The sequence below is a fragment of the Ruegeria sp. AI2 genome (assembly GCF_056541275.1).
In genome coordinates this window covers 1,354,137-1,466,214 of the sequence record NZ_JBQFYB010000001.1, presented here as the reverse complement: position 1 = coordinate 1,466,214, position 112,078 = coordinate 1,354,137, and the positions used below count along the sequence as shown (strand labels likewise).

General features: G+C 58.1%; 113 protein-coding genes, 1 tRNA gene, 1 pseudogene and 1 riboswitch (2 of these 116 only partly in view). Of the genes and pseudogenes, 43 read left to right on the top strand and 72 right to left on the bottom strand.

Going from position 1 to position 112,078, the window contains the following annotated elements; all coding sequences use genetic code 11:
• On the top strand, positions 1-553 hold the 3' portion of the coding sequence (gene upp / locus ACR0LL_RS07380) for a uracil phosphoribosyltransferase (protein WP_480484262.1). The gene continues 80 nt to the left of window position 1, outside the view; the window shows 553 of its 633 coding nt (coding positions 81-633); its start codon lies off the left edge, out of view; the stop codon is at positions 551-553.
• Between the two features lie 6 nt (positions 554-559).
• On the opposite strand, the gene ACR0LL_RS07375 is transcribed toward upp, so the two are convergent.
• A complete protein-coding gene (locus ACR0LL_RS07375) occupies positions 560-1,573 on the bottom strand; it encodes a hypothetical protein (protein ID WP_267367575.1) in 1,014 nt (337 codons plus the stop codon).
• A 148-nt stretch (positions 1,574-1,721) separates the two neighbouring features.
• Here ACR0LL_RS07375 and ACR0LL_RS07370 point away from each other — a divergent pair, with 148 nt between their 5' ends.
• Both ACR0LL_RS07370 and ACR0LL_RS07365 read left to right on the top strand, forming a co-directional pair.
• A complete protein-coding gene (locus ACR0LL_RS07370) occupies positions 1,722-2,657 on the top strand; it encodes a DMT family transporter (protein ID WP_480585166.1) in 936 nt (311 codons plus the stop codon).
• Between the two features lie 268 nt (positions 2,658-2,925).
• Positions 2,926-3,699 (top strand): Hint domain-containing protein, encoded by a 774-nt coding sequence (locus ACR0LL_RS07365; RefSeq protein ID WP_480585164.1) that lies wholly within the window; start codon positions 2,926-2,928, stop codon positions 3,697-3,699.
• Positions 3,700-3,755: 56 nt separating this feature from the next.
• Here the strand turns inward: ACR0LL_RS07365 and ACR0LL_RS07360 are convergent, their stop codons facing one another.
• The 8 genes from ACR0LL_RS07360 to ACR0LL_RS07325 form a co-directional block, all read right to left on the bottom strand.
• Positions 3,756-5,957 (bottom strand): 3-hydroxyacyl-CoA dehydrogenase NAD-binding domain-containing protein, encoded by a 2,202-nt coding sequence (locus ACR0LL_RS07360; protein WP_480585162.1) that lies wholly within the window; start codon positions 5,955-5,957, stop codon positions 3,756-3,758.
• The gene (locus ACR0LL_RS07355; RefSeq protein ID WP_267364657.1) at positions 5,950-6,438 is read right to left on the bottom strand and encodes a cupin domain-containing protein; all 489 of its coding nucleotides are present in this window, start codon (positions 6,436-6,438) and stop codon (positions 5,950-5,952) included. Before ACR0LL_RS07355 ends, ACR0LL_RS07360 begins: the two co-directional genes overlap by 8 nt.
• Positions 6,438-7,649 (bottom strand): acetyl-CoA C-acetyltransferase, encoded by a 1,212-nt coding sequence (locus ACR0LL_RS07350; RefSeq protein WP_480585159.1) that lies wholly within the window; start codon positions 7,647-7,649, stop codon positions 6,438-6,440. The genes ACR0LL_RS07355 and ACR0LL_RS07350 overlap by 1 nt, the downstream gene beginning before the upstream one ends.
• Positions 7,650-7,660: 11 nt before the next feature.
• A complete protein-coding gene (locus tag ACR0LL_RS07345; RefSeq protein ID WP_480585156.1) occupies positions 7,661-8,299 on the bottom strand; it encodes a glutathione S-transferase family protein in 639 nt (212 codons plus the stop codon).
• Between the two features lie 279 nt (positions 8,300-8,578).
• Positions 8,579-8,791 (bottom strand): hypothetical protein, encoded by a 213-nt coding sequence (locus ACR0LL_RS07340; RefSeq protein WP_480585154.1) that lies wholly within the window; start codon positions 8,789-8,791, stop codon positions 8,579-8,581.
• Between the two features lie 55 nt (positions 8,792-8,846).
• Complete coding sequence (locus ACR0LL_RS07335; protein ID WP_480585152.1) at positions 8,847-10,628, bottom strand: acyl-CoA dehydrogenase C-terminal domain-containing protein; 1,782 nt, start codon at positions 10,626-10,628, stop codon at positions 8,847-8,849.
• A gap of 42 nt (positions 10,629-10,670) precedes the next feature.
• Positions 10,671-11,072 (bottom strand): MerR family transcriptional regulator, encoded by a 402-nt coding sequence (locus tag ACR0LL_RS07330; protein ID WP_209503256.1) that lies wholly within the window; start codon positions 11,070-11,072, stop codon positions 10,671-10,673.
• Between the two features lie 270 nt (positions 11,073-11,342).
• Positions 11,343-11,711, bottom strand: coding sequence for a MerR family transcriptional regulator (locus ACR0LL_RS07325; protein ID WP_267364662.1), 369 nt, complete (start codon positions 11,709-11,711; stop codon positions 11,343-11,345).
• Positions 11,712-11,826: 115 nt separating this feature from the next.
• On the opposite strand from ACR0LL_RS07325, the gene ACR0LL_RS07320 reads away from it, so the two are divergent.
• The 3 genes from ACR0LL_RS07320 to ACR0LL_RS07310 are packed head-to-tail and all read left to right on the top strand — an operon-like array spanning position 11,827 to position 14,085.
• Positions 11,827-12,246, top strand: a complete 420-nt coding sequence (locus ACR0LL_RS07320; RefSeq protein ID WP_209503260.1) for a PaaI family thioesterase — start codon at positions 11,827-11,829, stop codon at positions 12,244-12,246.
• A gap of 1 nt (position 12,247) precedes the next feature.
• Entirely contained in the window at positions 12,248-12,766 is a 519-nt protein-coding gene (locus ACR0LL_RS07315) for a PaaI family thioesterase (protein ID WP_267364663.1), read from the top strand.
• 2 nt (positions 12,767-12,768) lie between these two features.
• Positions 12,769-14,085: an MATE family efflux transporter gene (locus tag ACR0LL_RS07310; protein WP_480585148.1), complete on the top strand. Its 1,317-nt coding sequence runs from the start codon at positions 12,769-12,771 to the stop codon at positions 14,083-14,085.
• Here ACR0LL_RS07310 and arsC read toward each other — a convergent pair.
• From arsC to ACR0LL_RS07290, 4 genes are read right to left on the bottom strand one after another with little or no spacing between them, the layout of a single operon-like run.
• Positions 14,082-14,423, bottom strand: coding sequence for an arsenate reductase (glutaredoxin) (arsC, locus tag ACR0LL_RS07305; RefSeq protein ID WP_480585147.1), 342 nt, complete (start codon positions 14,421-14,423; stop codon positions 14,082-14,084). The genes ACR0LL_RS07310 and arsC overlap by 4 nt on opposite strands.
• Positions 14,420-15,478, bottom strand: a complete 1,059-nt coding sequence (locus ACR0LL_RS07300) for a quinone-dependent dihydroorotate dehydrogenase (RefSeq protein ID WP_480585145.1) — start codon at positions 15,476-15,478, stop codon at positions 14,420-14,422. Before ACR0LL_RS07300 ends, arsC begins: the two co-directional genes overlap by 4 nt.
• Positions 15,475-15,906, bottom strand: coding sequence for a DUF1330 domain-containing protein (locus tag ACR0LL_RS07295; RefSeq protein ID WP_480585143.1), 432 nt, complete (start codon positions 15,904-15,906; stop codon positions 15,475-15,477). The genes ACR0LL_RS07300 and ACR0LL_RS07295 overlap by 4 nt, the downstream gene beginning before the upstream one ends.
• Positions 15,903-16,241: a DUF952 domain-containing protein gene (locus ACR0LL_RS07290; protein ID WP_480585141.1), complete on the bottom strand. Its 339-nt coding sequence runs from the start codon at positions 16,239-16,241 to the stop codon at positions 15,903-15,905. Before ACR0LL_RS07290 ends, ACR0LL_RS07295 begins: the two co-directional genes overlap by 4 nt.
• 107 nt (positions 16,242-16,348) lie before the next feature.
• Here ACR0LL_RS07290 and ACR0LL_RS07285 point away from each other — a divergent pair, with 107 nt between their 5' ends.
• Entirely contained in the window at positions 16,349-17,926 is a 1,578-nt protein-coding gene (locus ACR0LL_RS07285) for a bifunctional metallophosphatase/5'-nucleotidase (protein WP_480585139.1), read from the top strand.
• A gap of 66 nt (positions 17,927-17,992) precedes the next feature.
• Here the strand turns inward: ACR0LL_RS07285 and ACR0LL_RS07280 are convergent, their stop codons facing one another.
• Positions 17,993-19,645 carry a tetratricopeptide repeat-containing sulfotransferase family protein gene (locus ACR0LL_RS07280; protein ID WP_480585136.1) on the bottom strand — a complete coding sequence of 551 codons (1,653 nt, stop codon included), beginning with the start codon at positions 19,643-19,645 and terminating at the stop codon, positions 17,993-17,995.
• 55 nt (positions 19,646-19,700) lie between these two features.
• Here ACR0LL_RS07280 and ACR0LL_RS07275 point away from each other — a divergent pair, with 55 nt between their 5' ends.
• Positions 19,701-20,366 (top strand): SOS response-associated peptidase, encoded by a 666-nt coding sequence (locus ACR0LL_RS07275; protein WP_267367463.1) that lies wholly within the window; start codon positions 19,701-19,703, stop codon positions 20,364-20,366.
• Between the two features lie 37 nt (positions 20,367-20,403).
• Positions 20,404-21,456, top strand: coding sequence for a tRNA 2-selenouridine(34) synthase MnmH (mnmH, locus tag ACR0LL_RS07270; RefSeq protein ID WP_480585133.1), 1,053 nt, complete (start codon positions 20,404-20,406; stop codon positions 21,454-21,456).
• Here mnmH and selD read toward each other — a convergent pair.
• Genes selD through ACR0LL_RS07235 form a run of 7 tightly spaced genes read right to left on the bottom strand, consistent with a single transcriptional unit; the run spans position 21,447 to position 29,539 of the window.
• Positions 21,447-23,606, bottom strand: a complete 2,160-nt coding sequence (gene selD / locus ACR0LL_RS07265; RefSeq protein ID WP_480585130.1) for a selenide, water dikinase SelD — start codon at positions 23,604-23,606, stop codon at positions 21,447-21,449. The genes mnmH and selD overlap by 10 nt on opposite strands.
• Before the next feature lie 5 nt (positions 23,607-23,611).
• Positions 23,612-23,998 carry a Na+/H+ antiporter subunit G gene (locus ACR0LL_RS07260; protein ID WP_267365960.1) on the bottom strand — a complete coding sequence of 129 codons (387 nt, stop codon included), beginning with the start codon at positions 23,996-23,998 and terminating at the stop codon, positions 23,612-23,614.
• Between the two features lie 7 nt (positions 23,999-24,005).
• Positions 24,006-24,275 carry a K+/H+ antiporter subunit F gene (locus ACR0LL_RS07255; RefSeq protein ID WP_209503286.1) on the bottom strand — a complete coding sequence of 90 codons (270 nt, stop codon included), beginning with the start codon at positions 24,273-24,275 and terminating at the stop codon, positions 24,006-24,008.
• A complete protein-coding gene (locus ACR0LL_RS07250) occupies positions 24,272-24,769 on the bottom strand; it encodes a Na+/H+ antiporter subunit E (RefSeq protein ID WP_480585128.1) in 498 nt (165 codons plus the stop codon). Before ACR0LL_RS07250 ends, ACR0LL_RS07255 begins: the two co-directional genes overlap by 4 nt.
• Positions 24,769-26,313: a monovalent cation/H+ antiporter subunit D gene (locus ACR0LL_RS07245; RefSeq protein WP_480585126.1), complete on the bottom strand. Its 1,545-nt coding sequence runs from the start codon at positions 26,311-26,313 to the stop codon at positions 24,769-24,771. The genes ACR0LL_RS07250 and ACR0LL_RS07245 overlap by 1 nt, the downstream gene beginning before the upstream one ends.
• Positions 26,310-26,669 (bottom strand): Na+/H+ antiporter subunit C, encoded by a 360-nt coding sequence (locus ACR0LL_RS07240; RefSeq protein WP_209503290.1) that lies wholly within the window; start codon positions 26,667-26,669, stop codon positions 26,310-26,312. Before ACR0LL_RS07240 ends, ACR0LL_RS07245 begins: the two co-directional genes overlap by 4 nt.
• Entirely contained in the window at positions 26,669-29,539 is a 2,871-nt protein-coding gene (locus ACR0LL_RS07235) for a monovalent cation/H+ antiporter subunit A (protein WP_480585293.1), read from the bottom strand. Before ACR0LL_RS07235 ends, ACR0LL_RS07240 begins: the two co-directional genes overlap by 1 nt.
• A gap of 262 nt (positions 29,540-29,801) precedes the next feature.
• Here ACR0LL_RS07235 and ACR0LL_RS07230 point away from each other — a divergent pair, with 262 nt between their 5' ends.
• Both ACR0LL_RS07230 and ACR0LL_RS07225 read left to right on the top strand, forming a co-directional pair.
• Positions 29,802-30,263 carry a rhodanese-like domain-containing protein gene (locus ACR0LL_RS07230; protein WP_480585290.1) on the top strand — a complete coding sequence of 154 codons (462 nt, stop codon included), beginning with the start codon at positions 29,802-29,804 and terminating at the stop codon, positions 30,261-30,263.
• Positions 30,260-31,084 (top strand): CE1 family esterase, encoded by an 825-nt coding sequence (locus tag ACR0LL_RS07225; RefSeq protein ID WP_480585123.1) that lies wholly within the window; start codon positions 30,260-30,262, stop codon positions 31,082-31,084. Before ACR0LL_RS07230 ends, ACR0LL_RS07225 begins: the two co-directional genes overlap by 4 nt.
• Here the strand turns inward: ACR0LL_RS07225 and mdoH are convergent, their stop codons facing one another.
• The 13 genes from mdoH to cbiE form a co-directional block, all read right to left on the bottom strand.
• Positions 31,085-32,956 (bottom strand): glucans biosynthesis glucosyltransferase MdoH, encoded by a 1,872-nt coding sequence (gene mdoH / locus ACR0LL_RS07220; RefSeq protein ID WP_480585121.1) that lies wholly within the window; start codon positions 32,954-32,956, stop codon positions 31,085-31,087. It lies immediately after the preceding gene.
• The gene (locus ACR0LL_RS07215) at positions 32,953-34,452 is read right to left on the bottom strand and encodes an OpgD/OpgG family glucan biosynthesis protein (protein WP_480585118.1); all 1,500 of its coding nucleotides are present in this window, start codon (positions 34,450-34,452) and stop codon (positions 32,953-32,955) included. The genes mdoH and ACR0LL_RS07215 overlap by 4 nt, the downstream gene beginning before the upstream one ends.
• Positions 34,449-35,666, bottom strand: a complete 1,218-nt coding sequence (locus tag ACR0LL_RS07210; protein ID WP_480585115.1) for an OpgC family protein — start codon at positions 35,664-35,666, stop codon at positions 34,449-34,451. Before ACR0LL_RS07210 ends, ACR0LL_RS07215 begins: the two co-directional genes overlap by 4 nt.
• Before the next feature lie 28 nt (positions 35,667-35,694).
• A complete protein-coding gene (locus ACR0LL_RS07205) occupies positions 35,695-37,065 on the bottom strand; it encodes a tetratricopeptide repeat protein (RefSeq protein WP_480585113.1) in 1,371 nt (456 codons plus the stop codon).
• A 180-nt stretch (positions 37,066-37,245) separates the two neighbouring features.
• A complete protein-coding gene (locus ACR0LL_RS07200; protein WP_480585111.1) occupies positions 37,246-38,430 on the bottom strand; it encodes a CaiB/BaiF CoA transferase family protein in 1,185 nt (394 codons plus the stop codon).
• The gene (locus tag ACR0LL_RS07195; RefSeq protein ID WP_480585108.1) at positions 38,417-40,036 is read right to left on the bottom strand and encodes a thiamine pyrophosphate-binding protein; all 1,620 of its coding nucleotides are present in this window, start codon (positions 40,034-40,036) and stop codon (positions 38,417-38,419) included. The genes ACR0LL_RS07200 and ACR0LL_RS07195 overlap by 14 nt, the downstream gene beginning before the upstream one ends.
• Positions 40,037-40,115: 79 nt before the next feature.
• Entirely contained in the window at positions 40,116-40,574 is a 459-nt protein-coding gene (locus tag ACR0LL_RS07190; RefSeq protein WP_480585105.1) for a DUF302 domain-containing protein, read from the bottom strand.
• Positions 40,575-40,661: 87 nt separating this feature from the next.
• A complete protein-coding gene (cobF, locus tag ACR0LL_RS07185) occupies positions 40,662-41,405 on the bottom strand; it encodes a precorrin-6A synthase (deacetylating) (RefSeq protein ID WP_480585102.1) in 744 nt (247 codons plus the stop codon).
• Complete coding sequence (gene cobA / locus ACR0LL_RS07180; protein ID WP_480585099.1) at positions 41,398-42,126, bottom strand: uroporphyrinogen-III C-methyltransferase; 729 nt, start codon at positions 42,124-42,126, stop codon at positions 41,398-41,400. Before cobA ends, cobF begins: the two co-directional genes overlap by 8 nt.
• Entirely contained in the window at positions 42,123-43,439 is a 1,317-nt protein-coding gene (locus ACR0LL_RS07175) for a cobyrinic acid a,c-diamide synthase CobB (RefSeq protein WP_480585096.1), read from the bottom strand. The genes cobA and ACR0LL_RS07175 overlap by 4 nt, the downstream gene beginning before the upstream one ends.
• Positions 43,432-44,226, bottom strand: coding sequence for a precorrin-4 C(11)-methyltransferase (gene cobM / locus ACR0LL_RS07170; RefSeq protein ID WP_480585094.1), 795 nt, complete (start codon positions 44,224-44,226; stop codon positions 43,432-43,434). The genes ACR0LL_RS07175 and cobM overlap by 8 nt, the downstream gene beginning before the upstream one ends.
• The gene (locus tag ACR0LL_RS07165) at positions 44,223-44,591 is read right to left on the bottom strand and encodes a cobalamin biosynthesis protein (RefSeq protein ID WP_480504562.1); all 369 of its coding nucleotides are present in this window, start codon (positions 44,589-44,591) and stop codon (positions 44,223-44,225) included. Before ACR0LL_RS07165 ends, cobM begins: the two co-directional genes overlap by 4 nt.
• Positions 44,588-45,787, bottom strand: coding sequence for a precorrin-6y C5,15-methyltransferase (decarboxylating) subunit CbiE (gene cbiE, locus ACR0LL_RS07160; RefSeq protein ID WP_480585093.1), 1,200 nt, complete (start codon positions 45,785-45,787; stop codon positions 44,588-44,590). Before cbiE ends, ACR0LL_RS07165 begins: the two co-directional genes overlap by 4 nt.
• Between cbiE and ACR0LL_RS07155 the strand changes: the two genes are divergently transcribed.
• On the top strand, positions 45,786-46,517 hold the full coding sequence (locus ACR0LL_RS07155) for a cobalt-precorrin-6A reductase (protein ID WP_480585090.1): 732 nt from the start codon (positions 45,786-45,788) through the stop codon (positions 46,515-46,517). The two genes, cbiE and ACR0LL_RS07155, sit on opposite strands and share 2 nt — an antisense overlap.
• Here the strand turns inward: ACR0LL_RS07155 and cobJ are convergent.
• From cobJ to ACR0LL_RS07120, 7 genes are read right to left on the bottom strand one after another with little or no spacing between them, the layout of a single operon-like run.
• Positions 46,508-47,272 carry a precorrin-3B C(17)-methyltransferase gene (gene cobJ, locus ACR0LL_RS07150; RefSeq protein ID WP_480585088.1) on the bottom strand — a complete coding sequence of 255 codons (765 nt, stop codon included), beginning with the start codon at positions 47,270-47,272 and terminating at the stop codon, positions 46,508-46,510. The genes ACR0LL_RS07155 and cobJ overlap by 10 nt on opposite strands.
• On the bottom strand, positions 47,269-47,997 hold the full coding sequence (locus ACR0LL_RS07145) for a precorrin-2 C(20)-methyltransferase (RefSeq protein WP_480585086.1): 729 nt from the start codon (positions 47,995-47,997) through the stop codon (positions 47,269-47,271). The genes cobJ and ACR0LL_RS07145 overlap by 4 nt, the downstream gene beginning before the upstream one ends.
• Entirely contained in the window at positions 47,994-48,623 is a 630-nt protein-coding gene (locus ACR0LL_RS07140; protein WP_480504570.1) for a precorrin-8X methylmutase, read from the bottom strand. The genes ACR0LL_RS07145 and ACR0LL_RS07140 overlap by 4 nt, the downstream gene beginning before the upstream one ends.
• Entirely contained in the window at positions 48,623-49,744 is a 1,122-nt protein-coding gene (locus ACR0LL_RS07135) for a cobalamin biosynthesis protein CobG (RefSeq protein ID WP_480585084.1), read from the bottom strand. Before ACR0LL_RS07135 ends, ACR0LL_RS07140 begins: the two co-directional genes overlap by 1 nt.
• Positions 49,741-53,034, bottom strand: a complete 3,294-nt coding sequence (gene cobN, locus ACR0LL_RS07130) for a cobaltochelatase subunit CobN (protein WP_480585081.1) — start codon at positions 53,032-53,034, stop codon at positions 49,741-49,743. The genes ACR0LL_RS07135 and cobN overlap by 4 nt, the downstream gene beginning before the upstream one ends.
• 3 nt (positions 53,035-53,037) lie before the next feature.
• The gene (gene cobW, locus ACR0LL_RS07125) at positions 53,038-54,093 is read right to left on the bottom strand and encodes a cobalamin biosynthesis protein CobW (RefSeq protein ID WP_480585078.1); all 1,056 of its coding nucleotides are present in this window, start codon (positions 54,091-54,093) and stop codon (positions 53,038-53,040) included.
• A 4-nt stretch (positions 54,094-54,097) separates the two neighbouring features.
• Positions 54,098-54,472: a DUF1636 family protein gene (locus ACR0LL_RS07120; protein ID WP_480585076.1), complete on the bottom strand. Its 375-nt coding sequence runs from the start codon at positions 54,470-54,472 to the stop codon at positions 54,098-54,100.
• A gap of 94 nt (positions 54,473-54,566) precedes the next feature.
• Positions 54,567-54,771, bottom strand: a riboswitch (cobalamin riboswitch).
• A gap of 102 nt (positions 54,772-54,873) precedes the next feature.
• On the opposite strand from ACR0LL_RS07120, the gene ACR0LL_RS07115 reads away from it, so the two are divergent.
• Positions 54,874-55,869 (top strand): NAD(P)-dependent oxidoreductase, encoded by a 996-nt coding sequence (locus ACR0LL_RS07115; protein ID WP_480517776.1) that lies wholly within the window; start codon positions 54,874-54,876, stop codon positions 55,867-55,869.
• A 180-nt stretch (positions 55,870-56,049) separates the two neighbouring features.
• Here the strand turns inward: ACR0LL_RS07115 and ACR0LL_RS07110 are convergent.
• Positions 56,050-56,123 (bottom strand) — tRNA-Cys (locus ACR0LL_RS07110).
• A 224-nt stretch (positions 56,124-56,347) separates the two neighbouring features.
• Between ACR0LL_RS07110 and ACR0LL_RS07105 the strand changes: the two genes are divergently transcribed.
• The 3 genes from ACR0LL_RS07105 to ACR0LL_RS07095 all read left to right on the top strand — a co-directional run bounded on the left by ACR0LL_RS07105 (position 56,348) and on the right by ACR0LL_RS07095 (position 59,376).
• Positions 56,348-57,001, top strand: coding sequence for a protein-L-isoaspartate O-methyltransferase family protein (locus ACR0LL_RS07105; RefSeq protein ID WP_480585074.1), 654 nt, complete (start codon positions 56,348-56,350; stop codon positions 56,999-57,001).
• A 94-nt stretch (positions 57,002-57,095) separates the two neighbouring features.
• Positions 57,096-58,514: a TolC family outer membrane protein gene (locus tag ACR0LL_RS07100; protein WP_209503355.1), complete on the top strand. Its 1,419-nt coding sequence runs from the start codon at positions 57,096-57,098 to the stop codon at positions 58,512-58,514.
• A 73-nt stretch (positions 58,515-58,587) separates the two neighbouring features.
• Positions 58,588-59,376 (top strand): hypothetical protein, encoded by a 789-nt coding sequence (locus ACR0LL_RS07095; RefSeq protein ID WP_480585072.1) that lies wholly within the window; start codon positions 58,588-58,590, stop codon positions 59,374-59,376.
• 3 nt (positions 59,377-59,379) lie between these two features.
• Here the strand turns inward: ACR0LL_RS07095 and ACR0LL_RS07090 are convergent, their stop codons facing one another.
• Both ACR0LL_RS07090 and ACR0LL_RS07085 read right to left on the bottom strand, forming a co-directional pair.
• Positions 59,380-60,837 carry a cobyric acid synthase gene (locus ACR0LL_RS07090; protein ID WP_480585069.1) on the bottom strand — a complete coding sequence of 486 codons (1,458 nt, stop codon included), beginning with the start codon at positions 60,835-60,837 and terminating at the stop codon, positions 59,380-59,382.
• A 156-nt stretch (positions 60,838-60,993) separates the two neighbouring features.
• Entirely contained in the window at positions 60,994-61,314 is a 321-nt protein-coding gene (locus ACR0LL_RS07085; RefSeq protein WP_037310273.1) for a DUF6280 family protein, read from the bottom strand.
• A gap of 219 nt (positions 61,315-61,533) precedes the next feature.
• On the opposite strand from ACR0LL_RS07085, the gene efp reads away from it, so the two are divergent.
• Positions 61,534-62,097 carry an elongation factor P gene (gene efp, locus ACR0LL_RS07080; protein ID WP_209503361.1) on the top strand — a complete coding sequence of 188 codons (564 nt, stop codon included), beginning with the start codon at positions 61,534-61,536 and terminating at the stop codon, positions 62,095-62,097.
• 54 nt (positions 62,098-62,151) lie between these two features.
• Here the strand turns inward: efp and ACR0LL_RS07075 are convergent, their stop codons facing one another.
• Together ACR0LL_RS07075 and ygfZ are read right to left on the bottom strand one after the other, a co-directional pair.
• Positions 62,152-63,093, bottom strand: a complete 942-nt coding sequence (locus tag ACR0LL_RS07075) for an ABC transporter transmembrane domain-containing protein (RefSeq protein ID WP_480484218.1) — start codon at positions 63,091-63,093, stop codon at positions 62,152-62,154.
• Between the two features lie 106 nt (positions 63,094-63,199).
• Positions 63,200-63,943 (bottom strand): CAF17-like 4Fe-4S cluster assembly/insertion protein YgfZ, encoded by a 744-nt coding sequence (gene ygfZ, locus ACR0LL_RS07070; protein ID WP_480585066.1) that lies wholly within the window; start codon positions 63,941-63,943, stop codon positions 63,200-63,202.
• 73 nt (positions 63,944-64,016) lie between these two features.
• On the opposite strand from ygfZ, the gene ACR0LL_RS07065 reads away from it, so the two are divergent.
• Positions 64,017-64,691 carry a TIGR04283 family arsenosugar biosynthesis glycosyltransferase gene (locus ACR0LL_RS07065; protein WP_480585064.1) on the top strand — a complete coding sequence of 225 codons (675 nt, stop codon included), beginning with the start codon at positions 64,017-64,019 and terminating at the stop codon, positions 64,689-64,691.
• A gap of 7 nt (positions 64,692-64,698) precedes the next feature.
• Here the strand turns inward: ACR0LL_RS07065 and ACR0LL_RS07060 are convergent.
• Positions 64,699-65,454 (bottom strand): annotated as a pseudogene (locus ACR0LL_RS07060) (hypothetical protein); the annotation flags it as partial.
• A 244-nt stretch (positions 65,455-65,698) separates the two neighbouring features.
• Between ACR0LL_RS07060 and ACR0LL_RS07055 the strand changes: the two are divergent.
• Entirely contained in the window at positions 65,699-66,538 is an 840-nt protein-coding gene (locus tag ACR0LL_RS07055; RefSeq protein WP_480585061.1) for an EamA family transporter, read from the top strand.
• 28 nt (positions 66,539-66,566) lie between these two features.
• Here the strand turns inward: ACR0LL_RS07055 and ACR0LL_RS07050 are convergent, their stop codons facing one another.
• The 3 genes from ACR0LL_RS07050 to parE form a co-directional block, all read right to left on the bottom strand.
• Positions 66,567-67,538, bottom strand: coding sequence for a UDP-glucuronic acid decarboxylase family protein (locus ACR0LL_RS07050; RefSeq protein WP_480585058.1), 972 nt, complete (start codon positions 67,536-67,538; stop codon positions 66,567-66,569).
• A 284-nt stretch (positions 67,539-67,822) separates the two neighbouring features.
• Positions 67,823-68,791: an MrcB family domain-containing protein gene (locus tag ACR0LL_RS07045; RefSeq protein WP_480585055.1), complete on the bottom strand. Its 969-nt coding sequence runs from the start codon at positions 68,789-68,791 to the stop codon at positions 67,823-67,825.
• A 9-nt stretch (positions 68,792-68,800) separates the two neighbouring features.
• On the bottom strand, positions 68,801-70,759 hold the full coding sequence (parE, locus tag ACR0LL_RS07040; RefSeq protein ID WP_480585052.1) for a DNA topoisomerase IV subunit B: 1,959 nt from the start codon (positions 70,757-70,759) through the stop codon (positions 68,801-68,803).
• 152 nt (positions 70,760-70,911) lie between these two features.
• Between parE and ACR0LL_RS07035 the strand changes: the two genes are divergently transcribed.
• A complete protein-coding gene (locus ACR0LL_RS07035) occupies positions 70,912-71,520 on the top strand; it encodes a carboxymuconolactone decarboxylase family protein (RefSeq protein ID WP_480585049.1) in 609 nt (202 codons plus the stop codon).
• A 69-nt stretch (positions 71,521-71,589) separates the two neighbouring features.
• On the opposite strand, the gene ACR0LL_RS07030 is transcribed toward ACR0LL_RS07035, so the two are convergent.
• Complete coding sequence (locus ACR0LL_RS07030) at positions 71,590-72,468, bottom strand: alpha/beta fold hydrolase (protein ID WP_480585046.1); 879 nt, start codon at positions 72,466-72,468, stop codon at positions 71,590-71,592.
• A gap of 121 nt (positions 72,469-72,589) precedes the next feature.
• Here ACR0LL_RS07030 and ppk2 point away from each other — a divergent pair, with 121 nt between their 5' ends.
• Positions 72,590-73,513, top strand: coding sequence for a polyphosphate kinase 2 (gene ppk2 / locus ACR0LL_RS07025; RefSeq protein ID WP_480585043.1), 924 nt, complete (start codon positions 72,590-72,592; stop codon positions 73,511-73,513).
• A 107-nt stretch (positions 73,514-73,620) separates the two neighbouring features.
• Positions 73,621-74,991, top strand: coding sequence for an MATE family efflux transporter (locus ACR0LL_RS07020; RefSeq protein WP_480585040.1), 1,371 nt, complete (start codon positions 73,621-73,623; stop codon positions 74,989-74,991).
• Here the strand turns inward: ACR0LL_RS07020 and ACR0LL_RS07015 are convergent.
• The gene (locus ACR0LL_RS07015) at positions 74,988-75,389 is read right to left on the bottom strand and encodes a hypothetical protein (RefSeq protein WP_480473472.1); all 402 of its coding nucleotides are present in this window, start codon (positions 75,387-75,389) and stop codon (positions 74,988-74,990) included. The two genes, ACR0LL_RS07020 and ACR0LL_RS07015, sit on opposite strands and share 4 nt — an antisense overlap.
• A 2-nt stretch (positions 75,390-75,391) precedes the next feature.
• Positions 75,392-76,594 carry a pyridoxal phosphate-dependent aminotransferase gene (locus tag ACR0LL_RS07010; protein ID WP_480585038.1) on the bottom strand — a complete coding sequence of 401 codons (1,203 nt, stop codon included), beginning with the start codon at positions 76,592-76,594 and terminating at the stop codon, positions 75,392-75,394.
• Between the two features lie 92 nt (positions 76,595-76,686).
• On the opposite strand from ACR0LL_RS07010, the gene ACR0LL_RS07005 reads away from it, so the two are divergent.
• The 3 genes from ACR0LL_RS07005 to ACR0LL_RS06995 all read left to right on the top strand — a co-directional run bounded on the left by ACR0LL_RS07005 (position 76,687) and on the right by ACR0LL_RS06995 (position 77,909).
• Positions 76,687-77,079: a helix-turn-helix domain-containing protein gene (locus ACR0LL_RS07005; protein ID WP_267366820.1), complete on the top strand. Its 393-nt coding sequence runs from the start codon at positions 76,687-76,689 to the stop codon at positions 77,077-77,079.
• A gap of 29 nt (positions 77,080-77,108) precedes the next feature.
• The gene (locus ACR0LL_RS07000; RefSeq protein ID WP_480558342.1) at positions 77,109-77,333 is read left to right on the top strand and encodes a succinate dehydrogenase assembly factor 2; all 225 of its coding nucleotides are present in this window, start codon (positions 77,109-77,111) and stop codon (positions 77,331-77,333) included.
• 78 nt (positions 77,334-77,411) lie between these two features.
• Positions 77,412-77,909: a MarR family winged helix-turn-helix transcriptional regulator gene (locus ACR0LL_RS06995; RefSeq protein WP_480585036.1), complete on the top strand. Its 498-nt coding sequence runs from the start codon at positions 77,412-77,414 to the stop codon at positions 77,907-77,909.
• On the opposite strand, the gene ACR0LL_RS06990 is transcribed toward ACR0LL_RS06995, so the two are convergent.
• Genes ACR0LL_RS06990 through ACR0LL_RS06980 form a run of 3 tightly spaced genes read right to left on the bottom strand, consistent with a single transcriptional unit; the run spans position 77,910 to position 79,746 of the window.
• Positions 77,910-78,623, bottom strand: coding sequence for a DUF1194 domain-containing protein (locus ACR0LL_RS06990; protein WP_480585033.1), 714 nt, complete (start codon positions 78,621-78,623; stop codon positions 77,910-77,912).
• Positions 78,620-79,321, bottom strand: a complete 702-nt coding sequence (locus ACR0LL_RS06985; protein ID WP_480585031.1) for a DUF1194 domain-containing protein — start codon at positions 79,319-79,321, stop codon at positions 78,620-78,622. The genes ACR0LL_RS06990 and ACR0LL_RS06985 overlap by 4 nt, the downstream gene beginning before the upstream one ends.
• Positions 79,318-79,746 (bottom strand): VOC family protein, encoded by a 429-nt coding sequence (locus ACR0LL_RS06980; RefSeq protein WP_480564111.1) that lies wholly within the window; start codon positions 79,744-79,746, stop codon positions 79,318-79,320. The genes ACR0LL_RS06985 and ACR0LL_RS06980 overlap by 4 nt, the downstream gene beginning before the upstream one ends.
• Before the next feature lie 176 nt (positions 79,747-79,922).
• Here ACR0LL_RS06980 and thyX point away from each other — a divergent pair, with 176 nt between their 5' ends.
• Positions 79,923-80,831: an FAD-dependent thymidylate synthase gene (thyX, locus tag ACR0LL_RS06975; protein ID WP_480484204.1), complete on the top strand. Its 909-nt coding sequence runs from the start codon at positions 79,923-79,925 to the stop codon at positions 80,829-80,831.
• A 61-nt stretch (positions 80,832-80,892) separates the two neighbouring features.
• On the top strand, positions 80,893-81,201 hold the full coding sequence (locus tag ACR0LL_RS06970) for a hypothetical protein (RefSeq protein ID WP_480585027.1): 309 nt from the start codon (positions 80,893-80,895) through the stop codon (positions 81,199-81,201).
• Between the two features lie 84 nt (positions 81,202-81,285).
• Here ACR0LL_RS06970 and ACR0LL_RS06965 read toward each other — a convergent pair whose 3' ends face one another.
• Positions 81,286-81,492, bottom strand: a complete 207-nt coding sequence (locus tag ACR0LL_RS06965) for a cold-shock protein (protein ID WP_008758035.1) — start codon at positions 81,490-81,492, stop codon at positions 81,286-81,288.
• Positions 81,493-81,706: 214 nt separating this feature from the next.
• Between ACR0LL_RS06965 and ACR0LL_RS06960 the strand changes: the two genes are divergently transcribed.
• Together ACR0LL_RS06960 and ACR0LL_RS06955 are read left to right on the top strand one after the other, a co-directional pair.
• Entirely contained in the window at positions 81,707-82,024 is a 318-nt protein-coding gene (locus ACR0LL_RS06960; protein ID WP_480585024.1) for an ArsC/Spx/MgsR family protein, read from the top strand.
• Positions 82,025-82,065: 41 nt separating this feature from the next.
• Entirely contained in the window at positions 82,066-82,434 is a 369-nt protein-coding gene (locus ACR0LL_RS06955; RefSeq protein ID WP_480484201.1) for a hypothetical protein, read from the top strand.
• A 1-nt stretch (position 82,435) separates the two neighbouring features.
• On the opposite strand, the gene ACR0LL_RS06950 is transcribed toward ACR0LL_RS06955, so the two are convergent.
• The 5 genes from ACR0LL_RS06950 to thrS form a co-directional block, all read right to left on the bottom strand.
• Entirely contained in the window at positions 82,436-82,954 is a 519-nt protein-coding gene (locus tag ACR0LL_RS06950) for a DoxX family protein (protein WP_480504609.1), read from the bottom strand.
• Positions 82,951-83,712: an HvfC/BufC N-terminal domain-containing protein gene (locus tag ACR0LL_RS06945; RefSeq protein WP_267365393.1), complete on the bottom strand. Its 762-nt coding sequence runs from the start codon at positions 83,710-83,712 to the stop codon at positions 82,951-82,953. The genes ACR0LL_RS06950 and ACR0LL_RS06945 overlap by 4 nt, the downstream gene beginning before the upstream one ends.
• A complete protein-coding gene (gene bufB / locus ACR0LL_RS06940; protein WP_480585021.1) occupies positions 83,709-84,566 on the bottom strand; it encodes an MNIO family bufferin maturase in 858 nt (285 codons plus the stop codon). The genes ACR0LL_RS06945 and bufB overlap by 4 nt, the downstream gene beginning before the upstream one ends.
• Before the next feature lie 72 nt (positions 84,567-84,638).
• Positions 84,639-84,941 (bottom strand): BufA1 family periplasmic bufferin-type metallophore, encoded by a 303-nt coding sequence (locus tag ACR0LL_RS06935; RefSeq protein WP_267365389.1) that lies wholly within the window; start codon positions 84,939-84,941, stop codon positions 84,639-84,641.
• A gap of 221 nt (positions 84,942-85,162) precedes the next feature.
• On the bottom strand, positions 85,163-87,121 hold the full coding sequence (thrS, locus tag ACR0LL_RS06930) for a threonine--tRNA ligase (protein ID WP_480585019.1): 1,959 nt from the start codon (positions 87,119-87,121) through the stop codon (positions 85,163-85,165).
• Between the two features lie 211 nt (positions 87,122-87,332).
• Here thrS and ACR0LL_RS06925 point away from each other — a divergent pair, with 211 nt between their 5' ends.
• The 4 genes from ACR0LL_RS06925 to ACR0LL_RS06910 all read left to right on the top strand — a co-directional run bounded on the left by ACR0LL_RS06925 (position 87,333) and on the right by ACR0LL_RS06910 (position 90,530).
• Positions 87,333-88,082 (top strand): alpha/beta fold hydrolase, encoded by a 750-nt coding sequence (locus ACR0LL_RS06925; RefSeq protein ID WP_480585017.1) that lies wholly within the window; start codon positions 87,333-87,335, stop codon positions 88,080-88,082.
• Complete coding sequence (locus ACR0LL_RS06920; RefSeq protein WP_480585015.1) at positions 88,082-89,074, top strand: alpha/beta hydrolase; 993 nt, start codon at positions 88,082-88,084, stop codon at positions 89,072-89,074. Before ACR0LL_RS06925 ends, ACR0LL_RS06920 begins: the two co-directional genes overlap by 1 nt.
• A 41-nt stretch (positions 89,075-89,115) precedes the next feature.
• Positions 89,116-89,730, top strand: coding sequence for a hypothetical protein (locus ACR0LL_RS06915; RefSeq protein WP_480585288.1), 615 nt, complete (start codon positions 89,116-89,118; stop codon positions 89,728-89,730).
• Positions 89,731-89,813: 83 nt separating this feature from the next.
• On the top strand, positions 89,814-90,530 hold the full coding sequence (locus ACR0LL_RS06910; protein WP_480585012.1) for an alpha/beta fold hydrolase: 717 nt from the start codon (positions 89,814-89,816) through the stop codon (positions 90,528-90,530).
• Here the strand turns inward: ACR0LL_RS06910 and ACR0LL_RS06905 are convergent.
• Together ACR0LL_RS06905 and phaZ are read right to left on the bottom strand one after the other, a co-directional pair.
• Positions 90,521-91,108, bottom strand: a complete 588-nt coding sequence (locus ACR0LL_RS06905; RefSeq protein ID WP_480585010.1) for a DUF6151 family protein — start codon at positions 91,106-91,108, stop codon at positions 90,521-90,523. The genes ACR0LL_RS06910 and ACR0LL_RS06905 overlap by 10 nt on opposite strands.
• 5 nt (positions 91,109-91,113) lie before the next feature.
• The gene (gene phaZ, locus ACR0LL_RS06900; RefSeq protein ID WP_480473454.1) at positions 91,114-92,385 is read right to left on the bottom strand and encodes a polyhydroxyalkanoate depolymerase; all 1,272 of its coding nucleotides are present in this window, start codon (positions 92,383-92,385) and stop codon (positions 91,114-91,116) included.
• A 111-nt stretch (positions 92,386-92,496) separates the two neighbouring features.
• Between phaZ and ACR0LL_RS06895 the strand changes: the two genes are divergently transcribed.
• From ACR0LL_RS06895 to phaR, 3 genes are all read left to right on the top strand, one after another.
• The gene (locus ACR0LL_RS06895) at positions 92,497-94,299 is read left to right on the top strand and encodes a PHA/PHB synthase family protein (protein WP_480585008.1); all 1,803 of its coding nucleotides are present in this window, start codon (positions 92,497-92,499) and stop codon (positions 94,297-94,299) included.
• Between the two features lie 130 nt (positions 94,300-94,429).
• On the top strand, positions 94,430-94,876 hold the full coding sequence (locus ACR0LL_RS06890; protein WP_209503426.1) for a phasin family protein: 447 nt from the start codon (positions 94,430-94,432) through the stop codon (positions 94,874-94,876).
• Positions 94,877-95,011: 135 nt separating this feature from the next.
• Entirely contained in the window at positions 95,012-95,563 is a 552-nt protein-coding gene (phaR, locus tag ACR0LL_RS06885; protein WP_267365377.1) for a polyhydroxyalkanoate synthesis repressor PhaR, read from the top strand.
• A gap of 48 nt (positions 95,564-95,611) precedes the next feature.
• Here phaR and ACR0LL_RS06880 read toward each other — a convergent pair whose 3' ends face one another.
• The 5 genes from ACR0LL_RS06880 to ACR0LL_RS06860 form a co-directional block, all read right to left on the bottom strand.
• Entirely contained in the window at positions 95,612-96,826 is a 1,215-nt protein-coding gene (locus tag ACR0LL_RS06880) for a DegT/DnrJ/EryC1/StrS family aminotransferase (RefSeq protein ID WP_267365379.1), read from the bottom strand.
• A 113-nt stretch (positions 96,827-96,939) separates the two neighbouring features.
• A complete protein-coding gene (locus ACR0LL_RS06875) occupies positions 96,940-98,244 on the bottom strand; it encodes an NAD(P)/FAD-dependent oxidoreductase (protein WP_480585005.1) in 1,305 nt (434 codons plus the stop codon).
• An 8-nt stretch (positions 98,245-98,252) separates the two neighbouring features.
• The gene (locus ACR0LL_RS06870) at positions 98,253-99,611 is read right to left on the bottom strand and encodes a glutamine synthetase family protein (RefSeq protein WP_209596891.1); all 1,359 of its coding nucleotides are present in this window, start codon (positions 99,609-99,611) and stop codon (positions 98,253-98,255) included.
• Positions 99,611-100,291 (bottom strand): type 1 glutamine amidotransferase, encoded by a 681-nt coding sequence (locus tag ACR0LL_RS06865; protein ID WP_480585002.1) that lies wholly within the window; start codon positions 100,289-100,291, stop codon positions 99,611-99,613. The genes ACR0LL_RS06870 and ACR0LL_RS06865 overlap by 1 nt, the downstream gene beginning before the upstream one ends.
• 59 nt (positions 100,292-100,350) lie before the next feature.
• Positions 100,351-101,670: a glutamine synthetase family protein gene (locus ACR0LL_RS06860; RefSeq protein ID WP_480584999.1), complete on the bottom strand. Its 1,320-nt coding sequence runs from the start codon at positions 101,668-101,670 to the stop codon at positions 100,351-100,353.
• 400 nt (positions 101,671-102,070) lie between these two features.
• On the opposite strand from ACR0LL_RS06860, the gene dusA reads away from it, so the two are divergent.
• Genes dusA through ACR0LL_RS06840 form a run of 4 tightly spaced genes read left to right on the top strand, consistent with a single transcriptional unit; the run spans position 102,071 to position 105,465 of the window.
• A complete protein-coding gene (gene dusA, locus ACR0LL_RS06855) occupies positions 102,071-103,078 on the top strand; it encodes a tRNA dihydrouridine(20/20a) synthase DusA (protein ID WP_480584997.1) in 1,008 nt (335 codons plus the stop codon).
• 18 nt (positions 103,079-103,096) lie between these two features.
• Positions 103,097-103,921, top strand: a complete 825-nt coding sequence (locus ACR0LL_RS06850) for a sulfite exporter TauE/SafE family protein (protein WP_480584994.1) — start codon at positions 103,097-103,099, stop codon at positions 103,919-103,921.
• Positions 103,918-104,700: a hypothetical protein gene (locus ACR0LL_RS06845; protein ID WP_480584991.1), complete on the top strand. Its 783-nt coding sequence runs from the start codon at positions 103,918-103,920 to the stop codon at positions 104,698-104,700. The genes ACR0LL_RS06850 and ACR0LL_RS06845 overlap by 4 nt, the downstream gene beginning before the upstream one ends.
• A 36-nt stretch (positions 104,701-104,736) precedes the next feature.
• Entirely contained in the window at positions 104,737-105,465 is a 729-nt protein-coding gene (locus ACR0LL_RS06840) for a SpoIIAA family protein (protein ID WP_480584988.1), read from the top strand.
• A gap of 621 nt (positions 105,466-106,086) precedes the next feature.
• Here the strand turns inward: ACR0LL_RS06840 and ACR0LL_RS06835 are convergent.
• Genes ACR0LL_RS06835 through ccmI form a run of 3 tightly spaced genes read right to left on the bottom strand, consistent with a single transcriptional unit; the run spans position 106,087 to position 108,020 of the window.
• Positions 106,087-106,320 carry a DUF1289 domain-containing protein gene (locus ACR0LL_RS06835; RefSeq protein ID WP_480584986.1) on the bottom strand — a complete coding sequence of 78 codons (234 nt, stop codon included), beginning with the start codon at positions 106,318-106,320 and terminating at the stop codon, positions 106,087-106,089.
• A gap of 18 nt (positions 106,321-106,338) precedes the next feature.
• Positions 106,339-106,803: a Holliday junction resolvase RuvX gene (gene ruvX, locus ACR0LL_RS06830; RefSeq protein WP_267365234.1), complete on the bottom strand. Its 465-nt coding sequence runs from the start codon at positions 106,801-106,803 to the stop codon at positions 106,339-106,341.
• Entirely contained in the window at positions 106,800-108,020 is a 1,221-nt protein-coding gene (gene ccmI, locus ACR0LL_RS06825; protein WP_480584984.1) for a c-type cytochrome biogenesis protein CcmI, read from the bottom strand. Before ccmI ends, ruvX begins: the two co-directional genes overlap by 4 nt.
• 176 nt (positions 108,021-108,196) lie before the next feature.
• On the opposite strand from ccmI, the gene ACR0LL_RS06820 reads away from it, so the two are divergent.
• The 3 genes from ACR0LL_RS06820 to ACR0LL_RS06810 all read left to right on the top strand — a co-directional run.
• Complete coding sequence (locus ACR0LL_RS06820; RefSeq protein ID WP_267365236.1) at positions 108,197-109,441, top strand: sarcosine oxidase subunit beta family protein; 1,245 nt, start codon at positions 108,197-108,199, stop codon at positions 109,439-109,441.
• Between the two features lie 75 nt (positions 109,442-109,516).
• Positions 109,517-109,846 (top strand): sarcosine oxidase subunit delta, encoded by a 330-nt coding sequence (locus ACR0LL_RS06815; protein ID WP_480584981.1) that lies wholly within the window; start codon positions 109,517-109,519, stop codon positions 109,844-109,846.
• 67 nt (positions 109,847-109,913) lie between these two features.
• Positions 109,914-112,078: the 5' portion of a sarcosine oxidase subunit alpha family protein gene (locus ACR0LL_RS06810; protein ID WP_480584978.1), read on the top strand. Its footprint extends 850 nt past the window's final position; the window shows 2,165 of its 3,015 coding nt (coding positions 1-2,165); the start codon lies at positions 109,914-109,916; the stop codon falls past the right edge of the window.

Here is a 112,078-nt window from a genome sequence, read left to right as displayed (position 1 = left end):
CGCCGGATTCCGGCAGTTGTTGCGTGAAATCACATTGCTGCTGGCCTACGAGGTCACGCGCGACATTCCCCTTACAACGCGCAATATCGAAACGCCGATGGAAGAAATGGACGCCCCCATACTGGCAGGTAAGAAAATGGCGCTGGTGTCAATCCTGCGCGCCGGAAACGGGATGCTGGACGGGGTGCTGGAACTTGTACCTTCAGCACGCGTCGGTTTCGTGGGGCTGTATCGCGACGAAGAAACGCTGAAACCCGTACAGTATTATTTCAAGGCTCCCGAAAGCCTGAAGGACCGTTTGGTCATTGCGGTGGATCCGATGCTGGCGACTGGTAACAGCTCGGCCGCGGCCATTGACCTGCTGAAACAGGCCGGGGCGACGGATATTCGCTTTCTGTGCCTGTTGGCGGCACCCGAAGGTGTCGCGCGGATGAAGGAAGCACACCCTGACGTTCGTATCGTCACGGCAGCGCTGGACCGCGAGTTGAACTCGAAAGGTTACATTATGCCCGGTCTGGGGGATGCCGGTGACCGGATGTTCGGAACCAAGTAACCCGGTTTATTCGCCGCAAATATTCTGTAGCCGGACCCAGTCACGGTCCGGCAGCACCTGTTCCAGTGCCCTTCCCGCCATCGGATCTGCTTCGATCAGGCCAAGAACGGTTTCGCCGGTCACATCACGGGCATAGGCGTAGGGGGTTGAGGGAAGCGCGCTTTGCGAGAACATCGCCAGCAAGTCGTCGTCAGAAATGGCCGGACGAGGCTGTGACAGGACCTGCTCGGTATATGTGTCGATAATCTCGGGCGTCAGCCCGCCGGTTGTCAGCAGCCTAAAGGCCGAGGTCGCGCCGGTTCTGTCCAGGAGATCATCCAGCGGGTCCCAATGCGCGGCCCGCGCCCGTTCCGCAATCACATAGCCCGCTGCAACGGCAGGATCTTCGTAATCTTCTACCAAAGCACGGCTTAACAGGACCGTGCCGCCAGGCAGGCTGAGGCTGTCCTGAACGCCTGCTGGCAGAATGATGATCTGCCGTACCCCCGTGCGCCGGGCCAATTGTTCCAGTGAATCCCGTGCATCCCGCGACGTACAGGCCTGGCCCGAGACGCGCTCGATCCGATGCAGGATCATATCGCCGATCTCTTGCCGCTTGACCTGGGGCACGACCGAGACAACGTGGTTTTGCAGCGCACCCGGCAGCCAGAACAGCAACAGGGCCAGCACGGCGGCCACGACGCCTCCGACACTCAGCCAGCGCAAACGCCCCGGGTGGGGGCGGGACCGATCAATAGCGCGCTGCAATCGGTCGATCGCTTCAAGCATCGTGGTTTCGGATTCGGCCAGCTCAAGCGTTTCATCCGGGTCACCGTCCGGGTTGAATATGGCCGGAAAGGAACCGGGGTTCTGGCGTTCAAGTGCCGCCAGCGACCAATGGGTCAGCGCCCTGTCATTGAAATCGGAAATGGTCAGGGTGGCTTCACCGATAGACACCACAACCTCGCGCCGCTGTTCATCGGGCGAGGGGCGCCACAGACCGGTGGCTTCGATCCGCTGGTACTGTTTCAGGGCCGTCATCTGGGTGGGTCTGCTCGAATTTGTTTTGCAGCAGCTTAGCATGGTGAAATCGCAGGGCGCAAACCTGTTGCGCAGTCATTGCGAATTGTGCTGGATACCCGAAAGGATCGAGACTGTCGGTCCACGATCACAATCAGGACACGACTTCATGCAGGCGCATTCCTCATCTTCTGCTGTGCTGGCTGCGGCCCTGATGGTCAGTGCGATGGCAATTATCGGCGTCATCGACAATGTTGTGATCCTTTTGGCTGAAACCGTCGGGCTGTGGCAGTTCCATCTGACCCGTGCGCTTTTGATGCTGCCGCTGATCGTCGGCCTGTCGTTTCTGGGGCTGGGCAGGTTGAGGCCCGTGCGGTGGGGCCCTGTCATCTTGCGCAGCGTTCTGATTACCATGGCAATGTTGTTCTATTTTGCATCTCTTGCCATGATGCCAATTGCACAGGCGCTGGCAGGGTTGTTCACCTCACCGATTTTCGTGCTGCTGATCTCCGCTCTGGTGCTCAGGCAACCAATAGGGCCGTGGCGCATACTGGCCGTACTGATTGGATTTACCGGCATCCTTCTGGTGCTTCAGCCAAACCCCGGCGATTTCGACCTGCGCACACTGGTGCCCGTGGCCGCGGGGTTTTTCTATGCCCTCAGTTCGATTCTCACGCGTACGCATTGTTCTCAGGAAAGCACTGTGGCCATGCTGGCCGTCATGGTCATTACGCTGGGTTTGGCAGGTGCGATGGGGCTCACGTTCCTGACAATCTCGCCGGTTGTTACGGCAGACGGTGCCGAGGGGTTTGTTACGCGTGGGTGGGTCTGGGATATGGGGCCTGCCATACCGTGGTTGGTTACTCAGGCTGTCGGTTCAACAATCGCGGTTTTCATGCTGATCAAGGCGTATCAGGTAGGCGAGCCGTCTTATGTGGCGGTGTTCGAGTATTCTGTCATGATCTTCGGCCCGCTCTTCGCATTTGTGGCCTTTGGGCAAACCATTGGCGTCTTTCAGATTTCGGGCATCCTTATGATTGCGGCAGCGGGTCTGTTGCTGGGGTGGCGCGCCAGTCGATCATCTGAACAGCAAAAAGTCGCCTGACGCAATTGGGTCGTATGCACGCCCAAGCCAGACCGTTTCGTTACTTCCGTATCCGGTGAAACGCCGTGGATTCGTTGGATCGACAAATGGCATTCGTTTCAGAAATGGCAAAAATGTCGGATGAGAGTCCTGGAGTGTCCACGAAAGCCATCGGCAATTACGCGGAATTGGTCAAAATTGGGCGCAAATATGTCTGAAATGTGACGGGCTGGATTTTTGGTGTTAGCTCATTGGCATAAATGTTTTGTGCCAAAAGGGGGTAAGGCACGTGTCCGAAGTAACAAGTATTTCTGTTTATCTGGATCAGCTGCCAGAAGTTGATCGAACCAACAAAAAACAGGCGGTAAATGCGCGCCGTGGCGGGTTTTTGCACGGCACCAAGATCGCCACGACTGCCGGGTGGAAGCCGGTCGAACGGATCACAGTGGGTGATCTGGTTAGAACCCTCGATCACGGGTTCAAAGAGGTACGGCGCATCTCGATAAGCGTTGTCGTCATTCCGGCCGATGAACGCCGGGTCGAGTTCCTGCCGGTCCTCGTGCCTGCCCGCGCCGTATATAACGGGCGACCTGTCTGGTTGATGCCCGAACAGGGCATGGCGCTGAACCTGTCCCGGATCAATGTCACGGCCGATGCGCCTTCGGTGGTGCCCGCGCGTTTGCTGAACGGTGCCGGTCGCCTGACGTCACAGGCACCGGGGTCGTCTTTTGAAGTGTTTTCCCTGTTTTTTGATGATGATCAGGTGATCTTTGTCGAAGGCGGATTGCAGGCTTATTGCCCGTCCGGTCGCTTCAATATGCGCGGCGCAACGACAGGAACACGGTATGAAGTCGCGACCGAAGAGGTCGCCTCCGACCTGATCCATTCTCTTATAAGCAGGGGCGATATGTCGGCTCTTGCCAACCCATTGGGTGCGCTGCCTGCACCCATTCCCCAGGAACCGATATTTCCGATCCGCCCGCCATTTGGGGTCAGGCGACCGGGTCGACCGGGACGCCCAAGCGCGCCGGTTCTGTTCCTGCGGCCCGAATGGCAGATCTAACCAAACACTGACAAGAACGATGCGGGCGCATGGTGACATGCGCCCGTATCATTGGATTAAGCGGCCTTTGCTTCGGGGTTGAAGCGACCGTAGAAGCTCTGACCTTTTTCTGCCATCTCGCGCAGCAGTGGCGGGCAGGCAAAGCGTTCACCGTATGTCTCGGCCAATTGATCACAACGCTCGGCCGCATAGGGTGTGCCGATGATGTCCAGCCAGCTGAACGGACCACCCGACCACGGGGCAAAGCCCCAGCCCAGAATTGCACCGACATCGCCCTCGCGGATGTCTTCCAGAACACCCTCTTCCAGTGCGCGGACGGCTTCCAGAACCTGAGCAAACATCAGACGTTCCTGCACTTCGATCAGGTCAGGCTGGTCATCGGCAAGCGGATACTTCTCTTGCAGGCCCTTCCAGTATTCGACGCGCTTGCCCTTCTCGTCATAGTCGAAGAAACCGGCATTTGCCTTGCGACCCAGACGGCCCTGTTCTTCCATCCAGAAGATCAGATCGTCCGAGGGGCTTTCCGGATAGGCATCGCCCATCGCCGCCTTTGTCGCGCGGGCGATCTTGGCACCCAGATCAATTGAGGTTTCGTCGGTCAGCTGGATCGGGCCGACCGGGAAACCCAATTGCCGCGCGGCGTTGTCGATCAAAATGGGGCTGACGCCTTCAGTGACCATGCGCGCACCTTCGTTGATGTATGGAATGATGCAGCGGTTTGCGTAGAAGAAACGCGCATCGTTGACCACGATCGGGGTCTTGCGGATCTGACGCACATAGTCCAGCGCCTTGGCCACTGCACGATCCCCGGTTTCCTTGCCCTTGATGATCTCGACCAGGAACATCTTTTCGACCGGTGAGAAGAAGTGGATGCCGATGAACTGGTCAGCCCGTACCGAGGCTTTGGCCAGATCGCTGATCGGCAAGGTCGAGGTATTCGACGCAAAGATACAGTCTTCGGGGATGATCGCCTCGACCTTCTTGGTCATCTCAGCCTTGACGCCCATGTCTTCAAAGACCGCTTCGATGATCAGATCGCAGCCTTTGAGGTTGTCCAGATCCGGCGTCGCTGTGATGCGACCCAGCATGGCCTCTTTTTTCTCAGCCGTGACCTTGCCGCGCTTCATGCCTTTGTCCAGGTAGGTCTCGGAATAGGCTTTGCCTTTGTCGGCAGCCTCCTGATCGCGGTCGATCAGAACCACTTCCATACCGGCCTGCGCCGATACCAGAGCGATACCAGCCCCCATCATGCCTGCGCCCAGAACGCCGATCTTCTTGACGGACTGATCCGGAACGCCTGCAGGACGCACGGCACCTTTTTCCAGTGCTTCCTTGTTCAGGAACAGCGATCGGATCATCGCACCAGACGACGGGTTCATCAGCACAGACGTGAACCAGCGCGCTTCGATTTTCAGCGCGGTGTCGAAATCGACCAGAGCGCCTTCGTAAACTGCGCTCAGCAGAGCCTTGGCTGCCGGGAAGGCCCCTTGGGTCTTGCCATTCACCATCGCCGACGCGCCAACGAAGTTCATGAAGCCTGCGGGATGATAGGGGGCGCCACCGGGCATTTTATAACCCTTCGCGTCCCAAGGCTTGACCAGATCGGCGTCCTTGGCGCTCAGAACCCACTCCTTGGCTGCTGCCATTGGATCGGCTGCGATTTCGTCGATATAGCCTGCGCCCTTGGCTTTCTTGACGTCCAGCATTTTGCCTTCCAGCAACAGCGGAGCCGCCGCAATGGCGCCAACTTTGCGGACCATACGGGTGGTGCCGCCCGCGCCAGGGAAGATGCCGACCATGATCTCGGGCAGGCCGTACTTTGCCTTTGGGTTTTCGGCAGCAAAGATACGATGGGTAGACAGGGGCAGTTCCATACCGATGCCCGCAGCGGTCCCGGGCAGAACGGTAGCAATCGGCTTGCCGCCTTTCTTGGTCTTGGGGTCCATACCCGCCAGTTCGATCTTGCGCAGCAGGGCGTGCATTTTCATCGTGCCCTCGAACAGACCCTTGGCCGGATTGTCGCCCGCCTGTTCTTTCATCACCGCCAGCAGGTTCAGGTCCATGCCGCCTGCAAATGACCCTTCTTTGCCCGAAGTAACAATGATGCCTTTCACCTCATCGTCGGCCAGCGCCTGATCGATGCAATCGCTCAATTCTGCCAGCCCGTCAAAGGACATCACGTTCATGGTCTTCCCGGGCACGTCCCAGGTGATCGTGGCGACGCCGTCTGCGTCTTTGCTCAGAGTGAAATCAGTCATTGTCATCTCCAATCTGGTCAGCCGTCAGCGGGCTGCCATCCTTGCGGGTGAAGGAGAATCCGTTCTCATCAACCTTCACCATCATGTCCATGTCGCTGTAATAGCCGGTCTCGGTCGGGGTCCGTGTGCCCACCACCAGAAAGGTCATGGGCGCATCGGTGTTGTTCACAAGGTGATGGCCGTTGGCCTCACCTGCGGGCCAGGCGGCGCAATCGCCGGGCTGCATCTCGTGCTCGCCATCATCATCTACCAGCGTGCACGAGCCGCTGAGGATTATGGCAAACTCGTCCTGTTTCATGTGGTAATGGCGCAGCGATGACAGGCCCTGCGGATCCAGCCGCACGATGTTGACCCCGTATTGGGTCAGCCCGCCCGCATCGCCCACGCGCTGCGCAAAGCGACCTGTGGTCGCTTCGGCCAGCTTGCCGGGATAGGCCGAGCCGCCCTGAAACGGGATCTGAGAAAGATCCAGCTTGGGCATCAGACACGCTCGATAATGGTTGCCGCACCCATGCCGGATGCAATGCAAAGCGTGGCCAGACCGGTTTCCTTGTCCTGACGCTCAAGTTCATCCAGCAGCGTGCCGATAATCATCGCACCCGTGGCACCCAGCGGGTGACCCATCGCGATCGAGCCACCGTTGACGTTGACCAGTGCGGGATCGACATCAAATGCCTGCTGGAACCGCAGCACGACCGAGGCGAAGGCTTCGTTCACTTCAAACAGGTCCAGATCGTTGATCTTCATGCCATTGTCGGCCAAAATCTTCTCGGTCACCGGAACCGGGCCAGTCAGCATGATGGTCGGATCAGTGCCAATCTTGGCGGTTGCTTTGATGCGGGCACGCGGCTTGAGGCCGTATTTCTCGCCAAATTCCTTGTTGCCGATCAGAACAGCAGCGGCTCCGTCCACGATGCCCGAGCTGTTGCCGGCATGGTGGATGTGGTTCACGCGCTCAAGATGGGGGTATTTCAGCATCGCAACCTTGTCGAAGCCAGGCATCTGTTCGCCCATCATAGCGAATGACGGGTTAAGCGCACCGAGGCTCTGCATGTCAGTGCCGGGGCGCATGTATTCGTCCCGGTCAAGAATGGTCAGGCCGTTCTGATCCTTGACGGTGATCACGGATTTCTCGAACCGGTTGTCGGCCCAGGCTTCCGCAGCACGTCTTTGCGATTCAACCGCCAGCGCATCCGCGTCATCACGGGTAAAGCCATACTCGGTCGCGATGATGTCGGCCGAGATTCCCTGAGGTACGAAATAGGTCTCCATCGCCAGCGAGGGGTCAACAGCGATTGCTGCACCGTCGCTGCCCATGGCCACGCGACCCATCATCTCGACACCGCCCGCAATATAGGCATCGCCTGCGCCGCCTTTCACCTGGTTTGCGGCCAGGTTCACGGCTTCCATGCCCGAGGCGCAGAAACGGTTGATCGCGAGACCCGGGATCGACTGGTCGAGGTCGGATGCCAGAATGGCCGAGCGCGCAAGACAGCCGCCTTGCTCCATCACTTGCGTGACGTTTCCCCAGATCACGTCTTCGACGGCGTGACCTTCCAGGTTGTTGCGCTCTTTCATCGCGTTCAGGGTCAGGGCGGACAGGCGCACCGAGGTTACCTCGTGCAGGCTGCCATCCTTGCGGCCCTTGCCGCGCGGCGTGCGCAGGGCGTCATAAATATAGGCTTCGGTCATGGGTCTTCTCCTCAAGCTCGATCCGACGGGTTGCCGGGCATCAGGTCATAGGGGTGTTTCCAGCCGGGCTGTTCGGACAAGCGGGTCAGCCAGGCGTCGATATGGGGCCAGTCGGCACGGTCAAAGCCAAATGGTTCAGGGTAATACAGATAACCACAGCAGCTAAGGTCGGCGTTGGTCACACCATCACCAACGATCCAGTCGCGACCATCCAGGTGGTTGTTCAGGATTTCATAAGCCGCCTTCAAACGTCCTTTATTGAATGCAATGACATCAGGGTTGCGGTGCTGCTCGGGTAGGAAATTGATCAGGAACCGCGTCAAACCTGCCATTGAGCTGAGTTTGTGATTGTCCCACAAAACCCAACGCAGAATATTGTAGTCTTCTTCCCGGTCCTTGCCACCGAACTTGCCGGACTTCTCCGTGACATAGGCCTGAATCGCACCGGATTGGCTGGTGTGAAAATCTCCATCGACCAGAACTGGTGCCTCACCCAACTCGTTTACGTCAGCACGATATTCCGGCGTACGGGTTACACCTTTGAAGAAATCGACAAAGACCGGTTCCCACTCCAAACCGGACATTTCCAGAGCCAAAGCAGCCTTGTAGCTGTTTCCACTTTCTCCGAAGCAATGAAGTTTGATGGTCATGTGCTCGCCCCTCCCAAGGCGCATGTTGCTAGGCCGGATTTGAGTATTTTTGAAAAGATGAAGGGCAGTAGGTAACGTTTCATCAACCATCTTCGTATTCAGTGGTCGTGCGGTACAGGCTGGAGAGCCGATGACCGCAAAAGGTGAAGTCGTTCCTGTCCTGATGGCGAGTGTGCCCTGTGGCAGGGACGCATCGCCGCTTCATCTTTTCACAAATACTCCCGCCGGAGGCGTCCGGCATTTAAATTAAAGTCGCCGTTGAGTTTTCTCCGCAGCTGTTCACCTCTTCCGTGCCTCAAGTTCGGAATTGAAGATGCGCAGGCGATGGGTCAGGTTCTCCTCATTTATCACGCTGTTGAAATTCTCGAACAAGAAAGACAGCGCCTCACCTTCGTCCAGACCGGCATCACGCGCGAACGCCTTGAGTTTGCGATACCCATCTTCAGTCATCGCAATCGGAAAGCGTCGGGTCAGGCGAAAACGTTTTGGCATTTGGTCTCCTCCGGTAAGCTGGGTCCGGGCGGTGTTGCCCGGACCCAGACTGAGATCAGAAGTTCGCCGCGTCCAGTGCCATTACCGTGTCCGCGCCGGTCTGGATTCGCGCCAGATGCATCGCTGTCGCGGGCAGGCGGCGGGCCATGTAGAAACGGCCGGTGGCAATCTTGGTCTCGTAGAATTCTTTGTCCGAGGCTCCACCATCCAGCGCTTCCTGAGCCGCTTTCGCCATTTGCGCCCACATCAGGCCCAGGCAAACATGGCCGAACATGTGCATAAAGTCATAGGAACCGGACAATGCGTTATTCGGGTTCTTCATGCCTTCCTGCATGAAATACATGCCAGCGGCCTGCAAATCCTTGGATGCGGCTTTCAGCGGTTCGATGAACGCCTTGTCGTATGCTTCGTTCTGGCCCGCGTTTTCCTTGCAGAAGGTTTTGACCATCTCGAAGAACGCCATGACGTGCTTGCCGCCATCCTGCGCCAGCTTGCGACCCACAAGGTCAAGCGCCTGAACGCCATTTGCACCTTCGTAGATCATCGCGATGCGGGCGTCGCGGGTATATTGCGACATGCCCCATTCTTCGATGTAGCCATGGCCACCATAGACCTGCTGCGCCTGAACGGTCATGTCGTAGCCTTCGTCGGTCAGAAACCCTTTGATGACCGGGGTCAGCAGCGAGATCAGCCCGTCCGCATCCTTGTCTCCCGCGCGGTGCGCCTTGTCGATCATGGTCGCGCCCCAAAGGATGAACGCGCGCGCGCCTTCGGTAAAGCTTTTCTGATCCATCAGGTTGCGACGGATATCAGGATGCACGATCAGAGGATCGGCCGGACCATCCGGGTTCTTGACACCGGTCACATCGCGACCCTGCAAACGGTCCTTGGCGTATTCCAGAGCATTCTGATAGGCCGCTTCGGCTTGCGACAGGCCTTGCATGCCCACCCCCAGACGCGCTTCGTTCATCATGGTGAACATGGCGCGCATGCCCTTGTGCTCTTCGCCCAGCAGCCAGCCGGTGGCTTCGTCATAGTTCATGACGCAGGTCGAGTTGCCGTGGATGCCCATTTTCTCTTCGATCTTGCCGACCGATACGCCGTTGCGCTCGCCCAGGCTGCCGTCTTCGTTCACAATGAACTTGGGCACAATGAACAGCGACACGCCTTTGATGCCCTCGGGGCCACCTGGGATCTTGGCCAGCACCAGGTGGACGATGTTGTTTGCCATGTCGTGGTCGCCAGCCGAGATAAAGATCTTCTGGCCGGAGATCTTGTAGCTGCCGTCACCCTGCGGTTCTGCCTTGGTGCGCATCAGGCCCAGATCGGTGCCACAATGCGGTTCGGTCAGGTTCATGGTGCCGGTCCATTCGCAGCTGACCATGTTGGGCAGGTACTTGTTCTTCTGCTCGTCTGTCCCGTGCGCCAGAATGGCCGAGGCCGCGCCGTGGGTCAGGCCCTGATACATGGTGAAAGCTTGGTTGGAGCCCGAGAACATCTCACCCACGGCTGTGCCGATCACGTAAGGCATGTTCTGGCCACCATACTCTTCCGGCATGTCGAGGCCAGTCCAGCCACCTTCCTTCATCTGCTCGAAGGCGTCCTTGAACCCGGTAGGGGTGTACACAATGCCGTTTTCCAACCGGCACCCTTCGGCGTCACCAACAACGTTCAAAGGATGCAGGACGTTGGTGGCAACCTTGCCTGCTTCTTCGAGAACTGCGCCGGTGAATTCGGCTTCCAGTTCGTCATAGCCGGGGATGTCCGACTGCGAGACTTTCAGAACATCGTGCAGAATGAACTGCATGTCTTTGGTTGGCGCGTTGTAAACGGGCATGTGAAGCTCCCTTAATTCATATGTCCGGAAGGCAGGGCGAGGTTACTCGGCCGCCTTCTTTTCCTGTTTCATCGAGGCGATGACTTTCTCGCCCCAGCGCAACTGCTCTTTCAGATCGTCGATGGCCTGCGTCAGCTCTTCGCGGCGCGATTCCATGTCAGCCAGACGCTCGCACGCGATTTCATAAGTGCGATTCATCTGGGTGACCTGTTGATCACCCACATGGTAGAGATCCAGCAGCTGTCGAATTTCCTCGAGGCTGAACCCGAATCTTTTTCCGCGCAGGATCAGCTTCAGCCGCGCCCGGTCACGTTTGGTGAACAGACGTTTTTGGCCTTCGCGGATCGGGAACAGTAGTTCCTTTGCCTCATAGAACCGCAAGGTGCGTGGTGTGACATCATAGGTCTCGCACATCTCGCGGATGGTCATCACATCTTCGGTCATTCGTCATACTCTCGTCACTGGCGTCATGAGACATGAGTTGCGCAGTTGGTGGGTGCTTTACAACATGTGAGTGACGTTTACGTAATCCAGACGCTGCGTCACTTTGAAGTTGACGTAACATCCGTGCACGTAAGGATCTTTCGGCGTAATTTTGTTACCGTTACGTCAACTGATTTTCGGCATGAATAAACGGGTGCCTTGAAGGGGATGCGCACCGGTTTTGACAGGTTCTGCCACCTGCAATTCTTAGTTATGAAATATCGGAAAAGGTTATTCCAGCGACTTGGCCGTTTGGTCGCGCAGGCTTTTGAGTTCGTCCATTGCCTCATCCAGCTGCTGTCGCTGCTGCTGAAGCTCACTCATCTGGCGGTCTGCCATTTCGACAAAGGTGGCCATCTGGGCCTCGTTTCCCTGATCTTCATAGATCAGTAGCCATTGGCGAATCTCTTCTAGAGGAAAACCAAACTTTCGGCCGCGCATGATCAGTTTCATCCGCGCGCATTCCCGGGCCCCGTAAAAGCGCGAACGCCCTTCGCGGTCCGGTTGCAAAAGCTCGATATATTCGTAGTAGCGCAGGGTGCGCGGCGTCACGTCAAACTCGGCGCACATTTCTTTGAATGACAAACGGTTGTTGGACATTCCCGGTCTCCTCGTCAGCAACCTAGGCGGTCCCGATCCCAAGCGCAACAGGTAGGCTTGCTCTTTACCGGAACACCGGCTCATAAAGGCGGTGCAGAGAACAGGACGCATACTTATGGTCGATAAGACAGTTTTAGCCCGCCAGTTTATCGAGGCGATCCCCCATGCGCGGGCATTGAACCTTACGCTCACGCAGATCGGCGAGGGTGAGGCAGAGATAACTCTGCCCTACAACAAAGACCTGATCGGGGATCCGCGTACAGGGGTGATTCATGGGGGAGCGATATCCACGATTCTGGACACCTGTTGTGGCGCTGCGGTGATGAGCCACCCATCGGCCCCCGGAGGAACCGCAACAATCGATCTGCGGATAGACTATATGCGCGCGGCGACGCCAGGTCAGACGATTACTGCACATGCCGTCTGTCACCATATCACGCGAAACGTTGCCTTCGTGCGGGCCACCGCAATGGACAACGACACGGACCTGCCGGTGGCGACAGCCTCAGGGTCCTTTACGGTCGAAGGGAAGTAATATGCCAAGACCTCGTCCCGAGCCGATGCAGGTGGTCAAGCAGCGCCGCGATGCAGCCCTGCGTGCGCTTGTCGACGGCGTACCGTATATACGTTTTCTGAACATCAGTTTTGACAGGCGCGGGGATGAGCTGACCGGCGTTTTGAATTTCGATGACAAGCTGATCGGCAATCCGTTTCTGCCTGCAATTCATGGCGGCGTGACCGCTGCTTTTTTGGAGGTGACAGCCGTTATCACGCTGAGCTGGGAACACATGTTCCCAAGTATTGAAAGCGGAGAGATCGATGCAGAGGCCATCGTGTCAGACGAAAGCATCCGGTTTCCCAAGACGATCGACTTTACCGTCGACTATCTGCGTTCGGGCTTGCCGCGAGACGCCTATGCGCGGGCATTTATCAGCCGGTCGGGGCGGCGTTACGCCTCGGTACGGGTTGAAGCCTGGCAGGACAATCATGCGAAACTGTTTGCGCAGGCCTCCGGGCATTTTCTGATGCCGCAACCGCCTCGGGGCAAGAGCTGACCATGCAGGACGCCTCGGCGCCCATCACGCATGGACGGGTGCTGAAGATCGCTGTGCCGATTGTCCTGTCGAACGCCACCGTTCCGATTCTGGGGGCAGTTGATACCGGCGTTGTCGGCCAGTTGGGGCAGGCAGCGCCTATTGGTGCGGTCGGGATCGGTGCAGTGATCCTGTCAACGATCTACTGGATCTTCGGTTTCTTGCGGATGGGAACCACCGGGATGGCGGCGCAGGCACGCGGGGCAGGCGACGCTGTTGAAACCCGGGCATTGCTGATGCGCGGCCTGATGCTTGGCGGCGCGGCTGGGCTGTTCTTTATCCTTACACAAGTGGCCGTGTTCGCGGGTGCGTTCGCTTTATCTCCGGCAAGCCCCGAGGTCGAAACGCTGGCCCACGCCTATCTTGAGATTCGAATTTGGGGCGCTCCTGCCACTATCGCGCTTTATGCGGTTACCGGATGGTTGATTGCGGTTGAACGCACGCGCGGGGTTTTTGTTCTTCAGGTCTGGATGAACGGATTGAACATCGTTCTGGATCTATGGTTCGTGCTTGGTCTCGGCTGGGGTGTCGAAGGGGTTGCCATTGCCACTTTGATTGCGGAATGGACAGGTCTGGCGCTGGGCTTTTGGCTGTGTCGGGATGGGTTCAAAGACGGAATCTGGCGCGACTGGGCTCGCATATTTGATGCCGCTCGGCTGCAACGGATGTTGCAGGTCAACGGCGATATCATGATCCGGTCGGTTTTGCTGACCGGATCCTTCACGACTTTTCTTTTCGTCGGTTCGGATCTGGGTGATGTCAATCTGGCGGCCAATCAGGTCTTGCTTCAGTTTCTAGAAGTCACAGCTTTCGCGCTGGACGGGTTCGCCTTTTCCGCCGAGGCTTTGGTCGGAAGCGCGGTGGGTGCCAGAGACAGGTATCAGGTGCGCCGCGCGTCTGTCATGACCTCGCAATGGGGTGTCGGGGGTGCCCTGTTACTGGGTGCGGTATTCTTTATCGCCGGACCGGCGTTGATCGACGTCATGTCGACCTCACCGCAGGTGCGTGAGGCGGGGCGTGAGTTTCTCGTATGGGCCGCGTTGGCACCCGTTATCGGCGTGGCAAGCTGGATGTTTGACGGCATCTACATAGGTGCTACATGGACCCGGGCCATGCGCAGCGCGATGCTCCAATCGGTCGCTATCTATCTGGTTGCGCTGTTTATTCTGGTGCCAAGTTTCGGAAATCACGGCCTGTGGGCCGCGTTGATGGTGCTTAATATCGCGCGCGGCGTGACTTTAGGATGGCGCTATCCCAAGCTCGAGGCGCAGGTGGCCTAGAGCAGCGCAAGAAGGTTTTCCGGTGGACGCCCGATGGCGGCCTTATCCCCCGCTATGGCAAGCGGACGCTCAATCAGGATCGGGTTTTCGGCCATGGCCCGGATCAGGGCGTCGTCTGGCGAAGCCTTTGTCAGCCCCAGTTCCTTGAACCGGGATTCTCCGGTACGCATCATCTCAACGGGCGAAAGCCCCAATGCGGATTGTGCCGCTCGCAGCTCATCGATTGATGGTGCATCCTCAAGATATTTGCGCACCGTGACCCGTGCGCCATTCTCTTCCAGCAACTCAAGACCGGCGCGGGATTTTGAACAGCGCGGGTTGTGCCAATATTCGATCATAGCCAGTCCTCTCGTTTGCTGCCGACGGCTTGGGCTACATTCTCAAAGCCGTCGCGGGCCAGCAGTTCATCCAGCCCGTTCGCAATGTCAGCCGCCAGAGAAATGCCGCCATACACCATCGCCGTATAGAACTGCACAGCAGATGCCCCGGCGCAGATCTTAGCATAGGCCTGTTCCGCATTGCTGATGCCACCCACGCCGATCAGGGGAATGTCACCTCCGGTCAACTGGCTGAGCCGTGCCAGAACACGTGTTGATTTCTCGAACAGCGGTGCGCCGGACAGCCCACCGGTTTCACCTTTGTGCGAGCTGCGCAACCCGTCACGCGACAGGGTGGTGTTGGTGGCGATCACGGCATCCACACGGGTCTCGCGCGCAACATCGGCAATGTCCTGCAACTCGGCATCGGTCAGGTCCGGCGCGATTTTCAGGAAGATGGGCAGTGGGCGAGGCAGCGCATCACGGGTTTCAATCACACCGTTCAAAAGCGCGCTTAGCGCCGCCTTGCCCTGCAAATCCCGCAGCTTTTCCGTATTCGGGGATGACACGTTGACCGTGGCAAAATCCAGATGCGCGGCACAATGCGCCAGCACCTTTACGAAATCACCCGCGCGATCCTCGCTGTCCTTGTTGGCGCCCAGATTCAGGCCGATCACCGCATTTTGGGGGCGATCAGCAAGCCGTTTTTTCATCACCTCCATGCCTTCGTTGTTAAAGCCAAAACGGTTGATCGCCGCTTTGTCCTCGGTCAGGCGAAACAGACGGGGTTTGGGGTTTCCCGGTTGCGGGCGCGGTGTGACGGCCCCGACTTCGATGAAACCGAACCCTGCGCGCGACAGCGGCGTCAGAACTTCTCCGTTCTTGTCGAAGCCCGCGGCCAATCCTACCGGGTTAGGCAGGTCCAACCCGGCAAGGCTTGTTTTCAGGCGCGGCGTTGTCACCGGCCCCGGCGCAGGCGCAAGCCCCGCCTTCAAAGCCCTGATCGACATCCCGTGGGCGGTTTCGGGGTCCATGCAGTGCAGGGCTGCAAGCCCGAATTTCTCGGTCAGTTTCATCCGAACGCTTTCCCGCTTTTGCTTGATCCGCACCGGATCAGGCGCGAGGTTTCTACCGCAGCCTGCCGATGGACCACCGCCGCCCGGTAGGCCGGATCAGTCACCATTTCAAGAAACGCATATGCAGTCGGATAGCGTGCGATAAAGACGGCATCCCATACCTCATCAGCCGGTCCGATCAGTGTCGTTTCAAAGACACCCCGCCATAGGATGCTTGCCCCGATACGGCCAATGATTGGAGCGGTTTCAGTCCCGTATTTCTGATAGGCCTGCGCCCCGGTCAACTCTGCGCCCGCCAATTCATGTGATTTGGGATACTGCGCCTCGGCGCGGAACTTCACCAGATTGAGCATTTCGATCGGCTGGTCACGGTCCAGGGCCTTGAACGCCTCGAACTGGCCGCGATCCGGATCGACATAAGATATCATGCCATGTCCTCGGGAAACTGATGTGCCGTGCCGACAAAAGGCAGGGGTCGCGCCCAGACAACGTCGCTTAACCTGATCTGACGATACAGATGTGGAAACAGGGCGTCTCCTCGCGACACTTCCCATTTCAGGTCATCGCCCATGGCATCGGCATCACAGGCCAACAGCGTAAGCCCTTCTACGCCCGCAAAATGCTTGGCAGCGGTTTCAGCAGCTTGTTCAGCGGTAGAAAAGTGAACAAACCCGTCTGACACGTCAATGGGTGCTCCGTATGTGGCGCCCAGACTTTGCAGTTCAGCCCATTCGACGGCTCGGAAAATCTTGTAGATCAGCATGATGACCTGATGCCCCGCACGGCGCTTGGAATCAAGCTGGATTTCTCCTTTGACTCTCGGTCGACATAAGCGCACGATCCCCGGCAATAATAACAGGGAGTTCCAAGATGTTGACCCGATTTTTAACTTCGGTCGCGGTGGTGGGCCTGACGGCGGGTGCCGCAGCAGCCGATTACAAGCTGACAATTCTGCACACCAACGATTTCCATTCGCGCTTTGAGCCGATCAACAAATACGACAGCGGTTGCGGTGAGGAAGACAATGCAGAAGGCAAGTGCTTTGGCGGATCGGCGCGCCTAGTAACGGCAGTTGCCGACGCGCGCGCACGGGCAGAAAATTCGATTCTGGTGGATGGAGGTGACCAGTTCCAGGGGTCCCTTTTCTATACCTATTACAAGGGCAAGGTCGCAGCCGAGTTCATGAACAAGCTGGGCTATAATGCCATGACCGTCGGCAACCACGAGTTTGATGACGGCCCCGAAGTGTTGCGGGGGTTCATCGACTCGGTCGACTTCCCGGTCCTGATGTCCAACGCCGATATTCACGACGAAGAGCTTTTGACGGACAGGATCAAGAAATCGACCGTTATCGAAGTAGGCGGCGAGAAGATCGGCTTGATCGGCCTGACCCCAATCGACACGGATGAGCTTGCCTCGCCCGGCCCCAATGTCACGTTTTCGGACCCGGTGCCAGCTGTGCAGGCCGAAGTCGATAAACTGACAGGTGAGGGTGTCAACAAGATCATCGTTCTCAGCCATTCCGGCTATGGCGTCGATCAGCGTGTCGCACAAGAGACGACTGGTGTTGACGTGATCGTCGGCGGGCATTCGAACACGTATCTTTCGAATGTGTCGGATAAGGCGGCAGGTCCGTACCCAACAGTGGTAAACGGCGTACAGATCGTTCAGGCCTATGCTTATGGCAAGTTTCTGGGCGAATTGAACGTCACTTTCGATGACGATGGCAAAGTGATCGAGGCAGCTGGCGAGCCTTTGATCATGGACAACGCAGTGACCGAGGATCAGGCCGCGCTGGACCGGATTGCGGAACTGGCGGTGCCTTTGGATGAAATCCGCAACAAGGTTGTTGCAAGCGCTGCAGAAGCCATTGAAGGGGATCGCTCAATTTGCCGCGTGCAGGAATGCCAGATGGGCAACCTGGTTGCCGATGCGATGCTGGCGCGTGTGGCGGATCAGGGCGTTCAGATCGCCATTGCCAATTCGGGTGGGTTGCGGGCTTCTATCGATCCCGGTGATGTGACCATGGGCGAGGTTCTGACGGTGTTGCCTTTCCAGAATACACTGTCGACCTTTGAAATCAGCGGACAGGGTGTCATTGATGCACTGGAGAATGGCGTAAGTCAGGTGGAAGAGGTGAAAGGCCGATTCCCGCAGGTCGCCGGTCTTAGCTTTACCTGGGACCCAAGCGTGGCACCGAACGAGGGGCGCGTCAGCGAGGTGATGATTGCCGAGGGTGACGGTTTTATTCCGATCGACCCGAACAAGACCTACCTGGTCGTCACCAACAACTACGTCCGCAACGGTGGTGACGGGTACAAGATGTTCGAAGGCGATGACAAGAACGCCTATGACTTCGGCCCGGACCTTGCGGATGTCACCGCGGAATACCTGGCGGAAAATGCGCCCTATCACCCCTATGTAGACGGGCGTATCAAAAAGAAGTAACTGGGTTCACGACAAAGACAAAAGCCGCATCACAGGGATGCGGCTTTTTTTTTTTTGGGGAACGGATCAGCTGAAATCATATTCCAGCCAGAGTTTCGGATCGAACCCGTCCAGCATCGGTTTGATGTGCTCAGCAACCCCGCGCCAGCCGCCGATAGACTTGGTCGAGATCTTGTTGCGCACCTGATCGATGCTTGCCGTACGTACCTGTTTGGTGTTTTTCTCGGGGTGCATCATCGTTTCGTTCCACTCCAAATCGCAGAACGCAGCAACCTGCTGGCTGTAGGTTTTCGGGTCGGCCACCAGTTCTTCGTAAGGTACCGTCAGAATACGATTTCCGAACACGGTATCCCAATGCGCCATATAACAACGATACATATTTGCCGAATGGGCGATGGCCTGCATATTCGAGGCATAGCGCATTCCGCCCGCAGGAAAACATCTGATCCATTTGGACAATCCAACATCACGCGGATCGCGCAGCATGTTGATAATCTTTGCCTTTGGGAAGGCAGACAGCAGGAATCCAATACGTTGATAATTGTGCGGCATCTTGTCGACAAAGGCGACAGAGTCGCCCGGAATGGGCGGCATCAATTCGAGGAATTCCCGCGCAAGCTCGGACGCTTTGGCAGCGTCATACTTCTGGCCTTTTTTCTCATACTCACGCGACAGATCGGCCCCCAAAGTCAGTTCGCCGCAACCGGAAATTCCGGGGGCTGAACTCAGCATCATCTCCATCAATGTCGTGCCCGAGCGGGGTTGACCCAGTACAAAGATCGGTGTTGGCCCTTCGGCAAAGCCAGACTCTGGTGCATCGGAATCGACAGGGAACAAGCTGGTGATCCGGAACAGTTTTTCCTCTTCATCCGCCGGGACATAGGGGTTGCCTTGGTGCTGAATTTCATTGGCCCGCGCATAATGCGGCATGGCGGCATTCAACCCGTCTAACTTTGAAATCAAATGCGCCTTGGCGAACTGGAGTTCCAGCTTATCATCTCCCTTTTCGGAGATGGCTTTATTAACGGCTTCCAGCAGCTCCGGAGCTTCTTCTGTGGTTTCAATTGCCGATAATTGCAGCAAAGCCGACATATGTTCGGGTTCGTTTTGAAGAACGCGCCTCAGTATTGCTTTGGACTCGTTCTTTTCACCCGTTTGGTGAAGGTTTACAGACTTAATAAGGGCAATCTTTGTGTTCTCGGGGTCCAACTCGTAGGCGCGGGCGACATCCCGCGAGTTTTCATCGTCAAAGCCGATATTGGCGTAAGCTCTGGCCCGTTTTGCAAGAAGGTCCACATTGTCTGGATCGCTCTCCAGCTTCTTGCTCGCATGTTCGATCATCATGCGCCAATTGGTGCCTTTGAGGTGAATTTCATCCAGCACGCGGTTCAATTCCTGGTTGTTGGGGAATTGCTCCAGCTTTTGTTCGGTATAGTCCAGGGCTTTGGGAATTTGCCCGGTCTGCATCAATGCATTCGCCAGGTTTTCGACAAACTGCAGGTCGTCCGGTTTCATCCGCGAGGCTTCAACAAAATGCGGAATTGATTTCTTGTATTGCTTCATCTCGGTCAAAACAAAGCCGGCGATGGCATGATAATCCGAGTCTTTTGGGAATTTCTTGACACCCAGCTGGGCCTTTTTCAAAGCTTGCGGCAGCTTGCCTGCTTCCAGAAGCGCCAGTGCTTTGCTCTTGAGGGATTGCGTTGTCTGGTATTCCATGTGACGCCGTGAGATCCTGTGCCTGTATCAAGAATGTATCGGTGGTTCATTACCCATGTGCGGACGGTTTGCAATAACTCTTCCCAACGACGCAATGGCGCAGCTGTTTTCAGCGCGCCCGGCAAATGCGCTACCTGTGGTGCCGAATTTCAATGTTTGTCCGACAAATCAGGTACATGTCGTGCGTAGCGGCGAAACAGGCCGCCATCTGGATGCGCTGCGCTGGGGATTTCTGCCACATTGGTACAAGACCGAAACGGCTGGGCCGTTGCTGATCAACGCCCGGGCCGAGACCCTGGCGGACAAGCCCGCCTTTCGCGATGCCTGCCGGACGCGCCGTTGTCTGATCATAGCGACTGGGTTCTATGAATGGACAAAAACGGAACAGGGAACGCGCCTGCCTTGGTATATCCACCGTCAGGACAAAGCTCCCATTGCCTTTGCCGGGGTCTGGCAGGACTGGGGCCCTGAAAGCGAACGGCAGGGCACCTGTGCTATCGTGACGACGGCTGCCAACAAATGGCTTGAGGTCATTCATCAGCGAATGCCCTTGATCGTAGAACCCAAAGACTGGCCATTGTGGTTGGGTGAAGCCGGAAAAGGGGCCGCACGGCTGATGCAGCCGGGGAACGAAGATGTGTTGACCTTCCACCGGGTCGGGCCTGCGGTGAACTCGAACCGGGCCAGCGGGCCTGAGCTGATCGAACCTTGTGACGCGTGACCTTTTCTTTGGAAACGCAGCAAGCTAGACCTTCGGCATGGCTCTGAAATTTCCTGACCTGACCCAACTTTACGCGCACGGCTATGATACCGTGATCGACGTTCGCAGCCCTGCCGAGTTTGCCGAAGATCATCTGCCGGGTGCAATAAACCTGCCTGTGCTGAACAACGAGGAACGCGCCCGGGTCGGAACCATTTATGTACAGGACAGCCCGTTTCTGGCGCGCAAGCTGGGCGCTGCTTTGGTGTTCCGCAATGCAGCCAATCACATCGAACACCACCTCAGCCATCATGACGGAGCGTGGCGCCCCTTGGTCTATTGCTGGCGCGGTGGACAGCGTTCCGGATCATTCACATGGATGTTGCAGCAAATTGGCTGGCGCGCCGAAGTGGTCGATGGCGGCTATCGTACCTACCGTCGATTGGTGAACGCTTATTTGTACGATGATCCCTTGCCACATCGGCTGATCGCGCTGGATGGCTACACGGGCACCGCAAAGACCGATCTTTTGGCTCTGTTGCAGGCACGAGGCGTACAGGTTCTGGACCTTGAAGCGCTGGCCAACCATCGCGGGTCCTTGCTGGGCGAAAGGCCGGGGGGGCAGCCCAGTCAGAAGGGGTTTGAATCTGCCCTGTCCGCTGCGCTGTGTTCAATGGATCCGGCACGTCCAGTCGTGGTCGAAGCGGAATCATCCAAAATTGGCAGCTTGATCCTGCCGCCCAGCCTTTGGAACGCGTTGTGCAAGGCTCCGCGCGTGAACATTACGGCTACAATTGAAGCCCGTTCTGCCTATCTGGTTCGGGCTTATGACGAGATTCTGTCTGACAGTGACCGATTGCGGGACCGGTTGTCACCGCTGCGGTTCCATCGCGGGCATGAGGTCGTGGACGGATGGCTGCGATTGATTGATGCGGGTCAAAAACAGGCGCTGACACGGGCCTTGATGGAACAGCATTATGATCCCGCATACACCAAATCCCGGCAATCCCGCCCGGTGCAGGTATTGGCCAGTCTTGATGTGGAAACTTTGGACAACACGGGGCTGAGCAACGCGGCCGCGCAAATTGAAAGCCTTCTGGATCAGCTTTGAAGGCGCAAACCCGGTGTGTCGGTAAGCTGGCCAATGATCATTGCCGGATATCCCACGTCCAGAAGATCTTGCAGAAGGGTTTCGGCGTCCTTCGCATTCACGGCGGCCAGCAAACCCCCGGCTGTTTGCGGATCAAAAAGCAGGGCCGCCTTGCCCCCGGACGGAAGATCGGGCGCAATCGCGTTGTTGTCGGCAAAAATCGTTGACCGGACCCCCTGATCCGTCAGCGCAAGCGCGCCGTCCATCACCTTTACCGCGTCCAGTTCAAGCGTAGCGCCGCAATGCGATGCGTCGCAGATGCCTTGCAGATGCCCGGCCAGACCAAACCCGGTCACGTCGGTCATCGCATGGGCGTTGGCCAAAATGCGGGCTGCATCGCCCTGGGGCTGTGTCATGTGTTTGTAGGCTGCCGCGACCCAGGCCCCTTCGGCAAGACCAGTCATTTCCGCCGCCATCAGAACACCGCTTCCCAAGGGTTTGGTCAGGATCAGGCGATCCCCCGGCTGACCACCCGCCAATGTAATCGGGGTAGCCTTGCACAGGCCAGTCAGCGTGAAACCGACAGTCATCTCATCGCCCATTGAGCTGTGCCCGCCCACGATTTCCGCGCCCGCAGCCCGCATGACGTCACTCGCGACTGACATGATTTCGGACATTGTGCGGCGTTGCAGGGCGGCAGACATGCGCGGCAGGATGATTGTTGCCGTGGCCGCCTGAGGTGCGGCCCCCATGGCCCAGATATCCCCCAAGGCGTGAACGGCAGCGATCCGCGTCATAAGTGCGGGATCGTTGGTGAAAGCCCGCAGGTGGTCAGACGTCATGACTTGCTGCGCCGCGCCTGTTTGCAAAAGCGCGGCATCGTCGCCGGGTAGGGCGGTGATGTCGGTACGAGTAGGGGCGGGGAGGGATTTCAGGGCGAGTTGCAATGCGTCGCGCCCGACCTTTGCTCCACATCCGCCGCACATGGGCTTTTCACCCAAAACCTCATCAAGCCCGGTTGCCCGGACGCGTGGCAGGGCGGGCGGTGTCATTTGCGGCAGGTCGCGAAACTTGTTCATAAAGGTCTGGTCGATATGGTTCTTCCATGTCCACATCAACGGGCCGCTGAACGATGTTCCCAAACGCTCGGCCAGTGCTGACTTGCCACCCAGTGAGATCAGTTTGAGATAATCTTTTTGCGGTGTGTATTTTCGCATCTGTCCCGCGCCGAGCGCTGCGCGAAGATTATCGTACAAAACCGGCGCTTCGCGCACCGCATAGACACCAGCCTTCGGTCTGGGGTTGTCCGTAAGATGGGCGCAATCCCCGGCGGTAAACACAGCCGGATCACTGGATTGCAGGTAGCCGTTCACTCGGATGTGTCCGTCCTGAAGGTCAAGCCCTGTGTTTGCGATCCAGTCATAGGCGCGGGCTCCGGCGGCGCCGGTCACGAAACTAGCCGGAATTGTGCGCCCGTCCTGTAGTTCCACGTGATCCTGCCCGATCCGGGTGATCACCGCGTTTTCAATCACCTCCACACCAAGGTCATGCATTGCAATCCGGATTGTTGCCGCCGCCTTGGGTTTGGTTGCAGTCAGGGCCGAGGCACTATCGATCAGGGTAATCTGTGCTGCCCGCCCCCTGGCCTTCAACGCATGTGCCATAGCCATGACCAGTTCGACACCCGCGACGCCGCCACCGATCACGGCGACCGAGGCCGGGCCTTGACCCTTTAGATACTCGGCCCATTTTGCTGCAAAGGGCCCCAACGGCTTGGCTGGCACTGCATGTTCCGCAAAGCCCGGCAAGGCGGGCATGTCCGACGTGATCCCCACATTGACCGAAGCCACGTCGAAGCCTACCGGAGGATGCCCAGGGACGTGCACTTCGTGTGTTTCGGTATCGATGCCATTGACCGTGCCCAAGATCACCCGCGCACCTGCGAAACGGGCCAATCTTACAAGATCGATATCCAGCTCCCACCGGTCGTAATGTCCGGCGACATATCCGGGTAACATCCCGGAATAGGGGGCGGTGGGGCCGGGGTTGATCAAGGTTACCCGCGCGCCGGGCAAAGGGCTCATTCCCCATTTGCGCAGCAGCAGGGCATGGGTGTGGCCGCCGCCAATTAAAACCAGATCACGGGTCAGGGGCAGCGGAGATGTGTGCATTTGTGTTAATTCGCGCTGTGGTCCGGAACATCCTCGACCTGCTCGACCGCGTGGGTGGCCCAAAGCTCATCCTCGCCAGCATCGGGCAGGTCGCTGGGCAGTTCATGACGATGAATGTGCCATTTTGCAATGAACAGGGCCGTGATCGGAGCCGTCAGGAATAAAAACAGCGTGATCAGAAGCTCGTGCAGCGACAGTTTGCCTTCCAGCAGAACGGAATGGGTGATCGAAGCCAGCAACACCCCACCCACGCCTAAAGTTGTCGCCTTGGTCGGCGCGTGAAGGCGGGACATTGGATCATTTAGCTTGATCATGCCGAAGGACCCGACAAACCCAAAGATACCCGAGACTATCAGGAAAACGGCAATCAGCAGCTCTGCAATGAATGTCATATCGCCCTCATTCGATGATGTTGCCGCGCAGCATGAAGCGCGCATATGCCACGGTCGAGACGAAACCCAGCATCGCGATGATCATGGCCGCTTCAAAGAAAATCTCGGTCCCTTTCGACAGGCCATAAAGGATCATCAGGGCAATCGTGTTGATGACCATTGTATCCAGAGCCAGAACCCGGGTTCCAACGCCGTCTGCGGTGATGATCCGCCACAGACACATCATGATCGCCGCGCCGAAACAGGCAAATGCAAAGTAGATTGCGTATTCGATCATTCGAAAATCTCCTTCAGGCGACGTTCATAGCGCTGCTTGATTTCGTCGCGCACCTGGTCTGGGTTCGGCGCGTCCAGGCAATGAACCAGCAGATTGTGCCCCTGTGCCGACAGGTCGCAACTGACGGTGCCGGGCGTCATCGTGATGGTCCCGGCCAGTACGGTTATGGCTTCGGGTGTCCGAAGCTCTAGCGGGATGCTAACCCAGTTGGGCCGCCGGTCTTCATTGCGTTTGAACAGAACGATCCGGGCCACCGTAATATTTGCAACGACAATATCCCATAGCACGACGATCATGTATTCGGCGACCATGGGCCAGTTGCGCAGCTTGGGCCGGTCGGGCCAGTAAGGTTGTGTGACAAAGGGAATGATGATCCCGAGGATCAGGCCAAAGACCAGAGAATTCAGTGACGGGCTGTTGGCCAGCAGAATCCAGACGATCGTTAACAGAATGGTCAGGTGTGGGTGCGGAAATATCCGGTGCAGCAGTTTCATCACTCGGCCCCTCCCAATACAGCAGAGATGTAGTTTTCAGGCGTAAACAGCTGCTCTGCGGTTTGGCTTGTATATTCCAGCGCTGGGCCCGCGAACAATGTCAGCAGGATCAGGCCGGCTACGGCGCCAAACACGGCAGTAAAGGCCAGACCGGGTTGTGGTTCAGGTGCGACCGGTGCGGGGGCAGCTTCATTTTCCGCTGGTTCAGCTATCGGAACAGCCTGAGTGTCGTAACTTTTCCAGAAAATCAAAGTTCCGGCTCGGGCCAAGCCAATTATTGTGACGAACGAGCTGATCAGAATCACGGCCCAGACCGTCGTGGCATCCGAAGCATCGCGCGAGGCGTCCAGCACAAGCAGCTTGCCTATGAAGCCGGACAAGGGCGGCATTCCCGCCATCGCAATCGCCCCCACGAAGAACAGTGCAGACACCAGCCCGCTTTGCGGCATGGGTGGCGTTGGTGCGATGGCCCCGCCGCGCCGCGCCATCACCAGATCGGCAACCAGGAACAGCAGGGCTGTCGCCAGCGTCGAATGGAAGACATAGTACAGCGCCGCAGCTGTCGCATCAGGCGTGAATTGCGAGATCGCAATCAACAGGGTGCCCATGGATGCAATCGCGCAGAACGCCACCATGCGGGCGATATGTTTTGACCCCAGAATGCCGATAGCCCCGACAGCCAATGTGACAAGTGCAGCAGGTTGCAACCACTCACCCACCAGACCTTCTGTCGCTACGACATCGGGGCCAAAGGCCAATGTGAACATCCGCAGAATCGAGTAAGCCCCGACCTTGGTCATGATTGCAAACAGGGCCGCGACGGGCATTGGCGCATTGGCATAGCTGGCAGGTAGCCAGAAATGCAGTGGCAGAACGGCGGCCTTGATGCAAAAGACCAGCAACAAAAGGACTGCGCCAACCCGCAACAATGCCGTATCCTCGGCCGGGATTTCTGCAACCCTTATGGCGATATCCGCCATGTTCAGTGTCCCGGTCACGCCATAGATCGTGCCCAACGCAAACAGGAACAAAGTCGATCCCAACAGGTTGTAGGCCACATATTGCACACCCGCCTTCAATCGCACCGCACCGCCACCATGGGTCATCAGGCCATAAGAGGCGATCAGCAGAACTTCGAAAAACACGAAAAGGTTAAAGGCATCTCCAGTCAGGAATGCGCCGCAGACACCCATAAGCTGAAAATGGAACAGGGCGTGGAAGTGTTTGCCCCTATCATCCCAGCCCGAAGCTATTGCATAGAGGACAATCGGTAAGGCCAGCAGCGCGGTTAGTAGAACCATCATGGCCGACATTCGATCCAGTACCATGACAATGCCAAACGGGGCGGGCCAGTTTCCAAGCTCGTAAACCTGAATATCTCCGCCCGAAGCCTGCGCCGTGATTGTCAGCGCAATCCCAAGCAAGGCCACAACACCGGCAACGGAAAAGATGCGCTGCAGATCCAGATGGTATCGCAGGACCATGATGCTAAACGGAGCCAGGATCGCGGGCAGGACGATCGGCGCAACGATCCAGTGGTTCATGCGTCTTCTCCTGCTGCGTCCACGCTGTCCTGCGCTGTCATGTCGATATGGTCATCCTTGGAGGACAGGTACGCGCTGAGCGAAATCATCACGATCACCGCGGTCATCCCAAAAGATATCACAATTGCGGTTAGCACCAGCGCCTGTGGCAAAGGGTCGGTATAAGCGACGTCCTTGTATTTGTTCAGAACCGGGGGGGCGTTCAGCGCAAGACGCCCGGTCGCGAACAGGAACACGTTGACTGCGTAAGTGATCAGCGACAGGCCCAGAATGACAGGGAACGTCCGGCGGCGCAGGATCAGGAATATTCCGGCAGCGGTCAAGATACCGACGGCAGAGGCTACGAGCGCTTCCATCAGGCCTGCTCCTTCTCTTGTTCTTTTTCCGGTGGAGAGTCCCGCAGGGGATTGATATCCATCGGGAATTCCTGTGCCATCCCGGGCTGCCATGCAAAGCGGGACAGGCTGTCGAGCGCCAGCATGACCGCCCCCAGAACCGCAAGGAACACGCCCGTGTCAAACAGCATGGCGGTGGCCCATTCGAATTCCTCAAGCGGGGGCCAGTGGAGATAGCCAAAATCACTGGTCAGGAAGGGGCGTTCATTGAACCAGGCCCCCAGACCCGTGGCCGCAGCGATCAGCACACCCCAGCCAATGGTGCCGTGGTAATAAAACCGCTGCCGCTCGATCGCCCAAGTATAGCCGCTGGCCATGTATTGCATCAGATAGGCGATGGCGACGATCAGCCCCGCGATAAATCCGCCGCCCGGCTGGTTGTGCCCACGGAAGAAAATATAAGCCCCGACCATCAGCGCAATCGGCATCATCACGCGGGTCGCCACAACCATCATCAGCGGGTGTGAATCACCGGACTGCGGCCAATGCGGTTTGCGATTCAGCAGGTAACTGCGGACATTGGTGCTTAGCACGGATTCCGTCAGCGCAAAGATAATCAGCGCGGCAATGCCCAGCACGATGATCTCTCCAAACGTATCAAAACCCCGGAAGTCGACCAGGATCACGTTGACCACATTGGTGCCGCCACCGCCCTTATAGGAATTGGCCAGATGGAATTCTGAAATCGTTGGAAATGCAAAATCGCGCATCATCATCGCGTAGACCAGCGCGCCGGTGCCAAGACCGGCAACGACGGAAATCGCGGCATCCCGCCATCGTCGCGCTGCGCTGCTGTCCCATGGCGTCTCGGTCGGCAGGAAGTTCAGCGACAGCAGCAACAAGATCATCGTTACCACTTCGACCGAGATTTGCGTCAGGGCAAGGTCCGGAGCGGAAAGATAGTTGAACGCGATGGAAACGATCAGGCCCACGACGCCGATCAACACCAGCGACAACAGGCGGTTCCGGTGGAACCACATGATACCAAGCGTTGCGCCCACCAGACAAAACCAGCCGATGATCGGAATGATCTGCGCTGGCAGCGGAACGCGGGTTTCCACGCCGATGGTTCCTGTCGAATAGGCGTAATAACCAAGGCCCACGGTGAAAGCGACGAAGATGATCGCATAGCGGCTAAGAACACCGTTATGCATCTCATCGGTTATCCAGCGGCTTAATCTGGTCAGCGCGTCGATGATAGCCTCAAAGATTACCTTGGCCTCGGGCCGGGGCAGGGCATTCCAGACCTGCTCGCCGCGTTTGTGCAGCGCCAGCAGGAAAAGGCCGCCCAATGTCGCAACAACCGACATGTAAAGTGCGGGCGTGAAGCCATGCCACAGTTTGAGCGAGTAATACGGCAGCTTCTCGCCGCCTATCACCGCGCTGGAAACCACGGCGATCAGGGGGCCAACGATCGCGGCGGAATTCAGGCCGATCAGGACGACCAGTACGACCAGCAGTGCGGGTGCCAACCACAGCCCGACAGGCGGGTCATGCGGATGGGTGGGATAGTCTTCTCGCTTGGGTCCAAGGAAAACATGGCTGACGAAGCGGAAAGAATAAGCGGCCGAGAACAGCGCTGCCAAAAGTGCCAGCCCCGGAACCAGATAATGTGAATGCAACCAGGTGGTATGCACAGTCTCTTCCAGCATCATCTCTTTCGACAAAAAGCCGTTCAGCGGCGGCAGACCCGCCATGGACAGGGCCGCGATGGTGCCGATGGTAAAGGTGATCGGCATCAGATGACGCAGACCACCCAGCCGTTTCAGGTTCCGCGTGCCGGTTTCGTGATCCACGATCCCGGCGGTCATGAACAGGGCGGCCTTGAAGGTCGCATGGTTGATGATGTGGAAAATGGCGGCCACGGCGGCAATTTTGGTGCCAAAGCCCAGCAGCATGGTGATCAGGCCCAGATGGGATACGGTCGAAAAGGCCAGCAGCGCCTTTAGATCATCCTTGAACAGCGCGATGACCGCACCCAGCAGCATGGTGATCAGGCCAGTCGTGGCCACGATGTAGAACCACGCATCTGTTCCTGCCAGAACAGGCCACATCCGCGCCATCAGGAACAGACCGGCTTTCACCATGGTGGCCGAGTGCAGATAGGCAGACACCGGCGTCGGCGCGGCCATGGCATGGGGCAGCCAGAAGTGAAACGGGAACTGTGCCGACTTGGTGAAGGCACCCAGCAGGATCAGGATCAACGCCGGCAGGTAGTAGGGGGACGCCTGGATCAGCTCCTTGTTCTGCAAAATGACACTCAGGTCATAGGATCCAACGATATTGCCGAGGATCAGCATCCCGGCGATCATCGCCAACCCGCCCGAGCCGGTGACGGCCAAAGCCATGCGCGCGCCCTGACGGCCATCGGGCAGGTGTTTCCAATAGCCGATCAGCAAGAATGAGCTGAGCGATGTAAGTTCCCAGAAAACAATCAAAAGTAGGATATTGTCGGACAGGACAATACCAACCATCGCCCCCTGAAACAGCAGCAGATAGGTATAGAACTGCCCCATCGGGTCTTCGCGCGACAGGTAGAACCGTGCGTAGAGGATGATGAGCAATCCAATGCCAAGGATCAGCAAGGCGAAAAGAAATCCCAGCCCGTCCAGCATGAAATTCGCGTTCAGGCCCAACCTCGGTATCCAGTCAAACCGGGCAGTCACGACGTCTCCGCGCATGACTGAAGGGATGTGGATCAACAGCCCCATCAGGGCCAGAAATGTGGTCAACCCGGCTGCGGATGCGGCGGCATTTCGGCCCGCGCGGATCAGCAGTGCGGGAAATACAGCACCAAGGAAGGGAAGGGCCGCAATAAGGAATAGGGACAAGTGCGATACTCCGGTCTGGGCGGTCAGGGTGAGGTCAATTTTGTAAGGATATTTTGCCGACTGTCCAGAGATGGCAACTTTTTTGCCGGGCTCCAACGGATCACCAAGGTTTGCCGGGCTCCAACGGATCACCAAGGCTTTGGCGGCGCTGCGCATTAATGACGCGATCTTGATCTGCGAGCTGTGTTTCACCGCGCAACTTGCTGTGTGGTTGTGCTAGAACCAGCATCAGCGAACAGGAGGCTGAGGCGTGGCCGAAAAAATGAACCGATCCCGACGGTGGCTATTGATTGGTGGCGGTGCCGCGATTGCTGCCGGGTTTGCGATCAGGCAATACAGACTGATCCCTGAAGATCACAGCGGTGGCCGGATCAGTGTGGCCGACGCCCATGAGCAGGCCGCGGACGGGCGCGTTCTGCTGGTTGATATCCGCACACCGCGCGAGTGGCGCGCCTCGGGAATAGGCAAGGGCGCGGTACCGCTGGACATGCGCCGCGAGGATTTCGTCGACGTTCTGACACAAATGACCGGCGGTGATCAGGCTGCGCCCGTGGCGCTGATCTGCGCCCGAGGGGTGCGGTCCGCGCGCCTCAGCAATCGTTTGATTGAAGCCGGATTCACAAATATCATCGACGTACCCGAGGGTATGTTGGGCTCGGCGGCCGGGCCGGGATGGGTAAGGACCGGTTTACCGGTCCGTAAATACAGTGAGGATGCAGGATGATCAGGGAAATCAGCCTGGCAGCAGTATTTGCCTTCACCGCGCAGTTGGCCTTGGCGGATTGTGCTGATCAGGGGGAAATTTGCGAAACCTCTTTGGGCGCGTATCATATCGAATTGCCCGATGCGGAAAACCCGCCATTGGTGGTGTTTCTGCACGGGTATGGCGGCAGTGGATCTGGCACGATGCGAAATCGCGGGATGGTCGAACCTCTGCTGGCGCGGGGGTATGCTGTGATGGCACCGGAAGGTTCGGACAGGCCCAACCGGGGCGGCAGAAAAAGCTGGAATTTTATTCCTGGATTTGGCGAACGGGATGAAACCGCCTTTCTGTCCGAAGTGGTTCAGGACGCGGAAAACCGGTTCGGAATCAATGCGGACCGGGTCATGCTGGGCGGGTTTTCAGCTGGTGGCTTTATGGTCAACTATCTCGCCTGCAAGGCGCCCGAGACATTTTCGGCATATGTTCCGGTGTCCGGAGGATTCTGGAGGCCACACCCGGAAACCTGCAAGGGTCCGATCCGGATGTTTCATACCCATGGCTGGACGGACAACGTGGTACCGCTTGAGGGGCGCGTACTGGGCGGTGGCCGGTTTCGGCAGGGCGATATCTATGCCGGGCTCGAAATCTGGCGCGAGGCAAATGGCTGCGTCGATCACAAACCGGCCGGCTTTAGCACAACGGGGAGTTTTATGCGCCGCCGCTGGACCACCTGTGCCAAAGGCAGCGCGCTGGAGTTTGCCTTGTTCCCGGGCGGTCATACAGTTCCAGCCGGTTGGGCTGATATGGTCGTGGATTGGTACGAAGGGCTTCCCGGCAGCTGATCACTCTGCCGGGGTCATGTTGATCTTGCCTTCAACCAGTTGCTTCAGCTCGGCTCGGTAACGGCGGGCCGACCGGGTGATGGCAGGTTCGCGGAAATCCTCGCGCATTCCGACCATCCGGCGTGCGGCACCGGCCGAAACACCGCTGAGTGCCGATAGCGGAATGGCAAGGGCGAGACTGATGGCAATCGGAGCCAGCCAGATCGAGACCAGCCCGGACAGGATACCAACACTCAAGGCTATGCCACTGACGGTTTCCAATGCGTGACACAGAAGCAGCGTGCGCAATCCGTAACTGCCACCGTCGCGTGCTTGCGGCGACCAGCCCCGCTGAATGCCAAGTGCTGTCCGGAAAACGGCGATCATCTGTTGCACCATTAGGATCGGCGCATACAGGATCGACAGAATGACCTCGGCCAGAAACGAGGTCAGGAACTTGAGGCCGCCTCCGAATTCGGAGTAGCGCACACCGCTTAGCGGCAAAGCCAGAACTCCCAGCACCTTGGGTGCCAGCAGCATTGCATACATCACAAGAATGATCAGAACGTGCCGGGTTTCCGACATTTCCGGCCATTGCGGGAACAGCGGATTATCGGGGCTGAAGTAATGCAGGACAGAGGCGTCTTTGCCCTGACCAATCAGTGCCCACATCAACAGCAGCGCAAACCACAACGGTGACATCAGGTATCCTACGGCACCGTGGAACATATGAAAACGCGAGACGGCCCGGAATCCAGTCGAGCCCAGCAGTTTCAGGTGTTGCAGGTTGCCCTGGCACCAACGCCGATCCCGCATCGCATGATCGATCAGTGTGGGGGGCGTTTCCTCGTAAGATCCCCGAATGCGCGGCAGGAACCGCACCGCCCATCCGGCACGGCGCAGCAATCCAGCCTCGACGAAATCATGGCTCATGATCAGCTTGTCCTGACCGTTGAACGCACGCAGCTTGGGCAGTCCGGCACTGGTGGCAAAAGCCTTGGTGCGGATTATGGCGTTGTGGCCCCAATAATTGCCCTCTTGCCCGCACCAGCGCGCCAACCCTTCGGCAAAGGCGATGCCATAGACCCCATTGGCGAATTGTTGCATCCGGGCAAAAACCGATTGCGCGCCGATCAGTTGCGGATAGCTCTGGATCAGCCCGGCACCGGGATCACGCGCCAAAGCATCGGTCAGCCGGTGTATGGCGCGACCGGTCATAAGGCTGTCCGCATCCAGAACCAGCATCGCGTCCCAGTCTGCGCCCCAACGAATGACCCAGTCGGCGATGTTACCCACCTTGCGGTCGGTGTTCTGCTCGCGGCGGCGGTAATACAACTCCAGCCCCGGGGCGAGCGTGGTGCGCAGGGCTTCGACGCTGGCTTGTTCCTGTGCCGCGATTTCAGGGTCGCGAGTGTCGGACAGGATGAACATGGCATAGTGATGCTGCCCACCGCGTGCCTGCAAATCTTCAAGCATGGTGCGGGCGTTGCCCAGCACGTTCCATGGCACTTCGTTGTATACCGGTGTCAAAAGGGCCACGCGCAGGGGCTGTGCTGTGCGCTTGCGCTGTGGGCGATCCTGTCGCGACAGCGAAACCATACCCAGCAGAACGGTGCAGACCGTGAACGAAATCCAGAAGAAGTTGAACGAGATAAGCGCCAACAGGATGCCCTCGATCAGATTGATTCCCTGGGCGCTGAACCAGTCGCTCATGATCCACAGCAGGCCCAATGTCGCCACCATCGCCGGTGAAAACGCAAGCGCGCGCCAAAATCCAGTCGCGCCCGTGTCTGTGCCCGACGGGGCATCGGCATCGTGGAACCCCACGCTGAAATTCTGCGCGGGCATCGCCAGAGGTGCTTCAGGCGGCATGATATGCAGATCGCGGTTCATATGGTCCATCGGTAAAGCCACACCTCAGAGGCGGACTGTTTGTCTTTCAGCAGTTGCGCGCGCAATTCGACATGATCGCGCCCATCAGGCTGGAACGAAAACGCCAGACGCAATCCACCCGTATCCGGGTTGCGTTGCAGAACACCGTCCGAGGTTTCGGCATGAGGGGAATCCACGAAGACACTGATCACCTCGATATCATCGAACAAATCGCTGCCTTCGAAATCGATGACGGCCAAACGCCCCTCACCGAAGGTGTTTTCGCCCATGGCGGTGTTGGTCACCCGTGGCATCGGAGTGCGCTGAGGCTCCTCACCCCAGATCAGACGATAGGACAGGTCAACCCGACTGCCTGCCGCATAGGGCTCTGCCGGACGCCAATAGGCGACGATGTTGTCATAGATTTCCTGATCGGCCGGTATCTCGACCAGCGTAACGGTGCCTTTGCCCCAGTCATCCCGAGGCTCGACCCACAGGCCCGGGCGTTTGTGATAATTCGCCTCAAGGTCGGCATAGTCCGAAAACTCGCGCTTGCGCTGCATCAGCCCGAAGCCGCGCGGGTTCTCGTCAACGAAAGACGATATTTGCAGGCGGGCCGGGTTTGCCAGCGGACGCCACAACACCTCGCCCGCGCCATTGCGGATCAACAGCCCGTCGCTGTCATGGACGGCCGGACGGAAATCGTCGAACCGGCTGTGGTTGGTCTGGTCGAACAGAAACATCGAGGTGCCCGGCGCGATACCTACATGAGGTAGGTCTTCGCGGGGAAACAGCGTGGCCTCGACGTCGATAATGCAATCCGCCCCCGCCGTGACATTGAAGCGATAGGCCCCAGTCACGCTGGGACTGTCCATCAGCGCATGTACGACCATATTCCGATGGCCGGGCTTGGGGCGCTCCAGCCAGAAACGGATGAACTCAGGAAATTCCTCGCCATCCGGGTCGCCTGTTTTCAGGGCGAGACCGCGTGCCGACAGACCGTAGACCTCGTCCAGACCAATAGCGCGGAAATAGCTGGCACCCTGCCAGACGCAGAACTCATCCGTCTTGCCGGGTCGGTGCATCTCGGTCCGCAGCCGCAGGCCTGAAAAGCCCAGAGTCTCGTCGATGGGCAATTGCGGCACATCTTCGGATTTGTCGAACATCCCCAGATCGAAATCGACTGGTGTTGTCATGCCATCTTCGACCGTTTCCACCTTGACGGTCCGGGGGAAATACAGGCCCGGTGTGAAGAAATCGACGTTGAATGGCGTTTCGGTTTCGTACCACAACGCCCGGTCCAGTCGAAAACGGATCGAGCGATATTGTTCGTAAGTCAGATCCTGCCATTCTTGGGGAACCATTTCGCGTTCCGCATAGGGGCGGCTGGCCAGTTCGCGGGCCAGTTCGATCACGTGGTCGCGGTCAAAGGGGACTGCGCCCCCGGTCGCATAGGCCGATGGGGCAAAGGCCAAGGCAGTCGTCGAGACTAGGAATGCGCGACGGGTGAAATTCATCTCTTCAATTTCCAGGGTTGAGACTTGAACCAAGCTGCCAGATAGGCCACGCCGATGATCATGGCAAAGCCAATTATGTTGGCGACAAAGACGGTGGCAACATCCCGCCCAGCTTGATCGAGGGCAACGCCGATAAGTCGTGCTGCTGCCATGGAAAATACAAACACCGCAAGGGATTGCTGACCGACTTTGGTGATGACCGTCAGCAGGAATTGCCAGACACGCGCGCCTATTCCGTGACCCGTCGCTATCAGGCGGTGACCATGTTCGCCTGCCGCGACCCAGCCCAGATAGGCCAGTGACAGAAAATGGACATATCGCAGCGCGCCAAACTCGGTCTTGTCGCGCAATTCGTCGGTCAGTGGCCAGATCCTTCGGATCGCAGCGCCCAACTCAGGCGCAGCGCTGTTAACCCAGAGGAAGACTTTCCAAGATCCAAACGGAGCTGACAGGATCAGGAACAAGGCAGCCGCCCAGACCAGAGATTTCGATACTGGTGGAGCGGGAATCCATCCGCGCATCAAGGCAAATCCGGTGAAGAACAGCAATTGCCAGCCAAACGGGTTGAAAAACCATTGCCGATCCGACCACGGCTCGGCCGGAAGGGCCAGCACGCCGGTCTGAGTAATGCACCAGATGGTCACAGATGCAGCCGCCATCAGCCAGAAACTGACACGGTACAGCGCGATGTAGAGCGGCATCAGCGCCAGTACCACCAGATACATCGGAAGGATGTCAAAGTAGTTCGGTACATAAGTCAGGGTAAAGATCCCCACCATCTGCGGGGCGGGATCATTGAAGAAATGCTGAAGGTTCAGGGACGAGACATAGGTTTTCCCGAACGCGCCGGTCAGGTCCAGCGCTGCCATTGTCATGGCGACAAAGAAGAACAGGGCAATATGGGCCCAATAAACCTGCCAGATGCGATACGTCACTCGGGCCGTGCCCATCCACCAGCCCTTGTGCAGGAACGCCCCGCCAAAGGCGATGGCCGAGGCCATGCCCGAACAGAACACGAAAATCTCGGTTGCGTCCGAATACCCAAAGCGCGCCGGGATCCAATTCGCCCAAGGATCATTGGGAATGTGGGCGATCAGGATGATGAACATCGCGATGCCGCGATAGAAATCCAGTCGCGGGTCACGCGTGCGGGCGGGGGCCGCAGCCGGGGCTGCGACGGGTGCAAAATCAGCAGCGGGCGATATGGTCGCCATACGGTCTCTGTCCTTCTTGGTCGTCTTGTTATTCGGCGGGGACGCTTTGCATGTCTCCGCCGTCGCGTGCCGCATCAATCAGGGCGCGGCGCGCGATGGCATAATTGTCTTCACCCCCGGCGCGCTTGGCGCGACGGTCATCCAGAATGCGTTCAACCGCATCAAGACGACCGGCCCGAAGCCCGGAATCGATGGTAATGCGTTCAAATACATCACGTTGCGCGTGACTGCCACCAGCCAGTTGCATTGAACCGCGCGCCGCCAACAGGTGATCAAATGCCGTGCCATAATGGCCGTCACCAAAGGCTTCAAGGCCCATGGCGGCCGCGACACCGGGATCGGCCATACGGCGGGTGGTGTCGTCATTGGCACGCGCTGCATCCTTGCTCATGCGGTTCAGCATTTTGGCTGTGGCGTCGACGCGATTGTCGCCTGTCAGTGCCAAAAGGTAATGCAGATCGGCGAAGATCAGGCAGCCGTCTTCGGTGCGCGCGGCACTCAGGTCAGCCAGTTCTTCCCAGCGATTTCCAACATTTACGCCTTCTAATTCAAGCCGCATCAGCAGCGAAGTGCCGTTCGAGATGTCGCGGTAATCGTCGGTTTTGTCCTTGCGGACGTGGTTGTCATACAGGTCCATCACCTGATCGACCTGACCCAGATCCAGATGCATCAGGGCCTTGTGCCACCAGACGTGATAGCGGAAGTTGTTGCAATGGGCCCAGGCCGCCTCGCGCCCGGCCAGCCAGTCAAGGCCCAGCTGCGCGTTGCCGGTCATCTCATGGACATGGGCCACCGCGTGCAGACCCCAGGCATCGTCGGACACCATCCAAAGCGCCTGACGTCCCGCGATTTCGGCCTTTTCGTAGGCTCCGGTTTCTTCCAGCGCGAAGGAATGGCAGCCCAGCAGATAGCCCCGACCGGGGTGATCGGGTTCATAAGCAGGCATCACCCGTTCGATCGAGCGGCGCATTCCATCCGGATCTCCCAGAACGAAACGGGTCGCATGGCTGAGTTTCATCGCCAACGTATCCCGCGGATGGTCGCGCAGGACCGCTTCGAACTTTTGCACCGCCTGTGTCAGTTGGCCCGCCAGATACAGCCCCAATGCATCGACAAACAGCCGCTCGCGCGTCGAGACGGGCTGCCGTTTCATCGCAGCATTGGCAGCCGCCAAAGCCTCGACTGCAACCGCCATCATTTCTCGTCGACCGAGAAGGGCCATGAATAGGCCTTTGACGGCATGGCCCAAAGCAAAATCGGGCTCAAGCTCCAACACTTTGCCCAGATGTTGGGGCGTAACCGCGGCATGTGCCATGAACCCAAGCAGAACACCATTCCAGGCTTCGACAGCTTCCGGCTGCGCCAAGGTGTTCATCTGTCCAAAAACGTCTTGTTTCATACTTGGGTCCAATCTGTATTGCGGTATTTGACACTGTTTGATGTAACAGAGTGTGCGAGAGCGGCGTATCAGTATCGACCCCGCTCTCGAATTGGTGAAATGTCGTGTGTGAAAAAGTCGAAAAAATCCGCCGATTCAAAGGCATGTTTCAGCAACTTGCCGCCTAGTTGTGCAAGTGTTTCAATCGTCGAACGGGTTTTCAGCGTTTAATACCCAGTCAGTGTCCGCCCCGCAGGTAGGTGGCGCGCTGCGATATGTTACAGGCGTACGTGACAGGTTCAGGGGATTCCCGATCAGGTTCACCACTCCGGGCTGGGCCTGCATCGAAATCTGCATTTTTCGTGCTGCTACCTGTTCCGTATCAAAAACCTGATCCAGCGTCTGGACCGGACCTACGGGCACTTTCACGGCTTCCAGGCCGGAAATCACGGATCGCGTATCCAGCCGTTGAACAGCGGGCCGTAGAATGGCGTTCAGCGCATCACGGTGTTCCAGTCGCGCCGGGTTGGTCGCGAATCTGGGGTCGTCGGCAAGTTCGGGTTGTCCCAGGAAACCGCACAGTTTTCTGAACTGGCCATCATTTCCAACCGCCAGAATGACATGCCCATCGGATGTCTCGTAAACGTCATAAGGCACGATGTTGGGGTGCCCGTTTCCGCGGCGTTGCGGAACGTTGCCAGAAGTCAGGTAATTGACGCCCTCGTTGATCAGCCATGCGATCTGAGAATCAACCAGTGCCAGATCGACCTGCTGGCCTTCACCGGTCAGGTCGCGGTGGCGCAGCGCGGCCAGAATGCCAACGCTTGCATACATTCCGCACATCACATCAGCGATGCCGACCCCCACTTTCATCGGCGCGCCTTCCGGGTCGCCGGTCAGGGACATGATCCCACCATAACCTTGCGCCATCAGGTCATAGCCGGGTTTGCTGGCGTTCGGCCCGGTTTGGCCGTAACCCGAAATCGAGCAGTAAACGAGGCTGGGGAATTCCTGCGACAGGGTGGCATAGTCAAGCCCGTATTTCGACAGACCGCCGGGTTTGAAATTCTCGATCAGAATATCCGCGTGTGAGGCCAGCCGTCGGATTTCCGCCTGACCTTTCTCAGTCGCGATATCCAGCGCCACGGATTTCTTGTTTCGGTTCGCTGACATGAAATAGGCGCTCAGGTCCGAGCGGTTGCCGTCGGCATCGGTGACATAGGGCGGACCCCATTGCCGCGTGTCGTCGCCCCCGGTGGCAGGGTTTTCGATCTTGATGACGCTTGCGCCCAGATCACCCAGCAACTGCGTGCAGGTCGGCCCGGCCAGAATACGGCTGAGGTCCAGAACCTTGACGCCCTTCAGCGGGCCCTCAGATGCGGCCATCGTATCCTCCACGGTCGATTTCAGCGGCGATGACGGTAAATGTCTCGGCCTTTACAGCAGCTTCAAGTGCTGCACGCAACTCTGCCCGGTTGCGGACAGTGTGGCCGTTCCCACCAAATGCACGGCCCATGGCCGCGAAGTCATGGTGGCCGAAATCCACGCCATTCTTACCCATCTGCCGCTGCCGCTGTTTCAACTCGATAAGGGCAAGGCTGGCATCTACGAAGACAAGAAAGATCGGATTGCCGCCCATTTCAGCCGCCGTCGACAATTCCCCGGCGACCATCAGAAACCCGGCATCACCCGAAAAGCTGATCACCGGGCGGTCGGGCTCGGCCAGTTTCAGACCAATGGCCATTGGGACAGCACAGCCCATGGTGCAGAGCGCCGAGGATTGGATCAGCCCACGTTCCTCGCTGCAGTCCCACATCTGGCTCAGCAGAATGCGATGCGCGCCGCTGTCGGCGGTTGCGAGTGTTTCGGGGGGCATGGTAGCCCGCGTTTCGGCGATGACCGCTGCGGGTCCCCAGTCCTCATCGGTGGGAAAGGCCTGTGCCAGTGCGGTTTTGACCTGCGCGGGCTCACCACCCGGCCACGTTGCGTGGGCAGGGTTTCCCTTGGCAATGGCCTCAAGCGTCTCGCCCGTGTCGGCCACCAGATTAAGACCCGCCTGATGCATGTAGTGGTCATTGATCACAGCGGATATGTCGATGACGCGCTTTTCTTCGGGGTCCCAGATTTCGCGCCAGCCGGGGCGCATTTCGATCGGGTCATACCCCAGACACAGCACCAGATCGGCGTGTTCGACCAATGGGACAAGGTGCTTGTCTGCCAAAGGCGACAGGCCCGCGCCGCCCAAACACAAAGGGTGATCTTCGGGAACAACACCCTTGGCCTTGTAGGTGGTCACAAATGGAATTCCGAAATGTTCCAAAAACGCCTGCACCACACTGCGCGAGTCGTCATAGAGGACATCGAGACCGATAATGGCGATGGGGCGCTCGGCCTCAGCCACCCAGCGCCTGGCTTTTTCCAGGCATTCGCCATTGGGGCTGACAGGCGCGACCTTGGCCAGACGGCGGCGTTTCACACCCGTCACCGGCGTATCGGCGACCGAGATCGGAACATCAATATGGACCGGGCCCGGTCGCGGTTGCGTGGCCAGTGACACCGCCTTGTCTGCGATGATATCCGCGCCATTGGCCGTCAGTGTAAACGTGCCCTTGGTGATGGAACGGTAAACCTGGCTGTGGTCCATAACCTGATGGGTATAGGTCAGTGCTTCGTCCGCATCGACGCAACCGGTCAGAACGATCATCGGAACACGGTCCTGCAACGCATTGGCCACCACATTGATGCCGTTCATCGCGCCCGGACCCAAAGTGGCGACCAGAATCGCAGGCGCGCCGTCGCGGTGATGCACGGCCTCGGCCATGAATCCGGCCGAGTTTTCGTGCTTTGTCAGATGAAAGGCAATGCCCGCCTTTTCAAGCGCATCCACCAGTGTCAGCACCTCACCACCCGGCATTCCAAAGGCGTGGCGGCACCCCGCTTCGTACAGGCGTTGGGCCAGAAGATCGGCGGCGCGCGGCGTGGGGTCCTGCATCAGTCATGCTCCGAGATAACCGTTTCGAAGCAGATTGCGGAGGACGCCACCAGACGCAAGGCGGATCACGTCAGTGTGACTATTTGACTGCGTCTTCAGCGACGGATTGAAAGGTTTTATCCAGTTCCGCGGCAATGTCCTGCAAGGCTTGCCCGCCTTCCGCCATGTAAGGGTCAAACACGAAACTGGGGGTCTTGTAAGACAGGGTTGCGGTTCCGTCCTCGTTCTCGGTGACATAGAAACGGATCGGTGCTTCGATCATCGCATTGGTAGAGGTTTCCAGCACCCTTACGGCGTAATCGTTGTTGAACGCGCCAATCACCATGTTACCCGGAATGGTGATCCCTCGTGCCGCAGCTGCCTTGGTGGGTCCAGCCTGCGTCACCACTATCAATCCGTTGTCCTTGATCGCAGCCTTGGTTGCATCGACCAGTTCCGAGTAGGTCTTATCCGCGGGAAACACGGTCCAACCGGTTGGGGCGTCCTGTGCCCAAACGGGTAAAGCGATCAGGCAGAGCAAGGGAATGAGGGCTTTCATTGTCACGTCTCCTGTATTGAGGTGCACCCTGTGTGCCAGACCTGACCGACCCGCGACATCACAAACCCGTGTTCATGTGCCCGTGCGTTACTTCCGCCGCATCTTCAACAGGTAGATATCCATGATCCAGCCATGTTCGGCGCGGGCTTTCGCCCGGGTCTCAAGGATATTCTGCGCAACCTCATCCAGCGGGCCACTGATCAGAACCTCTTCTTTCATACCCACATAGGCGCCCCACCAGATGTCATAATTTGCCAAATCAAGGGTTTGGAACGAGCATTCGCCGTCCAGCATCACAGCGACGTTCGAGGCCGCATCAGTCCAGCCTTCGTCCCGGATACGACGACCGGTTGTAACAACGTAGGGCGCGCCCAGATCATTGATCGGAATCGCATGGGCGGCGGTCAGCGCCTGCAAGGCGGTGATGCCGGGGATAACCTTGGTATTGGGTTGCGGATTCAACCGGGCAGCGATGCGCAGTGAGCTGTCATAGAGGGACGGATCCCCCCAAATCAGCAGCGCGACATGCTGCGCCTCTGGATGCGCGGCAATGGCCGCTTGCCAGCGCAGGGCGATGGCGTCGTGCCATTCATCGACACCGCGCAGGTAGCCATCGTCGGCCCGGCGCTGGGGAATATCGAAATAGGCGATCTGTGGCGGCGTTTCGGCGACACTCTCGATGATCGCTTCACGCAGCCCGGCCAGATCAGCCTTGTTTTCCCCTTTGCGCGGAATCAGGATCAAATCCGCCGCCCGGATCGCCTGCGCGCCTTGAAACGTTACATGATCCGGATTGCCGGTGCCGATGCCGATCAAGCTCAGATCAATCATCGTCGAACTCCGCCAGCGGACCATAAAGGATCAGCGCCGGTGCTTTGCCAATCTCGGTTTTCAGCTGCTCTGCCAGCGCGCCAATCGTGGCGCGTTGCAGCTTTTGGTCGGGGGTCGAGACGGATTCGGCCATAAGCGCCGAAGTATCCAACGGCAATCCTTGCGTGTGCAGGGCTTCGACCAGCAGGGGAAAGGTGCGCTTGCCCATAAAAACGACGGTCGTGGCCTGCGGATCAGCCAGCGCTTTCAGGTTCAGGTCGTCGGGCAATTCACCACTGACGTCATGGCCGGTCACGAACTGGACCCGCCGGGCCGTGAGCCTGCGCGTCAATGGAATGCCTGCGGCCGCTGCCGCTGCCACTGCTGAGGGGACGCCGGGAATGATCTCATAGGCGATTCCGGCTGCGCGCAGGGCGACAAGCTCTTCCTCTAGCCGTCCGAACATACCGCCGTCGCCGGATTTCAGGCGCACCACATGCTGACCGGACTGCGCGTAATCCACCAGCAACCGGCTGACATGGTCCTGCTTGGGGGACAGACGACCGGCCCGCTTTCCGACGCCAACCAGATCCGCATCGTCGCGCGCATGGCTCAGGATCGGGCCGCTGCTGAGATCGTCGAACAAGATCGCATCGGCCTTTTGCATCCGGTCCACCGCCTTGAGCGTCAGTAGTTCCGGATCGCCGGGGCCAGAGCCGATGAAAGAAACAAAGCCGCTCATGCCGACGCCTCCGCAATCAGGTGAAAGAACGTGCCAGTGACATTGCCACGCAGTGATCCGGTTTGCGGACCTTCTTCCCCTTCGGCGTCAAACACGCGTGCCAATGGGGCGTCCGGTTGATCCACGATCGAGGAATAGTGGAACTCGTGCCCGCGCAAGGCTGCGCCTTTGGCAAAGCCGGGCATGGGGGCCAACAACTCGGCCTTTCTGTAGCCAAGATTGAACTTGCGCTTCTGGTAGGATGTGACGAGGCCCAGCAAGCCGGCCATTTCATGTTGCACGCCGTCCTTGTCGATCAGCGCCTGACCAAGTGCCATGTAGCCGCCGCATTCTCCGTGCACCGGCTTTGTTTCCGCATGTTTTCGCAAACCACTCAGGAAGGTGGTGGCCGCTGCCAATGTTCCGGCGTGCAATTCGGGGTACCCGCCGGGCAGCCAGACCAGATCGGCATCCGCCGCCGGAGGTTCGTTCGCCAAGGGGGAAAAAGGCAAGATCTCGGCACCCGCATCGTGCCACCCCTGCAAAAGGTGGGGGTAGGTAAAGGAAAAGGCGGCATCACGGGCCAGCGCGATTCGCTGGGCGGGGGGGCGCGGCAGCGCGGCTGACGATGGCCCGCCGGGGCCTGAGGAAGCCGCCCGCTTGATTGCGTCAAGGTCCACATGTTCTCGCAAGAACGCGGCATAACCTACAATGGCGCTTTCCAGATCGGGATGTTCGACCGCCTGAATAAGTCCCAGATGCCGCTCGGGCAGGGTCAAATCACCACGCCGGGGCAGGACGCCCAGAACAGGCAGGCCCGCGCGCTCCATCCCCAGACGGGTCAGGCGTTCATGGCGGGGGCTGGCGCATCGGTTCAGGATCACTCCGGCAAAGGGCAGGTCAGGATTGTACATCCTGAACCCCAGCGCCGTTGCCGCCGCTGATTGTGCCTGCCCGCCCACATCCAACACAAGTACAACGGGCCAGCCCATGCGCAGGGCGGTCTCGGCGCTTGAACCGTGCCCAACTTCGCCGGGCTTTGCGACACCGTCGAACAAACCCATCGAGCCCTCGGCCACCACAATGTCAGCGCCTTCAGCCTGAGCGGAAATAGCGCTGAACAGGGGATCCGTCATTGCCCAGCTGTCCAAATTGAACGAAGCCCGCCCGGCAGCCGCCCGGTGAAAGGCGGGATCGATATAATCCGGCCCGCTTTTAAAGGGTTGCACGGTCAGGCCATCTTCGGCCAGCGCGCGCAAAAGGCCCAGCATGACCGTCGTCTTGCCGGTACCCGAAGAGGGTGCTGAAATCAGAATACCCGGAGGGTTAGTCATCACCGTGGCTCCAGCTTGACCAAGGGCTGTCGGCACTTTGCGGGCGATAGCGGCGGTCGTAATCTCTGGAATAAAGACAGCTTTCGTCAAAACCCTCACCGGCCAGCGCGGGGCCGACCATGATCAAAGCCGTGCGCGAGATGCTTTCGTCCAGCGACCCTTTCAGGGTTTCCAGCGTTGCGCGGATGATCTTTTCATCCGGCCAGCTTGCGCGATACACAACGGCCACCGGACAATCGGCGCCATAAGCCGGGGTAAGGTCTGCGATAACCTTGTCCAGATTGCCGATTGACAGATGAATAGCCAAAGTCGCGCCGGTACGGGCAAAATTCACCAGCGTTTCACCTTCGGGCATGGATGACGCGCGCCCCGGCGTCCGGGTCAGAACCACCGATTGCGCCAGTCCCGGCAGGGTCAGTTCGGTGCCCAGGGCCGCTGCGGCGGCGGCAAAGGATGGTACGCCAGGGGTCACACTGACCGGAATGCCCATTTCTTTCAGGCGGCGGATCTGTTCGCCCATCGCCGACCAGACTGACAAATCGCCCGAATGCAGCCGCGCCACATCCTGACCCGCTTTATGCGCGACTTCGATCTCGGCCATGATCTGGTCCAGATCCATGGGCGCAGTGTTGACGATTTTTGCGTCATTGGGGCAGTGGCTCAGAATCTCCTCGGGCACCAGTGATCCGGCATATAGGCACACAGGACACGAGGCGATGATGTCGCGCCCGCGCAATGTCAACAGGTCTGCAGCGCCCGGTCCGGCGCCGATGAAATGAACGGTCATGTTTGTCCTCCGATGGCGATGGCGCAGGTGGCCAGCCGGTCGTCCGAAATGTGTCTGGGTGAAAGCAGCCGCGCGCCGGACCCGGCGGCGGCAAGGGCGGATGCTTCGGCTACGCTGCCGGTGCCATAAGCGGCACGGCTGCGGTTAGAGCATGTCAGGGTGCGTTGTCCGGCCAAATCGGCAGCCGCCACGAAATGCAGCGGAAGGGCAAGGCTTTCCGCAAAGGCCGCCAGCGCAGAGTGGCCGCTTTTGTCGGCAACCGTCGCCAGAGCTTGGACATCATGGCTGGCCGCTGCCGCGTCATAGGCGGCGCGCAAACTGTCTGCCGTCGCGTCTGATGAAAAGCCCAAGCCTGCCACGATCATAAGGTCACGCTCCACTGCACGACCGGATAGGCAGCCTTCCAGCCGCGCCGCGGTCCGAGCGGTGCAGAATGTGCCAGTTCGATCCGCAACAGGTCTCCGCCCAGGTCTTGGTGCCATCGCGCCAACAGGGCTTCGCTTTCCAACGTTACCGCATTGGCGACCAACCGGGTGCCAGCGGGCAGGGCGTCGCGAAGCCACGCCAGCAGGCTGGGGCTGAGCCCACCGCCGATGAAAACCACGTCCGGCAGGGGCAAACCGGCCAGCGCTTCGGGCGCGGTACCGTGGACAACCTGTAACCGATCCTGCCCCAGCGCGTCGGCATTGCGACGAATGCGTTCGGCCCTGTCTGCGCGGGGTTCGATACTGGTGGCGGTCAGGGTCGGGTCACACATCAGCCATTCGATGCTGATCGAACCAGTGCCACCGCCGATATCCCACAGATGCTCGCCCCGCTGCGGGGCCAGTGCGGACAGGGTCAGTGCCCGGATCGGGCGTTTGGTGATCTGACCGTCGGTTTCAAAAAGATCATCTGGCTTGCCCGAGGCCTTGGACAGTCCCCGCCCTGTGCCGGTCACTTCCAACCCGACGCAGACGGGATGATCGAAGGTTCCCAGCAAAGCTTCGGTCAGGCTCACTGTCTGGACGCTTTCACGCGGGCCGCCGAGGGCCTGCATCACATGCAACGCGCTGTCGGCAAATCCGGTTTCGCTAAGATATGTCGCCAGTTCAGCAACTGCCTTGCCGTCACGCAATAGCGCAATGGCATGAAGTCCCGGGGCCAGATGCGGTCGCAATCGGGTCAAAGGCGCAGCGTGCAGGCCAAAGGTCAGCGTGCTTTCCAAAGGCCAGCCCAGCCGCGCAGCGGCCAGCGAAAATGTGGACTGGCCGGGCAGGGCGGTCCACTCGTTGGCATCGAAGTTACGCGCGATGACGGACCCCGCGCCAAACCAGAACGGATCACCTGACGCCAGAACCACCGTCTGCCGTCCGCGCAGGCCTTTCAGGATCGGCAATCCGTCCGAGAACGGCACCGGCCATTCGACGCGCTCAGCCTCGTTTTCCGGCAGCAGCGACAGGTGACGAGGCGGCCCCATGATCACTTCGGCCCGGTCCAGCACTTGACGGCTTGCAGGCGACAGGCCATCAAGCCCATCTTCGCCCAATCCCAGAACGGTCAGCCACGGAGATTCAGACATGCCCAACCTCCTGATTCTTGGCGGCACGACCGAGGCCAACGCTCTGGCCAAAGCTGTTGCGGAACAAGGGATTGCGGCTGTGTATTCTTATGCGGGACGGGTGGAAACCCCGCGTCCGCAGCCGTTGCCGGTGCGAGTTGGCGGGTTTGGCGGCCCGGAAGGTCTGGCCCACTACATCCGTGAAAACGCGATCACCCATGTCGTGGATGCGACCCATCCATTTGCGGCGCAGATGAGCCGGAACGCGATTGAGGCGTGTCACGCAACTCAGGTTCCACTGGCCGCCTTGACCCGCGCGGCGTGGAAGCCGCAACCCGGCGATGTCTGGCACCGCGTGCCCGATATCACTGCCGCCGTCGATGCGCTTGCAGGTGATCCGCAGCGTGTGTTCCTGGCTGTCGGGCGTTTGCATCTTGAAGACTTTGCAGCCCAGCCCCAGCATCACTACCTGCTGCGTCTGGTGGACGAGCCTGACAGCGTGCCTTTTCCTTTGGCGCAGGTTGTCGTAGCCCGGGGTCCTTTTGCAGAAGCCGATGACTGCGCATTGATGCAGCAACACAGGACGCAACTTGTGGTGTCCAAGAACGCGGGCGGCTTGGGTGCGCGCGCCAAGCTGGACGCAGCGCGGGCGCTGGGCCTGCCAGTGCTTATGATCGAGCGCCCTGTTCTGCCTAAGCGGACCGAGCTTTCGGCTGTCACACAGGTTCTGGACTGGGTGTCTCATCCCTGATCCTCGACCGGGGTGAAGCGTGGCGTATAGACGATCGGCGTGCCTTTGCGTTCGATGACTCGGGTGCGCGACGAACCGACAATAACCACGGTCTGCATATCCGCCATCTCGGGCGAGGCCTCGGCCAGAGTAGAAACCCGGATCACCTCATCCGCTCGTGACACGGCGCGCGCAAACAGGATCACCCGCTCGGGCTCGCATTCTTCGCGTAGGATTTCCAGTGTCTTTACAAAGCCTTCCGGGCGAGACTTCGAACGGGGATTATAGAATGCCATCGAAAAATCGGCCTGCGCAGCCAAGCGCAGGCGTTTTTCGATCAGTGCCCAAGGCTTTAGGTTGTCGCTAAGGTTGATGGCGCAGAAATCATGCCCCATCGGAGCGCCCGCGCGGGCAGATGCGGCCAGCATCGCGGTGATCCCCGGCAGCACATCTATCTGAATGTCACGCCATTCTGTTGGGCCATTCTCCAACGCTTCGAACACGGCTGCCGCCATTGCAAACACACCGGGATCGCCCGAGGACACAACAACCACCCGCCTGCCTTCGACGGCCATTTGCAGCGCGTGTTGCGAGCGGTCGATTTCAACCCGGTTATCACTGGCGTGCAGGGTCAGGCCGGGTCGGTCGGCCACGCGGGCCACATAAGGGATGTAGCCCACCACATCGGTGGCGTCGGCCAAAGCCGCTGTAACTTCGGGGGTGACCAGCGTCTCGTCCCCCGGACCAAGGCCTGCGATCTTGACCCAGCCGCTCATGGTCGGCGCCCCTGACCATGAACAACGATGATCGAGAAATATGGGGTGATCTTCTCGCAGGCCTCAGACAATTTTGTCACCGCCTGGTTCGGCATCTGCGCGTATTCGACAATCCATGCGCGGTCATACAGACCAGAGGTTTTCAGCGCGCGTTTCACCTTGTCGATGTTCCGCCCGATTTTCATCACGACCAAGGCATCTGTCTGCGCCATACGTTCAGCCAAAACCTCCTCGGGCAGAGTGCCGACCAGCACGGTCAGCACATCATCGCCCCATGTGATCGGATCGCCCGTGGCCGTCCACGCACCGGACATACCCGTGATGGCTGGCACAACCTCAACCGGAGCTTCGTCACGCAACCGATTGTAAAGATGCATGAACGAGCCGTAGAAAAACGGATCACCCTCGCACAGGACCACCACATCCTCGCCCTGTTCCGACAGCGTCTTCAGGTGTGCTGTGCACTCTTCATAAAACGCGGCCAGCAATTCATTATAACGCGGATCGGTGACCGGAATCTCGGTGGTCACAGGGTATTCCATCGGGAATTCAACCGCGCCTTCGGGGATCATCCCGTTGACGATTTTGCGGGCCTGACCGCTGCGACCCGGTTTGCGAAAGAATGCCACGTGCTTGGCGTTGCGCAGAAGGCGATCGGCCCGGACACTCATCAGATCCGGGTCACCGGGGCCAAGGCCCACGCCGTATATGGTACCCATTTTCATTCCGCCCGGCTTGCGATGGCGTTGATGGCTGCAACGGTGATGGCGCTGCCACCCAGACGGCCTTTGACAATGCAGGACGGAACGGGTTGCGCCTGCCACAACGCGTCTTTGGACTCCATCGCTCCGACAAATCCGACCGGGCAGCCGATGATCGCAGCAGGGCGCGGGCAATCGGGGTCTTCCAGCATGTTCAGCAAGTGAAACAGCGCGGTGGGCGCGTTTCCGATGGCGACCAGAGCACCTTCCAGATGCGGTCGCCAGAGTTCCAGCGCAGCGGCCGAACGGGTGTTGCTCATCTCGGCGGCCAGAGGGCGCACACGTTCGTCATGTAGGGTGCAGATCACCTGGTTGTCTGCAGGCAGACGGAAGCGGGTCACACCCTCGCTGACCATGCGCGCGTCACACAGGATCGCCGCGCCGTTTTCCAGCGCCGTGCGTGCGGTCTGCACAAATCCGGGTGAGAAATGTACAAACTCCTCCAGCCCGACCATGCCGGCGGCGTGGATCATCCGAACGGCGACCTGCTCTTCATCGGCATCAAAGCGGGTCAGATCAGCCTCGGACCGGATGGTGGCAAAGCTTTCCTTGTAGATCGCCGCGCCATCAGTTTCGTAAGTGTAGGGCATCAGGTGAAGTCCATGGTCATGAGTGTTTCGGGGGCGAGCCCGCGTTGGCAGGGCTCATCCCCTGCGCGGCCCTGTTTGACAAGATCAAATCGCCCGTTGTTTCCGACCACTGTGATGTCGGCCGGGCCCATATGGGCGCATCCTTTGGCGCAGCCCGAGACATGCAGGCGACCGGGAATACGCCGGGCCAATGCACGGGCGATGTCGCGGGTTTCCACTTGCGCTTGCGGGCAGAAAGGCGCGCCGGGGCAGGCGTCGGTTGTCATCATCGGATCGGCTCCGTCCGTGACAAAATCCGGGGCGGGTATCGCCGCCCCGCCTTCCAGCAGGATCAGTCGCCACGGGGTGACACGCAGGGCTGAAGCGTCGCTGGCTTCAATCAGTTCACAAAGCTTGCGCGCAGGCAGCGAGCCGAACGCCGCGCCATAGAGAGCACCCAGTTCACAGGGGCCGGGTTGCAGTTTTTCACCGACAGGACCGGGGGCAAATCCCTGCCATTCCTGTGGCAACGCGTGGGTGACCCGCGCCATGCGACGTGTCTCGGCCGTATAGGTCTGGGCAAACCATCGGGCCAGCGCGATCACGTGGTCAATGGCGTCATCCTCGGTCACACATCGCCCGGTTTTGCAGCCGTCGGCGCGCAGGATCAGACCGTCGGCACCCAGTTCCAGACGAATATCTGCGGAATCTGAGGCTAACAGGCGCTTCGGGCCTGTATCTATGGCAAAACCAAACTTAGCGGGCAGAGCAGGCAATTCGGCCAGTCGATCAATCAACTCCTGTGTCAGCCGCGCGGTCAAATCGCCCGCCTGATAGAGCGGTGTAACCAGAATATTGCGGCGTACTTCGATGCCGGGTTCCGCATCAAGCAAGTTCAGCGCCGCAAGTTCCACAAGCAACGGCTGGTGGTCGCGCTCATCCACGCCGCGCAGTTGCAGGTTGGCACGATTGGTCAGGTCGATGGTGCCATTGCCGAACCGTTCAGCCAGTTCGCACAAACCAATAGCCTGCCTGGCATTCAGTCGCGCCAGACGCGGACGGACCCGCACGACCAGCCCGTCGCCTGACATCATCGGACGATGCGCGCCGGGACACCATCCTTGAACGATAGGTGCACTCATCCCAAACCCTCCAAATCGGCCCGGATCGAATTCCGGCGTGTGTTCCAAAGCCCCGCTTCCAGCAGTGCACGGAACCTGTCTTGCATGGCCTGATGGGCCTTCGGGTTGGCCTCTTGCAGAAAGGCATCAACGGCCTCATTGCCCAATGTGGCTTCGTGGTAGAGATCAAACAGATGCGGAGCGACAGTGCCCGACAGATGTGCGAATGAGGCCATGTGATCCAGCGTCGCCGCGATCTCGGCGGCGCCGCGAAACCCATGGCGCTGCATCCCGGCAATCCAGCCGGGGTTGGCAGCGCGGGCATGAACGACGCGGCTGATTTCTTCCGGCAGAGTCCGGGCGCTCGGATTATCGGGGTTGGTGTTGTCCAGATGGTAAAGCTGAGCGGTGCCACCAGTGATGTTTTTGGCGGCGGCAAAACCGGCCTCATGCGTGGCATAATCGTTGGCCAGCAGCAGATCAGTTTCCGTCAGATCCTGGAGGTGAACAAAACTGTCGGCCTTGGCGACACGATCCGTGATCCCCGCTTTGTCCTGCGCGATGTGTTCACCTTCCAACGCGTACGAACTGGCCTCAAGCCATGCCTCCCCGGCTTGGGCGCGCGCATCGTCCGTATAGGTCTCGGACAGATGGGTCATGTTCAGGCCGTAACTGCCGGGTGCCGGGCCAAACACCCGCGCAGCCGGGGCGTGACCGGCATAGGGGTTCCAGTCAGTCGCTTCGTCACGCTCTGACAATGCCCGAACCGCCTGACCATAAAGGGCTGACAACGTGGGGAACACATCGCGAAACAAGCCCGAAACCCGCAGGGTGACGTCCAGGCGCGGGCGGCTCAGGTCGGTGATGGGCAGCACTTCGATACCCGAAACCCGCTCGGATCCCTTATCCCAAACCGGCTTTACACCCAGCAGGTGCAGGGCCATGGCGAATTCTTCGCCCGCCGTGCGCATGGTGGCCGATCCCCACAGATCGACAATCAGCCCTTTCGGGTAATCGCCTTCCTCCTGCAAGTGCCGCCGTACCAGTTCCTCGGCCAGTTTCACGCCTTGCGTGTAGGCAGCGCGGGTGGGCACGGACCGCGGGTCGGTGGTGAACAGGTTTCGCCCGGTCGGCAACACGTCAGAGCGGCCCCGATAGGGCGAGCCGGACGGGCCAGCCTCGATCCGCTTGCCAGCCAACGCATTGATCAGGGCCTTGCGTTCGGCATGGGCGGATGGGGCTGGGTCGAAACTGCCGGTCACATCCGGAACACGCCCATAGACGTGCAGCCCGTCGCCAAACTGGCTTTCTTTGATATCGCAGACAAAGCGGTCGATGCGCGTGATTGCTTCGGCGGTGCTGGTGGCCTGGTTCAGGCCCAGATCGTGCTCCAGCCCAATGGCTTGCGCCTCATCCCGGATATCTTCCTGCAACCGGTCACGGCGTCTGGGGTCAAGGCCGTCCGCGTTTGAGAACTCGTCCAGCAGGGCTTCCAGTCGCACCATCCGGTCAGGCGTTCCGCTTTCTTTCATGGGGGGCGGGATGTGGCCCAGGGTCACGGCGCCGATCCGGCGCTTGGCCTGCGCGGCCTCACCTGGGTCGTTGACGATGAACGGGTAGATCACCGGCAGGTCACGGATCAGCGCCTCGGGCCAGCAGTCTGCTGATAGGGCGACCGATTTGCCGGGCAGCCATTCCAGTGTGCCATGCGCACCGATATGGATCAGCGCGTCCGCGCCAAGACCTTTGCGCAGCCACAAATAGAAGGCCACATAGCTATGGCGCGGGGTACGCGAAAGGTCGTGATAGTCGCCATCACGCAGCTCGGGTGTTCCGCGCTCTGGTTGCAGTGCGACCAGCGCCTTGCCGCGTCGCAAAGCCGTGAAGTGAAACGCGTCATGAGCGAAAGTTGGGTCTTGCTCGGGATTGCCCCATACGGCGTGCAGATCGGTGCGCAGGGTCTGGGGCAATTCAGCGAGCGCACTCAGATAATCCTCAAGCGGCCACGATATCCGGGCGTCCAAGAGTGCGTCGGCAACCGGATCGCCAGCCGCGATGTCGTAGCCTTCACCGCAAAGATCAGACAGCATCGCCTCAGCCGAGGCCAGCGCGTCGAGACCAACCGCATGGGCCATTTGCCAGTCTTTGCCGGGATATGTGGACAGTACCAACGCAGGAACCTGATCTGCCTTGGGTTTGTCATTCAGGGCAAGCCAACCCGATACCCGGTCGATGATCGCCTCGATCCGGTCCGGCTCGGCCCGATGCGCAAAACGCGAGTATTCCAAATGCGGATCGCGCTTGCCCGGCTCTTTGAAAGAGGCAACGCCTGCCGATATTCGCCCGTCCACTTCGGGCAATACCACATGCATGGCGAGGTCGGCGGGTGACAGGCCGCGTTCGGCCTCGGCCCAGGCCTTGCGTCGCGAGGTGGCGAGAGCGACCTGAAACACCGGCACATCCGCTGCGTCCAGAGGTGACGTGCCGGACGCGCCCTTGCCCGAGAATGAAGTGGCGTTGATGATCGCCGACGGTCTCAAGGCAACGACCTGTTCCCTGAGCCAGTCGGCAGCGGCCGGAGCCTTGAGCGACGGGGCAAACAGACCCACCGCCTGAAGCCCGCGGGCGCGCAGGTTGCGGATCAGGGCCGCGACCGGGGCGGTGTCTGCGGATGTCAGATACGCGCGATAAAAGGTGACAAGGATGCGTTTCGTATCGTTCTGGAATGCGGAACCCACCGGGACGACACCCTGATCTGGACACCACGCACCGCATTCGGGCAGGGTTTTCGCGCCCATCACCGGCCCGGCATAAAGTCCTGCTGCCAACGCCATCTGGGCCAATGCGGCCTGCGCGGCGATTTCGCCGCCGATGTCACACAGATGTGCCAGCCGCCGCAGGGTCGAGAGGGGCAGGGTCGAATACTCATCCAACCGAGCGTCTTCGCGCCCATCCGCCGGTAAAACGGCCAGCGCGATGCCTTTGGCCTGCGCCAGTGCCAGAACCTGTTGCAGCCCGTAAGACCAATAGGGCACGCCACCTATCAGACGGATCAGGATGCCCTTTGCGCCCTCAAGTGTCTGTTCGACATAGGTATCGACGGACAGAGGGTGCTTCAGCGCCGCAAGATTGGCCAGCCGCATCGTGGGCATCCGCCCCTCAGGCCCGCCGCCGCGATGCCAGCCCGCCGCGAAAGCGCCCAGGTCACTGTCGGAAAAGGACAGCACAACCAGATCACCCGGGCTTTGGCCCAGATCGGTTGGGGTCTCGGTTTCCTCGAGCCCGTGACTTTCGCGAAAGACGACGTGCATGACTTACTCGGCAACCTCGGTCACACCCACGAGGATATCACGGATCTCGGCCTCTTTGATGTCGTCATGCTCGGCAATCACGACCAGGCGCGAGCGGCGCTCTTCACCGGGCTCCCATGGGCGGTCGTATTGGTGACGAACCCGCGCGCCGACAGCCTGAACCAGCAGGCGCATCGGTTTGCCAGCGACGGCGGCATAGCCTTTGACGCGCAGGATATTCAGCTCAGTCGCAAGACGTTCGATTCTGGCTACCAGTTCCGCAGGGTCGGTCTGTTCCGGCAACTCGACGATGATGCTCTCGAAATCGTCATGCTCATGATCGTGATGGCCATCGTGATGTGACGGGCGCGCGTCCATGTCATCTTCGGCGGCAGCCTCAAGGCCAATCACGACACGTACGTCGACGACACCCTCGGCGACTTCGACAACGGGAAGCGGCCGCGGTGCCTCGGCGGCGATGATCTGTTTGGCTTTCGCGACACCTTCGGGACCTGCCAGATCGGGCTTGGTCAGCAGGATGATATCCGCACACGAGATTTGATCTTCGAACACCTCGGACAAGGGTGTTTCATGATCAATCGAGTCATCAGCCAGCCGTTGGGCATCCACCGCTTCAACGTTCGGAGCAAAGCGACCGGCGGCCACGGCCTCGGCATCGGCCAGCGCAATCACGCCATCAACGGTGATTTTCGAACGGATATCAGGCCAATCAAATGCTTTCAGCAGCGGTTTGGGCAGTGCAAGGCCGGATGTTTCGATCAGGATGTGATCCGGGCGCGGTTCCAGCGCCATCAGCGCCTCGATGGTCGGGATGAAATCATCAGCCACGGTGCAGCAAATGCAGCCGTTTGCCAGTTCCATGATGTTTTCCGCAGGGCAATCCGGTATCGCGCAGGATTTCAGAATGTCGCCATCAACACCCACATCGCCAAACTCGTTAACAACAATCGCCAGCCGCTTTCCCTGCGGGTTCTGCATCAGATGGCGCACCAGCGTGGTTTTGCCCGAGCCCAGAAAGCCGGTGATCACGGTGACGGGAAGTTTTTCTAGGTTCGACATGATCTCAGCCTCCAATCGGGGGTATGCGCGAGGCGCAGTTTTTGCGGAAATGTTCAGGACGGTCGCGCCACTTCACCAGACCATCGTCTGTGGCCAGATACTTGGTCACACCATCGATGATGACATCGACGTGATCGATTTCGTTCAGGTTCTCGTAAACAAAGGTCCAGCGATCCGGCCCGCCCCGAAGAACGATGGAACAGCCCTGATCGCAGTTCGAAAGGCATTCGACAGGTTTCAGAATGATGCCATCTGGCAGGGCAGCCTGTTCCAAGGCCTTGTGCAACAATGTGCCGGGACGCTCAGCGTCATCCTCGACGGGCAGACCCCGGCGGCAAGTCGTGCAGACCAGTAGTTCTACCGGTGCGGTCTCGGTCATGTCTCTCATCCCCCCAAATCCTCTTCGCGGGGGACGGGGTTTCATGCGGGCACCACGTCTGCACATGGACCCGACACCGGAACACCCCGCCCGGTTTCAACTTCGGGTGTTGGCAGGTCTCCCGGCTTGCGGATGCCAGAGCGGTCGCTCTGTCGGATGTCCCGCCTTCCCGGCACAGGCCAGTGGCATTGGGCATCCTCTCCGGTCACGGTCGCGGGGGCGGCTGCGCTTGGCGGATGAACCGTTGACGCATTCCCTTTTCATCGGCTGTTGCCGACACCAACGTCCGGGACATGCGGCACCGCCGACCCGCTTGTCAAGCGGTTCGCGCGCTACAAATAAGCCAAGGTGAAAAAAGCGACCTGTAGGCGTCGTTCGGCGGCATGAAGTGCGTGTTCGGTATGTGGTCGCATGACGGGAAAACGACGAACTTGGAGATGCGTCATATGAAAGTGGGATTTATCGGTCTGGGTAACGTTGGCGGCAAGCTATCGGGATCCCTTTTGCGCAATGGCATTGACCTGACTGTTCATGACCTGAACGCAGATCTGGTGGCCGAATTTGTCGCCAAAGGCGCAAAGGCGGCAGAAGGGCCCGCCCAGCTGATGCGCGATTGCGATGCGGTGATCACCTGTCTGCCGTCTCCGGCAGCATCGGACGCAGTCATGCAGGAGATGTTGCCCGAAGTGGGCCCCGGCAAGATCTGGATGGAGATGTCGACCACGGACGAAGCCGAAGTCAAACGCCTGGGTGCCGAAGTCATATCGCGCGGCGGTGCAGCTGTGGATTGCCCGGTTTCTGGCGGGTGCCACCGTGCCGCGACGGGCAATATCTCGATCTTTGCGGGCTGTGACCGGGAAACGTTTGAACGAATTCTGCCGTTCCTGACGACAATGGGCCGCCGGGTTTTGCACACCGGCGAGTTGGGCTCGGCCTCGGTGTTGAAAGTGATGACCAACTATCTTGCCACTGCCAACCTGATCACCTGCGCCGAAGCACTGGTCACGGCAAAGGCTGCGGGGATGGATCTGAACACGACCTATGAGGCGATCAAAATCTCGTCCGGCACGTCCTTCGTGCACGAAACCGAAAGTCAGGTCATCCTGAACGGGTCGCGCGATATTTCCTTCACCATGGATCTGGTGAAGAAGGATATCGGTTTGTTTCAGGAGGTCGCCGACCGCGCCGGGGTGCCGCTGGAAATAAACCCGGTGATGATCAACATCTTTAACGATGGTATCGCGCGCTATGGCGAACGCGAGCTTTCACCAAATATTATCAAACGGCTGGAAGAGGCAACCGGCCTGGATATCACCGCCCCGGGCTTTCCAGCCGAAATGACGGATGATGAGCCGGAAGAGCCGGGATACGAGGTTGTGCCACAAGGGCGCGCCTGAACGTAAGGCAAACACCAGACTACATCGCGCCCCGTGAACGAGCAGGGGTAGGCAGGTGTTCTGAAAAAAAACACGTCATATCTGGCCCGCTGTTCGACAGAATCGCGGGCCATGAACGTCTGAAAATACCAAGCGTCACACGCGCGTACTGCGGGGCCAAGTCAGCGATTAGGATGTTGTTGGAGGCGAGTACCGGAATCGAACCGGTGTACACGGATTTGCAATCCGCTGCGTCACCACTCCGCCAACTCGCCTTTTCAAGTAAAATCAAATACTTGCCGTGGTGTGACTGGGTTTTTAACAGCTTTCCTCTGGGGCGTCCAGTGGATTGCGCTCGAAATTGCCGGCAAGATCGAAATTTGCCGACGTCCACGCCCAAGGAGGTGATCAAGATTCAGGTTGCGGCAACAGGGGCGTTGCTGGAAGGTTCAGGATATGGCACAAGCCCGACATCTTTGGGAATGAGACGAGATATCCAATGACTGACTTCGCAGCCCGGCGCCGCACAATGGTTGATACACAGATCCGCCCCTCTGACGTCACCAAGTTCCCGATCATTGAGGCGATGCTGAGTGTTCCGCGGGAAAGCTTCGTGCCCGATTCTCAACGCGAGGCGGCCTATGTGGACGGCCTGATTGATCTGGGGGACGGGCGCAGCATGTTGGAGCCGCGGACCCTGGCTAAAATGCTGGACGCGCTGAACATATCCAAGGATGAGATGGTCCTCGATATCGCTCCGGCAATGGGGTATTCCACGGCTGTCACCGCGCGGATGGCTGAGTTGGTTGTGGGTGTTGAAAGCGACGAAACCCTTGCAGCCGAGGCGCAAAACCTCTTGGCCGAAGCTGACGTGCACAACGCCATTATCCACGTCGGCGCGCTGGAACAGGGTGTGGCAGAGCACGGCCCCTATGATGCGATCATGGTGCAGGGCGGTGTCGAGCAGGTGCCCAATGCCCTGTTGGATCAACTCAAGGATCACGGTCGGATCGTGTGTCTGTTTGTCAACGGCAACCTGGGCACCGTGCGGATCGGTCGAAAAACCGGTGGTCGCGTCAGTTGGCGTGATGTGTTCAATGCCAATGCGCCGGTTCTGGAAGGTTTTTCGGCAGAGTGTGCATTTTCGCTATAGTCCGCCGATAGATTTTTCTATCACCTTGATTAGTTGAAAAGAAGGCCGCAAACTGCCTGCAGGGCAGTGTAATTTCGTTTGAGAGGATTTTGGTATGCGTGGTTCGGCGACAGGTAAGCTGGTCAGGGCGTTTGCTGTGACCGCAGGACTTGCCATGAGCGTGATGCCAGGGCGTGCAGCGTGGGCAGACAACATAACGGATGCGTTCATCGGTGCGTATAACACCAGTGGTTTGCTTGAACAGAACCGGGCGTTGCTGCGCGCAGCGGATGAAGATGTGGCCATTGCGCTTTCTGCGTTGCGACCAATCATCAACTGGACCGTGCAGGTCAGCCAGGATTACACCCGGTCGCGGGTCAATAACGTCGTGACGACAAACGAACCGTCGCGGTTCTTTTCGGGCCTGACGCTGAGCCAGCTTTTGTATGATGGCGGCGCGTCTGTGCTGGGCAAACAGTCGGCGCAGGAAACGGTACTGTCTACCCGGCAAACCCTGATTGATATCGAACAACAGGTTCTTATTCGCGCAGCAAATGCCTATCTGGGCGTCTTGTTGCAGGAAGAGACCGTGGCGATCCGCCAGAACAACGTGGATGTGTCAGCAGAGGAACTTAGGGCGTCGAATGACCGCTTCGAAGTGGGCGAAGTAACCCGGACGGACGTCGCATTGTCCGAAGCACAGCTGGCAAGCTCTCAGGCTGATCTGGCGGTGGCACGTGGCGAGTTGAGCATTGCGCAGGCCGAATACGTGAACGCAGTCGGAAAGGCACCGGGGCGAACGGCTGGTCAGCCGAGCCTGCCCAATCTGCCGCGTTCCGAAGCTGAAGCTGTGAACCTGGCGCAGCGCAACCACCCGGCCATTCTGTCGGCGCAGCATCAGGTCAGGGCGTTTGATCTGGTCGTGCAGCAGCAACGGGCAAACCTTGGGCCGAATGTCAGCCTGAATGCCGATGCTGGCGTGTCCGAGCGTTATGACAATAATGACTATGTGAACGACGCCACCGTGTCGCTGAACTTCACACAACCCATCTACGCGGGTGGCCGGTTGGCGGCAAATGTCCGCCGCGCAATGGCCAGCCGGGATGCCTCGCGTGCGAATCTTCTGAACGTTCAAAAGAACATCACGCAGGGTGTGACCGACCGTTATGCGGCGTTTCAGGCGGCCAGCGCCAGTCTGAGGGCGTCAACCGAGCGCGTTAACGCCTCACAGGTGGCGTTTGATGGCATCCGGGAAGAGGCAACTCTGGGCGCGCGAACAACTCTGGATGTATTGAATGCACAGCAGGATTTGCTGGATGCACAGCTGGCAGAAGTCGCTTCGCGCACCGAACGGTCGCGGGCTGCCTATCAGTTGTTGCAGGCGCAGGGCCTTCTGACAGCCGAGCGTCTTGGGCTGGCGGTGCAAATCTATGATCCGACTTTGTATTACAATCTGGTCAAGAATGCGCCGGCACAGGTCAGCAAGCAAAGCAAGGATCTGGATCGCGTTCTCAAAGCATTGCGCCGGGACTGATCGCCAATACTATCTGTTGTGAGGCGCGGATTGTTTGGCTACACTCGATCCAAGGATAGAGCGGTAGAGAACAATGTCTGATAATGTCGTGAAAGCAGGGATCGAAGACGTTCTGTCTTCGGTCAAACGTCTGGTCAGTGAAGACAGTCGTGATAAAACCGTCGCGGATCAAACGACTAAGGCACGCAAGCCGGGGCGGCTGGTGCTTACAGATGCTTTGCGGATCAGCACACCAGATCAATTGGGGGTGATTCCCGCTAAAGCTGTATCAGAAGCCGAAGTTTCAGATGCTGCGAAGCCGATGTTGCTGCGCACCTGCGATATCGTTCAGACGGGTCAACCCGCGAACGCCGACCAGGACAAGCCAGAAACAGCCGAGACGAAACGCGCCGCGGCGGATGATGCAACAAGCAGCCTGAGTGCAAAGATCGAAGCGCTGGAAGCGGCCATTGCGCAAACAGAAGATCAGTGGGAACCGGACGGTGACAGCCAGGATGCATATTCGGGCACACCGTCTCACGCGCTGCCATGGGATGTCGAAGAAGAATTTGCCGCTGCGATGTCGATTGATGCTGCCGGTGGTGACGAACCAGAGGCGGTTCAGCGGGACGAAGACGCATCTTATCAGGCGGAATTCATCCGGTCGTCTCAGGCTGTTGTGTCTGATGCTGATTCCGAAGAACCTGGTTCCGACGAAAACGTCAGGACGATCGACATGGATGAAGACGCTCTGCGCACCCTGATCGCAGAGGTTGTCCGCGCCGAGCTGCAGGGAACGATGGGTGAGCGGATTACACGAAATGTGCGCAAGATGGTCAGGCGAGAGATCGCCCGCGCTCTTGCGGCTCAGGATCTAGAGTAACTCTCAGCCACGGTGCGGGGGCTGCGCGAGGCTGAGAAGCAGGTCAAGGTCCATGTGGCGCTCCAGATGATCGGCCAGATCGTCCAGCGCCTGCTCGACGCCGTCCTCATAGGACAGGTCCGAGGTCACGCCTAACGCTGACAAATACCGCGCACGGAATGCGTCGGACGAAAAGATACCGTGCAGATAACTTCCCTTGATCCGCCCGTTTGCGCTGGCCGCGCCTTCAGGGCGGCCTTCGACCTCAAGCCATGCATTGGTGCAATCCGGCCCGCTTGTATGCCCCATGTGGATTTCGTATCCGGTGACCGGCTCTCGGTCCGGCAAGGCATGGGCCGTACGCAGGACAACTTGCTTTTGTCCTCCCATGACTGTGTCTACATCCAGCACCCCCAACCCGTCGACCTTACCCGGTCGACCATCTACGCCATCGGGGTCTGAAATGGTCTTGCCCAGCATCTGAAAGCCACCACAAAGACCCAGCACATGCCCGCCGCGCCGAACATGACCGTACAGGTCGATGTCCCAGCCTTGTGCACGGAAATAGGCTAGATCTCCGATGGTAGATTTGCTGCCCGGTAGCAAAACCAGATCGGCATCGCCCGGCAATGCGCGTCCGGCCGGAATGATCTCGACACTCACACCGGGTTCGGCCGACAATGGATCAAGGTCGTCGAAATTCGCCATCCGTTCAAGCTGTGGCACAACAACCTTGCAGGTGCCGCCTGTGTGAGAGCGGATGTCCATCATATCTTCGGCCGGAAGTTTCCAGGCGTTATGAAACCACGGCACAACCCCAAGACAGGGCCACCCTGTACGAGAGGCAATATCATCGCGCCCTTCGTCAAAAAGGGACACATCGCCCTTGAACCGATTGACGGCGAAGCCCCGAATTCGCGCAAGATCGCCGTCGTCCAGAACCGCCTGAGTGCCGACGATCTGTGCGATCACACCGCCGCGGTGAATGTCGCCGACAAGTATTACAGGTATGTTCGCAGCGCAGGCAAAGCCCATATTGGCGATGTCACCCTTGCGCAGGTTTGTTTCGGCCGGGCTGCCCGCCCCTTCGATCAGAACCAGATCCGCGTCGTTGCACAGCCGGTCAAAGCTTTCCAGTGCGGCGCTTAGCAGCCTGGATTTATCCTTGCGGTAATCACCGGCTTTCATGGTGCCCGCGCGCTGCCCCTGAACAATGATCTGCGCGCCGGTATCAGTTTCAGGTTTTAGCAATACTGGGTTCATATCCGTATGCGTCGCCCGCCTTGCCGCCCGTGCCTGAAGGGCCTGTGCGCGACCGATTTCCCCACCGTTTTCTGTAACAGCAGCATTGTTCGACATGTTCTGCGGTTTGAAGGGCGCAACCCGAAGACCCCGCCGTGTAAAAGCCCGCGCAAGCCCCGCCACCAGAACGGATTTTCCGACATTGCTGCCGGTGCCTTGAATCATGATGGCGCGAACCATGGGTTGTCTCCTACCTGTCAAGGCGCAGATGACCTGATTTGGGCAGGCAGGGGAAGCCCCGAACTCACCCTGACGCCCAGGATCGTGATGGGATACGCATAGAAAAACGCGCTCTGATGGCAGAGCGCGTTTTTTCTGAGTTGAAACAGCCTTGGATCAGGCAGCTTCAGCCTGCTGAGCGGCATTGCGACGCTCGCTTTCTTCACGCGACAGCGCGACCGAGGTCCGCACGCCACGGCCAACGAACTCCATCAGTCCGCTGACAACCCGCTCGTTCGGGTCGATTCCCGCGCAAGACAGCACTTCGCGTCCATCGCGCGAGCGCGCCCAACGGGCGATTTGTTCCGGGCCATTGCCATACTTCTTGTCATCGGCAATGGCGTCATCGAGTGCGGCCAACACAACGGCCGCGAAAAGTTTGCGAGCACGATTGCCTTGTTCGTTGTTAAAGGCAGTGCCGTCAACGAAATCTCTCATCTCGTCTTCCTTGTTTTTCTTGCTCTTGCAATTTTCGGCGTGACGGTCCTTATGACCGATAAAGTGCGATTCGGATACAGCTAATATGCATAGTTGCGTTGCGTCACTTGCATATCTCGCTGCACGTGCAGCACTAGGTTTGGTTGTCTTGTCAGGTATGTTCCCGCCAGATATAGGAGGCGCAACTGACGCATCAACCGTTTGTGAAGGAATTATGTAATGCCCAAGATAAATGGGAACGAAATTCGCCCCGGCAATGTGCTTGAGCATAACGACGGCCTTTGGGCCGCGGTCAAGGTTGACCATGTGAAGCCCGGCAAGGGTGGCGCTTTCGCGCAGGTCGAACTGCGCAACCTGCGCAATGGTTCGAAACTGAACGAACGGTTCCGCTCGGCTGACAAGGTTGAGCGTGTGCGCCTTGAACAGAAGGATCAGCAGTTCTTGTATGAAACCGATGGCATGCTGGTCTTCATGGATGCCGAAACATACGAACAGATTGAATTGCCAGCGGATTTGCTGGGCGAGCGTCGTCCGTTCCTTCAGGATGGCATGACGATTGTTGTCGAATTCTACGAAAGTGAAGCGCTGAACGCGACGCTGCCGCAGAAAGTGACCTGCAAGATTGTCGAAACTGAGCCGGTCGTAAAAGGTCAGACCGCCGCGAACTCGTTCAAGCCTGCAATTCTGGACAATGGCGTGAAAGTCATGGTGCCGCCGTTCATCGGTCAGGATGAAATGATCATCGTGAACACCGAAACGATGGAATATTCCGAACGCGCGTGACGTTTCGTCGCTTTTAGTGTCAGACCGCGCAAGCAGCCGCTGCGCGGTCTTTTTTTATGCACTGTTGCGGTACCGGTAATGCGCGGGGTCCGGGCCGAATAGTTCTAGCATCAGCTCGTATTTGATGCGGTTGGCACTGACTTGTCTGTAAAAGGCGATCAGGAACGCGGTCGGGCCCTGTATCCGGCCAAGCCCGCTGGTCGCGGCCACCACCGTGCCGACGTCGGTCTTTCCTTGCAGCACCAGATAACCGCCCAACATCAGAATACCGACGGTTCCGGCGCCGTTGATTACGCTCAGGAGAAACTTGGCCGAAAGCTTCCAAAGAAACATGCGCCGCCTTGTGTCATAGATGTCGTCGAACAGGGCATTGATATCCCGCTCGACGGCATCGATATCCTCGGTGGTCAGCCTATCAGTGGCGCTGCGCAAAAGGCGGACGCGTTCGGCGACGAACGTGTTCACTTTGCGTTGCGACACCAGAACGATAATGATCTGCGGCACAATCATGGAAAACGCGATAAGGCCAAGGCCTGGCTGCGTTGAGGATATGTACCCGATCACGCTGACCAGCGTTCCAACCTGAACCACCGGGTCCGAGAACGCGCCCCCGGCAAACTTGCCCAGCTCCTCAGCCTCGGCTGAGATAGCGGTCGTCATGGTACCTTTGCGCAGATTTTCACCCGTTTCCTTCAGGTCGGTCGCGCGCCACAGCAAGCGTTGCCGGATCAGCCGGATCATGTCTTCGCCCAATGTACCCGCGCGAAAACCCAGAACCCATTTCAGGGCGAGGCTCAGCAGGATGACAATCATCATGCCGATGCCCAGCAGAACCAGCTTTTCGACATGAAGATCGTTGGACGTAAGATGGTTGACGATATCGCGTTGAAACTCAAGCGGAACCGCGGCAAGCGCAGCAATGGCAATGGATAACAGAATGAGGACAATCTGCCGTCCGGCGCTGGCGCGCCAAATCGCGGAGTAAAGCTGAAACATGCTGGTATCCGTGTTGCCCCTGTGCCGACACATTGGCAGGGCAGGGTAACGGGTTCAAACTTTACGAGATAAACGGCGGATAAGGCCGTGCCGATTTGGCAACAAGTTACGCTTGATCCGTCAGGCGAACCACGATGTCTCCGGCCATCATGTCTGAATTCGCACGGTCAAAGCGCAGATACGCGATCCCGTGTCCGCCTGATTGCGTGAACAGGGTGCCGACAGGTTTGCCGTTTGCGGCAATCTCAGTCCCCACCGGAACCGAGCCTTCGACAAAGACCCGCCGCAAGCCTTTGCGCAATTCGGTCTTGTGCTTCATGCGCGCAGTCACTTCCTGACCGACATAGCAACCCTTTTTGAAATCCACGCCGTTCAGCGCCTCGAACCCGGATTCGAGGATATAGCTGTCTGGCGTCAGTTCGACCCCAGCCTCGGGGATGCAGTGTCGAACGCGCAGCGCGTCCCAGTCGGTTCCGTCATCGCCTTCTGGGGCTGTCGAATAGTCACGCCAACCCATATCCGGGTGACGGGGGTCGGGCAGGGCAGTGTCCGGTGCTGGACCTGTGCCGCGTTGCAGATTTAGATCCGTGCCTTCGATCACCACGTCCGCACGGAGTTTGTACATGTTCAGGCGCTTGATCAGGTCATCCGCAAGTGGCTCGGCCACGTCCAGCAGCACGCCACCTTCATCGCGTTTCAGAAAGAAATCGGCCAGATACTTGCCCTGTGGAGTAAGCAACGCCGTATAAACAAACCCATTGCCCAGCCCCCGGACGTCATTGGTGACAAGGTCCTGCAAAAAGTCTTCGGTGTCCGAGCCGGTCAGGCGCAGGATGCGGCGGGTGGGCATGGCTTGGTCCTCGTCATTGCCTTTGGCCTCGTGATATAGGAAGTCCCGCAGTCAAGACCAGAGGTTATCGGACGTGCCCGCACCCGTCACTGTAGTGATTCCAACCTTGAATGCCGCCGGTTCCTTGCCTGCGTGCCTTGAAGCCCTGATGGAAGGGGTGCATTCCGGGCTGATCAGGGACCTGATCGTCAGCGATGCAGGCTCAACAGACCAGACGTTGAGAATTGCAGAAGATGTTGGCGCGCTTGTTCTGAAAGGTGAGCCGTCGCGCGGCGGTCAATTGCGCCGGGGGTGTGCGCAGGCTGATGGTGAATGGTTGTTAATCCTTCATGCCGATACCGTGCTGCAACAGGGATGGGCCGAGAGCGTAAGCGCCCATCTACCCTCCAACGCACCAGCTGCGTTTCGGTTGGCTTTTCGCGCGCGTGGGTTTGCGCCGACCTGGGTGGCCGGATGGGCCAATTTGCGCAGCAGGCTGTTCGGTTTACCGTACGGAGATCAGGGGTTGCTGGTTCCGCGTGATGTCTATCTGGCAGCTGGTGAGTATCCGGACCAACCCTTGATGGAAGATGTGGCGCTGGTGCGCGCATTGCCACGGATCGCAATACTCGAGTCGCGCGCCTTTACGAGCGCGGAGCGCTATGAACAGGCAGGTTGGACTCGACGGGGCATGCGGAACTTGTGGACACTTCTGCGCTACTTTCTGGGGGTTGATCCACAGGTGTTGGCGCGGGGCTATCGACGTTGAGCGCCCGGCGCAATTCGACCAAAGATTTTCCCAGTCGAAACGGGGCAGCAAAGCTAACAAGACAAAGCGCCACGATTTGCAGAACCAGAATATGGGCATTGGCCTGCAGGTATTCCCATTCGTCCTTCAACTTGCCGACCTGCTGGATCAGATCGTCATAGCTTTGTGCCAGGATCTGATAATCTCCGGCAATCGCGGGTACCTTACGGCGCATGTTGTCGATGGCCACCTGAGTTTTGTCGTCCAGAGACGTGAATACGAGGAACTGGTCGATATTGAAAGCATCAGCTTTTGCCGTCATATCCCGCAGCTCGTCCATTTCATCTTTGCCCTGACTTCCGAACAGGAAGTGCAGGCCCTGCAGGGGGGCCACTTCGTTGGTTACGGCGATGAACAGGGGCAATTCCGAGTTGCTGGCAGTTGATGCCGACAGGAATTCAACCTTGTCGCACAGCACTGCCGTGTCAGGATCGTAAGCAGGGTCGCAGAAACGCAGACGAAACCGTGCGGCATCCCGGTCGAATGCCAATGTTGCGGCGTAGGCTACATCAATCTGGCGATCCAGTCGCGAACTGTCCGACGTATAAAGCCCCGCCAGAACAGCCACCAATGCGCCGATGCCTCCCAGCACGACCCAGACCAGATCGGCCAGTTTCCATGCCCTGTGCCCTGCTGGCTTGCGGAACAAAAAGGCGGTGCCGATCGATCCTGACAGAAAAAACAGGATTAGCAGGGGCAATTGGTTGTCTGTCACAAAACTCATGTGCCCGATCTTAGAACGTGATGCGCGTCCTGCAACCGGGATCACGTGCAGTTGTAACTTCTTACCGGGCACAAGGGCGCAGGACGAGACCAGAAACGGCTTGCGGACACGTCCCCAACAGTGGCGGTAATTTGACCACTGGAATCCGGCTTGACAAAAATCCCGGTTTTGGCAGACACCACGCCCAAGTGAAATGGGGCCAAAGACCCTTTTTACGCACGAATTCTGCGGGAAAGGTTCGGGTATGACCCTGTTCGTCATTCTGATTATTCTGTCGGCGGCGCTGCTGCATGCCGTATGGAATGCCATCGTGAAAACGGCAGCGGACCGCACCACCATGCTGGGTCTGGTCGCGTTGGGTCAGGTCTTGCCGGCGGCGGTTATGGTGATGGTCCTGCCGTTGCCGAACACGCAGAGCTTTGTTTATATCCTGCTCTCGACCATCGTGCATTTCGGCTATTACTTCATGCTGGGCAAGGCCTACCAGCATGGCGATCTGAGTGTGGTTTACCCCATAGCACGCGGGATTGTTCCGGCACTGGTCTCGCTTTGGGCGATGGCGCTGGTGGGCGAAGTTCTGCCCTGGCAGGCCTGGGGTGGGATCGCCCTGATCGCGGTTGGCATTCAGCTGAGCAGCTGGGCGGCGCTGCGTTCGGGCGTCGGGCGCAGCGCGCTGGGATTTGCGCTGGGAACCGGGTTCTGCATTTCGATCTATTCGGTGGTTGATGGGATTGGGGTGCGGCTGTCAGGCAATACGCTCAGCTATTGGGCGTGGGGGGCCTTTCTGCACCTGTTCATTGCAGGGTTTATCGGGATCAGGAAACGCACCACCCTCAAAGACCTGCCAGTCAGAATATGGATGACGGGCCTTTTGGGTGGGCTGGTTTCGATGACAGCGTATGGTCTGGTGCTTTACGCCAAGAACTTTGCGCCGCTTGGGGCGGTTTCGGCCCTGCGGGAAACCTCGGTCATCTTTGCGGCGCTGATCGGGTTCATTTTCCTGAAAGAAGGCAACTGGATGCGACGCCTGGGCGCCGCGGTCCTCATGGCGATTGGCGTCGCGCTGATCGGCACGGCGGTCTGATCCGGTCCCCGAGCCATGGCAAGACGCGTTATCCGGCTGCGCCTTCTGACTGAAGCGTCCGGAAATACCGGATCGTTGCGTCCAACCCTTCCTTCAGCTGCACTGTGGGTTCCCAGTTCAGCAGGGTCCGCGCCAGTGTGATATCGGGCTGACGTTGTTTCGGGTCATCCTCTGGCAATTCCCTGAAACTGACAGGGGTTTCTGCCCCCACAAGAGCCTGCACTTCACGGGCCAGTTCGTTCATCGAGAATTCGTTGGGATTGCCCAGATTAACGGGGCCGGTGACGTCCTTGCCTGTGTCCATCAGGCGGATGAACCCTTCGATCAGATCATCCACGTAGCAGAATGACCGGGTCTGCGTGCCGTCGCCAAAGATCGTGATCGGCTCGCCCGTCAGGGCCTGCATGATGAAGTTCGACACAACACGGCCGTCGGCGGGGTGCATTCGGGGGCCGTAGGTGTTGAAGATGCGGGCGACCTTGATCTCCAACCCCATCTGACGGTGATAGTCAAAGAACAACGTCTCGGCACACCGCTTGCCCTCGTCATAGCACGAGCGCGGACCAACCGGGTTGACGTTACCCCAATAGTCTTCGGTCTGCGGATGAATGGTCGGGTCGCCATAGACCTCGGAGGTTGAGGCCTGAAAGATCTTGCATTTCAGGCGTTTCGCCAGGCCCAGCATGTTGATTGCGCCATGCACGCTGGTCTTGGTCGTTTGCACCGGGTCGTGTTGATAATGCACGGGTGAGGCGGGGCAGGCGAGGTTATAGATCTCGTCCACTTCCACAAACAGCGGGAAGGTCACATCGTGGCGCATGAACTCGAACCGCGGGTTGCTGTGCAGATGGTCGATATTGCGCTTGGTGCCGGTGAACAGGTTGTCGACGCACAAAACCTCATGCCCCTGATCCAGAAGCCGGTCGCACAGATGCGAGCCTAAAAACCCGGCCCCACCGGTTACGAGAACACGTTTTCGACTGTCATAAAGGCGGGCCATTGCAAATCCTTAATCGTTAAATCCAAGCCAGCTTGCCACGAGGAAGCCGGGTCTTGATCTGATTAGTAAACCGAAGGGATTTGAATTGCAGTAGATTTTGGTTTTTTGAAGGCGCGTGTGGTGGTGGTGGGTCTTCCGCCCAGTCAATGCTTGATGCGAGGCAGGTTGAACGAGTGCAGGTTACTTTTTAGGCACGCATTAGGAATCTAATTAGGAAGGGTGAAAACGAGGAGTCATCTAGAGGCAGTAAAAAACTGCTGTGCGCATCCATCGAAAATTTTTGGTTAAGTAATTATTTTCGCATGAATAAAGCTGATTTTACTCCTGAGTTGTTCAATATCGCCTACATTCTTCTGTTTATGAATCACTCGGTGACAGGTTGGGCAAAGTACTAGGAAGTCGTCTGGAATTTTGTACCTGCGAGTTTCACCTTCTGAGAGCTCTCGAATTGGTTTTGCATGGTGAACATCAAGTGGAACGTTCTTGATTGGGCCTTCATAACGATAATGTTCAATTGGCGCTAAACCGCAACCCTCGCATTCAATTCCGCGACGTTCCAAAACCCGTAACCGTACATTCTTTGCGCGTTCAATTCTTTTAGAAAGGACATAATTCCTGGTCTCGTGGATGTCAGTTGACCCAGACTCCTCCATCATGGTGTCGACAGGAGTTCTACCTCCTCGGTCTACAAGCACCTTATATGCTGCAAGCATCATTTCCAGGTCTTCGTAAAACTGGTTGGGATCGATCGCATCTGCTTGGTAGACCCTGCCAAACGCGTGACCAGCAACATACCCGGCTGGAAGCTTTTCCGTCGAGCCCAGATCGATGCTATCACTGTCAAATCTTTCAAAAAACTCAGGAATTCTTTCTGTTATATCCACTGCACGACGTGCGAGAATGCTCCGCCCTTTGTCATTTTCTCCGAACTCTCGGTAAACTTCGGTCGTGCCTTGATTGAGTGAAAGCACTATCTCTTCAGTTTGAGCGTTAATAAGGTAAACGACATAGTAACCGCGAGTTGCAGTGTCGGTTACGAGCGGATCGAAGAAAGCCAACCACGGTACCGAAGCCCATCGCGATTGCCCGACACTTGCTTTAACTTCCAATTCGTATGGCAGGAAGACTAGACGCTTCTTTGCTTCTATCGCTATGTCGTGCCGTACAAAATTTCCAAAGTTACTCCCAGAGAAACTTTTAGCACGCTCAAAGACGTACTCGCGCGCGAGACGCGATAAATACTCATGAAGCATTTAGGTTACTCAAACATCCAGCTCCTCCACAAACCGCGCGTTTTCCTGAATATACTGGAACCGCAGTTCGGGCTTCTTGCCCATCAGACGCTCGACCAGGTCGCCGGTTTCGCCGGGTTCATCCTCGTCGATGGTGACCCGGATCAATTTCCGGGACTTGGGGTCCATCGTGGTCTCTTTCAGGTCCTTGGCGTCCATTTCGCCCAGACCCTTAAAGCGGGACACGTCGATCTTGCCCTTGCCGCCCAGACCTTTATCCAGCCATTCGTCGCGCTCGGCCTCGTCCAGACAATAGACGCGTTTGGCACCCTGCGTCAGGCGGTACAAAGGCGGGCAGGCCAGGTACAGGTGGCCCGCGTCGATCATCGGGCGCATCTGGGTGAAGAAGAATGTCATCAGCAGCGAGGCGATATGCGCCCCGTCCACATCCGCGTCGGTCATGATGATGACCTTGTCATAGCGCAGGTCGTCAACGTTGAATTTGGTGCCCAGCCCGACACCCAGCGCCTGCGTCAGATCGTTGATCTCGGCATTGGTGCCCAGTTTCGAACTGGCCGCGCCCAGCACGTTCAGGATCTTGCCGCGCAGGGGCAGCAGGGCCTGCGTTTTGCGGTCACGACCCATCTTGGCCGAGCCGCCCGCAGAATCGCCTTCGACGATGAATAATTCGGTGCCGTCGCGTGTTGAACTGGAACAGTCCACCAGCTTGCCGGGAAGACGAAGTTTCTTAGTGGCGGACTTGCGTTGTGTTTCCTTCTCGGCCCGACGGCGCAGGCGTTCTTCGGCCCTCAGGATGAGGAAGTCGAGGATCGCGCCGGCGGATTTCGTATCAGCCGCCAGCCAGTTGTCGAAATGGTCGCGGACCGCGTTTTCGACCAGCCGCTGCGCCTCGACCGTCGCCAGACGGTCCTTGGTCTGGCCCACGAATTCCGGCTCACGGATAAAGCACGACACCAGCGCGCAGCCACCTGTCAGCAGGTCGTCGCGGGTGATCTGCGCGGCCTTCTTGTTGTTGATCAACTCGCCATAGGCCTTGATCCCCTTGAGGATCGCAGCCCAGAAACCGGCCACATGGGTGCCGCCTTCGGGGGTGGGAACGGTGTTACAATAGGACTGGATGAACCCGTCACGCGACGGTGTCCAGTTGATCGCCCATTCGACCTTGCCGGGGGTGCCGAATTTCTCGTTGAAATCGACGGTGCCCGCAAAGGGTTGCTCGGCATAGGTGGACGAGCCGTTCATCGTCTCTTTCAGGTAATCAGACAGACCGCCGGGAAAGTGAAACGAGGCCTCAAGCGGGGTTTCACCGTCATCGATGGCGGTTTTCCAGCGGATTTCGACGCCCGAGAACAGATAGGCCTTGGAGCGGATGGATTTGAACAGCCGCGCGGGTTTGAACTTGTGATGGCCAAAGATGTCCGGGTCGGCGTGGAAGGTCACCGTTGTGCCGCGCCGGTTCGGGGCCGCGCCAACCTTTTCGACCGGGCCAAGCGGGACGCCGCGCGAGAAACGTTGTTCATATAGCTGCCTGTCCCGCGCCACCTGCACAACCATCGAATCAGACAGCGCGTTCACCACCGACGCACCGACACCGTGCAAGCCGCCCGAGGTCTGATAGGCCTTGCCCGAGAACTTGCCACCCGCGTGCAAGGTACACAGGATCACCTCCAACGCGGACTTGCCCGGAAATTTCGGATGCGGGTCGATCGGGATACCGCGCCCGTTGTCACGGACGGTCAGGGCGTAGTCGGAATGCAGCTCGACCTCGATCCGGTTGGCAAAGCCTGCCACCGCCTCGTCCATCGAGTTGTCGAGGATCTCGGCCAACATATGGTGCAGCGCACGCTCATCCGTGCCGCCAATATACATGCCGGGGCGTTTGCGAACCGGTTCCAGCCCTTCGAGCACCTCGATCGAGGAGGCGTCATAGGTAGAAGTGGCGCTGGGCGTCAACAGATCTTCGGGCATGGGTGCTGCTCTTGTTTTTGGGTTTCCGCCATTATGGCAGGTGATGTGGTCCGGGGGAAGAGGGGCGCGAGGTGTTGTGCGTTTTCTGTCAAGCCGCTTGCAATCCGTGCAGATAACCAGTCCTTTGATCCCGGTATAGCGGAGGTGCATAAATGAGCTGGATCAGAACCGTTCCGTTCGAAGAAGCGACTGGAAAGTTGAAGAAACTCTACGAACGCGTGACCGGGCCGAACAATAACGTAGACAACATCATGATGGCACACAGCCTTCGCCCGCATTCGATGGAAGGCCATATGGCCATGTACAAGGCGGTGCTGCATCATTCGGGCAACAAGATACCGAAATGGTTTCTGGAAGTGCTGGGGGTTTGGGTCAGCTCACTGAACCGGTGCGGGTATTGCGTCGAGCATCACTTTGCAGGTCTTCAGCGCTTGCTGGGTGATACGGTGCGTGGCAACGCGATCAGAGCAGCGATTGAGGCGCGCGATCCCTCGGCTGCACCGCTGGATGCGGCGCAAATGGCTGCGATGGATTATGCCCGCAAGCTGACCGAAGCGCCGGGCGATCTGGTCGAGGCGGATGTCAGCGCCCTGCGCGACGCGGGGTGGGATGATGGCGAAATCCTCGAGATCAATCAGGTCTGCTCCTACTTTTCATATGCAAACCGGACGGTTCTGGGGCTTGGGTGCTCAACCGATGGTGATGAGTTGGGCTTGTCGCCGAACAACTCTGACAACCCTGACGATTGGGGGCACCGGTAAGGTGCTACAGATATCGTTGGCGCTGCGACAAAAGCTGCTTGGCTTGCCGTTGCGCGCGGGCGGGGCCTGTTACGTCTGGCCAGTCCATCCCAGAATGGCCTGTGCCACGGCCTGCGGGTTTTGATGATGCAACCAATGATCGGTCCCAGGAATCGTGACACGGGTGAGGTGGGTGGCAAACGCCTCCAGCCCCTCAGTGGCTTCTGGTAAAAGGGCTTTGTCATCCGGCCCCCAAATCAACAAGTGCGGACACCTGACATGCAACCGGTCGAGCGGCAGGTCGGGCAGGTCTGTCGCGGGGACACCGGGTTTGGCGATAACGAGCGGAGAGGCTCTGTACCAATTCAGCATCGCCTGCAGCCGACCGGGTCGGGCCCATTCAGTGCGGTAGTCGGCCATGCGAGCTTCGGTCAACCAATCCAGCCCCATACCATGGCGAAAGAACTGTTCCAGCATCACAAAGTTGTTTTCGGACAGTTTTTGTGCGGCATCGGGTGCTCGCAGCAGATTGATATATTGCGAGGCTGTGGATTGTGCGCCACCTGAGGCCATGGCGCGTTGAAACGGCACCGGATGTACGCCGTTTGCAATGATTAACCGATCAACGAGTTCCGGGCGGAACATGGCAACGCCATAAGCCACCGATGCGCCCCAGTCGTGACCCAGCAGCGCAACTGGCGCGCCGCAGGTTTCAATCAGTGCGGCCATGTCTGTGACCAGTTGCGACAGGGTATAGTTCTGCACCCCTTCGGGACACCAGCTTTGGCCATAACCGCGCTGGTCCGGAGCAATACAATAAAAGCGTTCTGCCAGATGAGGCGCAAGATCGGCCCAGGCACCGCTGTATTCGGGGAAACCATGCAGCATCAATAATGGTGGCGCGGCTTTGTCGCCCCATGTCCTGACGTGGAAAGAATGGCCGTTCAGCTTGAAAAAAGACGTCTGCATTGGAACAAGGGATCCGCGCTGGAAATCATGGGTTTTTGAGGCATCTATTTGACACCAATCAAAGCGCATTTCCGAGCTTTCTGCTAGCCACCCTTCAGGACAGTAGAAAAGGACAGGATGTATGGACGTCATTGCCACGACCAACGCAGAACCCACCCAGATCAAGACCACGCTCGCCAAAGACACCGACCCTTCAGCGCCCAGCCCCGAGAAAATCCGGCAGGCGTTTGAAAGTGGGAAATACCCCTATTGCCGCAAAATGGCCCGGTCGGTGTATGAGACGCAAAAAGCCAATCTGCAGGCCGAGCTTTTGAAGGTTCAGCTGTGGGCGCAGGAAACGGGGCAGCGGTTTGTCTTGTTGTTCGAAGGGCGCGATGCCGCCGGCAAAGGGGGTACGATCAAGCGGTTCATGGAGCACCTGAACCCGCGTCAGGCCCGTGTCGTTGCATTGAACAAACCCACCTGGGAAGAGAAAGGCCAGTGGTACTACCAGCGCTACATTCAGGAGATGCCGACCGTAGGCGAAATGGTGTTCTATGACCGGTCCTGGTACAACCGCGCGGGTGTGGAGCGGGTCATGGGGTTCTGCACGCCCAACGAATATCTTGAGTTCATGCGGCAAACGCCTGAGTTGGAACGGATGCTGGTGCGCTCGGGCATTCAGCTATACAAATACTGGTTCTCGGTTACACAGCAAGAACAGCAGCGCCGCTTCAAAAGCCGCGAAACCGACCCCCTGAAGCAATGGAAACTGTCGCCCATCGACAAGGCAAGCCTCAGCAAGTGGGATGATTATACCGAGGCGAAAGAAGCCATGTTCTTTTACACGGATACGGCTGACGCACCCTGGACGATCATCAAGTCAAATGACAAGAAACGCGCACGCCTGAACTGTATGCGTCACTTCCTGTCCTCGCTGAATTACCCCGGCAAGGATCACGATATCGTGGGCGAGCCTGATCCGCTGATCGTAGGGCAGGCGCATCACGTTATTCACCGGTCCGAGCATATTCTGGGTACGGCTCTGCACCCCGACGCCCGCTGATTGCAAAGATGCCCGGCCTCAGGAAACGGTCGGGCATAAAAGTCTCAATATGAAATATTGCCGATCCGCTCTTGTCCCGCGCCAACGGCGCGCATATGGCTGGAGCGATGACAAAGGTGATGACATATCCGGCCCATTTTCGGGCTATTGCCGTTCTCGGCCTGCCACTGGTTGGCGGTCATCTGGCACAATACGCAATCGGCTTGACCGACACCATCATGCTGGGTTGGTACGGGGTCGAGGCGTTGGCGGCTGTTACCTTGGCCAACAGTTATTATTTCGTGTTGTTTTTGTTCGGTGCGGGATTTGGCTGGGCAGTCATGCCCATGGTGGCCACAGCGGCGGCGGAAGGGGACGAAACCAGCATTCGCCGCTCGACCCGGATGGGGCTATGGTTGTCGTTGCTGTATGCCGTGGTTGTCATGCCCTTGCTGTGGTGGTCCTATCCGATCCTGATCGCCATGAAGCAGGAACCGCAAATTGCTGAAACCGCAGCCGAATATTTGCGAGTTGCCGGTTGGGGATTGTTTCCGGCCCTCATTGTGATGGTGTTGAAAAGCTATCTGGCGGCATTGGAGCGAACGCAGATTGTTTTGTGGATCACAATTGCGGCGGCGGCTGTGAACGGGCTGACCAATTATGCGCTGATCTTCGGCAACTGGGGTGCCCCCGAACTGGGCGTGACAGGGGCGGCAATCGCCTCGATCACGACACAAGTTGTTTCGCTGATCGCGGTTGTTATCTATGTGGTCCGGACGTTGCCAGAGCACAGCCTATTCCAACGGTTCTGGCGACCGGATTGGGAAATGTTTGCCAGCGTATGGAAGTTGGGTGTACCCATCGGCTTGACCACATTGGCCGAAGTTTCACTGTTCGCGACTTCTGCGGTGATGATGGGCTGGCTGGGTCAGGTCCCGCTGGCTGCGCATGGGATCGCCCTGAATCTGGCTTCAGCCACTTTCATGGTTCACCTGGGGTTATCAAATGCGGCGACCATCCGGGCTGGCAATGCGCTGGGTCGTCGGGACAGGGCGCATCTGGAAAAGGGCGCAATTTCCGTGACTGGTATGTCGCTGGTCATGTCGGTGGCAACCATCATTCTGTTCCTGACCTGCGCCGAGCCTTTGATTTCCCTGTTCATGGAAACAGATGACCCGCAGCGGGGCCAAATCCTGACTATCGGTACCGGATTGCTTGCCATGGCGGCGTTGTTTCAGCTGGTCGACGGCGCGCAGGTGATTGCGCTGGGCCTGCTGCGCGGGTTGCAGGATGCCAAGATCCCAATGGTCATGGCGGCGCTCAGCTATTGGGTCGTAGGGATTCCCGCGTCGTATTATTTCGGCTTTGTCCGTCATATGGACGGCATCGGCGTCTGGCTGGGCCTGGTGCTTGGTCTCGCCTTCGCGGCTGTGCTTCTCATGACTCGGTTCTGGATGTATTCGGTACAGCAGATACAGGCATCGGCCGAGCCCGCCTAGTCTTTGTCCAGCCGATCTGCCTTTTTTCGCACCAGTACCGTACGCAGGTCGTGCATGGCCATCAATAACCTGTCTGTCACATCCTCCAGCTGCGTGTCGCTTGCCTTGGACTGTGCCCATTGCGTGGTCAGATTCAGATAGTCGACCGCGCGATGGATATCGTCAATGTCGCGCTGGGCCAGCAGGGCCCGGCGCTCTTCCATCCATTGGGCAATCTCGGCCTGATCCCGGTCTGACAGCGTCCGCTGCCCGTGCGGCTTGACCTCGCCATTGCGGATATTGATGACGGCAATCTGGTCCATCTCGATCCGGCGCTGACGGTTTTCCGTATCGATCCGAAACACCGCAGCACCGTTTTCACGTATGCGAAAGTAATACTCAGGCAGTTCGGCGGACATGGTCACCTCAGAGAAGCACAAAAACGCTGGATGCGGCTGCAAGCTTCGGTCAGTGCCGCGTCGGACGTAGCATAGCTGACGCGGAAATTCGGCGACAGGCCAAAGGCGGCGCCAAATACGACAGCTACGTCGGCCTCTTCCAGAAGTGCGGTTGCAAAGGCTTCGTCGTCTACCAGATCTGTCCCAGCGGGCGTCGTCTTCCCGATCAATCCGGCGATAGACGGATAGACATAAAAGGCCCCTTCGGGTGTGGGGCAGGTGACGCCGTCAATCTCGTTCAGCATCCGAACCACCAGATCGCGTCGGCGCCTGAATGTCTCGTTATTCGTGGCCAGAAAATCCTGAGTTCCGTTCAGGGCCTCGACGGCAGCCCACTGACTGACCGAGCAGGGGTTCGAGGTGGATTGCGACTGGATCTTGCGCATGGCCGCGATGATTTCGACCGGACCGGCAGCATAACCGATGCGCCAACCGGTCATGGCATAGGCTTTTGAAACCCCGTTGCAGGTGAGCGTCCGGTCAAATAGACCGGGTTCAACCTCGGCCGGGGTGCAGAACTCAAACCCGTCATAGGCCAGATGTTCGTACATGTCGTCGGACATGATCCAGACATGCGGGTGACGCATCAGAACATCGGTCAGCGCCTTCAGCTCATCCCAACTGTACCCTGCGCCCGTCGGGTTCGAGGGCGAGTTAAAGATGAACCACTTTGTCTTGGGCGTGATGGCGGCTTCCAGTTGTTCTGGGGTCAGCTTGAAACTGTTTTCCAGCGTCGTCTCGACCACAACAGGGGTGCCCCCGGCCAAAAGCACCATATCGGGGTAGCTGACCCAGTACGGTGCAGGGATGATCACCTCGTCGCCTTCATTCATCGTCGCCATCAGAGCATTGTACAGCGTTTGCTTGCCACCGGTCCCGACCGAGATCTGGGCCGGCGAATAGTCCAGCCCGTGGTCACGTTTCATCTTGGCACATGCCGCTTGTTTCAGCTCGGGGATGCCGTCCGGCGCGGTGTATTTGGTTTTGCCCGCTGCGATGGCCGCAACAGCGGCGTCTTTGATGTTCTGGGGCGTGTCAAAATCCGGCTCACCAGCGCTTAGGCCGATGACATCACGTCCGGCGGCCTTCAGCTCGGCTGCCTTGGCTGTCATGGCGATGGTGGGTGAAGGTTTGACGCGTGACAGTGTCGCAGACAGAAAACTCATGCTCGGCCTCGGTTTGTATGTTCAGCCCGACTGTCATAGGGTGCGTCCGAGTGACGATCAAGCAGTATAGACAATGTGAGATGGAGACCCAAATGAATGACGAAAACGACTGGTACGGTCCGGATTCTGCGACATTCGGAGACCGTCTGGCAGGCGCACGCGAAGCCGCGGGAATGACGCAGGCGCAACTGGCGCGGCGTCTTGGGGTCAAAAAGGCGACAATTTCAGATTGGGAAAACGATCTGTCCGAACCCCGGGCCAACAGGCTGTCAATGATGGCGGGCATGGTCAATGTCTCGATCATGTGGTTGTTGACCGGCGAGGGCGACGGCATGGATGCGCCTGTGGATGAAGGCGAAGGCGGCATGGAACTGTCCTCGGCCGTGGCTGAACTGCGCGCCATCCGCGCTGAGATGCGCGCCTGTTCCGAACGCGCAGCGCGTCTGGAAAAGAAAATGCGTCAGATGCTGGAGCAGAAGAATTGAGCGAACCCCGGGATGTGCGCATCAAGCGCATGCAAATGCGGTCGATGCGACGCGGCATCAAAGAGATGGACATTATCCTGTCCGCCTATGCCGGTCGCAATCTGGCCGACATGGATACCGCCGGGCTGGATGTCTATGACGCGCTGTTGCATGAAAACGATCAGGACCTTTATCAATGGGTTACAGGGCAGGTGCAGCCTCCGGCGCGATTTGCCAGCCTGATTGCAGACATAGCGCAAACCTTTCAGAAATAAGGCAAAGTTCCGCTTAACCGATTTTTCGGATTTTGGGTTCATCGTGTGTCAAACAGCGCGACTGAATCGGAGGGTCGGATGAGTATGGAAATGCAGGTCTCCACACGAGAGACTAAGGGTTTCATAACCAGCTATCTTGAGGCGCTGGCCCTGGTGGAGCGTCTGCACCGGTTGTTGCTGGATGTCATCAAGGACGAGTTTGAGCGCGTCGGCGTATTGGAAATCAATGCGGTTCAGGCGTTGTTGCTGTTCAATATCGGTGATCACGAAGTCACGGCAGGCGAACTGAAAAGCCGTGGGTACTATCAGGGCAGCAATGTCAGCTATAACCTCAAGAAACTGGTTGAGATGGGCTATATGCACCACCAAAGATGCGAGATTGATCGCCGTTCAGTTCGCGTGCGCCTGACGCCGCAAGGCAGGGAAATCCGCAATATCGTGTCCAAGCTGTTTGCGCGTCACGCCGAAGGCCTGCAAGGCAGAGGGGTGCTTGGGCTTGAAGGCATCGAAGATATCACCAGTTCGCTGCGTCGCGTTGAACGGTACTGGACGGATCAGATAAGGTATATCTATTGATCAGTGGCGGGCGTCAGACAGGACAAGACTGTCCAGCTCACGAAGAAGTTTGCGAGTCATGGCCTCTTCATACGCCTCAAAGCCCAGCGCCACTTCTACGAACGCGTTTGGCCCCAAAATGACCCAGGCTGAATAATAAGCTGAAAGTTCACCCACCTGAACATATCTTCGATCACCTTCTTTCGGATCGTCGGCGCCGATCACCAGCCCGTTAATTGTGATTCCGTCATGTCGTAAACTGGCTTTCACATCCCGTGGATGCGGTCCAAGGTTATGTTTACCATCCCCGGACAGATCCAGCGTACGGCGCCAGCATCCCCTTTGCTGATCAAGCAGGGAAGAGCCAAATAACATGGCCGACCCTAACGCCGTTCCTTGCGGCGCTGTGCTGCGCGAGGTTCGGATCAAACGATCACTGATTGCGATCAGGTCGGCGGGGGATCGTACTTCTGTCCACTCCAACAACATCCGTTCATGTCCACGCTCGCTCCATTCGAAGATCGCCAGACGTAAGGAGGTTGCGCCGTCCGACAACATCAGCTGGCTGACTTCGGGGCGGCTCAGGGTCGACGCCAGCCCGTCCAGTTGCAGCCTGTATTCCCGGCTGTCGACCGAACCCGACACATCCAGCCCCAGCGCAAGTGCCTGACGACACTCGCCAAAGGCAGGTCCTGATATCAGGCAAGCCAGAAAGACGATCACCTGACGTATCATGGGCCTTCATTCCGTAATGCACCGATTTGCAGACCGCTCAGTTCCCGTTTCAGTTTCTTTCGCATGGCGCGCTCGAAATCTTCAAACCCGGTCGCAATTTCCAAAAAGGCGCCGGGCCCGTGCAGGACATTATTTTCGAAGAAAGGGATCAGGAACAATTCTCCCTCGAAATCCGCCGCGTTGATCACAAGCCCATTCACGACAGTGTTTTGAAAGGGAAAGTGCCGATAGGCGATCTGCGGCCCATAGCCATCGTTGTTCGTGCCGTCGCCGGACAGGTCAATGGTTTGAAACAAGCATTGCGGCGCTTGCTTCATAAGGTTTGCACCGTATGCCAACGCATAGCCCATAGCTGTTGCTGATCCGCTGTCAGATCGGACGGATTGGCTGACCTGGTTGGATGCGAACAGCAGATCACCCACGTCATCGATCATTGTCCAGTTCAGGACGACATTTTGGGTTGAGCGGCCACTCCACTCATATACCGCCAGGGCAACGGGCATCGGTGAAGAAAAGAAGGCCTCTTGCACTTCGGGCGCAATCAAGGCGGCGGCCAACCCCTGCCGTTGCAACACATCTTCAGCCTCATCGACTGAAACGGAAATATCCATCGCCAAGGCCAGCGCCAAGCGACATTTCTCGGCCTTAACAGGGCTGGCCTGAACGACCAGCCCAAACGCTATCAGCCAACGGATCACCAGTGACCACTGCTCTCCATGCTGGCCCAGGGTTCGGCTGGTTCCAGTGCTTCTCCATTCTGCAAAAGCTCAACCGAGATGTTGTCGGGCGATCGAACAAAAGCCATGCGACCATCCCTTGGCGGGCGATTGATCGTAACGCCATTGTTCTGAAGATGTTGGCAAACCTCGTAGATATTGTCGACACCGTAGGCCAGATGGCCGAAGTGACGGCTGTCGGCTGGCAGCGCGTCATCGCCGTCCCAGTTGTACGTCAACTCGATCGGCGCCTCTTCCTGTCCCGGAGGGGCCATGAAGATCAGAGAAAATCGGCCGGTTTCACTGTCATACCGACGTGTTTCTTTCAGACCCAGAAGCTCGTAAAATGCCATGGATTTTTCCAGATCCTTCACGCGGACCATGGTGTGAAGATATTTCAGCGCCATTTCGGCCATCCTTTTTCGACTCACATTGCCAAGAGCTTAGCGCTCCGCCTCGATGTGTCGATAGAGCCCTCGTCAGGAATTTGATTTTTGCGCCGGTTGCGGCATATATCGCGGTTCCTGTGTCGAGATCGGCGATATATAGTAGTGGGCGACTCATTGCCAGAAAGGAAGATTCGATGCCGCTGTCCCCTGACCAACAGGCAGAGATCGACGCGCAACGCGCGCAATCGCATCCCACGCGTCGAGTTGTCTCGGCGGGAATGGAAGACCACCTGTACACGGCGCATCAGGTTCTGGATCATGGCTTTGTCCGCGTGATCGACTATATGGGGGACGATGCCGCCATCTGTCAGGCTGCGCGCGTTTCATACGGCACAGGCACCAAATCTGTTCAGAATGACGAGGGGTTGATCCGGTATCTGATGCGGCACTGGCATTCCACGCCATTCGAAATGTGCGAAGTCAAATTGCATGTGAAATTGCCTGTGTTCGTGGCGCGGCAGTGGATCCGGCACCGGACAGCCAATGTGAATGAATACTCGGCACGGTATTCAATTCTGGATCGCGAGTTTTATATCCCAGCCCCAGAACATGTGGCGGCACAGTCCGAAGTGAACAATCAGGGCCGTGGGGCAACGTTGGAAGGCGAAGAGGCCGCGCGTGTATTGGAAACCCTCAAGGCCGACAGCACGCGGTGCTATGACAATTACGAGTCCATGATCAGCCAGGACGGGCAACAGGGGCTAGCACGTGAACTGGCCCGCATGAACCTACCCGCAAACGTTTATACGCAATGGTATTGGAAGGTGGATCTGCATAATCTGTTCCACTTCCTGCGCCTGCGGGCCGACCCGCATGCTCAGTATGAAATCCGCGTTTATGCCGAGGCGATGTGCAAGATCGTCGCTGATTGGGTGCCGTTTGCGTATAAGGCGTTCGAGGATTACCGGCTGGGTGCGGTGAACCTGTCTGCCCAGATGGTCGAAAGCCTGCAACGCATGCTGGCAGGAGAGGCGGTCACGCAAGAAAACTCGGGGATGACAGCGCGCGAATGGCGTGAGTTTGAGGCGATCATTCGCAAATAGAGCTGACGAGCTGCATAGCTTTTGTCTATACGTATCGTCATGGAATTGTTACACTTGTTCCATGGCCCGCATTTTGCATCTTGCTCTGTTATGCCTGTTTCTTGGTCTCGCCTTGCCTGCGCAGGCCAAGTCCCCCATAGCTGAGGTTTTGTGCGAACCGACGCCCCGGTTGCACCAGAAACTGAAAAGGCAGTTCGGTGCGCGGCGCGTGGCATCGGGTGTTCGCGGGCCGGAACAGATTATGGAAGTCTGGGCAAGTCAGCACGGGGACTGGACCATGGTTGTCACCTACGCGACAGGCACATCCTGCATCGTTGCCATGGGCGACAACTGGAATACCCACGCCGACGCCAAGCCCGCGCGAGGGTAATGGAACGAAACCGGTGGGGGATGGATAACGGCCGGAAATTGGCCGTCATCCTTAATGATCTACCGCGTGTTTAGCGGGATGTCGTTACAGTGGTTTCAAATCAGCTGCCATTTGGCGGCCGTCGCGTCCGTCCTGCAACTCGTACGAAACTTTTTGGTTGTCTGCGAGTCCGGTGAGGCCGGACCGTTCTACGGCCGAGATATGTACAAACACATCTTTGCCCCCTTCGTCAGGGGCAATAAATCCATAGCCTTTGGTGGTATTGAACCATTTCACGGTGCCGGTTGGCATGTCCCGTGTCTCCTTCTACTTACGCATTGTCCCACAAATTGGTGGGGGCTGTGGTCAGCGTCACCACGGAAAAAACTGCGTAGCGCGTGCTGAACAGTCCAATTCGTGCGTTTCGCCTTTTTCAACATTGCATGGTGAAGTAAAAAATCAAGAATAACCGCAAGAAACGGGCAAGATTGCCTAAAAAGGAAGCAAGGGCAGGAGCGTCAAAGACATGCAGCTTTATGGATTGAAAAACTGTGACGCCTGTCGCAAAGCATTGAAATCACTACCAGACGCCAAGTTTTTTGACGTACGCAGCGACGGTGTGCCCGATTCGGTGCTGTCACGGGCCTTTGCCGAGTTCGGCAATGACTTGCTTAATACCAGATCGACGACATGGCGCGGATTGGACGAAACCCAGCGTGCCAAGCCCCCTTTGGAGCTTTTGAAAGAGCACCCGACCCTGATGAAACGCCCATTGATCGAAGTCGATGGCAAGCTGTTGTTGGGTTGGACAGCTGAAACCCTTGCTCAGCTTGGCATTTCCTGAACGGGTGCTTATCTGCGTGAAAGCTACAATGAGGATTTTCAATGCGTAATGCCGCAATGTTATTGGGTGTAATCGCCGGGTTGATCGGAATGATCGTCGGGTTCTTCGGCTATGCGAAGGTGGTCGTGGTTGACCATGTCGGCGAGATTGACGGAGTTCTAAGCCAGGTCGACAATCCTGATCTGGTGCAAGCCATTTCGATTATCGCGCCCTTGCTGGCAATCGCGGGCGGGGCCATGGCACCAGCGCGCGCGTTGATTGGCGGGGTCTTGTTGCTGGGGTCAGCGGCTGCGATGTACTACGCCTTTGGTTTTGGTGTTTTCACCATGTTCCCGATCACATTTGCCGGGATCGCCGGGATACTTGGGCTGGCCGCGGGAAAACCGGACCAGCCCAAGGCACATTTCTAAGTTACTTAAGGCGAAGGATCCGGTCGAGCGAGATCGGCCCTGCGCCGTTGATGACGATCACCAGCATCAGGAAGGTCCACATCGTGCGCTGATCCATCAGGGACGGCGCCGCGTCGAACAGGCTGCCCAGTTTCACGCCATGGCCGGTGACGTCGACAAGAGTCTGTACCCAGATAAAACCGATCATGCCCAAAGCCGCCAGACGCGAGAACAGTCCAACCAGAAGAAGGGTCGGAAGAACAAATTCGGCAATTGTTCCCATGAAGATGACGATGCGTTGGAAGAACGTCATTTGGGAGACGTCATAAAGAACAGCCTCGGCCGCTTTTGGGAATATCTGACCAAAGGCACCTGCCGAAGGCGAAAAGATCGATCCGTCGATCTTCAGCATGGCTGAGTTCCAGTAATAAACCAGAAGAACCGCAACAAAGACCAGTCGTGCCAGCGTAGGGGTCAACCAGCCAGACGCAAGGTCCAGTTTTCCCATGGTGTTATTGTAGGTTGAGATCAAAGCAGTCATGTCTCCAGCCTTTCGATAGTCACAGAGGTTATTGCACCGCCCTGCAACAGCAGTGCCAGAGTGGTTCCAAGATCAAATTCAGGCAGTTCGGCAGTCGTTTTTTCAAATGCTTCACCGATTGTGTCGCCGCTCAGCATATGGGCGATCCAATCTGCACCACCTGCCGGAAGCAGATTGGGTGTGGGATCGAATTCGGCGCGGGTGATCAACACATCCTCGGCCCGTGCATCCGGTTTCGGAGCATTGGTTTCCATGTTGAAGCGCCAGATTGCGTGAATGGGCCAATCCGAGCGGATCACCTGCATGGCCGGTGCAAACTGCAATCGGGCCTGCATGACCTGTTCGGGCTCGACCGCTAGGACATCTGCCGGTGCAGGTTCGCTGTCGGCGGCGTGGTAGGACTTGCGCAAGGCAATCTCCAACCGGGCCACGTCCGGCAGGTATCCAAGGTGGGAAAGTTGAGGCATGCCGGCCAGAAAATCAGGAAACGCCTCGCCATAAAACATCATCAGCGGAGAGGAGGGCGGATGTTGACGCAGGAAAATTCCGGCCAGCCCATCCATGTTCTGCGCCCCCAGCAATTTGGCAATCACGGGAAACGCCTGATGCATCGCCTCGGTCAGCGACACCGCAACATTGTTGCGGTACACGCTGAACCTGCGACCGGCAGGGCGCGCGCCGCCATCCAGTAATCCACCGGGAACGGGCGCTGACGCATCCATCATGGCCGCGCGGAATTCAGATTGCGAAACGCTCATACCGGTATCCGGTCCAGTGCGGATTGCGCGCGAACGGCCTCATTCCGCAGAACGGGCCAATCCGGCACATCCGTGTCCCATTCGATCAGAACGGGTTTTGGCCCCGAACGCTCCAGCACATAATCCAGCAGAGCCCACACCGGGTCGACCACTTCTCGTCCGTGACTGTCGATTAGCAGCGGATGACCGTGATCGTCTTCATCCTCATCATGGCCGCCAAGGTGAATTTCCGACACTTTTTCAAGCGGATAAGCGTCAATATAACCTTGCGGCGAGAAATCCAGATTGGTGGCTGAGACAAAGACATTGTTTACGTCAAGCAACAGGCCGCATCCGGTGCGCTTTGCAATCTCCCTCAGGAAATCAGGTTCGGACCAGGTGCTTTCCTTGAAGGCCAGATAGCTGGACGGATTTTCCAGCAGCATCTGCCGCCCGACAGTGTGCTGGACCTGATCGATATGTTCACAAACCCGCGCTAGAGTTTCGTCTGTATAGGGCAGGGGCAGCAGGTCGTTGTAGAAATGGCTGTCATGGGTGGACCAAGCCAAATGTTCGGAAAAGCTTGCGGGGTTCAGCCAGCCGACCAAGTGTTTCAGCCGGGCCAGATGATCGGGATCCAGCGCGCCTTCACCGCCAATGGACAGGCCAACGCCATGGACCGAGATTGGGAAATGTTCGGAAAGGTGGCGCAGCTGCGCCAAGGGCCGCCCGCCGTCGCCCATATAGTTCTCGGCATGGATTTCCAGCCATGCAACGGGCTGTGCGTGTTCAAGTATCTGAGCAAAATGTTGCGGCTTGTAGCCAACGCCCGGTGCTGCGGGCAGGCGGTTTGACCGGTGGGTGTCATCCAACATGGGCCAGTTCCTTGATCACGAAAGGGAAAGGGCGGGCGATGGTGCCCGCCCCTTGAAATCGTCAGGCCAATCTTATGCGGGCAGGTCGCGTTCCAGCGCTTCCAACGAACCTTTGCGCGGCGTGCCGTTTGCTTCCGCAGGCAGTTCGATGTCGGCGCAAGTGCCTGCGTCAACCAGGGTCCATGCGTTGCCCTGATAATCAACGGTCGAGGTGCCTGCGCATGTGGTGCCGGGGCCTGCGGCACAGTCGTTCTGACCGGCCAGCGATACACCATAGCACTTTTCTTTTGCTTGTGCGCTGGCTGTGGTTGCGGCACCCGATACGGCGGCTGCGACTGCGGTTGCGATAACCAGGGATTTAGCTGTTTTCGACATCTCGGTAATCCTCTTGATGACTGGGTATGTCTGCTTGTGACAATGACAAAGGTAGTGGCTTGGTGGGCAGAGTTGAATTCACGAGCCCGTGTCTCACAAGCGCGTCATGGGGCGGCCTGCCCCCTTGCAGCGTAATACACTGTTTTTGATGAAGAAAGGGTGAAATGTTACAATCCGACCCCATATGAGGGGTCGGATTTTTTTGGATATGGTGCTGTTTGTTACAGCAGATCTGGCGGGGTGGCGGCGCGTGCCAGCTCATTTGTTACAGCATCAAGCGGTTGTACCTGGGTCTGTTTTTCACCCAGTCGCCGCACGCTAACGGTGCGTTCGTCAACTTCGCGGTAACCGACGGCCAGAATGACAGGTACTTTGCCGACCGAATGCTCACGGACCTTGTAGTTGATCTTTTCATTGCGGATGTCAGCCTCGGCCCGCACACCCGCAGAACGCAGGGTTTCGACCACTTCGGCGACATAGTCGTCCGCGTCAGATGTGATGGACGCGACGACGACCTGACGCGGGGCCAGCCAGAACGGCAATTTGCCTGCGTGTTCCTCGATCAGGATACCGATAAAGCGTTCGAAGGATCCCAGCGTGGCGCGATGCAACATGACGGGACGGTGCTTGGCCCCGTCTGCGCCGATATAGGTGGCGTCCAGCCGTTCGGGTAGAACGAAATCGACCTGGAAGGTGCCGCATTGCCAGTCACGCCCGATGGCGTCCGTCAGCACGAATTCCAGTTTCGGCCCGTAGAATGCACCTTCGCCCGGGTTCAGTTCCGGTTCGATCCCGGCGGCACGGGTGGCGGACAAAAGCGCCGCCTCGGCCTTGTCCCAGACCTCGTCCGATCCGGCGCGGGTTTCGGGGCGGTCAGAGAACTTCACCGAAAAATCCTCGAATCCCAGATCCTTGTAGATCACGCTGAGGAAACGGATGAACTCGGCGGTCTCCGCCTCGATCTGTTCTTCGGTTGAAAAGATATGGGCGTCGTCCTGCGTGAACCCGCGCACCCGCATGATGCCATGCAATGCGCCAGAGGGTTCGTACCGGTTGCACGATCCGAACTCGGCCATACGTAGCGGCAGGTCGCGATAGGATTTCAGGCCTTGCTTGAAAATCTCGACATGGCAGGGGCAGTTCATCGGTTTGAGCGCGTTGACGGCCTTTTCGCGGGCATGTTCCTCGTCGACTTCGACAATGAACATGTTTTCCTGATACTTGTCCCAGTGGCCTGAACGTTCCCACAGTTTGCGGTCAACGACCTGCGGCGTGTTTACCTCGACATACCCACCCCTGCGCTGCTGACGGCGCATGTAGTCCTGCAACTGGGTGTAGATGGTCCAGCCATTGGGGTGCCAGAAAATCTGACCGGGGGCTTCTTCCTGCATGTGAAACAGGTCCATCTCGCGGCCCAGTTTGCGGTGGTCGCGCTTTGCGGCCTCTTCCAGCATATGAAGGTGGTCTTTCAGCTTTTCCTTGCCGGTGAAGGCCACGCCGTAAATACGTTGCAACATCGCGCGGTTGCTGTCGCCGCGCCAATAGGCACCGGCGATGGACATCAGCTTGAACGCATCACCGGGAACCTGACCGGTATGTTGCAGATGCGGACCGCGGCACAAATCCTGCCAGTGGCCGTGCCAGTACATGCGCAACGGCTCATCCCCAGGAATGGCTTCGATCAGCTCAACCTTATAGGGTTCGTTGTTGGCCTTGTAGAACTCGATGGCCCGCTCGCGGTCCCAAACCTCGGTGGTGACTGGGTCGCGCTTGTTGATGATCTCTTTCATCTTTTTCTCGATGAGGCCAAGATCTTCGGGCGTGAACGGTTCTTCCCGGTCGAAGTCATAATACCAGCCGTTTTCGATAACGGGGCCGATGGTGACCTTGGTCGCAGGCCAGATTTCCTGCACGGCGCGGGCCATGATGTGGGCCAGATCGTGGCGGATCAGTTCGTTGGCCTGTGCGTCATCCTTCATGGTGTGGATGGCAATCTGTGCATTGGCTTCGATCGGCCATTGCAGGTCCCAGTGTTTGCCGTCAACGGTGGCCGAGATGGCCTTTTTGGCCAGCGAACTTGAAATATCGGCAGCCACCTGCGCAGGCGTAACCCCTGCGTCATAGGAACGTGCATTGCCATCTGGGAAAGTGAGAGAGACGGATTTTGAATCCAGGGCCATGTCGGCTCTCCTCGTCGGTTTGGCGCCCACTGAACGCCCGGTTGCGGGTTATTTGCGTCTGGCTGATGTGGCAGGTGGATATGCCTGTGTCAAGTGTAGGGGCGAGGGGCCAGCCCCTCGCGCTCCCCGGAGTATTTGAAAAAAGATGAAGTGGGCGGAATTGCACTCGGGGGTGGGGCGTGCATGATGCAATAAAAGGAAAGAAGGTTTCATGGCAGCGACGAATTTTCTGGAGACGCCGCAGGGGCGGCGACTGGCTTATCACAAGACAGAAGGGGCAGGGCCGACCATCGTTTTTCTGGGTGGGCTCATGTCGGATATGGAAGGCACCAAGGCAGTCCATCTGGAAGCTTGGGCGCAGGCGCGGGGGCGGGCCTTTTTGCGGTTTGATTATTCCGGTCACGGCGAAAGCTCTGGTGCTTTCACGGATGGTTGCATTGGGGATTGGCATGAGGACACTGTTGCTGCGGTCGATGCCTTGACCAAGGGGCCGCTGATCGTTGTCGGCTCGTCCATGGGGGGGTGGCAGGCGCTTTTGCTGGCCAAGGCCATGCCGGACCGGATAGCAGGTCTAGTCACGATCGCCGCCGCGCCGGATTTCACGGAAGATGGTTATTGGGCTTCATTCAATGATGATCAGAAAGCCGCCCTGGAAACGGTCGGGCATGTTGAGTTGCCGTCCGATTACATGGAGCCGTATATCGTCACCAAACGGATGATCGAAGATGGGCGGCAGCGTCTTGTTCTGCGCGACACGTTGAACCTGCCGTTCAAGGTTCGTTTCCTGCAGGGAACAGCGGATACAGCCGTTTCGACTGAAACGGCCGTTCGGTTGCTGGACCACGCAACAGGGCCGGACATGCAGCTTCTTTTGGTCAAGGATGCCGATCACAGGTTCTCGGATGATGCATGTCTTGGCTTGATCGAGGCGGCGGTTCTGGGCGTGTTGGGAGACGCATGATGCGGCGTTTGGGATGGCTTCTGGGGCGCTTGTTCCTTGCGTTGATTGCCATCGGCGGCCTTGTCTACTGGTTTGGCCCGCGCGAAGTAGTGAACCTGAGCCCAAGCTTTGATCTGCGCAAGTTTGGTGAGGGCGTACAGGTTTATTTCGAAAGCACCGAAGCCGCGTTTGACGATATCGTTCCGGGTGTCGAAAAACGAGTGATCTGGCAAGATGGCCATAACGAGCGGCGCACCCCGTATTCCGTTCTTTACATCCATGGCTTTTCAGCAAGTTCCGAGGAAATCCGGCCAGTACCAGACCTTGTGGCAGACGCGCTGGGAGCCAATCTGGTTTACACACGCCTGCAAGGTCACGGGCGAAGCGGATCAGCCATGGCGGAAGGCACTGCCTCGGGCTGGATGCAGGACACCGCCGAGGGGTTGGCGGCCGCGCGTGCTGTTGGGGACAAGGTGATTGTGATCTCAACGTCGACCGGTGCGACGCTTGCAGCCGCTGCTGCTTTGGATACCAGCCTTAGCGAAGATGTTGTCGGCATGGTCTTTGTCTCTCCTAATTTCGGGGTCAACACGTCTGCGGCATGGATCCCCACTTTGCCATGGGCAAGGGATTGGTTGCCGGTCCTGATGGGGGTCGAACGCGATGTATCGGGGCCAGACCCGGAAAAGAACAAATATTGGTCTACTGTCTATCCTTGGGAGTCGGTCGTGCCGATGTCCGTTCTGGTCGAAAAAGTCTATGCGCTGGATTTCTCGAATGCCCTGGTGCCCGTGCTGTTCTGGTTCTCGGACAACGATCGGGTGGTGCGCCCTGACCGAACCCACGAGGTCGCCAAAGCGTGGGGTGCGCCAACATCCGTCAAACTGGTGACAATGGGCCCCGAAGATGATCCGTCATCCCATGTTATTGCCGGTCGCCTGATGTCGCCAGGGCAGACCGACGCGGCTGTGGCCGGTATTCTGGACTGGCTAAAAGGGCTGGAGGTGGAATGATGGCGGCCTCGGGTCGAGGGACGATGCGAAAGCCGGGCAGTATGTGGAGCCTTGAGACGTTGGGGCGCGTTCGTCTGTCCCGGTATTTCTTCATGCGCGATTTCCTCTATTCCGAGATCGGGAACTTTCACCAGAAACAGAACATTCCAGACAACCCGGATCTGGCTGTCGAGACGGGACGTGCGTTCTGTGAAACTCTGCTGGACCCGCTGGAAGAGACCTTTGGCAGGATCGCCGTGCGCTCGGGCTATCGCTCACCGTCGCTAAACAGGTTTGGCAATGAAAACAAACTGAACTGCGCCCGGAATGATCACCCGTTGGAATGCCACATCTGGGATCGTGGGGCCGGGGACGCGAGGATTGCCGGGGCGTCTGTTGTAATTCCCTGGTTCGCGGATCAGTATGCGCAGGGCAGGGATTGGCGGGATCTGGCATGGTGGATGCATGATCACCTGGATTACTCCGAGATCTGGTTTTTTCCGAAACTCTGCGCTTTCAATCTGGTGTGGCGCCCTAAACCGCAGCGCCGGATTGACAGCTACATTGCGCCACGCGGATGCCTGCTGAAACCGGGCGCTGAGCCCGAGGAAAGTGCAGCTTCACGGCGGTCCCGCTATGCTGACTTTCCGGCTTTTCGGGCAATCGCCTATCCGTGACGTTCCGCTGGTTTGAATGTGATAAACTCTCAACCTGACTACAAACCCAAAGGCTCGGAATACCGAGCGCATGGAGGCCCCGTGTGATCGAGCCGCTGGTACTGCTACCTGGACTGATGTGCGATGCCCGACTGTATCGCCCTCAGATCGAGGTGTTTTCGCAGACGCGACCCGTAACCGTTGCGCCGATTTCCGCAGGTGAGCGTATCGAAGAGATCGCCTCGGGTCTGCTGGACCAGCTTCCACATCGGTTTGCACTGGCTGGATTAAGCATGGGTGGTGTGGTCGCGTTAGAGCTGATCCGCCGGGCACCGGAACGTGTGTCACGCCTGTGCCTGATGGCCACTGATGCACAGGCGGACACGCCTCAAATGGCTGCCAGTCGCGAAGACCTGATCATTGGCGCGCAGGGTGGCCGGTTGGAGGAGGTCATGCGGAAACTTGTGGGGTCCGACACGCTGGCACCGGGCCCGCAGCGCATTCCCATCCTGAACGGCTTGTTGGCAATGGCACAGGATTTGGGTGTTGAAACCTTCGTGTGTCAGATGCGTGCTCTGCAACGCCGCCCGGATCAACAAGCCGCATTGCGTCGCATCAAGGTGCCCACGTTGGTTCTGTGCGGTGCGCATGACACTCTAACACCGGTCAAACGGCATTCTTTCATGGCAGAGCTCATACCCGGAGCGGAACTGCTGGTTATTGAAAAGGCTGGTCACTTGCCGACCCTCGAAACGCCCGACCTCGTCAATGAGGCGCTGCAAACCTGGTTGGACGCCCAGCAACGGTTTGATTACTGGTAAAGCGTCGCGCGTTCGGTCTTTGAAATGACGTTTGGCGTCACCACTGGTTTACCAGTTTTCCAGTCAAAAAAGGGTGTGTTCTTCCATCGCCCGGACAGGCGCGATCCGGCGGCCCTGCGCAACAAGCCAAAAACGGCGGGGCCGGGATTTTCGTGCTTTTGCTTTCCGTCCGGTTGGGGAACAAACCCACGTGTCGTGACGGGTCCCAGCGCCGAAGCTCCACCCGCAACCCGGCCGACGATGACGCCAGCAAACGGGAATTTCGCGGATTTGGGCGTTGCCGCCAAAGGTGCGTTACAGCAGCTGGCGTACCAACGCAGCATACCCTTGGGGCTGAGTTGCATCGCCGCAAGATACTGTTTTCCGGTGCTGATTTCGATCTCATCCGGTGCGATCTGAAAAATCTCGACAGGCCCGGGTGCCGGGTCCGGCTGCTTGAAATATAGTTGAGCGGCCCGGCAATCATGGCAGAAACACTCAACATGTGTGCCTTGCCGAACACCACGGGGTGAAATACGTCCCTGCAACGCGCCGCATTGGCAGGAAAAGGTAAGGCCCTCTTGCGCTGACCCGCTCATGTCGCTTAGGCAACCTTGTTGGAATTGGCCGCGCGACGGTTTGGTTTTCGTGCATTTTCGTTCATGAAATCAATCACAAGGGGACGAATGTTGTCGCGCCAGCTGCGGCCTGCGAAGATACCATAGTGACCGGCGCCGGGTTCAACGTGGCTTGCCTTTTTGCTGTCGGGCAGGCCGGTGCACAAATCCAGCGCGGCAATACACTGGCCGGGTGCAGAGATGTCATCATTTGCACCTTCGACAGTCTTCACCGCAACATCGGTAATCTTACTGATGTCCACCTTGTGACCCGCGACCACGAACTCGTTTCTCGCAATCTCTCGATTCTTAAAGACCCGCTCGACCGTCGAAAGATAGAACTCGGCTGTCATGTCCATCACGGCCAGGTATTCGTCGTAGAAGCGGTTATGGGCATCCTGATCCGAGGCTTCGTCCCGCATGACGCGCTGGATCTGGTCGGAAAACGCTTTGGAGTGACGATCTGCGTTCATGGACATGAACGAGGCCAATTGCAGCAGTCCCGGATATACCATGCGCCCTACGCCCTTGTACTTGAAGCCAACGCGCTGGATCATTGTTTCTTCCAACTGGCCCATAGTGACGCGACGGCCGAAGTCTGTCACATCGGTCGGCGTTGCGTCCGGATCGACGGGGCCACCAATCAGCGTCAGGGTGCTTGGCTGGGCTTTGGGTTCAATCTCGGCCAGGTACGCCGTTGCAGCCAATGTCAGAGGCGCCGGTTGGCAAACGGCAACAACATGGGTGTCGGGCCCAAGCTCTTTCATAAAATCTACAAGATAGAGCGTGTAGTCTTCGACATCGAATTTACCTGCGGATACAGGGATATCGCGCGCATTATGCCAATCTGTGATGTAGACTTCGCAATTGACCAGAAGGCTTTTCACCGTCGAGCGCAGCAACGTTGCATAGTGCCCGGACATCGGGGCAACCAACAGCACTTTGCGCGGTTGTTCTTTCCGGCCATTGACGCGGAAATGTACCAGATCACCAAAAGGGCGTTCCAGAACAGTCGTGATTTCAACCAGGTGGTCCTTGCCATCTTCGCAGGTGAATGTGCGAATACCCCAATCGGGCTTTGCCACCATCCGCTGGAACGTACGCTCGGTCACTTCGCCCCAGGCGGCCATCCAGTTGAATGCGGGGTTCGGCACCATGGAAAACATCGGATAGGACGCCATCGCGCTGGCGGTTGCACCAAGCCACTGGTTGGTGTTTCGCGCAGTTTCCATCAGGTCGTAGGTCATCATGTAGCGCATAAATGGGGCCTCCTGAGTGTCAGCCTGATAGTTCGGACCATTCGTCGCTTTGCCCCCCAGCACCCACGACGTTATTCTGCATAGCAGCGAGGTTAGGGGGGAATTGTTAAAATGACAACTAGTGAAGACCACATGCCAGACGTATCCGAAGAACACATTGAACGCCTTAAAGAAAATATGGATAAGGTCGAGAAGTTATCGAAGCGCCTGATTGAGGTCATGGCTGTAAAACGGCCCCACACGCCCGCGCTGGACGGCCCGAATCAAGAGCTTTTCGCACGAGCAGCAAGTGCCTATTGGGCAGAGGCTTGGCAAAATCCCGCCAAGTTGCTGGAACAGCAGATAGAATTTTGGGGCAAGTCAGTGTTGAACTTTGCCGAGGCGCAGAAAGCACTGACTGCGTCTGACGCGGAAAGCGAAGCACCCAAGCCAGAAGACAAGCGATTTTCGAACCCCCTTTGGGAGACCAATCCCTATTTCCGTCTGATCCGCCAGCAATACCAGACCAATGCGCAAGCAATAGCGCAGGCTGTTGCGTCCGTGGATGATCTGGATGCCAAAGACAAAAGGCGGCTGCAATATTTCTCGCAACAAATCGTCGACATGATGGCGCCGACAAATTTTCTGGCGACCAATCCGGATGCCTTGCAAAAAGCGGTCGAAACCGAGGGCCAGTCACTGATCAAGGGGTTGGAAAACCTTGTGTCAGATCTGGAGGCCAATAATGGAGAATTGGTCGTCAAACTGGCAGATGAAAGTGCCTTTGAGGTCGGCGGTAACCTGGCGACGACGCCGGGGGAGGTGGTTTATCGCAACCGGATGATGGAACTGATCCAGTACAAGCCAGCGACTGAAACGGTCTACGAGACTCCGATTGTTCTGTTTCCGCCCTGGATCAACAAGTTCTATATTCTGGACCTGAAAGCCCAGAACAGCATGATCAAATGGATCACCGAACAGGGGTATACCCTGTTTGTTGTAAGCTGGGTCAATCCGGACGAAAGCTATGCCGAAACAGGCATGGAAGACTACATTCAGGACGGTTTCCTGACCGCAATCGAGACGGCCAAGAAGATTTGCAAGGTCAAACAGGTCAACGCTGTGGGGTATTGCATCGCGGGCACCACCCTGAGCCTGACGCTGTCTCTGCTGAAACAGCGAGGAGACAAGTCGGTCAAATCGGCGACCCTGTTCACCGCATTGACGGATTTTTCCGATCAGGGAGAGTTCACGCCCTTCCTTCAAAACGATTTTATCGACGGAATCGAAGAAGAAGTGAAAAAGGAAGGTGTTCTGCGGTCATGGATCATGGCGCGCACTATGTCCTTCCTGAGATCACGTGACCTGATCTATGGCCCGGCCATTCGCAGCTATATGATGGGTGAAGTGCCCCCGGCCTTTGATTTGCTGTACTGGAACGGTGACGGAGCCAACCTGCCTGCGAAAATGGCGGTTGAGTACTTGCGTGGACTATGCCAGCGCAACGAATTTGCCACCGATGGCTTTGAGTTGCTGGGGTATAAGCTAAAGCTTGGTGACGTTGATGTGCCCCTTATGGCCATCACATGCGAAACCGATCACATCGCGGCGTGGAAAGATTGCTATCGCGGTGTGCAAAAGATGGGCTCGCGATCAAAAACTTTCGTGGTTTCCGAGTCGGGTCATATTGCGGGTATTGTGAACCCGCCCAGCAAGAAAAAGTACGGGCATTACACCAACCCGGATTTGAAACCAGACGCCGCCACCTGGTTGAAGGAAGCCGACTTTCATGAAGGGTCATGGTGGCCCATGTGGGATGCCTGGCTGAAAAAACGGTCGGGCAAGCAGGTACCGGCCCGCAAACCCGGCGATTCGAAGCACCCGAGCCTGGCTGCTGCACCCGGAACGTATGTAGTGGCAAAACCAAACGCCTGATTTCATTCTGAAACTTAAATTTTTCTGCAATGCAGCAAAAAAAACTTGCAATGCTGCGTTGCAGCAATCATATTGTCCTCAAGCTAATGAAACCCGGGGTGGGCCCGGACTGGCTAAAAGGATTATGACAATGGCTAAGACCCAAGACTTTACCGCGATCATGAAAGACATGATGGGTGCATTCCCTGTGGACACAACCGCAATGGAAGGCGCATTCAAATCGACCGCTTCGCTGAACGAAAAGCTGTCGGGCGTTGCTCTGGAAGCAGCTGAGAAATCGGCAGAGATCTCGAGCAAATGGACCAAAGACACGCTGGCCAAACTGACCGAGATGTCGAAAGCCAAGGCAGAGCCTGCCGACTATGCAAAAGCAGCAACCGATTTCGCAAGCGCGTCCGCTGAAGTTGCAGCCGAGAACATGGCCGCTTTCGCAGAAATCGCAAAAAAAGTTCAGACCGAAACCGTCGAACTGCTGATGGCTGCTGGTAAAGAAGCTGCGGAAGAAGCATCCGCTGCTGTTAAAAAAGCAACCAACGACGTGACCACAGCCGCTAAAAAAGCTGCTGCTGCGAAGTAAGAAAAGTCAGCGAAACGCACCCGACCCTCCCTATAGGTGCAATCGCGGTGGGCAGGTCCATTGACCTGCCCTTTCTTTTTGTGCTGCACTCGCATAACCTGTGCTGCAACGCATCATCCTTGGGGAGGGAACACGGTGTCGGACCAAGAAAAACCGCTGCTGATCAAGCGCTATGCCAGCCGTCGGCTGTATAACACCGAGACCAGCGATTACGTGACGCTCGAAGATATCGCGGGATTCATTCGTGACGGGCGCGAAGTACAGATCATCGACCTGAAATCCGGCGACGACCTGACACGGCAGTATCTGCTGCAAATCATTGCTGAACATGAAAGCCGCGGCGAGAATGTGCTGCCGGTCAATGTTCTGAATGATCTGGTGCGCAGCTACATGCTGCCGGGCGGGGGCATGATGCCGCAATTCCTGCAAAGCTCGTTCGATATGCTGCGCGAAAGCCAAAGCAAGATGATGGAAAACATGAACGCTATGAACCCGATGTCCCAGATGCCGGGTTTTGAAGCGTTGCAAGCACAGCAGCAGGCATTTCTGAAGGCTATGACAGGTGGGTTGTCTGGCAGATGGTCCTCGCCAGAGAAGGAAAGTGAAAAGTCAGAGCCGAAAGAGGATCTTGACGATATCAAGAAACAGTTGGCCGAACTTCAACAGAAGCTTTCGAAACTGAATTAAGGTGTGCCGGAGGAAAAGGCCCACCATTTAAGTGAGCCAGTTCTAGTCTCAGGTACCGTAGACCGGCATTGGGCCGGTCACTTCGCCAACGGCGGCCAGCAGAATATCTGCAATCACGTCCAGCTCTGCGCGCGTCAGGCGTACGGGCAGTCGGACGTCACACGCTTTCATCAGCATGTCACGTGTTTGCGGAAGCTCGAACGTTTCCGGTAGGAATTGCCAGTTCCAGAAGGCGCGCGCATTGTCCTGGCTCAGGCCAAAGACCTGAACTTTGACACCGCGTGCCTCGGATGCGGCGGCAAATGCGCGAATCTCGTGTTCCTGCAACCCAACCAGATTGAACTGAATCGAATCCGGCGCGCGCTGTTCGGGGAGCAAGGGCGCGGGCACGTTGATATGGGGTGAGGTATTCAAGCGTCCGGCAACATAGTCGTGGTTCGCCAGACCGTCGCGAACACGACGGGCCAGTTCTGGGATCTGCGGGCGGATAACAGCGGCGCTCAGGTTGTTCAAACGCAGGTTATAAAGCGGCAACTTGTTCTGCCAGCGAGCGAAGGCCTCTTCCAGCTCGGGCGAGTTGTCGCCGTGCGGTCCTTTGTGTTTCTTCCAGTTATGTTCGTACGCGCCCGACATGATGACGGCACGGGCCACCAGATCAGCATCGTTTGAGATCAGAATACCGCCTTCGCCCGCATTGATCATCTTATAGGACTGAAACGAGAAACAGCCGACCTTGCCGATGGTTCCGATATTTTTGCCATGCCAGGTCGTGCCCAGCGAATGCGCAGCGTCTTCGATAACCGGGATGTCACGCGCGTCGCACAGCGCCATGATCGCGTCCATATCAGATGTGTGGCCGCGCATGTGACTGATGATAACCGCTTGAACGCTGTCGAGCTTGGCCTCGAAATCGGCCATGTCGATGCGATAATTCTCACTCACTTCGCACAGAACCGGGATGCAGTCCGCGTGAATGACTGACGAGGGAACCGCGGCAAATGTGAAGCCGGGGATCAGGACGCGCGCATCGCGCGGCAAACCCAGTGCCTTGAGTGACAGAAACAGCGCAGCAGAACAGGATGAAACAGCGAGAGCGTATTTTGTGCCCAGAAGTTCGGCAAACTCGGCCTCTAGCAAAGACACCGGGGCATCTTGCGGGGCGGTATAACGAAACAAGTCGCCCGACTGCATCAGGGCGTCGATGGCTTCTTTCGCTGCTTCTGGGATGGGTTCGGCGTCATGAACGTTTGGTGGAAGCGTCATATTTGGATTTCCCGAATTCTATCTTTGGTAAAGATAAAGCTATTCAGGTGGCAATCCAAGCCCTCAATCGCCGCGCCAGCGGAAATTCACCAATTTGTCACAAGTAACGTGGATCAGATCCCAAGCCGGTCCCGCAAGGCGAACCATGTCATTGCCAGTACCAGCAGCGGGTTGCGCAGGGCGGATCCGCCGGGGAAGGGCAGGGTTGGCACGCGCGCCATTGTATCGAACCCTTCTGCCTGTCCCTGAATGGCCAGCGCCATCAGTTGCCCGGCATGGGTCGCGGTGCCTACACCATGACCGGAATAGCCGGAAGCAGACAGAATATTGGGTGCGATACGCACCAGATAAGGCATCCGCCGCATGGTAATGGCCAGCGTCCCACCCCAAGCGTAGTCGATTTTGACATCGCGCAGATGTGGGAAAATCTCGGTCATCGGCTTGCGGACCTTCGCAGCGACATCCGCAGGAAAACGATAGCCATAGCTTTCGCCGCCACCGAACAAAAGCCGGCCATCGGCGCTAAGGCGGAAATAGTTCACCACGAACTTGGTATCCGCGACCGCGACATCCTGCGTCAGGACCCGCGCAGCCTCGCTGCCAAGGGGTTCGGTCGCTGCGATGAAGTTGTTGATGGGCATGACACGGGCCGCGACGGTCCGGTTGAGATTGCCAAGATAGCCATTGCAGGCCAGCACAACATGGTCGGCCCTTACGTTCCCCCTGACGGTCCGGATCAAGGCAGGCCGGGTTTCGTCAATATCGATGACTTCGGTGCCCTCAAAAATGCGAACACCCGCTTTGGCAGCGGCCTGAGCCAACCCCAGCGCAAAGTTCAATGGGTGCAGATGAGCGGCCCCCATGTCCAGATACCCACCCATATAAGCGGGTGAGGGGCAAAGTTTGTGGCCTTCGTCTTCATCCAGCAGCTTGATCTGGTCATAGTGATACCGGTCGGACAGATGGCCTGCATGGTCATGCAGCTCTTTTCGTTCCGAAGCTGACAGACCCAGAACCGCGACACCGGGTTGCAAGTTGCACGCGATCTGATGCTTGGCGATCAGTGATTTGACCAGATCCTTGGCGTCTTCGGCCAGGTCCCACAGCTTTGCGGCATTCGGGTCGCCAACAAGACGCTCAAGGTCTTCCTGATCCATCCGCTGCGCGCTGCCCAGCTGGCCACCATTGCGCCCTGAGGCACCAAATCCGACACGGTGGGCTTCAAGCAGAACGACATCGAACCCCGCCTCGGCCAGATGCAATGCTGCGGACAGGCCTGTGTAGCCGCCGCCCACAACGCAGACATCCGCCGTAATATCTTCGGCCAAAACAGGAAAGCGTTCCGTTGGGTTTGCCGTCGCGGCATACCAGCTGGCAGGGTATTCGCCCTTGCGGTCATTGGAATAGAGCAGGTTCACGAAAAGTCTCAGACGTTGATCAGCAGATGTTCCCGTTCCCACGGAGAGATGACCTGCAGAAATTCTTCATACTCGGCCCGTTTCACGATGCCATAGACACGGGCAAACTCGGGGCCAAGGATTTCGTGCAGGGCTGTGGCTTCGTCAAACAGATCCAACGCATCGCCCATGACCTGCGGGATATCCCCTTCGCCTTCATAGGCGTCACCATAGAATTGACGACGCGGACGCTCCTGTTCGACCAGACCCAGATAGCCGCACGCCAGCGACAGGGCGATGCCCAGATACGGATTGCAATCCATACCGGCGATGCGGTTTTCGACACGGCGCGATTCAGGTCCGGACAGAGGAACGCGAATGCCTGTAGTGCGGTTGTCGCGAGCCCATTCCAGATTAATCGGCGCCGCGTGGTCTTTCACGTAACGACGATACGAGTTCACATAAGGTGCCATCACGGCCAGACCGGCGGGCAGATGGTTCTGCAACCCGGCAATGAAGTGATAGAACGCGTCCGTTTCGCCGCCCTGCGGGCCCGAGAAGATGTTCTGGCCGGTCTCCATGTCGATAATCGAATGATGGATATGCATGGCCGAACCCGGCTCTTCCTCGATCGGTTTGGCCATGAAGGTTGCAAAACAATTATGCCGCAATGCCGCTTCGCGGATCAGGCGTTTGAAGTAGAAAACCTCATCAGCAAGTTTGACCGGGTTGCCGTGGCGCAGGTTGATCTCCAACTGGCCCGCACCGCCTTCCTGGGTGATGCCATCGATTTCGAACCCCTGATGCTCGGCAAAGTCATAGATATCGTCGATGACCGGGCCGAACTCGTCCACCGCAGTCATCGAATACGCCTGCCGCGCCGCAGCGGGGCGGCCAGAACGCCCCATCATCGGCTTGATTTCCTGTGCGGGATCGACGTTGGGGGCGACCAGAAAGAACTCCATCTCTGGCGCAACAACCGGTTTCCAGCCTCGGTTGTGATACAGCTGGACCACGCGTTTCAACACGTTGCGTGGGCTATAAGGGATCGGATCACCATCCCGGTCATAGGCGTCGTGGATCACCTGCAGCGTCCAGTCCCCGGTCCAGGGCGCGGCTGAAGCCGTCGAATAGTCGGGCTTCAGGATCATGTCCTTTTCGATGAACCCGTCGTCACCCGCGGCTTCACCCCAGTCCCCCGTGATGGTCTGGAAGAAGATGCTGTCGGGCAAGTGAAAGTAGGATTGCTTGGCAAATTTCGTGGCAGGCACGGCCTTGCCGCGCGCAATTCCGGGAAGGTCCGAGATGATACATTCAACCTCGTCCAGCCGCTGTCCGTGGAAATAGGCTTTGGCGGCTTCCGGCAGTTTATCAGTCCAATCAGCCATCAGGCTCTCTCTTTCTTTAAAAACTCGGCCATATGGCGCGCGATTGTGGCGTTGTCATCCGGAGCGGTTTCGCGATTTGCGGCCTCGCGCATCAGGTCTTCGGGGACGACGCCTTTTCCCCGTGTGCGCATCAGGCCCGCGACAAAACCATTGGTGAATTCGGGGTGGGCCTGAACCGTCCAGATCGTGTCTCCATAAGCCAGCATAGCGTTTTCGCAAAATGCGTTCTGACCCAGAACGCGCGCCCCTTCGGGTAGCTCGACAACCTGATCCTGATGCCAGGCATTCAGCCAGACTGTTTTGCCGTCAAACTCGTATTCAGTGCGTCCGACAGCCCAACCGCCCTTGAATTTCTCGACCTTGCCGCCCAGTGCCTGCGCGATAATCTGATGCCCAAAGCATACGCCGATCAGTGGCTTTCCGCTTTGCTGTATCTCTCTGACCAAGTCTTCCAGTGGGGCGATCCATGGCAAGTCTTCGTACGCGCCGTGGCGCGAACCGGTAATGACCCAGCCATCTGCGTCATCCGCGCTGCTTGGGAATATGCCGTCGACTACGGCGAAGGTCTGGAACTCGAATCCGTTGCCACCGAGAAGTGCAGGAAACAGCTCATCATAGTCGCCGAATTCGCCATGCAACGCATCTGGTGTGTGGCCGGTTTGTAATATGCCGATTTTCATGTGTCACCAAATTTGATCAAATTCACTCTAGCTGAGTCCGAATGAGGCGGCAAGGGGGGTCAAACCGCCTCGAGATAGCTCAGCCAGTGATCTTCAGGAGTGATGCGTTCAAATCGTTCAACTTCCTGTCGCTTGGTCATGGTCAGGTACTGGATCAGGTCAGCCGAGAAAAGTCGGGCGACCAGGGGGTCGGTTTCAAACCTGTCAATTGCAGTTGCCCAGTCCGGCATCAGTTGGGGCAGGTCTTCAATATCGTAAGCATTGCCTATGATCGGGGCAGGGGGGTGCAGGCCGTCTTCGATCCCGACAAGGGCTGCGCCCAATACCGCCGTCAGCATCAGGTAAGGGTTGATGTCACCACCCGCGACGCGGTGTTCGATGCGCCGCGCTGCTGGTGCCCCGCCCGGGATGCGAATTGCGGCTGTTCTGTTCTCATAGGCCCAGCAGGCCCCGGTCGGCGCATGCGCGCCCGGTACAAGCCGCGTGTATGAATTGCCATGCGGAGCAAAAATCAACGTGCTGCCTGGCATGGCCGCCACACAACCCGCGACAGCGGAATGCAGAATGCTGGTCCCTTCAGGCCCGCCATTGTCGAACACATTGCGCCCGCGTTGGTCCAGCACTGAGAAGTGCACATGCATCCCATTGCCTGCATCATCGGCATAGGGTTTTGACATGAATGTTGCGGCAAACCCGTGTTTGCGCGCAAGGCCGCGCGTCAACGCCTTGAAAAGCCACGTATCGTCGGCGCAGCGCATGGCATCCTGATGATTCAGGTTGATTTCGAACTGGCCAACGCCACTTTCCGAGATGGCGGTTTGCGCGGGGATGTCCATGGCGGCGCAACCATCGTAGAGGTCTGTAAAGAAATCCTCGAACGCGTCCATTTCAGCGACCGACAGAACGGATTCGTGCAGCAGGCGGCGCCCGGTGATCGGGTTCAACGGGGGTTGCGGTTGCGCGCCCGAGGCATCGATGAGTGTGAATTCCAGTTCGGTCGCCGCGACGACCGACCAACCGCGTTTGGCATATCGGTCAAGAATGGCAGACAGAGCGTGACGCGGATCACCCGCAAACGGAGTGCCTGCATCGTCATACAAGCTCATCGGAACCAGCGCCGTTTCTTTCGGAAGCCAGGGGACAGGCACCGGGCCTCGGTCGGTTGGTCGCAGCACGCCATCAGCATCGCCGGTTTCAAACACCAGCGGGCTGCCGTGGATGTCCGCGCCCCAGAGATCGACATTGAGCGCCGAGAACGGCATTCGCACTGCGCCTTTCTCCAGCTTGCTCGCATATTCAGGGGGCACGCGCTTGCCCCGCATCTGACCGTTCAGGTCACAGGCAGTCACACGAAAACTGTGCAGGGCGCTCAGGTCCATTTGGGGCTCCGTCAATTCTGTTTCCCCGTGATGTACTTCAATGGATCGGATTTGTCACCAAATTTGATCAAATTTTGATTTTTGGGTCAGATGTGGCTGCTCGACATAGTTTTTGGTTGAGTGCAAAAGTGGTCCTGCCGACAAAGCTCGCGTCTCGCATTTCCAGCAGTGAAAACACCATGGGAGTATCTGTTAATCCATTGAACATATTCCACAATGGTGTTGTCTGCGGCAAGTCAGAGAGTGGTTAGATTTTCCCAGTGTTGAAAGCGCGGCGATCGGATTTGATGCGACGCCTGAACCCGCAAAGCAGCTTCTTTTGGCGACTCCTCAAAAATTGGCTTATTTCGACGATTTTTCTATGATAGCTGCGGGTTTCGTACTCTTGAGGATGGTTGAGTTGACTGCACGTGGAAGAGATAACATTCAACACCATGCCACGCTGAGCATTGCGCCGATGATGGACTGGACCGACCGCCACTGTCGGTATTTTCATCGACTGCTTAGCTCGGAAACCCTGCTGTATACCGAGATGGTAACCGCACCGGCGCTTGTTCGGGGTGGGGCGCTGCATCTGTTGGACCATTCACCGCAGGAACATCCCGTGGCTTTGCAGTTGGGTGGGTCCGATCCGGAGGAGCTGGCGCAAGCGGCGCGTTTGGGTGCTGATGCAGGATATGATGAGATCAATCTGAACTGTGGGTGCCCGTCGGACAGGGTGCAGTCTGGTACTTTCGGGGCGGTTCTGATGAAAGATCCGGCGCGGGTTGCAGAATGCGTCGCAGCAATGCGCGACGCGGTAAATGTGGATGTCACGGTCAAATGCCGCATCGGCGTGGATGATCAAGAGCCCGAAGAAGCTCTGCCTGCGTTTCTTGAGCAGATCAGTGCGGCAGGTTGTCAAAGAGTAACGATCCATGCGCGCAAGGCGTGGTTGCAGGGGTTGAGCCCCAAGGAAAACCGCGATGTTCCACCGCTTGATTATGACCTTGTGCATCGGATGAAAGCCGCGTTTGCGGATCTGCATATATCGATCAATGGTGGTATCGCCAGCTTGGATGAAGCAGCAGCACATCTGGACGCGGGTCTTGACGGTGTCATGATCGGTCGGGCGGCCTATCATCAACCCGGTGATATCCTGGCAGATGCTGACCGGCGCATATTTGGCGTTGGAACCGTTCGCGATCCGATGACGGTTGTTCAAGAAATGGTGCCCTATGTTGAGGGGCACCTTGCCAATGGCGGGCGTTTGCACCAGATCACGCGGCATATGCTGGGTCTCTTTGCGGGGCGTCCCGGTGCGCGGGCATGGCGGCGCGCCTTGTCCGAAGGGGCCGTGCATGAAGGGGCCGGGCCAGAAGTCATGCTACAGGCCCTGAACCACATAGCGCCGATGGTCGAGGTTTAAACGGCAAAAGGGGGGACGATGCCCGAGACAATTTTGCTGGCCCAGATGATGGGCCTTTTGCTTGTGATCGGCGCGCTGGCCGGTGTGCTTGCCGGGCTGTTGGGAGTGGGCGGCGGTATCGTTCTGGTCCCCGCGTTCTTCTATGCGTTTCAGACGCTTGGCTATGGCGGCCCGCAATTGATGCAGCTTTGTTTGGCGACGTCGTTGGCCACGATCATTGTAACGTCGATGCGGTCAGTTCTTGCCCACAACAAGAAGGGTGCGGTGGACTGGGATATCCTGCGCGGTTGGGGGCCGGGTATTGTCGTCGGCGCAATTGTCGGAGTGCTGGTCGCATCGGCGCTGCGGACCGAGGCTTTGCAGGCACTGTTCGGAATTCTGGGCATGGTGATCGGTGCCTATCTTGGGTTGGGTCGCGCAGAATGGCGGTTGGGCGACGCAATGCCCGGCGGTATCAAACGGGCCGTCCTTTCCCCTCTGGTCGGGTTTCTTTCCGTTCTGATGGGCATCGGTGGCGGCAGTTTCGGTGTGCCGCTGATGAGCCTCTATAACACCCCTATCCACCGCGCGGTCGCGACCGCGGCCGGGTTTGGCGTGATCATCGCCGTACCGTCGGTCATTGGGTTCTTGTTTGTGGATATCGCGCCCGAGCATCGCCCCCCGTTGACCATTGGCGCGGTAAATCTTGTGGCCTTCGGGATCGTTGTCGCAATGACAATGATCACCGCGCCCTGGGGGGTAAAGCTGGCCCATGCAATGGACCCAAAACCGTTGAAACGTGTCTTCGCCGTGTTCCTGACGCTGGTCGCGCTGAACATGCTGCGCAAGGCCGTGGGTTTATGAGCGATTTTTCGGCCCGGGGCTGGGTGAAATTCCCGTATGATCCGGTGCTGGCCGAATGGGTGAACCACGCTTTGCCTGCCGCACGGGCGTCTACAAAGGATCCAGCCCATGCGGAATGGTTGGATTGCGAAGGGACGTGGTTCATCGGTGTCGACGCACTGCCCAATGACACGAAGGGCAGGGTCGGGCAGTCCGGGCCGTTGAATGGCAAGGCCATGGCATTCATCGACAAACACTTTGGAGATTTACCGCTGCACAAGGGGCAGGTTTCTGTTGTTTATCCGGGTTATCCGCGCCCGCGCCGGGGTGAGAATGAAGCGGCCACCCGGTACCGTCGAAACAGGGATGCGGCCCATGTGGACGGTTTGCGCCCAACAGGGCCGGATCGCCGCCGCCGGGTTGATGAACCTCATGCCTGGATTCTGGGCATTCCACTGACCGAGGCCAGCGCAGACGCGTCTCCGATGGTGGTGTGGGACGGCAGTCATGACATTCTACGGGCCGCGTTCAGGCAGGCGCTTGAAGGGATGCCGCCTGAGGTCCTGCACGACGTTGACATAACGGATATCTACCAATCCGCCCGTCGCGAGGTGTTTGCGACCTGCCCAAGGATCGAGGTGCCTGCAAAGCCGGGAGAGGCCTATCTGCTGCACCGCCATTGCCTGCACGGGGTTGCACCTTGGGCCGAAGGGGCGACGGCGGGGCAGGATGGTCGAATGATCGCCTATTTCCGCCCCGAATGCTCCGGTGGAGTAGCCGAATGGATCGAATCCGCCTAACGTCCTGTCGTTATTTGGCTTTGGAGGTTTTGACCGATGATGACGGTTCATACGAATTCTGACGGTGCACTCATAGAAGTCGAGTTGTCGGGGCAAGTGACCAGCGCCGATTACGCCAATACTCTGGTTCCCGCGATCGAGGCTGCGCTGACCGAACATGACACGGTTCGGCTACTGGCGATAATACAACCTGAATTCCAGGGGTACGATCTGGGCGCGGCCTGGTCCGACACCAAGCTGGGTTTAAGCCATTGGCGAGGTTTCGACCGGATCGCTGTTGTTGCTGACCAGGGCTGGGTGCAGACAAGCGTTCGTCTGGCGGCCCCCATTCTGCCCTGTCCGGTTCAGGTGTTCGATCTGGTCGAGCTTGAGGCGGCCCGACGCTGGATGCGTGAGTCCCTGGGATCGATCCACGTGACTGACCTGAGCGGCCCATGTGTTCAGATCAGCCTATTGGGCAAGCTGGACCCTGAATGGTACAAACAGGCAGAACGTGATCTGGATGCATTGTTACAGGACCGGCCAGGGTTTCGCCTGCTGATAGACCTCAGGGAGTTTGACGGCTGGCAAGGGCTGTCAGCGCTTGCGGCGCATTTTCGGTTGGCCAGCCGGCATATCGGACAACTGGACCGAGCTGCCATCGTTGGGGACAAAAGCTGGCAGCGTATGGCGCAGAAGGTCGCGAGCCATGTTTTGGGAACCCGGACTCAGTTTTTCCCGTCTGAAGAATACGACAACGCCAGGGCATGGCTTGCCGCCGGATAAAACCCTCGACTGTGAAACGCCTGAGCAGGCATCACCCAATCGGTCAAGTTCGTGACGCAGCCACTGATCCGGTTGTGCGATGTCAGGCATGATTCGGCTACTGACCGCGGATTTTCACAGCTTCAGCCCCAACTTTCCCAGTCTTGGCAAAGTCGGATCGAAAAGTGACGTAAGGAAATTATGTGCTTTTGTGAGTTTTTCTTGATTGAGGCGTCAAAAACGATCAAAGGCCGCGTGTTTTCCCCCTACTTGTGACGGGAAATACCTTTAGCCACACCCTGTCGCTGCGGGTTACCACTCACGTTGAACCACAATGTTCAAGAGCTAGACCCCCTCGGAGCTCGAACTCGACCCGCAGTGGCACGGTTACTGGAAACGGGACGTCCGCAATGCCACTTAAGACTTTGATCGGAAGACTCACTAATACCAGAAAGACCAAACGTGCGGCTGACGTGCTGCAATCGGAATGCGTGCGCAATGATGATCGGCGGTCCAAAACCAGCCAATCCGAGATTGCGCTTCTGTTTCAGAAAGAATTACGGGGCACCGCGCCGAACGCGCCTATCCCGAAAAGCGCTGCACAGCCGGCAGAAATGTCATCAAAACGTCTAGGCTGATCGGTCAGGAGCCATTCATGCGAGTGGCACGCCCGCCGCGCCGCTTGCTGAGCCGCGGTTTACGAGACGGCAGGTCGTTCATGATTTCAGCGCGTTCGCTGCTGTCCATCCTGGACCAGCGAGAGATCTCGTCAATCGTGCGGTAACATCCGGTGCAGATACGCTCGGCTGGATGGACAACACAAATCTGGACACAAGGGCTTTCGACCTCTTTGCGCTTCCAAACCATGTTCGTCATCGATCGGTCTCCGACCTGTTACAAAAAGCGCAGCCTGTCCAGCGCTCCCTGCAAGATATAACCTGCTGCAACGTGATCAATAACCTGTCCGCGACGTTTTCGTGACGTATCCGCCTCAAGCAGTGCTTTTTCTGCCGCAACCGTACTCAACCGTTCATCCCAGAATCCGATAGGTAATTCCGTCAGACGGGACAGGTTTCGCGCAAATGCCCGCGTAGATTGGCAGCGCGGCCCCTCTGTGCCGTCCATGTTTTTGGGAAGACCCAACAAAATGCCGCCAATCTCGCGATCCGTAGCAATTTCAATCAACCGGGCGGAATCGAGTGTGAATTTCTTGCGCCTTACAGTCTCCAACGGGCTGGCCACGCCCCGCATCCGGTCGGAGACTGCGACACCGATGGTCTTTTCGCCCAGATCCAGCCCAATCAGCGCTTGCATCGGGGGCAGCGCCTTGGCGAAGTCTTCGAACACGTCGTGGATCATTTCGCAATCCCGGCTTGCAGGGCTGCGGCATCAACGATCTGCAACGCCTCGGTGTTTCCGGCAAACACCTCCAGCGCCTCATTGTGGATGTCCATGGCCCGTTGGCCCTGACCCAGAACACCCAGTGCGGCGATCAAACGAGCCCATTCCTCGGGCGCGCCGCCTTCTGTCGCCAGGCGGTCGGACAACTGATCCACCATTCCCTGAATCATCTGCTGCCGTTCCTCGGGGCTCATTTCCGCTGCTGCGGCCATGTCTTCGCGACTTGGGCCGGACGGAGCGCTCAGGTCCGGTGCGTTGAAAACCCCTGCCCGAAAGGCCAACTCATCTATCTGATCCCGGATCGCGCCTGCCCATGGTGCGCCTGTTGGGGCTTCCCTCAGCGTTTCAACCCAAATGCGGTAGGCAAGGTCTGGTCGACCTGTCTGAACCAGCATTTGCCCCCAGTAATACCGGGTCGGACCGTGATGAGGATCGCGTTTCAAAGCTTCGGCAAGGGCCTGTTCAGCTTCGGGCGACACATATCCACCCGCAGCCAGGATCATCATCTCGGCAAAATCCGCGTAATGCTCGGCTGTGGCTGCGTCGCCTGACAGTTCGATCACCCTTTGTTGCGCGGTATATCCGTCCTTGAAGTTCCCTGAATTGGTCTCATGCTGCGCCAAAAGCATCTGCCCCTGCAAATCATCCGGGCGGGCCGCAACGGTCTCTCGCAACTGCTTGAGAAGGGACGCGTAATTTTCGTCAAGCTGGGCCGCTTGAGGTGGGGTTGCCAGTTCTTCTGCGGCGCTCTGGGACGGACGATTGGCACGGACCTCCTCGGCCAGTTCCAGTCGCGCGGTCAGGGGCATGTCGGGCAACCCGACGGCGCCAATACGATGATACATCGCCATCGCGCCCCCGATGATGATCAGCATGACAACCGGGATTGTCACAATCGAGACGGTCCGAGATGGCCCGGCACCCGAGCCACCCTTTTTCATCTGTTCGTCAGCGGCAAGAATTCGTCGGGAGATTTCGGTGCGGACCCGTTCCGCATCTGCCTCACCAATCACGCCGCGCGCCAGATCCCGGTCCACACCGGTCAGCTGTTCGCGATACACCCGCAGATCGTACGCCGCCGCAGGCTCATCCCCGCGGCGTTTGCGCAGCAATGTGAAGCTCAGAAATGCCGCAATCAGAAGCGCGACAAGAAAAATCAGAACCCAGAACGTCATGGCCCCTCCGAAGATACTGCCCTGACTTAGACCTGTGGGGCGTCCGACAAAAGGGACAAATGGCCGCGAATGAACGACATGTCGCAATAGTGCGATATTGCGGCGTTGCGCGGCGCGGTTAAACTGTCGCCGCGCGGCATATCTGCGCGCAATCACCGAACCGGATGGATTCGCTTATGAAACACTACTCAGCCTTTGCTGTCGCGCGGGAGGCCCTGCGCTATCACACCGGATGGGAACGCGCCTGGCGTTCGCCCGAGCCCAAGAAACGTTATGACGTCATCATCATCGGTGCTGGCGGGCATGGTCTTGCGACCGCGTATTACCTTGGCAAGAACTACGGCATTCAGAATGTCGCGGTGATCGAAAAAGGCTGGCTGGGTGGTGGTAACACGGGTCGAAACACAACGATCATCCGTTCGAACTACCTGCAAGATCCTTCAGCGGCGATCTACGAGAAAGCACGTGGCCTTTATGAGGATCTGAGCCAGGATCTGAACTACAACATCATGTTCAGCCCGCGTGGCGTGATCATGCTGGCGCAGACCCAGCATGAGATTCGCGGCTATCAGCGCACGGCCCATGCAAACGCCCTTCAAGGTGTGAAGACCGAATGGATCGGGCCGGAACGCGTCAAGCAACTTGTGCCTATCATCAATCTGGACGGTCCCCGCTATCCGGTTCTGGGCGGGCTCTGGCAGGAACGCGGGGGCACTGCGCGTCACGATGCCGTGGCGTGGGGCTATGCGCGCGCCTGTTCGGCGATGGGTATGGATATCATCCAACAATGCGAGGTCACCGGCGTACGCTCGGAAAACGGTCGTGTCGTCGGCGTAGACACCACCAAGGGTGCCATCGATTGCGACAAGCTGGGTATCGTCGTTGCGGGCCACTCCGGTCAACTGGCCGAGATGGCGGGCTTCCGTCTCCCGCTGGAAGCCGTCGCATTGCAGGCACTGGTATCCGAACCCATCAAACCCTGCATGGACGTGGTCGTGATGGCCAACACCGTTCACGGCTACATGTCGCAGTCTGACAAGGGCGAGATGGTGATCGGTGGTGGTACCGACGGGTTCAACAACTTCACCCAACGTGGCAGCTTCCATCATATCGAGGAAACCGTCCGCGCCTTGGTCGAAACCTTCCCGATGATCTCGCGCCTGAAGATGCTGCGCCAGTGGGGTGGGATTGTGGACATGACCGGTGACCGCTCGCCTATCCTGTCGAAAACTCCGCTGCAGGGCTGCTTTATCAATGGGGGCTGGGGCACTGGCGGCTTTAAGGCAATCCCGGGCTCGGGCTGGGGCATGGCGCAGCTGATGGCCACAGGTCATTCACCTTTGACCGAGGCCTTCTCGCTGGACCGCTTCAAGGAAGGCCGCTTCATCGACGAAAGCGTGGCCGCCGGGGTTGCCCACTGAAGGTGGGTCCGAGGTTGCCAAGAAACAGAATTCTGGTTGGCCGCTGCGCCAACCAACCGCCAAAAGGATGACAACATGCTGATCCTGAATTGCCCTTACTGCGGCGTTGATGCCGAAGAAACAGAACTGGCCGCCGGTGGCGAGGCGCATCTGAAGCGTTTTGGTCCCGGCTCGTCGGATGACGAGTTCCACGACTACCTGTTCATGCGCGAAAACCCCAAAGGCCTACACTTTGAACGCTGGCGCCATGCCAATGGCTGTGGCAAGTGGTTTCACGCGGCGCGCTGCACAAGCACGCTTGAAGTGTTTGGCACTTACACGGCTCAGACCTCCGAGCCACCGCAGGACATCAAAGAGGCCATCGCCGCAAAGCGTCCCGGATGGACCTGGAGAGAGTTCTCCTGATGCTTCATCTTTTCAAAAATACTCCCGCCGGAGGCTCCGACGCCTCCACCCGCGAAAGGTCCGCACAATGAGCACCCGTCTCGCAAAACAAGGCCGGCTGATTGACCGGTCGAAAAAGGTCACGTTTACCTTCAACGGCACGTCGATGCAGGGCTATGAGGGCGACACGCTTGCCTCAGCGCTGCTGGCCAACGATCAGATGATGATGGGCCGGTCGTTCAAATACCACCGCCCCCGCGGCGTTGTCGCCAGCGGTGCGGAAGAACCAAACGCTCTGGTCGGGCTGGGGCAGGGCAACCGGTTTGAACCGAACCAGCGCGCCACCACGACCGAGCTGTTCAACGGTCTGACTGCGATTTCGCAAAACCATTGGCCAAGCCTTGAACACGACATCGGCGCGGTGAATACGGCATTCGCCCGGTTCCTGCCGGCTGGCTTCTACTACAAGACGTTCATCCACCCCAAACCGTTCTGGAAGCACGTCTACGAGCCGTTCATCCGTCAGTCTGCCGGTCTGGGCAAAGCGCCTGACAAGGACAGCCGCGATGCCGATACCTATGAGCACTTCTATTCCTTCACCGATGTTCTGGTCATCGGTGGCGGTGTGGCTGGCCTACAGGCGGCAAAGGCGGCAGCTGCTTCGGGCGCCAAGGTTCTGCTGATTGAGCAGAGCGCACATTGGGGCGGTCGCGCTCCGGTTGACGGTGGCACAGTCAATGATGAGCCTGTGGATAAGTTCGTGGAGCAATTGGTTTCCGAACTCGAAACAATGGACAACGTCACCATGCGCTCTCGCTGCATGGGCGCGGGTGTTTATGACCATGGTTACGTTCTGGGTTATGAGCGCCTGACAGACCACACGCCGGGCGTGCAGGGCCCGCGCCACCGCCTTTGGCGTATCCGCGCCAAGCAAATTGTGACTGCAACCGGCGCAATTGAACGCCCGTTGTCCTTTGCGGGTAACGATGTTCCGGGTGTGATGCTGGCCTCGGCCATGCGCGATTATGCCGTGAACTGGGGTGTAACCCCGGGCGAACGTGTCATCGTCGCCACCAACAATGACGACGCCTATCGCACCGCGATTACGCTGAAGCAAGCGGGTGTGGATGTTTTGCGTATTGTTGACGCACGGGCAACGGCTGGACTTTTGGCAGAGGAAGCCCGCCAGTTGGGTATCCGCGTTGATCCGGGCAAGGCCATTGCCAAGGTCAAGGGCGGCAAGCGCGTCAAAAAAGTCGCCATCTGCAACCAGGAAGGTGTTGGAGGCGCTCGTGAAGAGGTTGAAGCAGATGCAGTGGCCATGTCGGGCGGCTGGTCGCCGGTCGTTCATATGTGGTCTCATTGCGGTGGCAAGCTGACCTGGGATGACGCGAATGCCTTTTTCCGCCCCGATCCCTCGCGCCCGCCGCTGGGCGCAAATGGTGAAGGTTTTGTTCTGGCCGCCGGGGCATCGAATGGCGCGTTGGCGCTGGGCGATGTTCTGACTGACGCCCATGCGGTGGGAAAAGCCGCAGCCAAGGCGGCCGGATTCAAGCCCAAAAACATCAAGGCTCCGGTTGGCGAAACCACTGCAGAAGCACCGATGGAGGCTGTCTGGCTGATGCCGGCAAACGCCGAAATCCAGCTGCGCATGAAATCCTGGCTCGACTTCCAGAACGACGTCAAAGTCTCGGACGTGCAGCTGGCCGCGCGCGAGGGCTATGAGAGTGTTGAGCACACCAAGCGTTACACCACACTTGGTATGGCGACGGATCAGGGTAAGTTGAGCAACATCAACGGCTTGGCGATCCTCGCTGATGCGCTGGAGTCCGAAATCCCGAAGGTCGGCACCACGACCTTCCGCCCGCCTTATACCCCCATCTCGATGGGCGCGATCGGCGGTGAAGCGCGGGGTGAAGTGTTCCAGCCGATCCGTCAGACCCCAATGCACAACTGGCACGACAAGAACGGCGCGGACTGGGAGCCGGTCGGCCACTGGCGCCGGACCTACGCCTTTGTCCGTCCTGGTGAATCCGTGCATGACGCCGTGAACCGTGAGGTGAAGAACACCCGCGAAAACCTTGGCCTGCTGGACGCCTCGACGCTGGGCAAGCTGATCGTCAAAGGCCCCGACGCAGGCAAGTTTCTGGACATGTTGTACACCAACATGATGTCCACGCTGAAGGTCGGCAAATGCCGCTATGGCCTGATGTGTTCGGAAAACGGCTTTCTGATCGACGACGGCGTGGTCGC

Coding starts and splice junctions, on each gene's coding strand:
- bufB (WP_480585021.1), bottom strand. CDS start 84,566: ATGTTGGATGACACCCACCGGTCAAACCGCCTGCCCGCAGCACCGGGC.
- cobW (WP_480585078.1), bottom strand. CDS start 54,093: ATGTCGAACCTAGAAAAACTTCCCGTCACCGTGATCACCGGCTTTCTG.
- cobF (WP_480585102.1), bottom strand. CDS start 41,405: ATGATTGATCTGAGCTTGATCGGCATCGGCACCGGCAATCCGGATCAT.
- ACR0LL_RS07030 (WP_480585046.1), bottom strand. CDS start 72,468: ATGCAGACGTCTTTTTTCAAGCTGAACGGCCATTCTTTCCACGTCAGG.
- ruvX (WP_267365234.1), bottom strand. CDS start 106,803: ATGATCCACGACGTGTTCGAAGACTTCGCCAAGGCGCTGCCCCCGATG.
- ACR0LL_RS07195 (WP_480585108.1), bottom strand. CDS start 40,036: ATGCAGGACCCCACGCCGCGCGCCGCCGATCTTCTGGCCCAACGCCTG.
- ccmI (WP_480584984.1), bottom strand. CDS start 108,020: ATGACGTTCTGGGTTCTGATTTTTCTTGTCGCGCTTCTGATTGCGGCA.
- ACR0LL_RS07115 (WP_480517776.1), top strand. CDS start 54,874: ATGTGGTCGCATGACGGGAAAACGACGAACTTGGAGATGCGTCATATG.
- ACR0LL_RS07215 (WP_480585118.1), bottom strand. CDS start 34,452: ATGAATTTCACCCGTCGCGCATTCCTAGTCTCGACGACTGCCTTGGCC.
- ACR0LL_RS06820 (WP_267365236.1), top strand. CDS start 108,197: ATGAAACACTACTCAGCCTTTGCTGTCGCGCGGGAGGCCCTGCGCTAT.
- cobJ (WP_480585088.1), bottom strand. CDS start 47,272: ATGAGCGGCTGGGTCAAGATCGCAGGCCTTGGTCCGGGGGACGAGACG.
- ACR0LL_RS07015 (WP_480473472.1), bottom strand. CDS start 75,389: ATGTCCGCCGAACTGCCTGAGTATTACTTTCGCATACGTGAAAACGGT.
- ACR0LL_RS07135 (WP_480585084.1), bottom strand. CDS start 49,744: ATGAGTGCACCTATCGTTCAAGGATGGTGTCCCGGCGCGCATCGTCCG.
- thyX (WP_480484204.1), top strand. CDS start 79,923: ATGCCGCTGTCCCCTGACCAACAGGCAGAGATCGACGCGCAACGCGCG.
- ygfZ (WP_480585066.1), bottom strand. CDS start 63,943: ATGCCCACCCGCCGCATCCTGCGCCTGACCGGCTCGGACACCGAAGAC.
- ACR0LL_RS06840 (WP_480584988.1), top strand. CDS start 104,737: ATGATGACGGTTCATACGAATTCTGACGGTGCACTCATAGAAGTCGAG.
- ACR0LL_RS06850 (WP_480584994.1), top strand. CDS start 103,097: ATGCCCGAGACAATTTTGCTGGCCCAGATGATGGGCCTTTTGCTTGTG.
- ACR0LL_RS06845 (WP_480584991.1), top strand. CDS start 103,918: ATGAGCGATTTTTCGGCCCGGGGCTGGGTGAAATTCCCGTATGATCCG.
- cobN (WP_480585081.1), bottom strand. CDS start 53,034: ATGCACGTCGTCTTTCGCGAAAGTCACGGGCTCGAGGAAACCGAGACC.
- ACR0LL_RS07210 (WP_480585115.1), bottom strand. CDS start 35,666: ATGGCGACCATATCGCCCGCTGCTGATTTTGCACCCGTCGCAGCCCCG.
- ACR0LL_RS06905 (WP_480585010.1), bottom strand. CDS start 91,108: ATGAGCGGGTCAGCGCAAGAGGGCCTTACCTTTTCCTGCCAATGCGGC.
- ACR0LL_RS07300 (WP_480585145.1), bottom strand. CDS start 15,478: ATGAAACTGACCGAGAAATTCGGGCTTGCAGCCCTGCACTGCATGGAC.
- ACR0LL_RS06865 (WP_480585002.1), bottom strand. CDS start 100,291: ATGAAAATCGGCATATTACAAACCGGCCACACACCAGATGCGTTGCAT.
- ACR0LL_RS07250 (WP_480585128.1), bottom strand. CDS start 24,769: ATGAAACTGCTGCACCGGATATTTCCGCACCCACACCTGACCATTCTG.
- ACR0LL_RS06835 (WP_480584986.1), bottom strand. CDS start 106,320: ATGACGAACATGGTTTGGAAGCGCAAAGAGGTCGAAAGCCCTTGTGTC.
- ACR0LL_RS07165 (WP_480504562.1), bottom strand. CDS start 44,591: ATGATCGTGGCAGGCTTGGGCTTTTCATCAGACGCGACGGCAGACAGT.
- ACR0LL_RS07050 (WP_480585058.1), bottom strand. CDS start 67,538: ATGGCCCGCCTTTATGACAGTCGAAAACGTGTTCTCGTAACCGGTGGG.
- ACR0LL_RS07190 (WP_480585105.1), bottom strand. CDS start 40,574: ATGAAAGCCCTCATTCCCTTGCTCTGCCTGATCGCTTTACCCGTTTGG.
- ACR0LL_RS06815 (WP_480584981.1), top strand. CDS start 109,517: ATGCTGATCCTGAATTGCCCTTACTGCGGCGTTGATGCCGAAGAAACA.
- ACR0LL_RS07230 (WP_480585290.1), top strand. CDS start 29,802: ATGAACCGATCCCGACGGTGGCTATTGATTGGTGGCGGTGCCGCGATT.
- ACR0LL_RS07020 (WP_480585040.1), top strand. CDS start 73,621: ATGACAAAGGTGATGACATATCCGGCCCATTTTCGGGCTATTGCCGTT.
- ACR0LL_RS07330 (WP_209503256.1), bottom strand. CDS start 11,072: ATGACCGAAGATGTGATGACCATCCGCGAGATGTGCGAGACCTATGAT.
- ACR0LL_RS06915 (WP_480585288.1), top strand. CDS start 89,116: ATGTGGAGCCTTGAGACGTTGGGGCGCGTTCGTCTGTCCCGGTATTTC.
- ACR0LL_RS07005 (WP_267366820.1), top strand. CDS start 76,687: ATGAATGACGAAAACGACTGGTACGGTCCGGATTCTGCGACATTCGGA.
- thrS (WP_480585019.1), bottom strand. CDS start 87,121: ATGGCCCTGGATTCAAAATCCGTCTCTCTCACTTTCCCAGATGGCAAT.
- ACR0LL_RS07045 (WP_480585055.1), bottom strand. CDS start 68,791: ATGCTTCATGAGTATTTATCGCGTCTCGCGCGCGAGTACGTCTTTGAG.
- ACR0LL_RS07340 (WP_480585154.1), bottom strand. CDS start 8,791: ATGCCAAAACGTTTTCGCCTGACCCGACGCTTTCCGATTGCGATGACT.
- ACR0LL_RS06925 (WP_480585017.1), top strand. CDS start 87,333: ATGGCAGCGACGAATTTTCTGGAGACGCCGCAGGGGCGGCGACTGGCT.
- ACR0LL_RS07370 (WP_480585166.1), top strand. CDS start 1,722: ATGCAGGCGCATTCCTCATCTTCTGCTGTGCTGGCTGCGGCCCTGATG.
- ACR0LL_RS06890 (WP_209503426.1), top strand. CDS start 94,430: ATGGCTAAGACCCAAGACTTTACCGCGATCATGAAAGACATGATGGGT.
- ACR0LL_RS06980 (WP_480564111.1), bottom strand. CDS start 79,746: ATGGCGCTGAAATATCTTCACACCATGGTCCGCGTGAAGGATCTGGAA.
- ACR0LL_RS06895 (WP_480585008.1), top strand. CDS start 92,497: ATGACAACTAGTGAAGACCACATGCCAGACGTATCCGAAGAACACATT.
- ACR0LL_RS07010 (WP_480585038.1), bottom strand. CDS start 76,594: ATGAGTTTTCTGTCTGCGACACTGTCACGCGTCAAACCTTCACCCACC.
- ACR0LL_RS07355 (WP_267364657.1), bottom strand. CDS start 6,438: ATGCCCAAGCTGGATCTTTCTCAGATCCCGTTTCAGGGCGGCTCGGCC.
- ACR0LL_RS06860 (WP_480584999.1), bottom strand. CDS start 101,670: ATGGACCTGAGCGCCCTGCACAGTTTTCGTGTGACTGCCTGTGACCTG.
- mnmH (WP_480585133.1), top strand. CDS start 20,404: ATGGCTCTGAAATTTCCTGACCTGACCCAACTTTACGCGCACGGCTAT.
- ACR0LL_RS07310 (WP_480585148.1), top strand. CDS start 12,769: ATGCAGGACGCCTCGGCGCCCATCACGCATGGACGGGTGCTGAAGATC.
- ACR0LL_RS07280 (WP_480585136.1), bottom strand. CDS start 19,645: ATGGAATACCAGACAACGCAATCCCTCAAGAGCAAAGCACTGGCGCTT.
- ACR0LL_RS07350 (WP_480585159.1), bottom strand. CDS start 7,649: ATGACCGAAGCCTATATTTATGACGCCCTGCGCACGCCGCGCGGCAAG.
- ACR0LL_RS07225 (WP_480585123.1), top strand. CDS start 30,260: ATGATCAGGGAAATCAGCCTGGCAGCAGTATTTGCCTTCACCGCGCAG.
- ACR0LL_RS06920 (WP_480585015.1), top strand. CDS start 88,082: ATGCGGCGTTTGGGATGGCTTCTGGGGCGCTTGTTCCTTGCGTTGATT.
- selD (WP_480585130.1), bottom strand. CDS start 23,606: ATGCACACATCTCCGCTGCCCCTGACCCGTGATCTGGTTTTAATTGGC.
- ACR0LL_RS07085 (WP_037310273.1), bottom strand. CDS start 61,314: ATGAGAGATTTCGTTGACGGCACTGCCTTTAACAACGAACAAGGCAAT.
- ACR0LL_RS06945 (WP_267365393.1), bottom strand. CDS start 83,712: ATGAGCGTTTCGCAATCTGAATTCCGCGCGGCCATGATGGATGCGTCA.
- ACR0LL_RS06995 (WP_480585036.1), top strand. CDS start 77,412: ATGAGTATGGAAATGCAGGTCTCCACACGAGAGACTAAGGGTTTCATA.
- mdoH (WP_480585121.1), bottom strand. CDS start 32,956: ATGAACCGCGATCTGCATATCATGCCGCCTGAAGCACCTCTGGCGATG.
- ppk2 (WP_480585043.1), top strand. CDS start 72,590: ATGGACGTCATTGCCACGACCAACGCAGAACCCACCCAGATCAAGACC.
- ACR0LL_RS06950 (WP_480504609.1), bottom strand. CDS start 82,954: ATGACTGCTTTGATCTCAACCTACAATAACACCATGGGAAAACTGGAC.
- ACR0LL_RS07360 (WP_480585162.1), bottom strand. CDS start 5,957: ATGACTGATTTCACTCTGAGCAAAGACGCAGACGGCGTCGCCACGATC.
- ACR0LL_RS07145 (WP_480585086.1), bottom strand. CDS start 47,997: ATGAAAATGGGTACCATATACGGCGTGGGCCTTGGCCCCGGTGACCCG.
- ACR0LL_RS07205 (WP_480585113.1), bottom strand. CDS start 37,065: ATGAAACAAGACGTTTTTGGACAGATGAACACCTTGGCGCAGCCGGAA.
- ACR0LL_RS07295 (WP_480585143.1), bottom strand. CDS start 15,906: ATGATATCTTATGTCGATCCGGATCGCGGCCAGTTCGAGGCGTTCAAG.
- ACR0LL_RS07240 (WP_209503290.1), bottom strand. CDS start 26,669: ATGGAAGCGCTCGTAGCCTCTGCCGTCGGTATCTTGACCGCTGCCGGA.
- ACR0LL_RS07275 (WP_267367463.1), top strand. CDS start 19,701: ATGTGCGGACGGTTTGCAATAACTCTTCCCAACGACGCAATGGCGCAG.
- ACR0LL_RS07120 (WP_480585076.1), bottom strand. CDS start 54,472: ATGACCGAGACCGCACCGGTAGAACTACTGGTCTGCACGACTTGCCGC.
- ACR0LL_RS06870 (WP_209596891.1), bottom strand. CDS start 99,611: ATGGCTGATTGGACTGATAAACTGCCGGAAGCCGCCAAAGCCTATTTC.
- phaZ (WP_480473454.1), bottom strand. CDS start 92,385: ATGCGCTACATGATGACCTACGACCTGATGGAAACTGCGCGAAACACC.
- parE (WP_480585052.1), bottom strand. CDS start 70,759: ATGCCCGAAGATCTGTTGACGCCCAGCGCCACTTCTACCTATGACGCC.
- ACR0LL_RS07095 (WP_480585072.1), top strand. CDS start 58,588: ATGTCTGATAATGTCGTGAAAGCAGGGATCGAAGACGTTCTGTCTTCG.
- cobA (WP_480585099.1), bottom strand. CDS start 42,126: ATGAGCGGCTTTGTTTCTTTCATCGGCTCTGGCCCCGGCGATCCGGAA.
- ACR0LL_RS07105 (WP_480585074.1), top strand. CDS start 56,348: ATGACTGACTTCGCAGCCCGGCGCCGCACAATGGTTGATACACAGATC.
- ACR0LL_RS07100 (WP_209503355.1), top strand. CDS start 57,096: ATGCGTGGTTCGGCGACAGGTAAGCTGGTCAGGGCGTTTGCTGTGACC.
- ACR0LL_RS07090 (WP_480585069.1), bottom strand. CDS start 60,837: ATGGTTCGCGCCATCATGATTCAAGGCACCGGCAGCAATGTCGGAAAA.
- ACR0LL_RS07320 (WP_209503260.1), top strand. CDS start 11,827: ATGGTCGATAAGACAGTTTTAGCCCGCCAGTTTATCGAGGCGATCCCC.
- ACR0LL_RS06970 (WP_480585027.1), top strand. CDS start 80,893: ATGGCCCGCATTTTGCATCTTGCTCTGTTATGCCTGTTTCTTGGTCTC.
- ACR0LL_RS06990 (WP_480585033.1), bottom strand. CDS start 78,623: ATGATACGTCAGGTGATCGTCTTTCTGGCTTGCCTGATATCAGGACCT.
- ACR0LL_RS07000 (WP_480558342.1), top strand. CDS start 77,109: ATGCAAATGCGGTCGATGCGACGCGGCATCAAAGAGATGGACATTATC.
- ACR0LL_RS07055 (WP_480585061.1), top strand. CDS start 65,699: ATGACCCTGTTCGTCATTCTGATTATTCTGTCGGCGGCGCTGCTGCAT.
- ACR0LL_RS06965 (WP_008758035.1), bottom strand. CDS start 81,492: ATGCCAACCGGCACCGTGAAATGGTTCAATACCACCAAAGGCTATGGA.
- ACR0LL_RS07245 (WP_480585126.1), bottom strand. CDS start 26,313: ATGAACCACTGGATCGTTGCGCCGATCGTCCTGCCCGCGATCCTGGCT.
- ACR0LL_RS07075 (WP_480484218.1), bottom strand. CDS start 63,093: ATGTTTCAGCTTTACTCCGCGATTTGGCGCGCCAGCGCCGGACGGCAG.
- ACR0LL_RS07140 (WP_480504570.1), bottom strand. CDS start 48,623: ATGCCCTACACTTACGAAACTGATGGCGCGGCGATCTACAAGGAAAGC.
- ACR0LL_RS06955 (WP_480484201.1), top strand. CDS start 82,066: ATGCGTAATGCCGCAATGTTATTGGGTGTAATCGCCGGGTTGATCGGA.
- ACR0LL_RS06935 (WP_267365389.1), bottom strand. CDS start 84,941: ATGTCGAAAACAGCTAAATCCCTGGTTATCGCAACCGCAGTCGCAGCC.
- ACR0LL_RS07375 (WP_267367575.1), bottom strand. CDS start 1,573: ATGACGGCCCTGAAACAGTACCAGCGGATCGAAGCCACCGGTCTGTGG.
- efp (WP_209503361.1), top strand. CDS start 61,534: ATGCCCAAGATAAATGGGAACGAAATTCGCCCCGGCAATGTGCTTGAG.
- ACR0LL_RS07200 (WP_480585111.1), bottom strand. CDS start 38,430: ATGGCCGCATCTGAGGGCCCGCTGAAGGGCGTCAAGGTTCTGGACCTC.
- cobM (WP_480585094.1), bottom strand. CDS start 44,226: ATGACCGTTCATTTCATCGGCGCCGGACCGGGCGCTGCAGACCTGTTG.
- ACR0LL_RS07345 (WP_480585156.1), bottom strand. CDS start 8,299: ATGACCATCAAACTTCATTGCTTCGGAGAAAGTGGAAACAGCTACAAG.
- ACR0LL_RS07325 (WP_267364662.1), bottom strand. CDS start 11,711: ATGTCCAACAACCGTTTGTCATTCAAAGAAATGTGCGCCGAGTTTGAC.
- arsC (WP_480585147.1), bottom strand. CDS start 14,423: ATGATCGAATATTGGCACAACCCGCGCTGTTCAAAATCCCGCGCCGGT.
- cbiE (WP_480585093.1), bottom strand. CDS start 45,787: ATGTCTGAATCTCCGTGGCTGACCGTTCTGGGATTGGGCGAAGATGGG.
- ACR0LL_RS07260 (WP_267365960.1), bottom strand. CDS start 23,998: ATGACATTCATTGCAGAGCTGCTGATTGCCGTTTTCCTGATAGTCTCG.
- ACR0LL_RS07155 (WP_480585090.1), top strand. CDS start 45,786: ATGCCCAACCTCCTGATTCTTGGCGGCACGACCGAGGCCAACGCTCTG.
- ACR0LL_RS07315 (WP_267364663.1), top strand. CDS start 12,248: ATGCCAAGACCTCGTCCCGAGCCGATGCAGGTGGTCAAGCAGCGCCGC.
- ACR0LL_RS07035 (WP_480585049.1), top strand. CDS start 70,912: ATGAGCTGGATCAGAACCGTTCCGTTCGAAGAAGCGACTGGAAAGTTG.
- ACR0LL_RS06880 (WP_267365379.1), bottom strand. CDS start 96,826: ATGACGCTTCCACCAAACGTTCATGACGCCGAACCCATCCCAGAAGCA.
- ACR0LL_RS07285 (WP_480585139.1), top strand. CDS start 16,349: ATGTTGACCCGATTTTTAACTTCGGTCGCGGTGGTGGGCCTGACGGCG.
- ACR0LL_RS07335 (WP_480585152.1), bottom strand. CDS start 10,628: ATGCCCGTTTACAACGCGCCAACCAAAGACATGCAGTTCATTCTGCAC.
- ACR0LL_RS07290 (WP_480585141.1), bottom strand. CDS start 16,241: ATGCTGATCTACAAGATTTTCCGAGCCGTCGAATGGGCTGAACTGCAA.
- ACR0LL_RS06960 (WP_480585024.1), top strand. CDS start 81,707: ATGCAGCTTTATGGATTGAAAAACTGTGACGCCTGTCGCAAAGCATTG.
- ACR0LL_RS07175 (WP_480585096.1), bottom strand. CDS start 43,439: ATGACTAACCCTCCGGGTATTCTGATTTCAGCACCCTCTTCGGGTACC.
- ACR0LL_RS07255 (WP_209503286.1), bottom strand. CDS start 24,275: ATGATCGAATACGCAATCTACTTTGCATTTGCCTGTTTCGGCGCGGCG.